Source organism: Cryptosporangium arvum DSM 44712, assembly GCF_000585375.1.
Lineage (GTDB): Bacteria > Actinomycetota > Actinomycetes > Mycobacteriales > Cryptosporangiaceae > Cryptosporangium > Cryptosporangium arvum.
The window spans coordinates 5,978,565-6,093,212 of sequence record NZ_KK073874.1; the positions used below are offsets into that span (position 1 = coordinate 5,978,565).

A 114,648-nucleotide genomic window follows, 5' to 3' on the forward strand; every position below is an offset into this window, starting at 1 on the left:
ATCCGCGCGCCCTTCTCGTTCAGCTCGAAGATCCGGTCGACGATGTCGTACTCCGCGAAGTTCGCGAAGTTTCCCCCGAACGTGTTGGTCTCGACCAGATCCGCGCCGGCCGCGAAGTACGCCTCGTGGATCTTCGCGACGACGTCGGGACGGGTGGCGTTGAGGACCTCGTTGCAGCCCTCGAGCCCCTCGAAGTCGTCGAGCGTCAGGTCCGCGGCCTGCAGCATCGTGCCCATCGCTCCATCGGAGACGAGGACCCGCTCGTTGAGCGCGGACGTGAGGGCAGTGGCCGGCGTGCTCCGCAGGATGGACACCATGTTGTCAAGCTTACCGTGAACGGTGACTGGCTCCGGCAGAGCCATCAGGGCATATCGGGTGCGGTCGGCCGCTCCGCCCCCTTCGACTTGCGTCCCGCGTAGGGTGGTTGCGTGACCGAGTTCGACGGACTACCTGTGCTGCGTTCCCCCATCGTCATCGCGGCGTTCGAGGGCTGGAACGACGCGGGAGACGCGGCGACCGCGGTGGTCGAGCACCTCGAACTGGAGTGGCAGGCCAAGCCCGTAGCCGAGATCGATCCGGACGACTACTACGACTTCCAGGTCAACCGTCCGCTGGTCTCGATGTCGGAAGACCCGAGTGGACGGCGCATCGAGTGGCCCACCACGCGGGTCTCCACCTGCACTCCCCCCGGCGCCGAGCGCGACGTGGTGCTGGTGCGCGGCATCGAACCGAACATGCGCTGGCGGGGCTTCTGCGAGGAGATCCTCGAACTGTTCCACGCCCTCGACGTCGAGCAGGTGATCCTGCTCGGGGCGCTGCTCGCCGACACCCCGCACTCCCGGCAGTTCCCGGTCACCGGCAGCGCGTCGGACCCGGAGATGGCCAACCGGTACGACGTCCAGCAGACCAAGTACGAGGGCCCCACCGGCATCGTCGGCGTCCTGCACGACGCGTGCGTGCGAGCCGAGATCCCGTCCCTGTCCTACTGGGCGCAGGTGCCGCACTACGTCGCCCAGGCGCCGAACCCGAAGGCCACCCTCGCGCTGCTCCACACACTGGAGAACGTGCTCGACATGCGCGTACCGATGGGTGAGCTCGCGGAGCGCGCCGCGGCGTGGGAGTCGCAGGTGAACGAGCTGGCGGCCTCGGACGCGGACATGGCCGAGTACATCCGCACGCTGGAACAGCGCGACGGCGACGAGCCGCTGCCGCAGGCCTCGGGCGAGGACCTCGCGCGCGAGTTCGAGAAGTACCTGCGCCGCCGGGGTGGTACCGCCGGCCCGGGCGGCCCCGCCGTCTGAGGCCACGCGCCGCAATTGAGCCGACAGCGCTTCGCGCCGGTGGCGCTACCAGGCCGCCCCTCGATCGCAGCCCGGCAGCGCCGGCTCGCGGACATGCCGCTCAACGGCCGCCGGTGAGGAAACCGATGCTGGTGAGTACGGACAGCAGCGTGGATCCGAACGCCACGAAGCCTGCCGACAGGGCTCCCTGTGTGCTCGCCCCACAGATGGCCATGACGATGCCGGCGCTCTCACCGGCCACCAGCCCCGCCAACACCGCAAGCAGGAGCAGTAGCCACCGCGGTGGTACCGCGCCGCCCCGCTGTCGCTCCACTCGCGGGGGGAAGTGTCTCACGGCCACAACAACTCCTTCGTTCGCGGGTCGGACGGACGTACCCCACTTCCCGGATTGGGGCGCGTGATCCTGGTGGGCCACCATGGAAAAGCGCCCCGCAATAAAGCCTAATGCCACCCCCGATACCCGTTTGATATCGGGCGAGATGAAGGGCATCGAACAGCCACCTCGCGAAACGAAACAACGCTTTTGGCATTCGCAAAAGGCACGTGCCACGGTTTTCATCGGCATCCGGCCACTCCGACCCCGACAGCAATGTAGGCTGATTGCCGGTTTTCAAAAAGCGAGGTGGCCGCTGGCCAACGGTCTCCGCCGGGGGAAATCATGCCGCGAACCATCGATCCGGTCATTCACCGCCGCCGGCTGAGCGCCGAGCTTCGACGGGCCCGAGAGCGCAGAAGCATGACTCAGCGGAGCGTCGCCCACGCGATGGACTGGTCCCTCTCCAAAGTCATTCGGATCGAGGCGGGCTCCGTCGGCGTCGCGGTCAACGACGTTCGCGGCCTACTCAATCTCTACGGAGTGCCCGAGGGAGACCGGTTGGCCGCCCTCTTGGAGACCGCCCGGGCCGCCCGTCAACCATCGCTGTGGAGTGCTTATCAGGACCGGATCTCGGCGGAGTTCTTCTACTACCTCGGCCACGAATCGTCGGCGTCCGTCATCCGCGGCTACCAGCCGCTGGTCGTACCCGGTCTGCTTCAGACCGCCGACTACGCCCGGGCAGTCCTCCAGGTCTTCGCGAGCAACCACGACGACGACCGACTCGAGGAAATGATTGAGTTACGCCTTCGGCGCCAGGAGATACTCGAGGGAGAGGATCGGCCGGATATCCACTTCCTGCTCGACGAATCCGTCATCCGCAGGGTCGCCGGGACTCCCGCGGTGATGCGTAGGCAACTCGAACATCTCTTGGAGCTGTCCACCGCCGATCGCATCAACATTCTCATCGTTCCATCGACGTCAGGTCTGTATCGCCTCATGACCCGGCCGTCCGCGTTACTCGAATTCGACGACCTGGTCGACGCTCGCATCCTTCATCTGGAACTTCCCGAGGGAGACAAATTGATCCGGGAGGATGACCCGGACATTCGCTCCCTCGGGCTGCCCCACGGCTATCTCGAGGAGTTCTGGGAGCTGGAGAATATCGCGCTGGACCAGTCGACCGGCGGCCTGATCGAGGACGCGCTCGACGGCCTCAGCCGCGCCTAGCCAACTCCGCGCGGGTAAACGCCACGAACTCCCGCCAGGCACCACGGGAAACCGAGAGACGATGCCCGTCCGGGTTTTTCGAGTCCCGAACGAGGACGTTCGCACCATTTTCCACGAAAAACTCCAGACAATTCAACGATTCACTGTAGCTACTTTTTACCCATTTATTTTTATTCTGTGCGACCACAGGAACGAATCCTCCTTGTTCGGATATGTCCGTTTGGTTCCGAAACCAACCGAACGGATGCTCTTAGGTCGCGAGGTCTCACCCGACCAGGGGGACCATGGATCTCAGATAATGGGAACACAGTGAGCCGACCGGTAACCTCGGCCGCATGCGGCACGTGCATCTGTGGCTCCGGGGACACCCGTTGGTGTTCGACGGGCTCGCGGCGGCGACCGTCGCGCTGCTTGCGCTCGTGTTGTTTCCCGGGGTGGCGAGCTCCGGCGACTGGTGGCAGGCGCTCTTCCCGATCGTCTTCGTCGTGCCGGTCGCGCTGCGTAGCCGCCACCAGGTCGGGGCCCTCTACGCCACCGCCGCGCTCGGGCTGGTCAGCCTGGCCACGTTCGGGTTCCCGCATCCGGCGATCCTGTACGCGGGCATCGTGATGGCCTACTCAGCGGCCGCGTACGCGCCTCGGCCGCACGCCCGGGCCGCCGGGGTGCTGAGCGTCGTGTTCGGCGTCATCGGTGGGGTGAAGTGGTCGTATCTGGTGCTCAGCCTGACCGGGAGCTCGTACACGCTGCAGGATCTCTCGGTGAGCAACCAGGTCGTCGCGCTGGCGGTCTGCGTCGGGGCGTGCAGTGCGCCGCTCGTCACCGCGTGGCTGTGGGGTGGGGTTGTGCACGCCCGGCACGCGTACCTGCAGGAGGCGCTCGACCGGGCCTCGCGGCTCGAGCGGGAACGTGACGCGCTGGCCCGTCTCGCGGTGGTCGAAGAGCGCGGACGCATCGCCCGTGACCTGCACGACGTCGTCGCCCACAGCCTGTCGGTCGTGGTGCTGCAGGCGGACGGGGCCCGGCACGTCCTCGAGTCCGACCCGGCGCGGGCCGCGGTCGCGCTCGAGACCATCGGGCGCACCGGGCGCGAGGCCACCGCGGAGATGCGCCGGCTGCTCGGCGTGCTGCGGAGCCCGGAGGCGGCGTCGCGGACACCCCAGCCCGACCTCGGGCAGCTCGAGACGCTCGTCGGCCAGGTCCGTGAGTCCGGCCTGCCGGTGACGCTGCGGGTGTCCGGCGACCTGAGCGGCGTGCCGGCCGGCGCCGGGCTGTCGGCCTACCGGATCGTGCAGGAGGCGCTCACCAACACCGTGAAACACGGCGGTCCGTCCGCGTCGGCCGCGGTCAGTCTCGAGGTGCGGCCCGACGGTCTGTCGGTCTCGGTCGTCGACGACGGGCGGGGCGCGGCCGCCGCCGACGACGGGGCGGGGCTCGGCCTGCTCGGCATGCGTGAACGGGCCGCCGCGGTCGGTGGCGAGGTCACCGCCGCTCCCCGGTCCGGCGGTGGCTTCGCGGTCACGGCGTGGCTGCCCGCGAGCGGCACCCCGTCCGTGCGGGACTCCAGGGAGGTGGCGCGGTGATCCGGGTACTGCTCGTCGACGACCAGGAACTGGTGCGCAGCGGGCTACGGATGGTGCTCGACGCCCAGGACGGCCTGGTGGTCGTCGACGAGGCCGGGGACGGCCAGGCCGCGGTCGAGCGCGTCCGGGCCGGCGGTGTGGACGTCGTCGTGATGGACGTGCGGATGCCACGGCTGGACGGCGTCGGCGCCACCGAGCGCATCGCCGCGCTCCCCCAGCCGCCGCGGGTGCTCCTGCTGACGACGTTCGACCTCGACGAGTACGCGTTCGCCGGCCTGCGTGCCGGGGCGGCCGGCTTCCTGCTCAAGGACGTGCCGACGAACGAGCTGGTCAGCGCGATCCGGGCCGTCCACGAGGGTGACGCGGTCGTGGCCCCGTCCACGACCCGGCGCCTCCTCGACCGGTTCCTCCCGCACCTGCCGGGGCCGCAGGCCGAATCGGCCGACGTGTTCGCCGAGCTCACCGCCCGCGAACGCGAGGTGCTCGTGCTGCTCGCGAAAGGCCTGTCGAACCTGGAGATCTCCGAGGCCCTGTTCCTCAGCGAAGGAACCGTGAAAACGCACGTCAGCCGGGTGCTGACCAAGCTCGGCGTCCGGGACCGGGTGCAGGCCGTGGTGCTCGCGTACCAGTCGGGGCTGGTAGGTCTCGAGCGGTAGTCGGGTACATCGCACGACCGATGCCGGACGCGACGAGAGCCAGACGATTCACGCGTTCACACTTCGTAGCGTCGAGGGCATGGACACCACCGCAGCGGTCACCGCGACCGAGCTCACGAAGACGTACGGCACCGGCAACACCAGAGTCAGCGCGCTGCGCGGTGTCTCGCTCGCGGTGCCCCACGGGCAGTTCGTCGCCATCATGGGGCCGTCCGGCTCCGGCAAGTCGACGCTCCTGCACTGCCTGGCCGGGCTGGACAAGGCGTCGTCGGGCCGGGTGCGCATCGGCAACGCGGAGCTCGACGGGCTCGCCGACGGGCGGTTGACCCGCCTGCGCCGGGAAGCGGTCGGCTTCGTGTTCCAGTCGTTCAACCTGCTGCCGACGCTCTCCGCGGCCGAGAACATCCTGCTGCCGCTGCGGCTGGCCGGGCGTCGTCCGGACGGTGAATGGCTCGACCGGGTGATCGACCTGCTGGGCCTCGCCGACCGGATGCACCACCGGCCCAACCAGCTCTCCGGCGGGCAGCAGCAGCGGGTGGCGGTCGCGCGGGCGCTGATCACCCGGCCGTCGGTGGTGTTCGCCGACGAGCCGACCGGCAACCTCGACTCGCGCTCCGGCGCCGAGGTACTGAGCCTGCTGCGGGCCAGCGTCCGCGAGCTCGGCCAGACCGTGGTCATGGTGACCCACGACCCGCGCGCGGCCAGCTACTCCGACCGCGTCGTGTTCCTCGCCGACGGCCGGATCGTCGACGAGGTCACCGACCCGACCCCCGAGGTCGTGCTCGACCGGGTCGGCCGGCTGGAAGAGCGGGCGGCCTGATGCTGCGCGTCGCGCTCACCCGGGTCCGCTACCAGTTCGGATCCCTCCTGCTCGTCTCGCTGGCGGTCGCGGCCGCGGTCGCGTTCATCGCGGCGTCGTTCACGTTGGGCGACGCCATCCGCGCCGCGGTCTACCGGGAAACCGCCGCCCAGGCCGCGCCGGTCGCCGCGCACGCCACCCCCGGGGACACGCCGTTCACCGGCACGCAGGTCCGGGCGGTGGCCGCGTTGCCGGGCGTCACCGCGGTCCAGCCGCGCGCGGACTTCGGCACGATCACGCTGCTGCAGTCCGACGGGACGGTCGTGCGCGTACCGGGGCAACCGATCCTGTCGGCGTTCGTTGCTCCCGTCGACCCGGCCCTGTCCGAGCACGAGCTGACCGCGGGCCGGTTCCCGGCGAAGCCCGGCGAGCTCGTCGTCCCGGCGTCGCTCGCCGACGACCGGGGCTGGAAGCCCGGGACGACCGTCCAGGTCCTGGACACCAAACGCGCCGCGCACCGCTTCACGATCACCGGCACCGTGGACGGCCGGGTGGAGGAGGGCGCCGCCGGTCTGCTCCCGGCTGACTACTCGTCGCTGCTGGGCGTGAGCGAGTGGTCCGCGCTCGACGTCACCGGCTCGGTCACTCCCGACGCCGTCCGGGCGGCGCTGGGTTCGGCCACCGTCGTCTCCGGCCCCGAATACGCCGACCAGCTGGCGTCCGCGCAACTCGGCGGCTCGATCACCGCGATCATCGACGGGCTGAAGCTCTTCGCGTGGGTCGCGGTCGCGGTGGCCGTCGCGGTGGCCTACAACGCGTTCGGCATCGTGCTGGCGCAGCGCCGGCGCGAGGTGGCGCTGGTGCGGTGCGTCGGCGCCGGCCGCGGACAGGTGTTCCGCGCGACGATCGTCGAAGCGGGGGTCGCGGGCCTGGTCGCCGCGGTGGCCGGCTACGTCGCCGGACAGGGGCTGACGGCGGTCGCCACCTACGGGCTGACGTCGGCCGGGCTCGCGCCGGACAGCCTGCGGGTGACGTTCTCGCCCGTCGCCGCCGTGGTCGCGCTGATCGTCGGCGTCACGGTCTCGGTGCTCGCCGCCGTACTGCCGGCCTGGTCGGCGACCCGGGTAGCGCCGGTGCGGGCGCTGTCCGACCAGGGCGAGCTGATCGAGGACGCCCGGGTGGGCCGGGTGCGGCTCGGCGCCGGGGTGCTGCTGCTCGCCACCGGGTCCGCGCTGGCCTGGTACGCGGCCGACCAGCGGGACAGCTGGACCGGGATCGGCGGTGGGTTCCTGGTCATGCTCGCGCTGCTGGCGCTCGGGCCGGTCGTCGTCGGGCCGCTGGTGCGCGTAGTCGGGTTCCCCGGGCGGATCGCCGGTGCGGCCGGACACCTGGCCGCCGCCAACGGCGCGCGCAACCCGCGGCGGACGGCGGCGGTGACGAACGCGCTGACGATCGGCATCGGCCTGGCCACGGTCATGCTCGTCGGGTTCGCCTCGCTGGAGAAGACCGCGAACGCGCAGCTGACCGGGAGCTACTCGGCCGACTTCACGCTCACCAGCGTGGCGCCCGCGCCGGCCTCGCTCCCCACCGGGCTGGCGGCCGCGCTGGAGAAGAAGTCGCAACTGCAGGCGCCGGTGCCGGTGCGCTCCCACGACGTCGACCGGATCACCGGCAAGAACGCGACGATCGGCACCAGCGTGCTCGCGCTCCCGCCGGACGCACTGCGCGCGCACCTCCCGGCGAAGTTCACCCGCTCCGGCGACCTGCGCGACTTCGGTCCGGGCCGGGTCGTCGTCACCGCGCAGGCCGCGAAGGACCTCGGCGGTGTCACCGCCGGTGACACCGTGCGGGTGGGGAACACCGCGGTACGGGTCGCGGCGGTCGTCGACGGCGGGTACAGCTCGCCGTTCGGTCCGCTCACGTTCGACCCGTCGGACTTCGACCGCTGGTACGGCTCCGCCGCCCCGACCGGCCTGCTGGTCTGGGGGAAGTCCGGTGTCGACGCCGCCGACGCCCGGGCCGCGATCGACGACTCGATCGCCGCGCTGCCCGACGTCGAGGTGCAGGACCTCGCCGGCCTGCTGGACGATCTGGAGTCGCAGATCAACGGCTACCTGATGGCCGGTGGTCTGCTGATCGGCATGGCGGTGTTCATCGCGGTGCTCGGCGTGATGGTGACGCTGACGCTGTCGGTGCTGGAACGCCGCCGGGAGATCGCGGTGCTGCGTGCCCTCGGTCTGACCCGGGGCCAGCTCTACACGACGCTGACGCTGGAAGGCGCGATCATGGCGCTGCTCGCGGCGGTGGTGGGCACGGCACTGGGCGTCGGCCTGGGGATCGCCGGCACGCTCGCGGCGTTCGGCGTCCAGGACGATCTGCTGATCGCGCTGCCGGTGCGGATGATCGCCGGTGTGCTGGTCGGGGCCGCGGTGATCGGTGTCCTGGCCGCGCTCCCGCCCGCCCGCCGGGCGTCACGGACCGCTCCGGTCGAGGCGCTGGCCACGGCCTGACCGTTCGACCGGAACCGCACGGGGAGCGAAGCGGCGGGTCGCCGCTTCGAACTCCTCGTCGCTCACCCCCATGCTCACCAGGTCGGCCAGCGGGATCCCTCCGTCCGGACCGGCGAAGGTGTACCAGGGCTCCGCCGACGGCTCGACGCCCTGGTGGGGGTGGACGACGACCGAGTGGTTCGCCGACGCCACGATCGCGATGCGGTCGAGCTGATCCCAGGGGATCGCGACGGAGTCCGGGCCGTTGACCCCGGAGACGCCGTCCGGGTCGTCGGCGCCGCGGCAGCTCAACGTCTGGTACCCGTCCGGCTCCCGCCGCACGACGCTGACGTCGAACGTTCCGGCGCCCCGGTCGTACACCACGACGCAGTTCCCGACCAGCGCCGGCGTCACCCACCCGACGGCCGCGGCGGCCGGCGGAACGCCGACGCCACCAGGTCGGCGACCGGGAACACCCGGTCGCCGAGCCGCACATCCAGGTCGTCGATGCAGCGTTTCGGGTTCGGCTCGTACCGCGCCGGCACCAGCCGGGCGCTGTGTTCGGCCTCGCGGCCGACCAGCGAGGTCCTCCACGCGGCGACGCTAGTGAGGCGCGCCGTCCATCCACGAACCGGCGGCACAACTCCAGCCGATCGGGGCAGGGTCAGAGCACGATTCCGAGGAGCGCGTCGACCGTGGAGCGAACCAGCGCCGGAGCGGTGGGGTCCGGGCCGCCGTCGCGCAGGGCGGTCGCGGCCCACTCGTCGACCGCGCGGATCGCGCCCGGGGAGTCGAGGTCGTCGGCGAGCCGCTCCCGTACCCGCGCCAGCAGGTCGATCGCCGACGGACCGGTGGCCAGTGCGGCCGCGTCCCGCCAGCGGGCCAGCCGGGCCTGGGCCTCGATCAGGGCGTCCGCGGTCCAGGAGCGGTCCGACCGGTAGTGCCCGGACAGCAGCGCGAGCCGGACCGCCATCGGGTCGACGCCGTCGCCGCGCAGCCGCGACACGAACACCAGGTTTCCGCGCGACTTCGACATTTTCTCGCCGTCGAGGCCGATCATCCCGGCATGGACGTAGTGCTTGGCGAACGGCCACTGGTCCGCGGCCGCCTCGGCGTGCAGCGCCGACATCTCGTGGTGCGGGAAGATGAGGTCGGAGCCGCCGCCCTGGACGTCGATGCCCAGCCCCAGGCGGTTGACCGCGATCGCCGCGCACTCCACGTGCCAGCCCGGGCGCCCCGGCCCGACCGGGGAGGGCCAGCGCGGCTCCCCGTCGCGGGCGCCCCGCCAGAGCAGCGGGTCGAGCGTGTTGCGCTTCCCGGGGCGGTCGGGGTCACCGCCGCGCTCGGCGAAGAACCGCGCCATCGTGTCGGCGGAGTACCCCGACTCGTACCCGAACCGCCGGGCGGCCGCGACGTCCTGGTAGACGTCGCCGGTGCCGTCCTCGAGCCGGTACGCCACCCCGATCGACACCAGCTTCTCGACGAGCTCGGCGATCTCCTCGACGGCCTCGACGACCCCGACGTAGTGCGCCGGCGGGAGCACCCGCAGCGCGGTCATGTCCTCGCGGAACAGCGCGGTCTCGCGCATGCCGAGCACCACCCAGTCCTCGCCGTCGCGGTCGGCCCGCTCGAACAGCGGGTCGTCGACGTCGGTGACGTTCTGGACGTAGACGACCTCGTGGCCGTTGTCGCGCCAGACCCGGTTGACGAGGTCGAACGCCAGATAGGTGGCGGCGTGGCCGAGGTGCGTGGCGTCGTACGGGGTGATCCCGCAGACGTACATCCGGGCGACCGGCCCCGGCGACGTGGGCCGCACCTCGCGCGTGGCCGAGTCGTGCAGCCGCAGCGGCACGCCGGTTCCGGGGAGAAGGGGCACGTCAGGGTGCGGCCAGCTCTGCATTCCCCGAGCGTAACCGGGATCGCGTCAATGCTGAACGACCGCTTTGCGGACGACCGTCCGCTGAATGGACATCAGGCGTGGCCAGACCCCAGGGGTTGACAGGTCACCTTTCCCGCACAAAGGTTCTCTCAGCAGCTCAGCGCTCACTGTGCGGACATACGTCCGCCCAAAGTCAGTACCGGGACGACGAAGGAGTCGAACACCCATGAGCGACCAGTTCCAGCCCGGCCGCCCGATCGTGCTGCGCGGCGGCACCGTCCTGCCGATGGACGCGTCCAAGTCCGTCCTGCGCGACACCGACGTGCTCGTCGTCGGCAACCGGATCGAGGCCATCGGGCCGAACCTGTCGGTGCCCGAGGGCACCGCGGAGATCGACGCCCGCGGCGGCCTGGTGATGCCCGGCATGATCGACACCCACCGGCACATGTGGCAGACCGCGATGCGCGGCTACGGCGCCGACTGGACCCTCACCCAGTACTTCGTCTTCTACTACCTCCAGCACGGCAAGTCGTTCCGGCCCGAGGACATCTACGCGGGCAACCTGCTGTCCGCGATCGAGGCGCTGGACGCCGGGGTCACCACCACCGTCGACTGGTCGCACAACAACCACACCACGCAGCACGCCGACGCCGCGGTCGACGCCCTCGAGGCGATCCCGGGCCGGTTCGTGTTCGCGTACGGCAACATCCAGGGCGGCGCCTGGGAGTGGGCCACCCAGCCTGCGTTCCGCGACTTCGTCGAGCGCCGGATGCACCGCGGCGACATGCTCGGCTTCCAGCTGGCGTTCGACGTCACCGGCGACCCGGCGTTCCCGGAGAAGGCCGCGTTCGAGGTCGCGCGGGAGCTCGGCGCCACCGTCACCACGCACGCCGGGGTGTGGGGCGCCACGAACGACGACGGCATCCGGCTGATGTACGAGAACGGCTTCATGACGCCGGGCAACGTCTACGTGCACGCCGCGACGCTCTCCGACGACTCGTACCAGCGCATCGCCGCGACCGGCGGCTCGGTGTCGGTCTCCACCGAGAGCGAGCAGAGCTGCGGGCAGGGCTACCCGCCCACCTGGGTGCTGCGCAAGCACAACGTCCCGGTGTCGCTGTCGATGGACACCAGCGTCTGGTGGAGCGGCGACCTGTTCTCGGCGATGCGGGCCACGCTCGGCGCCGACCGCTCCCGCGAGCACCTCGAGGCGCACAAGAACGGCGACACCGTCACGCACTCGCACCTGCGCGCGGACCAGGTCGTGGAGTACGCGACCCGCGGCGGGGCGGCGGCGCTGGGCCGCGACGACCTGGGTCGGCTCGCGGTCGGCACGAAGGCCGACGTCGTGCTGATCAAGAACGACAGCTCGCCGGTGATGTTCCCGCTGCTGAACCCGTACGGGCACGTCGCGTTCCAGGCCCAGCGCGGCGACGTCCACACGGTCCTGGTCGACGGCAAGGTCGTCAAGCACGACGGCAAGCTGGTCGGGATCGACCTGGAGGCCGCGCGCACCGCGATCGCGTCGACCGTCGAGTACCTGCAGAACACGCTGGGCGCGGAGGCCTGGGAAGCCGGCATGAACCCCGACATCCCGGAGACCAAGGTGCTCGACAACCCGTACACCTACACCGACTACCGCAGCAGCTCCACCCACGGCAACTAGTCGGACGTGAGATCGGTGGTCGCGGCGAGCTCCGCGACCACCGACACCACGTTGCGGACCAGCGGCGTCTCGTCCCGCCAGATCACCACGGTCTCGGCCACCTCGCCCACCAGCGGGACGAACACCACGCCGCTGCCGCGCAGGCTGCGCGAGGACGCCGCCAGCCGGGTCACGCCGACCCCGGCGGCGACGAGCGCCAGCAGGTTCTGCACGCTGCCGCCCTCGGCCACGACACGCGGCGCGAAGCCGGCCGCGGCGAACTCGGCGTCGTAACGCAGGTGCCACGGCAGCCAGGAATCGCGCGGGGTGAGCACCCAGGGTTCGTCGTTCAGCTCCCCGAGCGCGACCGAGTCCCGCGCGGCCAGCGGATGGCCCACCGGTAGCACCGCGCACGCCGGCTCGGTGGCGATCACCCGCGTGCGGAGGTCGTCCACGCACGGCGGGCGCCCGAACCCCACGTCGTACCGACCCGCGCGCAGGCCGGTCACCATCTCCGCGATCGACACCGCGTCGGTCGTGAGGTCCCACTCGCCGAACCGTGTCCGCAGCGCCCGCACGACCGGGGGCAGCAGCGTGTTGGCCGCCGAGGCGAGGAACGCCAGGTCGACCCGGCCGAGCTCACCCCGGGCGGCGCGCGCGGCCGTCGCGACGGCCCGTTCGGCGCGCGCGAGCACCGCGCGCGCCTCCGGGAGGAACACCGCGCCGACCGCGGTCAGCCGGGTGCCCCGGGTGTCCCGGTCGAAGAGGCGGGCCTTCAACCGGCGCTCGAGCACGGCGATCTGCTGCGACAGCGACTGCTGGGCGAGGTTGAGCCGGGCGGCCGCCGCGGTGAAGCTCGACTCCTCGGCGACGGCCACGAAGTAGCGCAGGTGACGCAGCTCGAGGTCGCTCACAGGCTCGGACTGTAACCGCACCCGGCAATCGGTGTTGGTCGGCGGCACCCCGGAGCCCGCACCGTGGAGCCATGCAGAAGACATGGTTGATCACCGGTTGCTCGTCCGGCTTCGGACGCGAGATCGCGCTCGCGGCGCTCGCCGCCGGCGATCAGGTCCTCGCCGGCGCACGGAAGCCCGGCGTGCTCGCGGAACTGCGCGGCGGGAATCTGGAAACCGCCGCGCTGGACGTCACCGAGCCCGGCGCCGCCGAGCGGGCGGTAGCCGCCGCGATCGACACGTTCGGGCGGCTGGACGTGGTGGTGAACAACGCCGGGTTCGCGATCGTCGGCGCGGTGGAGGAGACCACCGAGGACGAACTGCGGCACACGATGGAGGTGATGTTCTTCGGCGCAGCCGCGGTGACGAAAGCCGCGGTGCCGATCCTGCGCGAGCAGGGCCACGGCACGATCGTGCAGATCAGCTCGATGGGCGGCCAGCTGGCCTTCGCGGGCGTCGGAGCGTACTGCGCGGCGAAGTTCGCGCTGGAGGGCTACTCCGAGGCCCTCGCCGCCGAACTCGAGCCCCACGGCGTGCGCGTGCTGATCGTCGAGCCGGGCGCGTTCCGCACCGGGCTCAACGGCGGCCGGATGATCGTGTCGGCACCCCTGGACGCCTACCGCGACACGGCCGGTGCGACCCGCGCCAACCTGGTGAACGACGACGGCGTGCAGCCCGGCGACCCGGCCAGGGCGGCCCGCATCATCGTCGACCTGGTCCACAGCGACGACGCACCGCTCCGCCTCCCGCTGGGTCGCGACGCGGTCGACGCCCTCCGCGCCCACCAGAGCCGGCTGGCCGCCGACCTGGCCGAGTGGGAACACGTCAGCGTCGCGACGAGCTACTGACCGGTGGTCAGAACGGCGGCCAGGGCACCACGTGACGGCGGGAGTTGGGCCGGGGGAAGCGGCGGGAGCGCAGCAGACGGTCGACCCGCGCGACCGTCGTGTCGACCTCGGTGACGGTCAGGTGCTCCTCCAGCGCCTGACGCAGCGCCCCGTCGGAGCCCAGCTCGCCGCGCACCCGGTTCAGCGCCTCGACCTCGTCGTCGTCGAGCGGCTCGCCGCCCCACCCCCACAGCAGCGTCCGGAGCTTCGTCTCCTCGTGGAAACACAAGCCGTGGTCGACGCCGTACAGATGTCCCTCGGCGGTGAGCAGCAGGTGCCCACCCTTGCGGTCGGCGTTGTTGGTGACGGCGTCGAGCACGGCCAGCCGGCGCAGGCGCTGGTCGTCGGCGTGGGCCACGACCACGTCCCGGCCGCCGCCGTCGATGCCGCCGAACACCGGGAACCAGCCCTTCGGGACCTTGTTCTCGGGCAGCAGGTCGACGAGGTCGTCGACGGACTCGGACTCGATCCAGAGCTGGCACATGCCGGGGCCGAAGGGCCCGTCACGCAGCAGGGTCGGTGGCACCAGGTCCCAGCCGAAGGCCTGGTCGACCAGGTAGGCGGAGACCTCGCGCCCGGCCAGTGTGCCGTCGGGGAAATCCCAGAGCGGGCGCTCACCGCGCACCGGCTTGTAGACGCACGCCGCGCTGACGCCGTTGGCGCTCACGGTCGCGAGGAGGGTCGCGTTGCTGGCGTCGACGAGGCGGCCTTCGATCGTCAGCTCACCGGTGGCCAGCAGGACGAGTGCTTCCGCCGGGTCCAGAGCCGCCGGCTGTTCTGCTGTGCTCAGCGCCGGTACCCGTTCTGACGGGGGCAGACGTGCCCGCCGGCCTCCAGCGGCAGCCCGCACAGCGGGCAGGGCGGACGCCCGGCGGCGACCACCCGCACGGCCCTGGCGACGAACGCCCTGGTCTCGTTGGCGGTGAGGCGCACCCGGAGGCTGTCGAGCTCGTCCTCCGTCTCCTCCTCGTCGTCGGATTGCGCGGTGGCTTCGACGATGACCGTGGAGGACTCGGCGTCCCAGGCGAGCGAGAGTGTCCCGACCCGGAACTCCTCCTCCACCGGCGCCGTCAGCGGCGCGGTGTCGACGTCGTCGGGCTCGTCGCCGGTGTCGGCGCCGAGCCGGCGCTGGGCTTCCTCGAGCAACTCGACGAGCCGCTCCGCCAGCAGCGCCACCTGGGTCTTCTCGAGCACGACGCTGACGGTGCGGCTCTCATCGGTGGCCTGCAGGTAGAACGTGCGGTCGCCGGGCTCCCCGACCGTCCCGGCCACGAACCTCTCGGGGCGTTCGAACGCGTAGACCTGACCTGCCATGCCTCGACCCTACGCGGTCCGGACGCGGGCTGCCTCCACGAGGTCCCCGCGTCAGACGGTGCCGGCGCCGCCGCCGACCACCGCGTCGGAATCGTCGGACGGCTCGGCGTCGCCGGCCGCTTTCGGCGGCGGGAGCAACCCGGTCAGATCGCCCCCGATGTCGTTGACCCGCACCACGAACGGCCGGGTTTCGGAGTACCGGACGATGCTCACCGAGCACGGGTCGACCACGATGCGCTGGAACAGATCGAGGTGCATGCCGTAGGCGTCGGCCAGGATCGCCTTGATCACGTCGCCGTGGCTGCAGGCGAGCCAGACCGCGTCCTTGCCGTGGGTCTCCTCGACCTTCGCGTTCCACTCGCGGACCGCCGCGACCGCCCGGGCCTGGGTGGCCGCCAGCCCCTCCCCCTCCGGCCCGGGGAACACCGCGGCCGACGGGTGCTGCTGGACGACCTTCCAGAGCGGTTCCTTCACCAGATCGGTGAGCTTGCGCCCGGTCCAGTCGCCGTACTTGCACTCCCCCAGCCGGTCGTCGATCACGGGGGCGATCTCCCGGTTCGCCCAGACCGGTGCCACGGTCTGCTGGCACCGGTCGAGCGGGCTGGCCACGATCGCCGCGAGCGGCACCGGGCGCAGCCGCTCGGCCACCGCGTCGGCCTGCGTGCGGCCGTGGTCGTCGAGGTTGACGCCGGGCGTCCAGCCGGCGAGCACCCCGCTGGTGTTCGCGGTACTCCGGCCGTGCCGCAGCAGCACCAGCGTCGGCATACGTCCAACCTCATCCCGGGGAAAGCGAGTGGAAAAGCTCAACCCTACGTCGCCGAAATGACCCCGGTTCCGACCAGCAGCAGCACGATCGTGCCGAGCACCACCCGGTAGACGATGAACACCGTGTAGCTGTGCTTGGCGATGAACTTCAGCAGCCAGCTCACCGAGGCGTATCCCACGACGAAGCTGACGAGGGTCGCGACGATCGTGTTCGCCCAGCCGACGCCGCCGGAGATCCGGTCGTACTCGGTGACGCCCTGCAGGATGCTCGCTCCGGTCAGGGCCGGGATCGAGAGCAGGAACGAGAGCTTGGTGATCGTCACCCGGTCGATGTCACGCAGCAGACCGGCGGACATCGTCGCGCCGGACCGGGAGACGCCCGGCACCAGCGCCGCGCACTGCGCGAGGCCCATGATCAGTGTGTCCTTCCAGGTGATGTCGGCCTCGTGGCGGCGCTGGGTGGCCGCCCGGTCGGCGAACCACATCACGCCGCTGAAGAGGATCAGCGCGGAGCCGACGAACCAGAGGCTGCGCAGCGTCGTCTCGATCGCGTCCTGGAAGAGCAGCCCGACGATGATGATCGGGATCGACCCGATGATCACCGCGACGCCGAGCCGGAAGTCCGGATCGGTCTTGGGCCGCTTGCCGGCCAGCCCGGCGAAGAACCCGACGATCATCCGGATGATCGTCTCGCGCAGGAAGATGATCGTCGCCAGCACCGCGCCGGACTGGATGATCACCGTGAACGCGGTGATGTCCGGGTCGTCGATGCGGTAGCCGAGCAGCTTCTCGATGATCGTCAGGTGCCCGGTGCTGGAGATCGGGAGGAACTCGGTGAAGCCCTCGACGGCGCCGAGGAGGATCGCTTCGAAGATGTTCACTGAGTCGGGGAGTCCAATCCGGCGAGGCGGTAGGCCTCGTCCACTGCCTGCAGGGTCTCGATGCCCGAGCGCTCGCCGGGGAAGGCCGCCACCGCGACCGTCGTCACTCCCGCGTCGGCCAGCGCACGCAGCCCCTCGGCGATCCGCTCGACCGGGCCGAGCAACGAGGTGCGGTCGAGGAACTCGAACGGGAGCGCGGCGTAGGCCCCCTCGTAGTCGCGCCGCAGGTACTTCTCCTGCACCTCGGCGGCCTCGTCGGCGTAGCCCATCCGGACCGCGAGCCGGTTGTAGAAGTTCTGTTCCCGGCTGCCCATCCCGCCGACGTAGAGCCCGGCGTACCAGCGCACCGCGTTCGCGCACTCCTCCGGGTCGTCGCCGACGACGACCGGGACGGTCGCGACGACGTCGAAGTCCTCCATCGACTTCCCGGCCTTCTCGCGGCCGGCGCGCACCAGCTCGAGCTGCTCCGGCCCGAACTCGGTGGAGTAGAAGATCGCCAGCAGGCCGTCGGCGATCTCGCCGGCCAGCTCGAGGTTCTTCGGCCCGACCGCGGCCAGGTAGGTGGGGATGTGGTCGCGCACCGGGTGCACGGTCAGCATCAGCGCCTTGCCCGGCCCGTCCGGCAGCGGCAGCTGGTAGTGCGCGCCGTCGTACTTCACCCGGCGCTTGCGCTCCAGGGCCATCCGGACGACGTCGACGTACTCGCGGGTGCGCGCCAGCGGCTTGTCGAACCGGACGCCGTGCCAGCCCTCGGAGACCTGCGGGCCGGAGACGCCCAGGCCGAGCCGGAACCGGCCGCCGGAGAGCGTGTCGAGCGTCGCGGCGGTCATCGCGGTCATCGCCGGCGACCGGCCGGGGATCTGGAAGATGGCCGACCCGATGTCGATCTGTTCGGTCTGGGCCGCGACCCAGGCGAGCACGGTGGCCGCGTCCGATCCGTAGGCTTCCGCCACCCAGACCGACGACCAGCCGAGACGATCCGCTTCCCGGGCCAGTTCCAGGTTCGCGGCGTCGTTGCCCGCGCCCCAGTACCCGAGGTTCACCCCCAGTTTCACGTGCCACTCCCGTCTCGGTGTGAGGTCACGGCGCAGCGTAACGGCGGGTCGGTGCTCCGGTGTGGGGTGGGGCGACGGTAGCGTCCGCTGCCATGGAACTGCGTGCCCTCGGCCACAGCGGGCTGATGGTGTCCCGGCTCGCGCTGGGAACGATGTCCTGGGGGCGGGACACTGAAGCGGACGACGCCGCCGAGCAGCTCAAGGCGTTCACCGACGCCGGTGGGACGCTCGTCGACACGGCTGACGTCTACGCGGACGGTCGCGCCGAGGAGCTCCTGGGCGAACTGATCGGACCGGTCGTCCCGCGTTCCGCGGTGCAGATCGCCACCAAGGCGGTGGCGGTCCCGGCCCTGCGGCGGCGCGACGCGTCCCGGGGGCATCTGCTCTCGGCTCTGGACGCCTCGCTGGCGCGCCTGCGCACCGATCACGTCGATCTCTGGCAGCTGCACGCGTGGGACCCGCACACGCCGCTCGAGGAGACGCTCTCGGCCGTCGACATCGCGGTCAGCACCGGGCGGGCGCGCTACGTCGGCATGTCGAACTACACCGGCTGGCAGACCGCGAAGGCGGCCACCTGGCAGCTCGCGCACGGCCGCCCGCGGCTGATCTCCACCCAGGTCGAGTACTCGCTGCTCGAACGCGGCGTCGAGCGCGAGGTCGTGCCGGCCGCGCTGGATCTCGGGATCGGGCTGCTGCCCTGGTCGCCGCTCGGCCGCGGGGTGCTGACCGGCAAGTACCGGCACGGCACGCCGAACGATTCGCGGGGCGCATCGCCGCACTTCGAACGGTTCGTCGGCCGGTTCCTGGAGCACCGGTCGGCGCGGGTCGTCGAAGCGGTCGCGACCGCCGCCGACGGCCTCGGGGTCTCGCCGCTCGCGGTGTCGCTGGCCTGGATCCGCGACCGGCCGGCGGTGGCCGCGCCGGTCGTCGGCGCCCGCACGGTGGGGCAGCTGATGGGCTCGCTGCAGACCGAGTCGCTGACGCTGCCGGCGGAGATCCGGCGCGCGCTCGACGACGTGTCCGCGCCCGAGTTCGGGTACCCGGAACGGGACGGTGGGTGAGTTCGCCGCCACCGCGCGGAGATTGAGGCACTATGGCTGAGTGCCCCCAGATTACGAGTACGCACCGCTGCGGTTGCCACCCGGAACCGACCGGGTGTCCGCCCAGGTGGAGCTGACGATCCGGGCCGAGTACGGAGGCTGGGAGCTGGCGCGGGTCCGGCTCTACGCCGACGGCACTCGCAAGGTCGTCCTGCGCCGCCGCCGCACTGCTTCGTCCAGCCCCGCCCTGGCGACCTAGTTCTAGGCTGGCCTCCGAGAGCTTCGAGGGAGGCCCCCGATGACCATCGAGATCTCGACCGAACGCCGCCGGTTCCCCGGCGTCAGCCCCCGCGCCTACGAGCACCCCGCCGACCGCGGCGCGCTGGTCGCGCTACGCGCGGTACCCGGCCTGCCGTCCGTGCTGCGGGCACTGTCCGGGGCGGTCGGCGAACGCCGGGAGCGGCTCCTGCTGCTCGCCTCGGCGGTGAAGGTGACGACAAAACAGTTCCCCGAGGTGCACGCCCTGCGCCTGGAGTGCGCGGCGACGCTCGACATCAGCCCCGTGCCCGAGGTGTTCGTCCTGCGCAACCCGGAACCGATCGCGATGACGATCGGCATGGATGCGCCGTTCCTGGTGCTGAGCACCGGCCTGATCGAGCTGCTCGACACCGATGGGCTGCGGTTCACGATCGGCCACGAGATGGGCCACGTGCTCAGTGGGCACGCGGTCTACCGGACGCTGCTGCTGCACCTGACCAGCGCGTCGCTCAACCTGGCCTGGTTCCCGATCGGCTACTGGGGGCTGCGGGCGATCCGGCTCGCGCTCGAGGAGTGGTACCGCAAGTCCGAACTCTCCTGCGACCGGGCCGGGCTGCTCTGCGGCCAGGACCCGCAGGCGGCGCTGCGTACGCACGCGCTGATGGCCGGGGCGATGAGCACCGGCCCGGACGAGCTCGTCGACTTCCTCGCGCAGGCGGACGAGTACGACGACGCCGCGGACATCCGCGACAGCCTGCTCAAGCTCGGGCACCTGTCGGGACGTTCGCACCCGCTGCCGGCGCTGCGCGCGGCCGAACTGCAGCGGTGGGCGACCTCCGACGAGTACACGGCCGTGGTCGGGGGCGCGTACCCGCGCCGGGTCGACGACCCGGACACGTCGTTCACCGCCGAGGTGAAGGCCGCCGCGGGCGCCTACCGGGACGCGGTGGCGTCGTCGAACGACCCGCTCGCCAAGCTCGTCACGAAGGCCGGCGGAGCGGTGGCCGACGGCCTGCGGAGCTTCCGCAGGCCGTAGCCGGCCGCTACCAGAGGCGCGCCGCGGAGCCGTTCACCGGATCGCGGGGCGCCGGCACCGGTTCCTCGAGCGACTCCTCGTCGACGATCTCCTCGTCCATCCGGTAGAGCTGCACCTCGTCGGGGCTGAGCAGCAGCGGGTCGGCCCCGCCGGACGCCGGGGCGTCGGCGAAGGTCAGCGGCCGGTGCAGCGCGTTGACCAGCAGCACGCCGTTGCCGGGCACGAGGTCCTCGGGGTAGGCGTCGAGCGCGGCGACCGTGCCGTCACCGGCCTGCACCAGCTCGTTCACCGCTTCGCCGACGTCGGTGACCGGGCGGGCGGCGTGGGTGGAGTCCACCGCCGCCCACGACGTCCGGCGCGCCTCGGTGGCCAGCGAGAGCAGCCGGGACGGTTCCGGGATCACGTAGTCGCGCCGGTGGCGCACCGACACCATGACCGCGCTGTCGCCGGCCGGTGCGCCGCCGGTCGGCCGGCTCGGGGCCGGGGGTGCGCCCGGCGCCGCCTCGGGTTCGGCGTCGGACTCCAGGTACTCGCAGTCCCAGGGGGTGACCTCGTCGTAGATCTCGCTGATCAGGTCGTCGTAGCGGACCGTGGCGTTGTTCAGCGCCACGTAGGCACGCCAGATCCGTTCCTCGGGCGCACCGGCTCGCAGCACGGCGCGATGGTTCCGGGCGGCGCTGACGACCGCCTCCAGCGCCGCGTCGATCTGGGCTTCGGTAGACATTCCTGAGCTCCCAGCGGCCGTGGTCAACTACGAGAGAGAAAGCGGTCCAGCACACGTACCCCGAAGCGTAGGCCGTCGATCGGCACCCGCTCGTCGACACCGTGGAACAGCGACGCGAAATCGAGATCCGCGGGCAGCCGGAGCGGGGCGAACCCGAAGCACCGGATGCCCAGCCGCGACAGCGCCTTGCCGTCGGTGCCCCCGGAGAGCATGTACGGCACCGGGCGCGCCCCCGGGTCCTCGAAGCGCAGCGCGTCGGCCATCGCGTCGACGAGCGCACCGTCGAACGTGGTCTCCAGCGGGATCTGCTCCATCGTCGGCTCGACCGTGACGCCGGGGCCGGCGAGCTCGCGGATCGTCGCCAGGAACTCCCGCTCCTGCCCGGGCAGCACCCGCCCGTCGATCGCGGCGGTGGCCGAGCCGGGGATGACGTTCACCTTGTACCCGGCGTCGAGCATCGTCGGGTTGGCGGTGTTGCGCAGCGTCGCGCCGATGATGCGTGCGATCGGGCCGAGCTTCGCGATGGCCAGCTCCGGCTCGTCGGGGTCGAACTCGATCCCGAGCGCGTCGCTCGCCTCCTCGAGGAAACGCCGGACGGTGTCGGTGAGCACGAGCGGGAACCGGTGGCGCCCGATGCGCGACACCGCCTCGGACAGCGTGGTGATCGCGTTGTCCTCGTGGGTGAACGAACCGTGGCCGGCTTGACCGGTGGCGGTCAGCCGCAGCCACTCGATGCCCTTCTCCGCGGTCTCGATCAGGTAGAGCCGCAGGTCGTCGGTGACGCTGACGGAGAACCCGCCGACCTCGCTGATCGCTTCGGTGCACCCCTCGAACCACTCGGGGTGGTTCTCCACCAGCCAGTGCGCGCCGTGGACGCTGCCGGCCTCCTCGTCGGCGAAGAACGCGAGCGTGACGTCGCGCGGGGGCTTGCGGCCCTCGCGGGCCCACTGGCGCACCAGCGCCAGGATCATCGCGTCCATGTCCTTCATGTCGACCGCGCCGCGACCCCAGAGGTAGTCGTCGCGGATCTCGCCGGAGAACGGGTCGACCGACCAGTCGGCGGCGTTGGCGGGCACCACGTCGAGGTGGCCGTGCAGCACCAGCCCGCCGCGGCCGGGGTCACTGCCCTCGATGCGCGCCACGACGCTGGCCCGGCCGGGCTCGCTCTCGTAGATCTGTGCGGCGATGCCGACCTCGTCGAGCTTGGCCGCGACGTACTCGGCCGCCGCCCGCTCCCCCGCGCTGGTCGCGGTCTCACCGGTGTTCGTGGTGTCGATCCGGATGAGGTCGCGAGCGAGATCGACGACTTCTTCTTCGGCGCTGGGGCTCATGCGCCCTTGATACCAGCCCCCGCCGACAACCGGTCGGCGCGAGCGCGCCGAGTTTGGCGGGCGCCGGGTGTGCCGATCACCAGGGCACCGACCGGCCTCTGCGAAACTGACTGCTGATGGACTTCTACTCTGCTTACGACCAGGGCTTCTTCCGGGTGGCGTCGTGCACGCTGCACACCACCATCGCCGACCCCGCCGCCAACGCCGACGCCGTGCTCGCCACCGCGCGGGAGTGCCACGACGAGGGGGTGGGCCTCGCGGTGTTCCCGGAGCTCACGCTCTCGGGCTACTCGATCGAGGACCTGCTGCTGTCGGACTCGCTCCTGGACGCGGTGGAGGACGCGATCAGCACGATCGCGGCCGCGTCGGCGGAGCTGCGCCCGGTGCTCGTCGTCGGCGCGCCGCTGCGCTACCGCCACCGGCTCTACAACACCGCGGTGGTGATCCACCGCGGCCGGGTCCTCGGCGTCGCCCCGAAGTCGTACCTGCCGACCTACCGCGAGTTCTACGAGCGCCGCCATTTCGCCCCCGGTGACGACGTCCGCGGCGAGCTCCGGCTGGGCGGTGTCGACGTGCCCTTCGGGGCCGACCTGCTGTTCGACGCCGTCGACGTGCCCGGGTTCGTGCTGCACGTCGAGGTCTGCGAGGACATGTGGGTGCCGATCCCGCCCAGCGCCGAGGCGGCGCTGGCCGGGGCCACGGTGCTGGTCAACCTGTCCGGCAGCCCGATCACGATCGGGCGGGCCGAGGACCGGAAGCTGTACTCGCGTTCGGCCTCGTCGCGGTGCCTGGCCGCCTACGTCTACGCGGCGGCCGGTGAGGGCGAGTCCAGCACGGACCTGTCCTGGGACGGGCAGACGCTGATCTTCGAGAACGGCGTGCTGCTGGCCGAGAGCGACCGGTTCCCCGACGGTCCCCGCCGGGCGGTCGCCGACGTCGACCTCGACCTGATCCGCGCCGAGCGGCTCCGGATGGGGACCTTCGACGACAACCGCCGCCACCACGCCGCCCGCGTGGACGGCTTCCGCCGGGTGGACTTCGCGGTCGAGCCGCCCGAGGGCGACATCGGGCTGCGGCGGCCGCTGGCCCGCTACCCGTTCGTCCCGGCCGACGCCTCCCGGCTTGAGCAGGACTGCTACGAGGCCTACAACATCCAGGTGTCGGGTCTGGAGCAGCGTCTCCGCGCGATCGGCGGGCCGAAGGTCGTCATCGGCGTCTCCGGCGGGCTGGACTCCACCCACGCGCTGATCGTCGCGGCCAAGGCGATGGACCGGCTGCACCGCCCGCGCACCGACATCCTGGCGTTCACGATGCCCGGGTTCGCCACCAGCGACCACACCCGCAACAACGCGGTCGCGCTGGCCGAGGCGCTGGGCGTGACGTTCGAGACGCTCGACATCCGGCCGGCCGCGACGCAGATGCTCACCGACCTCGGTCACCCGTTCGGGCGGGGCGAGGAGGTCTACGACGTCACGTTCGAGAACGTCCAGGCCGGGTTGCGCACCGACTACCTGTTCCGGGCGGCCAACCAGCGCAACGGCATCGTGCTGGGCACCGGCGACCTGTCCGAGCTGGCGCTGGGCTGGTCGACCTACGGCGTCGGCGACCAGATGTCGCACTACAACGTCAACGCGGGCGTCCCGAAGACGCTGATGCAGCACCTGATCCGCTGGGTCACCGCCTCCGGCCAGTTCACCGCCGAGGTCGACAAGGTGCTCCAGGCGGTCCTGGACACCGAGATCACGCCCGAGCTGGTCCCCACTCGTCAGGGTGAGGTGCCGCAGAGCACCGAGGCCAAGATCGGGCCGTACGCGCTGCAGGACTTCTCGCTCTTCCACGTCCTGCGCTACGGCTTCGGCCCGGCCCGGATCGCGTTCCTGGCGCTGCACGCCTGGCGGGACGTCGAGGCCGGCGAGTGGCCGCCGAACTACCCGCAGCAGCACCGCAACGCCTACGACCTGGCGGCGATCCGGCGCTGGCTCGAGGTGTTCGTGCAGCGCTTCTACTCGTTCAGCCAGTTCAAGCGGTCGGCGCTGCCGAACGGCCCGAAGGTGTCCGCGGGCGGGTCGCTCTCGCCGCGCGGCGACTGGCGGGCCCCGTCGGACGCGTCCGCCCGGACCTGGTTGGACGCGCTGCACCGCGACGTTCCGGAGTCTTGAGTACCTGATCGTCCCTTCCTGGGGCATTCATCTCGGCCGAACGGTGGTCCTCTGTAGTCACTTCAGGTGATTACAGAGGACACTTCGGCTGCGCTCCGTCGCAGACGCCGGTGAACGGGCGGACCTCACGTGAATCGACGTGAATGCCGTGGACGAACCCAGGGGGCGACGAACTGGACGCCGCGATTGTTACTCAGCGTTGATGGTGACGGCCGCCCTGGACCACGGAACAATCGATCGGAACACGCTACCGATTGGTAGCTCGACCCTCGCCTCCGCTCACGTTTTTTTGAATTCCATTTAAAACGAGCTACGTTTTAAATAGGGTTCAACAATTGCGACCTGTGGCCCTCTATAAGGTTCAGTTAATACGGACGGCATTCGACCGTAACTGTCCAGGCTCGAATTCCCCGAGAAGCGCTCCCGATCGCGGCGCGGAACGCCCGGATCGGCTCGACGGGAATTCGATCCGCAGCCACCGCGCCGAGCGAACGACCGGCCGTCGGAAGCAACACGCTCAGCGCCACGCAGTGGGCTGCGGAATGCCTAGGCCCCAATACCGGACCGGAAAGCCGGGAGCCCGCCGCAGAATCGGCCTTAGCGGCTCGGGAAACAACTCCGGCCGGCGAACCCGCACTCGAGCCGAACACCGGGAACAAGAGCGCGTCGGATCCATCCGGCGACCATTCGCCGGCGCGCACGGCGCCCGGAAAACCCAAAACCCCGACCGGTGCGCACACGCCCTGCGGGGGAGGGCGGTGCGGCCGGCCGGGGCCTGTCGTCCGCGCTACCGCGAAGTCGTTCGCGGGGTGCTCGCCGTAGCGCGGCGCGTTCCGGGTGGTGCGATAGTCCGTGTCCGCCCCGTCCTCGCCGGGCCGGCCGCCATCTTTCCTGGTCAGGTCAGAGGGGCCGTAGCCCGGCGAGAGGGGACGTCTGCGAACGGCGCGGGGGCCGTTCGGCGCCGGCGTCCACCGGGGTTCCGGGGGCCGGGGAGCTGCCCGCACTCGTGTTCACCTGGGCCGCGAGGGGCCGGTCCGGTGCGGAGTGCGCGGTCAGCGGTACTGCGCTCGTGGGGATGGGGCGCTGAATGGACCGAAGTGGTCAGCCGTGCTGCATGGCACTACTCCTTTGGGAACGAAGGAATCGACGAAAAAGTGAGAAAGAAGATATTCAGATGTGGCTCAGCGCGGAGGCAACAGCCGTTCCGCCGCCAGCGACTAATGCGACTGCGGCAAGAGCGACCGCGGTGGAAACAGAGGCAACGAGCCGTCCGATACGCATGATCTCTCCTTGATGGGGGAACCGAAAAATGAATTCGGGTGCCCTAGGGGTTTCGCAACACTTCGACGCGTCGTGTTCTCGAGCATTTTCGAGGACGGGAGTAACCATTCCATGCCTCGCCGTAATGGCAAGCCTCTTAAGGTAAAAGAAAGGTTCGCGTTTGTAGCCGGCGACGCCAGTCCGCTGTGCGGCGCAACGCTTGCGAGTCGACCGGGAAGCAATTCGGGCAAGAAACTCCCACTGGCCCGTTTCGCCGAGCTGCGTACTAAATGAGGTAGAGTTGAGCCGAACGACATGAGTTGTTCACGCGCTCCGGAACGTGACTCACTTGTTCACTCTCCGTCCGCGCCCTATCCTGGGTCAGTGACGATCTCTCCGGTCCCCGGTTCGTTGATCGGGCGTGACCCGGAGATCGCGAAGTTCGACCGGTGGATCACCGGTTGCCTCCAGGGCGACGGCCGCGCGGTCCTCATCGACGGCGAGCCCGGGATCGGCAAGTCCACGCTGATGCGAACGGTGTCCATCCAGGCCGCCGAAGCCGGCTTCACCGTCTACCGTGGCGCGGGCGACGAACTCGGCCAGGCGCTGCCGCTGCTGCCGTTCCTCGACGCGCTCGAGGTCCGCGAGTCCACGACCGACCCGCGTCGCCGCTCGGTCCTCCGGCTGTTACGGGGCGACTTCTCGGCCGGCGGCTCGGTCGACGCGGTCACCGCGGCCTCCGAACAGCTGTTCGCTCTGGTCGAGCAGCTGTGTGAGCAGTCGCCCACGATGGTCGTCATCGACGACCTGCAGTGGGCCGACCCGACGACCGTCGCGCTCTGGGGCCGCCTGGCGAAGGCCGCCCGCCAGCTCCCCCTGCCGCTTCCGCTGTTCCTGCTCGGGCTCGCCCGGCCCACCCCGCAGGGCGACAGCCTCCGCGCGCTGCGGCGGGCGGTCGAACCGGGTGAGCTCGTCCGGCTGAGTCCACTGGCCAACGACGACGTGACGGCGCTGCTCACCAGCCTGACCGGCGCCCGGCCCGGTGCGCAGCTCTCCCGCCTCGCCGACGGTGCCGCCGGCAACCCGCTCTACCTCACCGAGCTCGTCGGCGCGCTCAGCCGCGGTTCCTACCTCACCGAGACCGAGCCGGGCACCGTCGACGTCACCTCCGGGTCGGCTCCGCGCACGCTCACCGCCGCGATCGCCGACCGGCTCGGGTTCCTGTCCGAGCAGGTCCGCAGCATCCTGCGCGCGGCGGCGCTGCTCGGGGTGCAGTTCGCGGTCGACGACCTGGCGCTGGTGCTCAAGCAGAGCGTCACCGAACTGCTCCCGTCGCTGGAGGAGTCCCTCTCCGCCGGCGTCCTCGCCGACACGCCCGAGGGCCTCGGATTCCGGCACCCGCTGATCCGCACCGCGCTCTACGAGGAGCTCCCGGCGTCGGTCCGGTCCGCGCTGCACCGCGACGCCGGCCGGGCGCTCGCCGCGGCGCACGCACCGGTCGAACGCGTCGCCCGGCAGCTGCTCTCGGCCGACAATCCCAACGGTCCCCGGCTCGGCCCGCTCGAGCCGTGGGTGCAGGACTGGCTGACCGAGGCCGGCCCGGCGCTCGTCGCGCAGGCGCCGCAGGCGGCCGCCGACTTGCTCCGCCGCGCCACTACCAGCTGGCCGGCCCGCCCTGCGGACGACTCGCTGTCCACAATGCTGGCCAACGCGCTGTTCCGGCTCGGCAATCCGCTGGACACGGTGGAGGTGGCCGTCTCGGCACTCGATCGAGTGACCGACCCCGACATCCTCGTCGAACTGCACTGGATCCACGCTCAGGCACAGCTGCAGGTCGGCGACACCCCCACCGCCCTCGAAGCGCTGCAGAAAGCGCTCGCCAATCCGAACCTCGGCGCGCTGCACCGCGCCCGCCTGCTGATTTCACTCGGACGCGCCCACCGGGTGGCCGGTCAGGTGAAGCTCGCGGAGAAAGCCGCCGAGCAGGCTCGCGCGCTCGCCATCGAGTCCAACGACCGGTGGGCGCTGGCGTGGGCGCTCCACTTGCTCTCGATCGCGAGCGTCACCGGCGGCGGCAGCGCGGAGAGCCTCGCGCTGTACGACAACGCCATTGCGGCTACCGGCGACGATCTAGCGCTCGTCGATCTCCGGCTGCTGGTGAAGATCAACCGCGCGATCTGGCTCGGCGACCTCGACCGGTACCCCGAGGCGCTGGAGGCGCTCCGCGAGGTGCGCGACGAGGCCGAGCGGGTCGGCAGCGCGATCCGGCTGGCCCAGGCCTACACGGGGCTGTGCGAGCTGTACTTCGAGAACGGCCAGTGGGACGACGCGCTGGCCGACCTGGACGCGGCGCCCGACGACGCGCGGGACCAGGCCTCGGCCTGCCAGCACCGGGGCATGGTGGCCGCGATCTACCTCCACCGCGGCGACACCGAGGCCGGTCTGCACAACCTCGCACTCTCCGAGACGCACGAGGAGTTGCTCGGCCTACGCGTCATCGCGGCGCCCGCATTGGCGCGGGCGCTCCGCTCCGAGCAGGCCAACCAGCCCGAGGAAGCGCTCGCGGGTCTGCTCTCCAACCTCACCGGTGAGGTCGAGGAGCTCGACGAGATGGAGGAGCTCCTCCCGGACGCGATGCGGCTGGCGGTGGAGTGCCACGACACCGAGGCCGCAGCGCACGTCCTGCGCTACGCCGAGGAAGCAGCCGCCCGCTCCGCGAACCCGCACCGGATCGGCACGGCGCTGTACTGCCGCGGGCTGCGCGACGGCGATCCGCAACAACTGCTCCAGGCGGCCGAGCAGTACCTCGTCGCCGGACGTCCGCTCTTCCGTGCCAACGCGCTGGAAGCCGCCGCCGCGCGCTTCGCCGAACTCGGGGAACGGGCCGAGGCCCGCACCGCGTTCAGCCGCGCGCTCGACGGCTACCAGGTCCTCGACGCGAAGTGGGACGCCGCCCGGCTGCAGAACCGGTTCCGGGAGTACGGCATCCGGCGTGCGCCGCGGGTCAAGCACCGCCAGGCCCGGTCCGGCTGGGACAGCCTGACCCCGACCGAGTCGAAGATCGCCGAGCTCGTCGTGCAGGGGATGTCGAACCCGCAGATCGCCGCGCAGCTGTTCCTCTCGCCGCGGACGGTGAGCACGCATGTCTCGCACATTCTGAGCAAGCTGGATCTGCGGTCACGGATTGACCTGGCGCGCGAAGCGGCGCTGCGCAGCGAGAACTCGCCGGACGCCTGACGGCGCCCGGCGAGTGCGGCGTTCCCGGAGACGGTCCCCGGAGACGGTTCAGCCGGGGATCACCCCTCGTGATCCCCGGCTGTGCCGTCCCTCGGTCCCCGCGATGGGCTTCAGTGGTGTTTCGGGCCGGGCGTGTGGGGCGGTGTCACCCGGGCCCGGCCGACGACACCGTCGGTGTTCTCGTCGCCCAGCACCGGGATCGAACCGGTGTCGGTGAGACCGACCGGCGCGGGGCCTGCCACGGCGGGGCCGGCAATGGCAGGTCCGGCCGCGCCGGCCGGGGTCGATGCGGCCAGCGACTGGCCGGGCCGGTCCGAGCTGTAGGGCCCGGCCGGGGTCGGTGCGGCCTCCCCGCCCGGGGCGGGGAGGCCGGTGGGGGCCGGGCCGAGCGGGAGAGCGACGCCGAACTGCGTGACGCCCTCGTCGGCCCGGCCGTGCTGCATGCCGTCGCCGGACCGGCCGTGCTGCGTCCCGGGTTCCGGGCCCAGCAGCGGCACCTCGCCGGTGTGGTAGACCGACGGCAGGTCGGTCAGCGAGATCCCGTGGTGACGCCCGGCGCGGGCGGTCCACCCGGAGCCGTCGGGCTGCTGGGCGGCGGCACCGTCGAACGTGTTGCCGTACGGGCCGGTCTGTCCCAGCGCGATCGGACCCAGCGGGTCGATCGCCGCGTACGGGCCGGTCGGGACGTCAGCTCCGCCGATGGGGTCCCCGGGGCCGGAGCGGGCGCTGCCGACGCTGCCGACGGGGCCGCTGACTGGGCCGGGGGCGCCGCCCGGGGCCGGTGCGCTCTGGCCATAGGCGCCGCTCACCGGCATCGGACCCCACGCTCCGCTCACCGGCATCGCCGGACCGGCGCCGTAGGCACCGCTGACCGGGGCCGACGGTGATCCGTACGCGCCGCTCACCGGCGCGGCCGGGGTCGGGCCGGGAAAAGGGCCCCCGTGGTCGTTCCCACCGTTCGCACGGCGCGGGGGGTACGGGCCGTTGGGGCCCGTCGCCGCACCGGGCTGCGGCGACGGGCGGTCGTAGCCGAGGGCCGGCAGCCGGCCACCGGGGTACCCCAGCTGGTCCGAACCCGCCCGGGGCGGCTGCGGCGTCGGCATCATCGGCAGCCGCGGCGCGGGCCAGGTGGGGCCGGGACGCAGCTGCGGGGGGTGCGGCCCGGGCAGGAGCCGCTCCTGACCGGCCACCATCCGTGGCTTCAGCGCCGGGGCGCCCACCGGAGCCGGAGCACCCAGCGCCCGGGCCAGATGATCTCCGTTCACCCGCTCGCTCCGCACCCGCTCGCTGCGGAGCTTCTCGCTAGCGACCTCCAGTGCCACGATCGTGGCCTCCTTCCGACGTCGTTTCTGTCCTCGCCGGGTCCATCCCGGAGCGAAGTACCACCAGGTCAGGAACCACAGCAGGGTGCCACCGGTGATGGGGAGCGCGAACGAGGTGCCCATGACGACGTCGAGGATCAGCAGCAGGACGCCGTTGACCGCGAGCATCATCAACGTGACACCCCAGAACGCGAACCGGCTCGACGCCTTCACCAGCTGCGCCTCGAGCCGGCGCCGGAAGACCAGCCGGTGGAACGGGGCCGGGGCGATCAGCAGGCAGGTGGCGCCCGCGACGAGCACCAGGCTCACCACGTAGACCATCCGCTGGAAGCGGGTCGTCTCGTCGAACCCGCTCGTGAACGCCAGCGTGAGCAGGAACACGAGCAGGAGCTGCGTGCCGATCTGGGCGGCGCGGGTCTCCTGCAGGATCTCCAGGTAGTTCCGGTGCCACCGCTGGGTCGGGGTTTCCTGCGTCCGGGGGTCCCGTCTTTCGTTCCGGTCCGACGAGCGGCCCGTGGTCAGTTCCGCAGACATAGCAACCCCGCCCTTCCTTCGCTGGGAGAAGACTCGTCTAGCGCGAGTCGGAAGACATCGGTCGACTGACGTAGCCGCGAAGGAGCGCCCGCGGACGGGGCACCGGCTGACGTACGTAGGGGTCCGGGGCGCAGCCACAGACCGGGCACAGTGGACTGTCTGACACCCGGACGTCGCCGGCGGACGGACGGTGGGACACCCAGTGGCGCATGGTCACACCGCCGCTTCGAGCCGGCGCTGCCCGTACCCGGTGGACACGGCGGTCGCGCCGGACGGGAACGGCGCGTCGATCGGCCGGTACATCGGCCGCGGGCCGGGTTTGCGCCGCGGGAAATACCGGTGGTAGATCTCCAGCCGGGCCGAGGCGGTCGGCGGCACCATGCCGGCCCGCCCGAACGAGTGCAGGATCGCCTGGTGGAGAACCCGAGCGGCTTCCTGGAGCGCGAAACCCTCGGCGCGGGCGCCCTCCGGCGCCAGACAGCGGGCGATCATCGGCAGCGCGTTGTAGCGGTTCTGGTCGGCGAGCTCCCGGGCCGCGATCTCGAACGCGACGTAGAAGCCGGAGAACGCGACCGGGTAGGCGAGCACGTCGGTGAAGTGCAGCCGGTGGCGTGCCAGCGCGGGCACCGCGTACCAGCGCAGGCCGAGCTGGGCGAACCAGGCGTAGCCGGGGTGCTCCAGGTTGACCTCGAGCACGCGCTCGGGCGACAGCTCGTAGGCGATCACCGGCCCGCCGTGCACGCGCAGCAGCAACGGCAACACGTCGAACGGACCGGGCAGGAGCCGGCCGCCGTCCACCGGGCGCCCGCCCGGCCAGCCGGCCCGCAGCGCGAGCGTGGTCAGCTCGAGGTGGCGTGGATCGCCCAGGATCGATCCGTCCGCCTGCTGGTAGCCGGCATAGCCGACGAGCTGCTCGTTGAGGATCTCCACCGCCGGGTCGAGCACGGTGGCCACCGAGCGGATCTTCCCGTCCCGGGTGGCGACCCGGAGGTGTTCGGCCAGCCCGGAGGCGACCGCGTCCGGGTCGGTGACGCCACGCAGATCACGGACCTGCAGGCCGCGCCAGCGCAGGCGGCCGATCCCCTTGTCGGCGTTCGCCCAGGCAACCCTGGCCGCCCAGGCGAGTTGCTCGGTAGTCGGAATGGTCGGACCGGTGAGCTGCCCCCGGTCGGCCGCGGCGAGGTCGATTCGCACTTGGCACCTCCGTCGGTGGTCGGACTCAGTCGCGCAGGACGCAGACCGTGGCGAGCGTGGGGTCGGCCGAGCCGTGGATGTGCATTCCGCTCGCGACCGCGCGGGTCAGCGCGGCGACGGCGTCGCCGTCGAGGCACTCACCGGGCATGACCGCGGGGACGCCCGGCGGGTACGGCGTGATGGGTTCGGCGCTGGTGCGCCCGACGGCCCGCTCCAGCGGGACGGTCTCGGTCGCGGCGAAGTGGGCCTCGCGCGGGGTGCAGACCTGGGTGCGCGGCGCCAGCAGCGCCTCGACCAGCCGGCCGTCCCAAGCCGGGCGCAGCAGCCGGCGCGGACGGCAAGACAGCGTCCGCAGCGCGGTGACCAGCGCGTCCACGACGTCCGGCGAGGTGCACGTGGTGATCGCGACGAACAGGTTGCTCTCGTCGGCGCCCTCCACGGCCACCGCCGGGTGCAGCAGCCCGCTGGTGCCAAGGCCGGGGCCGGGCGTCCGGAGCAGCCTCTCGATCTCGAGACCGGTGAGGCCCAGCCCGGCGACGCTGATGACCAGGCGCAGCGGGTCGAACCGCTCGGCCGGGACGCCGAGGTCCTCGGCTTCGGCCACCCGGACACCGGGGATCGCGGCCAGCCGCCGGCGGGCGTTCGCGACCAGTTCCAGGGTCCGGTCGAGCAGGGTGCGGCCGCGGCTGACCATCGTCCGGCGGGCGTCGTCGATGCTCGCGAGCACCGGCAGCAGCGGGCTGGTGGTCTGGGTCATCTGGACCACGCGGCTGATCCGGTCGGCCTCGAACCGGTCGCCCCTGGTGAAGATGATCGCGGCTCCGGACGGCGCGGCGAGCATCTTGTGCGCGGACGTGACCGACACGTCGGCGCCGACCGAGATCGCGTGCGCCGGCAGGTCGGGGTGGAACGGCAGGTGCGCGCCCCAGGCCTCGTCGACCATCAGCGGGGTGCCGTGGCGGTGGGCCACGTCGGCGAGCGCGCGGACGTCGGAGCACGCGCCGGCGTACCCCGGGCTGACCATGCTCACCAGCCCGGCCCGGTGGCCCTGGGCGGACAGCCCGGTCAGCGTCTCGTCGAGCGCGGCCGGATCGATGCCGAGGCTGATGCCGAAGCCGCCCTCGTCGAGGCGCGGGGTGACCCAGTGCGGCGTCGCGCCGGAGAGGACCAGGCCGGCCAGCGTGGACGTGTGGCTGTCGCGGGCGACGACGACGTGCTGGCTCGGCTGGGCCAGATGGACCGCCCGGTTGCCTCCGGACGAGCCGTCGAGCAGGAACAACGCGGTGTCGGCGCCCCAGGCGGCCGCGGCGAGCGCCTCGGCCTCGCGGCGGGCGTTCGTCGCGTCCGCGGGGGTCAGCCAGACGTCGGAGGCCAGGAACGTGTTCCCCAGCAGGGCGCGCAGGCCGGTGCCGACCGTGCGTCCGCCGGCGTGGCCGGGGACGTGCAGCGCGCCGGTCTCCAGGCCTCGGTAGTGGAGGATCGCGTCGACCAGCGGGGCCGCGCTGTGGGCCGCGTCGAAGAGGACGGGCCGATCTCCGGAGGGCAGGGCAACGGCGGTCATCGGTTCGCCGTCCTTTCACCGATGACCGCCGTGCCGCCGGGCGCGCCGGACGGGCCGGCGCTCGGGGTGGGGGCGATCGAGACGGATTTGGTGGGCTTTCCGTTGGGCGCGAAGATCATGTAGGCCATCAGGGCGAAGATCGCGGCCATCGCGAACCACTTCCCGGTGGGCACCACGACGCCGTTCGCGACTTTGTCCATGATCAGGACCCCGACCTGGACGCCGACGATCCAGCCGAGCGTCACGGTGCCGAGCTCGGCCCAGTGGAGGCTCGCGGCGTAGACGGCGAACACTCCCAGGAAGGCGATCGCGCCGGCCGACCACCAGAGCTGGTGCCCGTCGGCCATGTAGCGGATCGCGCAGTAGCTGCCGATCAGGTCCAGGCCGGTCAGCGCGACCATCGCGACGAGCCCCATCGGGGAGAACTCGATGAAGCTCTTGCCGGCCACGATCGGTTCGGCCAGCACGGACGCCACGGTCGGCTCGGTCAAAGCCGCGGGGAGACGGAAGACGTCAACGGCGGCTGGTGCCGACGCGGCGGTCAAAGTCGAATACATGGCCATCAGCGCTCCACTTCCTCACGGACTCGGCCCCGGCGGGTGTGTCCGTCGCTGTGAATACGCTCGCCCACTCTGCGTAATGAGACATCGGTCGACTGACGTAGACGCGAAGCGCGCAGCGCGGCCGTGCCGTACGTCTGCGGGAATTGCATTGCAGAGTCGGCGGTTCTACGGCGATCCGATGGGTCGAACGGTGGAGCGTGCGGTGGCCGCTCGGCGTGAGCGTGGAGGGAGCAGCAGGAGCACGCACGCGCCCGCCGGAAAGTTCAGACCGGTAGGGTCTGGCCGATGTCCACCACGCCCCCACCGACGGCCGTCCGGTCGGTCGCGATCGCGCTGATCGTCGTCGGCGCGCTCGACCTGGTGTTCGCCGTCCTCGCGTGTTGCGGCCGGGTCGCGCGGCTCGGTCAGAGCGGCGACACCAACTTCACGTCCGACGCCGAGGCCGCCGGGTTCCTCACCTACACGCTGCTGGCCGTGGCCTCGCTGCCGATCGGCGCCCTGGTCCTGACCGCGGGTGTGCTGCTGCTGCGGGGCCGGTCCCGGACGCTCGGCCAGGCCGGCGCGATCGCCGCGATGGTGCCGGTGTCCTGCTGCTTCCCGGTCGGCATCCCGGTCGGTATCTGGGCGCTGACGGTGCTCAAACGCGACGACGTCCGGGCGATGCTCGACCACCCCGGCGGCCCTCCCCCGGGCCCCGGCGGCTACCCGCCGCCCGGGGGTTACCCGCCGCCCGGGTACTGACCGCCGGGTCAGGAGGTCTCGAAGGCCTGGGCCATCCGGGCCTGGTCCTCCAGCACCTCGTTGATCCGCGCCTGCACCGTGTCGAGCTCGCCGATCGTCTGGCTGGTCGCGTGGATGCCGGCGGCGACCTGCTGGCTGCTCGCCTGGATCCCGGTGATCTGGTCGGACACCTTCTGGGTCGCCTCCGCGGTCTCCCGGGCCAGCTCCTTGACCTCGTTCGCGACGACCGCGAAGCCCCGCCCCACCTCCCCCGCGCGCGCCGCCTCGATCGTCGCGTTGAGCGCCAGCAGGTTCGTCTGCTCGGCGATGCCGCTGATGATGCGGATGACGTCGCCGATCGCCTGGGACGCGTTGCCGAGCGCCTCGACCTCGGTGGTCATCGCGCTGGCGCCGCGCATGGCCTGCTCGCCGACCGAGCTGGCGTCCATCGACGCCCGGCGCAGCTCGTTGATGCTGCCCAGCAACGCCTGGGCCTTCTCGTAGTCGTGCTCGGCCCGGCGCAGCATCTGCATCCGCTGCGACACCAGCAGCTGGACGTTGCGCAGCGCCGCGGCCCGCGACGGCGAGAGCTCGATCTCCCGCGTCGTGAAGAAGTCCATCGTGCCGAGGATCCGGTCGCCGTCGAGGATCGGGAAGCAGACGCCGGACTTCACCCCGGCGCGCTGGGCGGCCGGTGCGCGCACGCAGTCGGTCATCTCCGCGAGGTCGCGGACGAACACCAGGTCCCTGGCCTTCCAGGTGCGGCCGGAGAGGCCGACGCCCTCGGCGAACGTCGCGGCCAGCGTCACCTTGCGGAACTCGTCGCCGGCCGAGCCCGACTCGACCTTGAAACGCAGGACGTTCTCCTGCTCGTCGAGCTGCCAGAACGAGCCGTAGGCCCAGCCGAACGCGGACCGCACGGTGTCCAGGGCCACGCGCAGCGCGGAGTCCTGCTCGGTCGCCTCGCCGATCTTCGTGACGACGGTCGTCACCGCCTCGCGGTCCTCGAGCGTCTCCCGGAGCGCGGCGGCGGCGATCGCGTTGTTGCGCGCGATCAGCGCGATGCGGGTGATCGCGGCCCACTTGTCGCTGCTGAACGCGGGCAGCGGGTCACGGCCGAAGAACTCCAGCACGGCGACGACGGTCCCGCCCTGCAGCAGCGGCACCGACGCGGCGTGCATCATGCCGGCCCGGTGGGCCGCGCCCCAGCGCAGGCACCGGTCGCCGGCGTGCGGGTCCTCGCTCGTCATCACCGGCCGGCGGTTGTTCACCGCGACGCCGAGCAGGCCGGCGTCCGGGGGGATGCTCGCCGACCCGCCGATCGCGGCCTGCAGCGTGCTCGAGAGCTCGCCGTACTCGGCGCTGAGCGAGTACTGGCCGCTCGGCTCCTTCGACCACCAGGCCCCGTAGGCGAGGTTGAGGGCCTGGACCAGCTCCCGGACGATCTTCGCGCTGGCGTCCTCGAGGCTCTCGACGCCCTCCCCGAGCGCGGACAGGACCCGCTCGAGCGCCTCGACGTCGCGCGGCACGACGAACGCCGTGGTGGGGCCTGCGTCCGACCGGGAGAACCAGCCCATGCCGTGCCTTTCCCTGAGAGCGCCACTCAGGTGTCAGTTCGGCGGCGTACTCCGTCACTCAAGGCAAATCACAACCTTGTTCCCACCGCTTCGCACCCGTTCCGGTCCGGAGGCCGGTGGCGACGAGCACGCACGCCACCGCGAGCAGCGCGGGGGCGGTGGGCGAACCCTCGGTGCCGAGGGCGGCCCACTGGGCGACGGCCAGCAGAAGGGCCAGGGCCAGGGCGCCGAGTACGGCGCCGGCGAGCCACCGGGGGCGGACGTCGGGCGGGCCCACCCGGGCGAGCCAGAGCGTCACCGCGGCCAGCCCGAGCGCGACCGGCCAGGTCCAGCCGGCCAGCCACGGCAGCAGCCCGGCCACCACGAGCAGGCCGATCTCACGCACGTCCCAGGACGGGCGCCGCAGGTCACGCAGCCAGCCCGGCCGGGCCAGCCCCACCCCGGCGAGCGCGAGCGCGGTGGCCGCCGCCCCGACCGCATCCGCCCCCGGCACGAGCGGAGCCGCCGCCAGCACCGCGGCGGTCGCGTCGACGGCGGCTCCGCTCGTGCCCGGGGTGTCCCGGTCGGAGCCGGTCTCGCTCAGCCGGACCCGGTACCCGGGGCCGGCCTGGTCGCCGCTGAGCACCTGCGTGCCGGTGGCCCCGGAGGGCTCCTGCGGTAGCGACCCCAGCGCCGACAGCCCGAACCAGACCCCCGCCGCCAGCAGCAGCGGCACCGCCAGGGACACCCGGCCCCACCGGTGCCAGGCCACGCACGCGACCAGCCCGAGCAACGCGGGCGACACCAGCCGGCAGACCACCAGGTCGAGCACGAGCAGGACACCGAGCACCAGGGCGGCGGCGAACACCAGTCGGCCCGGCCGGACGGTACGGGGGGCGGTCACGGCACGGGACTGTAGTGGCTCCCGTCCAGTTCCGTGTCCAGGTAGCCGCGCACCGCGGCGGCGTCGTCGGCCAGCAGACCGATGTACCCGTCCGGCCGCACGACGACGTAGCCACCGGCCTCCGGGTCGATTCCGTAGGACTCGTACGCCGCGGTCGCTCCGGTGTCCAGCTCGACGGCGTGATCGAGAGCCGGAGCGGGACGGAAGGCGAGGACGCTCGCGTGCGGACCGCGGAAGCGGTCGAACAGCGTGCCGCCCGGGAGGGGCGCGTCCGGGGCACGGTCACCGGCGCGCAGCACGCCCGGCGCGCGGCGGGTGTCGACCGACAGCGTGCTGTCGCGGTAGTGGAGGTCGAGCTGGTCGGTGTCGCGGCCGCGGCGAGGCGCGTCCTGGGAGCCACGGAGGAGCAGCGTGGAGAGGCCGAGCACGTCGGCGGCGACCGGCTGACGCTCGGCCTGGTAGGTGTCGAGCAGGTCGGCGGACGCGCCGGCGAGGACGGCCGCCAGCTTCCACCCCAGGTTGTAGGCGTCCTGCACCCCGGTGTTGAGGCCCTGTCCGCCGGCCGGGGAGTGCGCGTGCGCGGCGTCGCCGGCCAGGAACACGCGGCCGTCGCGGTAGCGCGCGGCGAGCCGGATGTTCACCCGGTAGAGCGAGCGCCAGGTGACGGCTTCGAGCACCAGGTCGTCGCGGCCGCTGCGTTCGGTGACGAAGCGCTGCAGGTCGCCGGGCTCCTCGTCGGGGGCGAGCGGCGCGGTGAGCTGGAAGGTGTCGGTACCGGGCAGCGGGCAGAGGCCCAGCGTCAGCTCCTGGGTGGCCAGGTCGCCCCAGATGTGCCAGTGGTCGCGGTCGAGCCGGCCGTCCGGGAACCGCACGTCGGCGAGCGCCATGCGCTCGGTCTCGTACGTGTCGCCGAGGAAGGGGATGCCCAGCGCCCTGCGGACCGTGCTGCGGCCGCCGTCGGCGCCGACCGCGTACCGCGCGCGGATGCCCGCGGCGGTGACCCCGTCGTCGTCCTGGGTCAGGTCGGAGACGGCCGTCCCGTACTCGACCTCGACGCCGAGCGCGGCCAGGCGATGACGCAACGCCTGCTCGGTGAGCTGCTGGGGCAGCATGACGATGCTCGGGTACGGGACGTCGGCGCCGGCCGCGCGTGGTTCGCCGAGCGTCCCCTCCCAGACGACGGTGTCGCCGCGGTAGGCACGCATCGGGGGGTAGGGGGCTGCGGTCGCGAGGACCTCGTCGATGACGCCGAGGTCGTCGAAGACCTCCTGGGTGCGGGGCTGGATGCCCTTGCCGCGGGAGGCCTGGACGGGGCCGGGGGCGGCGTCGACGATGCGGACGGGCACACCGCGGCGGGCCAGGTCGATGGCGAGGGTGAGGCCGGTCGGGCCGGCTCCGATCACGAGTACGTCGGTCATGCGCACACCGTCGCGGCACCCGCTGGCGAAACGCTGGCAGAGCGCTGACGGTGACGGCGGTCACACCCCGTATTTCCCGGCGATCTCGCGGGTCTGTGTCCGTGAAAGCGCGCCACGGAGCGCGACGAACGTGGAGAGGGGAACTCCGTGACCAGCAAAGAGATCGTGATCGCACCCAGGCCGGTGCCGTACGGCTCCGCCGCCGCCGACCTGAGCGACGAGCCGTTCGCCATCCGGATGGCCGCCCGCCTCGGCGACGCCAAGCGCTCGGTGGACCGCTTCGTCCACGAGGTCCGCTACCGCCCCCCGCGCGCCCGGACCGCCCGGATGCTGGTGCTCATCCCGGCGCACAACGAGGAAGCGACGATCGCCAAGACGCTCGACGCGCTGCTCACCCAGTCCCGGGTGCCCGACCGGATCGTCGTCATCGCCGACAACTGCACCGACGACACCGAGAAGATCGCCCGCCGCTACCGCGGGGTGACGGTCATGCGGACCGTCGACAACCACGACCGCAAGGTCGGCGCGCTCAACCAGGCCTGGCGCCGCTGGCAGGCCGGCTACGACTTCATCGCCGGCATCGACGCCGACACGCAGCTGGCGCCCGACTGCCTCCAGCACCTGGAGGAGGAGCTCGCCAACACGCCCCGCGCCGGCGGCGTCATGGCGCGGTACACCTTCGACCAGCGCCTGGGCACGACGCCGATGGCCCGCCTGCTGATCCGCCTGCAGCGCATGGAGTTCGCCGGCTGGACGATGGACGCGCTGCAGAAGAACCGCACCACCTACGTCCTCGGCGGCCAGGCGTCGCTGTTCAACGCCGACGCCTTACGGCGAGTCACCGAGCGCAACAACACCCCGGGCCCGTGGGACGCGTCCGCGCAGGTCGAGGACATGCAGCTCACCGGCGACCTGCGCGGCATGCGGTACGAGACGCTGGTCTCCCCGAACGCCCGGGCGCACGCCGGCGCGATGCTCACGTTCCGCTCGCTCTGGGCGCAGCGCCGCAAGTGGGACGAGGGCATGGCGCGCCTGCTCGCCAAGCCGCAGCTGTCCAAGTGGACCGCGACCCTCTGGCGTCAGCAGCTCTCGCTGCTCTCCAACGGCGTCACCCGGCTGCTGTTCCTCTTCCTGCTGACGTTCTCGCTGATGGTGCACCAGTTCGTCTGGTCCTGGTGGTGGCTCACCCCGACCGTGGTCGCGTCGCTGCTCAACGCCCGGGTCGCGTGGACGATGCCCAACCGCACGATGGGTGACGTGGTCACCGCGATGCTGCTGCTCCCGGTCGAGGCGTACCTCTGGTTCCGGCTCGCCTGCACCACCGCGTCCTGGTCGAACGTGCTGGCCGGCATCAAGCGGGACGGCTGGGAGGACCAGGCCCGCGCCGAGCGCGGTGCCTCCAACGGCCCGGGCCGCATCATCACCGCGGTCGCGATCGTGGCGGTGCTCGCCGGTCTGACGGTCTTCGGCTGGCTGCACGCCCCGCTGTGGCTGCAGGAGCGGGTGCTGACCGTCGGGTGGTCGCTCCTCGCGGTGGTGACCGTGCTCCAGACCCTGATGATGATGATCCGCCTGGTCCGCCCCTCGCGCGGCTACCGCCCCTGAGATGAACTTCCCGCTCCGGCCCGGCCGTCCCCTCCGCCGGGCCGGAGCGGGAGACAGGCCGACCCCGGCCGGGCCGTCCCCTCCGCTCGGCCGGAGTCGGAAGTATCGAAAGCCCCCGCACCGTTCCGGTGCGGGGGCTTTCGCCGTTCAGCCGGCGTAGGAGGCGCCGTCGACCAGGCCGAGCTTGCGGCGGACGCGCTGGTAGAACGTGGCTTCGCCGAGGCGGACGACGCGGGCGGCGTCGGGATCGGTACGCAGGTCGAGCCGCGTACCGGGTTCGGCGGTGCCGGCGACGATCCCGTCGACCTCGACCGCGAGGGACCCGCTGCCCTCCTCGACGGTGAGCGCCAGGCTCTCCGCGCAGTCGAGCACCACCGACCGGTTGAACGCGGAGTGCGGCGCCGACGGCGTCACGACCAGGCCCTTCACCGTCGGGGAGATGATCGGGCCACCCGCGGAGAAGCTGTACGCGGTGGACCCGGTCGCGGTGGCCACCACGAGCGCGTCGGCGGCGTAGCGCAGGAACGGCTGGCCCCCGACGCTCAGCTCGACCGACGCGAGGCCGTGGCCCGGCGTGCGGACCAGCGCGATGTCGTTGAACGCGAGCAGGTGCTCGGACCACTCGGGCACCGACGCGGTCACCGCCGACCGCGGCTCGACGCGGTACTCCCCCGCGTCGATCTGCCCGAGCGCGGTCGCCAGGTCGGGCACGTCGACCTCGGCCAGGAACCCGAGCCGGCCCAGGTTGACCGGCAGGATCGCGCCGTGGTGACCGTGCATCATCCGCATCGCGCGCAGCATCGTGCCGTCGCCGCCGAGGCTGATGACGAGGTCGCTGGCGGCCGCCAGCTCGTCGGTGTCCACCGGCACCGCGGCGCAGTCGATCCGCTTGACCTCGTCCTTGAGACCGAGCACCTCGACGCTCTTGCTCTTGGCCCAGTCGACGATCGTTTCGATCGCCTGCTGGGATTCACGGGCCGGGTGCAGGACCAGGCCGACCTTGCGCAGAACGCCCACGCGCACAGCCTACGGCCGCGCCTTGGCCGCGACGACGAAAACCCGGCGGAACGGGTACCGGACGTGCCCGCCGGTGACCGGGTAGTCGGCGTGCAGCCGCTCGTCGAGGGCGGCGGCGAGACCGGCGTACTCGTCGGCCGGTAGCGCCGCGACGACCGGGCGGAGCGTGGTGCCCTCCAGCCAGGTGCGCACCGGGTGGGCGTCGCCGTCGGCGGGGAGGTGGTGCAGGTAGGTGGTCTCCCAGGCGTCGACGACGCAGCCCGGCAGACGCTCGGCGTAGCCGGCCGGGTCGAGGACGGGGCCGGGTTCGTCGGTGGTGAGGTTCCGCTCGGCCTTGAGCTCGCGGACGGTGGCGTGGGAGGGCGCGTGGTAGTTGCCGGGAACCTGGACGGCGAGCCAGGCTCCGGGGCGCAGGTCGGTGGCCCACCTCGTCAGCAGGTCGGGGTGGCGCGGGATCCACTGGAGCATCGCGTTGCTGATCACGACGTCGTCGGTCACGCTCGGGCGCCAGGTGGTGGCGTCGGTCACGCCGAACGTCAGCCGGTCACCCGCCGGAGCGCCGGCGATCATGGCCGCGGAGGAGTCCAGGCCGGTGATCCTCGCCGCCGGGTAGCGGTCGGCGAGCGACGCGGTGAGCGTGCCCGGCCCGCAGCCGAGGTCGACGACCGAGCGGACGTCGCCGGGCTCGGCACCGATCCGGGCGACGAGTTCGAAGAAAGGGCGCGCGCGTTCGGGCGCGCGCCGCAGGTAGATCGCTGGATCCCACTGGACGAATGCCATTGGAGAGGTCCTCCCGACGGTTCTACGCTGCCGGTATGGGGTGGCGGCCCGACGAAGCGCCCCGGGGCGACGGCCCCGGGGACGATGATCTCGCGCTGCCGCGACCGTGGGACGCGGGGCCTCCTCCGCCGGAACCGGACCTGCTCGAGTCCGGGGGTGGTGCGGAGCGGGATCCGGTGCGGGTCCGGCGCCTCCCGGTGCGGTTACCCCGTCTCCGGCTGCCGGTGCTGTCCCCGGCGGCGGACGACGCGCCCGGCGCGGTGCGGCGGTTCTCCCTTCGGCGCCGGCCGGTGGTCGCGGTGCTCGTGGGGGCGGTGCTGGGCGGGCTGCTCGTGCACGGGTACGACGACCGGCTGGCCGAGCAGGCCGAACGGGACACGATCGCGCTCTCCGCCCGGGTCGTCCCGATCGACACCCCGGGCGGACAGGGCCGCGACTCCTGGCTGCTGCGACTCGTCGTCGCCAATCGCGGCGCGACCACGTTGACGCTGCGCTCGGCCGCGCTCGCCGACACCCCGCTCCGCTCCGCCCTGCGCTCGGTCAGCGAGAACGTCACGCTCCCGGCCGGCAAGGAGGCCTGGGTCTCGATGGACGTCTCCGGCGCCTGCGCCGGCGGCGGGCTCACCCGCCCGCCCACCGCCATCGACGCGGTCGTCAGCGCCCGCGACCGGGGTGAGCGCACGGTGCGCATCGACCTCTCCGACGACACCTCGCTGCTGCTCAGCTCGGCCCGCCAGACCTGCCTGGACGCCAACTTCGCGCTGTGGGCCGCCGCGGAGGAGGCCGGGCCGGCGCGCCTGGACCGCAACGGCCTCTCGATCCCGGTGCGGTTCCGGTCGAACCGGAGCCCGGCCTGGGAGGTGAGCGCCGTCCGCAACGCCGGTTCCGGCCTGGCCGCCACCGTCGCCGCGAACCTGCCGATGCGCTTCACCGACGGCGTGACCCCGGCGACGACCGTGCGCTGGACGATCACCGACTGCGTGCAGGCCAAGGCGCTCGGCTACACCGACCTGCGGTTACGCACGACGCTGACGCTGTCGGGCGCCACCCGCTCGATCGAGGTCACGACGACGCTCAGCGCGGCGCTGTCCGAAGCGGTCTCGGTGTTCGTCCGGCACACCTGCACGTGATCAGCGGCGCTTGACGTACTCGATGACCGCCTGCCGGGTGGTGCGCACGTTCAGCGCCTCGCGGGCGGCGGCGATCCGGCGGTTGGCGGTGCGCAGGGACAGGAACTCGGCGGACGCGGCGGCGGCGATCGAGTCCCCGGCCGCGAGCCGGTCGAGCAGGGCCCGCTGCTCGGCGGTGAGCGGCAGCCCGTCGTCCGCGGCGGCCGGCTCGGCCGTCGTCGCGGCCCCGTCGCCGTCCCCGGTCTGCGGTGCCCGGCGCACCGGGCCGATGCGCGTGAGGTCGGCCAGCAGCGCCTGGCCGGTCGGGCTCTCGGCGTCGGCCACCGCCACCACCCCCGCGCCGCGGGCCGCGGCCAGCACCGCGCCGGCCACCGCGTCGTCGTCGGCGACCGGGCCGGTCACGACCGTGCGTGACGCGGTGAGGTCCCAGGGCTCGTCCGGGACGCCGAGCCCGGTGCGCACCGACCAGCCGTCCGCGGCCAGACGCCGCACCACGGCGGCCAGGTCGGTGGCCGACCGCAGCACGTAGAGCGGCCGCCCGCTCACTCGGCACCGGCCAGCACGAGGGTCGCGGCCTCGGTGCGCGTGCGAGCGCCGAGCTTGCGCATGCCCGCGCGGACGTGCGTCTCGACGGTCTCCCGGGAGATGCCCAGCTGCCCGGCGATCCGGCGGGTGGGTTCGCCCGCCGCGACCAGGGCCAGCACCTCGCGCTCACGGGCGGTGAGCGTGCGGGTACGGGTGCGGTCGATCGTCGCGCGGCGCACCGAGTAGCGGCGCAGCGCGCGGTGCACCCGGCCGAGCAGCACGGTCAGCCCGGCGTGCTCGGCGTACTTCTCCGCGGCCAGCAGTGGGGGGAGCGCGCGGTCGGCGTCCGGCGTGGAGAGGCCGGCCGCGAGCAGGCAGCGGATCTGTTCCCGCAGCGCGCTGCCCTGCCACAGGGCCGCCGCGGCCTCGAAGGCGGTGGCCGGCGGCGTGTGCTCGACCACCGTGCCGTCCTCCACGCCCGCCCAGGCCGACAGCGTCGCACGCACCGGCAGCAGCCGGTGCCCTCCGCCGGTCAGGTCGGCGTCTCCCCGTTCCTCGGCGGCGGAGCGGAGGTCATGGCGGGCCCACCGGGTCGTGACCGCGCCCAGGCCACCGGCGAGCGAGCCGCTGGCCGGTGCGTCGTCCGGCTCGAGCGCCCGGTCGGGCTGACCGTCGAGCCAGGACACCTCGCGGTCGACCCAGCGCACGACCTCGGGCCCGGGGCCGCGGCCGGTTCCGGCGGCGCGGCCGGCCGGGTCGCGGTCCAGGCGGGTGCGTGCCGGGGCCAGCGCGCCGGTGTCGGCCAGCGCGAGCGACGCCGCGGCCAGCGCGTAGCTGCGGGCCTGCGCGGGCAGGGTGCGGTCGAGCAGGTCGACGGCGCCCCGCACCACCGTGTCGAGGTCGGCCCCGAGCAGCGCGCCGCACCAGAGCTCGGTGGCCGCGAACCGGGTCTCCCAGCTGTAGGCGAGCTGGCCCGCGCACGCGGCGCGGTACTGACCGGCGACGCTGCCGGCCTCGGTGATCCGGCCGTCGGCCAGCAGGTGCTCGGTGAGCAGCCAGCCGCTCCACCAGGCGTCGACCGGCCGGCCGTCGGCCAGGGCCGCGCTCGCCGCCGCGGTGAGGCCCTCGATCCAGCCGTCCCGCCGGTCGCGGGCCGCCAGCGCGGCGAGCCCCACCCGGACCGCCGGGAACCCGGCGAGCTCCCCCGGCACGGCCACCGCGCGCGCCGCGGCCCCGGTGGCGTCGGCCGACAGCGCGGCCAGCAGCGTCACCCGCGTGTGCTCGGCCCGCAGCACGTCCGGCGCACCGGCCGCCGGCACCGCGCTCACCGCCGCGAGGGCCTCCCCGGCCGTCCCGGCCTGCAACGACGCTTCGGCACGCAGCACCGCCGTGCGCACCCGGTCGCCGACCGGCAGCGGCTCGGCCGACGGATCGGGAAGGACGCGGCGGCAGGCGGTGGTGTCGCCGGCGGCCAGCGCGGCCTCGGCCGCCTCCAGGCGCAGGGAGACCAGCGAGCGCGGGCGCCCGCCGTCGGAGTCGGTGGGCACCCCACCGGCCGCGACCGCCGACTCCACCGCCAGCAACAGCGCCGCCGCGCGGTCGCCCACCGTGGCCGCGGCACGCACCGCCCCCAGCGCCGTGCGGTAGGCGGACACCGCGTCGCCGCCGGCCGCGCGGTGCCGCGCGGACTCCAGACCGGGGAGCAGGTCGGCCAACCGGCGGTGCAGCCCGGTCCGCTCGGTCACCGGCAGCACGGCCGCGGCCACCTCGGCGAGGTACCGGGGCCGGGGCACCACCAGGTCGCCGTCCACTGTGACCCAGCCGGCCTCGGTCAGCTCGGGTACACCGGGCCCGAGCAACGCCGGCGACGCGGGGCGGCCGAGCAGGCCCAGCGCGGCCAGCGCGGTCCGGGCCGGCCGCGGCAGATCCGCGACCGCGGCCGCGACCGCCCGGTCGAGCGCCCCGGTCGCGCTGTCCTCGTCGCTGATCCCCGGCTCCGCCTCCCCGGCCGAGACCGACGCCAACCCGCCGGCCACGGCCCGCGCCGCCAGCACCCGGATCGCGAGCGGATTCCCGCCGGCCCGCGCGAGCACCGCCGCCAGCAGCCGCTCGTCGAGCGTCGGCGCCACCTGCCGGGCCAGCTCCCGCGCCGCGGCCGGATCCAGGCCGGGCAGCACGGTCCACCGGACGGCCGCCGCCCGCAGCGCGGCTTCGGTCTCCGGCGGTAACCCGCCGGGCGTCCGGATCGCGATCAGCACGCGGCTGACGTCGGCCAGGAGCGGGAGCACAGCCAGTGACAAAGGGTCGGCGTGATGCACGTCGTCGACCACCAGGAGACCTTCGCCGACGCGGGCCCGCACCGCCTCGGCGGCGAGCGGAACGTCACGCTCGGGCAGGCGGGCGCGCACCGCGCGGGACAGCGCCATGCCCGGGAGGTGACGCAGAGTGGCCAGACCACCACCGGTGAACACCGGGCCGCGGAACCGCGCGGCCAGCGAGCGCAGCGCGGTCGTCCGGCCGATCCCCGGTCCACCGGCCAGAACCACGAGCCCGGGCCGTCTCAGCGGGGCATCGGGGCCGTCCTGGATCGCCGGCGTTCCCCCGTCGGCGTCGAACACCGCATTTCCTCCCGCACTGAACCGATCTGATCCCCCTGTCCGAACCCTGGCTGGTGTGGCACGAAGTAGGGATGGTGCGGCCGAAGGATATGCCTAGGGTCAGTGCTGCGAATCCCGCACAGTCAAACCCCCGACACAGGTCCCGGCAGGTCTGCCTTTGCGGGCCACCCTGAACGGGTCCCTTCGACAGGAGGATGTTTCCCATGAGCGACGGAACCGACGCCAACTTCGACGCCGGCGCACCGGACGACGCGCAGGCGGTCGACTACAACCAGGACGGCCAGGAGGACGGCTACCTGGTGACCAACAGCGACGGTTCGCAGTACGAGGTTCTCGACACCGACGGCGACGGTGCGTACGACACCGTTCTGGTCGACACCGACGGCGACAACGCCGCGGACGCGGTGGGCGTCGACACCGACGGTGACGGTGTGATCGACGCGGTGGCGGTCGACACCAACCACGACGGTGTCGCGGACTACGCGGCGGCCGACACGGACGGTGACGGCGTCATCGACACCGCGGTGGCCGACACCGACGGCGACGGCACCGCTGACGTCGCGTACCAGGACACCAACGGCGACGGCACCGCCGACGTCGCGTACTCCGACACCGACGGTGACGGCGAGTTCGACACGCAGACCCAGGCCCCGGCCGGCACCCAGACCGGTGCCCCGGACCTGGCCAGCGCCTGATCAACCCGGCTGCCGGGCCCGTGGGTCACCGCGGGCCCGGCAGCGGCATGATCAAGGAAAAGCACCGAACACTTCAGGGAGCAGACAGTGGCGCCAGGTCCGCTGAGCCAGCGCGTGGCCGGACTCTGCGGGGAGGTCGGTCCCCGGCTCGGAGGCGGCACCGGCGTAGCGGTCGCGGACCTGTCCCGACGGCTCGGCGAGCCCCTGCGGGTCGCGATCGCCGGACGACTCAAGGCCGGTAAGTCGACGCTCGTCAACGCGCTGATCGGCCGCCGGGTGGCGCCCACCGAGGTCGGCGAGTGCACCCGGCTGGTGACGCAGTTCCGGTACGGGCCGGCCGACCGGGTCGACGTGGTCCGCCGCGACGGGCTGCGCGTCAGCCTGCCGCTGGACGAGTCGGGGATGATCCCGCAGCGGCTCGGCATCCCCCGCCAGGAGGTGTCCTACGTCGACGTCACGCTGGCCAGCGACCGGCTGCGTGACCTGACGGTCGTCGACACCCCCGGCCTGAGCTCGACCAACTCCCAGGTCAGCGCGGGCACGCGGCGGTTCCTGTTCAACGACAACCCGGTCGACGACGACCTCGACTCGGACTCGCAGAGCGCGCTCTCCGGGGCCGAGGCGATCATCTACGTGTTCACCCAGTCGGTCCGTGAGGACGACCTGGAGGCGCTGGAGGCGTTCCGCTCGATCTCCGCGCGGCTGTCGTCGAACCCGATCAACTCGCTCGGCCTGTTCAACAAAGTGGACAAACTGGGCGGCGGGGGTGACCCGTGGCCGGTCGCCGGCCCGCTGGCCGAGACGCAGGCCCAGGCGCTGCGCCGCCAGGTCGCGGACGTGGTGCCGGTCGTCGGCCTGCTCGCCGAGACCACCGAGGCCGGGCGGCTGACCGCGGCGGACTGCGAGAGCCTGCGCGCGCTGGCCGCGCTGCCCGCGGTGGACCGCGCGGTGCTGATGGCCTCGGTCGACCTGTTCACGACCCGCGAGTGCGAGGTGCCGGCCGAGCAGCGCGAACGCCTGCTGCGCCTGCTCGACCTCTACGGCATCCAGTTCGCGGTCGCGTCGCTGGCCGCCGACTCGACGCTCGCGACCGGCGAGCTGATCCGCCGGCTCTACCGCGCGTCCGGGTTCCCGCGCGTGCGCCAGACGCTCGACCAGGCGTTCCGCTGGCGCACCGACGCGATCAAGGCCGGCTGGGCGCTGACGACGCTGGAGCAGATCGCCGCGCGCGCCGAGCGTCCGGCCGACCGCGAGCTGCTCCGGGACGCGGTGGAGCGCCTCCTCCAGCAGCCCGAGTACCACCAGCTGCGGCTGCTCGAGGTGGCGCAGCAGGTCACCACCGGCGCCGTCGAGCTCCCGGCCGGGATGGAGTCCGAGCTCACCCGGCTCGCGCTCTCCGACGACCCCGGCTGGATCCTGAACCTGGCCGGTGCGCCGGTCCCCCAACTCGCGCAGGCCGCGCTCGAGGCCGCCACCCGCTGGCGGACGTTCGCGGTGGCGAGTGCGAGCCCCGCTCAGGCGCGGATCGCCCACGTGGCGCACCGCGGCTTCTACCTGCTGTCCCAGCGCGTCCGCGCGAACGCGTCCTGACCTCCCCGAACGGAGTACCCCACCATGCCGACCAGCTTCGTTCGGCTCATCGTGGCCGGGCTGACCCTAGTCCTGGCCGTGCTCACCGGACTGGTCACCGGTATGGCCGCGGGCGGCGACGGTAGCGACTGCGGCGAGGGTCAGACCCCGGCGTCCACCGTCTCGTCGGCCCCGGCGAACGGTCCGTCGACCGGTCCGACGACGGCGGGCGGCGGACCCGTCGGTGACGCCTCGCCGTCCGACGACGGCGGCAAACCCAACGTCGACGTGCCCGGCGGCACCCCTCCGGAGGACGGTGGGCTGCCCGGCGTCAACGAAGCGCTGACGCTCAACGACGACGGCTGCGGCAACCAGGCCATCGACCCGCTGACCGCGCTCTTCGGCTTCCTCGGGGCGTTGCTGGCCGGGGGGATCGTCGCCGGGATCGCGCTGTTCGTGCCGCGCACGGACACCCCCGCGGCCGCCGCCGCGCAGCCGGTCTCCAGCGGGGCGTACGGGGGCTACAGCCCGCCGGTGCCGCAGCCGGTCAGCTCCGGCCACTCCACCGGCTCGCACGCCGTGCTCACCGACGCCCCTCCGGAGACCGGCCGGCTCACCCGGGACCGCAAGACGCTCGTCGAGACCGCGATCTACGTTCGTGACCGGGCGACCAGCAAAGCCATCGCCGACCGCCTGGCCTGGGCGCTGAACGAGGTCGGCGTCGTCGAGGACCGGCCGGCCGGCGAAGCGTTCGACACCGCCAGGCACGAGGCCGGCGGCACCACCCCGACCACCGACCCGGCGCTCTCCGGCACGATCGCGGCGGTCGAGATCTCCGGGTACACCGACCGGGGGCAGATCGTCCGCGCGCCGGTCGTCACGGTCTACCAGTCGGAGGCCCGATGACCACCCCCGCCGCCAAGCCCGACCCCGCGGCCGCGCTGCGCGCGGTCGAGGAGCAGATCCGCGGTGCGATCGACACCGGCCTCGGGCACCTGCGCCGCCTCGACCCCGACCTGGCCGCCGACATCGACCAGATCCGCCGCGCCGAGGCCACCCAGCCGACCGTGGTCGTCGTGGGCGAGACCAAGCGGGGCAAGAGCTCGCTGATCAACGCGCTGCTGGCGACGCCGAACCTGTCCCCCGTCGACGCCGCGGTGGCGACCAGCGCGTACCTGGAGTTCTCGGCCGGTGACCCGCCGCGGGCGCTGGCCCACGTGCCGGGCGACACGATGCCGCACCCGCTCGGGCTCAACGCGCTGCGTGACTGGGGCACGGTGCTGGGCACGCTGCCCGACGGCCGGCGCCCGCCGCAGCGCATCCAGGTGTTCCACACCGCGCCGCTGCTGCAGAGCATCACGCTCATCGACACCCCCGGCGTCGGCGGGCTCGACTCGACCCACGCCGAGATCGCGCTGGACGCGGTCGCCCGGGCCACCGCGCTGCTGTTCGTCGTCGACGCGTCGTCGCCGTTCTCCAAGCCCGAGCTGGACTTCCTGCTGGAGGCCAGCAAGCGGGTCAACCTGGTGATGTTCGCGCTGACCAAGACCGACGCGTTCCCCGGCTGGCGCACGGTGCTCGACGACGACAAGGCGCTGCTGCACACCCACGCGCCCCGGTTCGCGCAGTCGGCGTTCTTCCCGGTGTCGGCCCGGCTGGCCGAGCTCGCCGACCAGATGCCGATCCCGGAGGCCGCCGAGGAGGTGCGCAAGGAGTCACGCATCGCCGACCTGCGCACCGCGCTGGCCCGCCAGGTCGCGGTGCGCAACGGGGTGCTGGTGCAGGCCAACCTGCTGCGCACGGTGCGCTCGGAGCTCGTCGGCCTGGACACCCAGATCGGCGAGAAGATGCGCGCGGTCGACCCGGACCCGGGTCAGGCCGAGAAGCTCAAGGCCGAGCGGGCGGAGTTCGTCCAGCGCAAACGCAAGGACGCCCGCACCTGGACGCTGACCCTCAACACCGAGGTGCAGCGGGCCAGGGTCGACTCGACCGCACTGCTGCGCAACGAGATCAGCAAGGCCCAGGACCACTACCTGACGATCGTCGAGAAGGCCAACGGGGAGCGGATCAAGCGCCTGCCGACCGACATCGACCAGGCCCTGCAGGCGATCGCGCTGCGGCTCTCGGCCGAGATGGAGCGCCGTTTCCGGGTGATCGGCGCGCAGATCCTGCGCGAGGTCTTCTCCGACGCCGAGCTGTCGCAGATCCTGGCCCGGCTGAACGCCCGGCTGCGCTCGGTCGCGTCGGCGCGGCCCCAGCGCGACGGCGCCGGTGGCGACAACGCGCTGGTGATCACCGGTGCGGTGGGTACCGCGTCGCTCCTGGGCAACCTGAGCGCGACCGGTGCCGGTGCGCTGCTGGCCGGTACCGCGGCCGGGTTCGCGGTGCCGGTGATCGGCCTCGGCGTCGGCCTGGCCGCGGGTGCGTTCATGCTCTACCGCCGCCGGGTCGGCAACGACCGGCAGGCCGCGAAGATCTGGCTGCGTGAGGTGCTGAACGAGGCCAGGGCGTCGATCGCCGAGGAGATCTCGCACCGCTTCACCGACCTGCAGTTCGCGCTGACCGTCGCGCTCGACGAGGCGGTGGAACGGCGGGTCGAGCAGCTCGACGCGCAGATCGCCGAGATCGACAAGGCGCTGGCCGACGACAAGGCCAACCGGGCGAAGAAGCGCACCGCGCTGCAGACCGACCGGGACGCGATCCGGACGCGGATCAAGTCGCTGGACGAGGTGCTCGGCAAGGCGAAGGCGGCGACGAAGATCACGGTGCCGACCGGTGCGCCGAAGGCGGCGGCGCCGAAGCCGGCCGCGGCTCCGGCGGGCGGCGGGGCCGCCGGCCAGGCGGCGCAGGCCGCGGCCGGGAAGGCGTGAGGGCACGATGGACGGTCACGTGGGCGACGACTTCCCGGACGACTTCGAGGCCGACGAGCCGGAGGACCTCCCGGACGACGGGGCGCTGCCGGGCGTAGGCGACACCGCCTGGGAGCACGAGACCGCCGATCTCGACGACCCCGACGACCAGGCCGACGACGCACCGTGGGCGCCCGGCCCGGCCGAGACCCTCGACCTCACCGACGAGGACTTCGCCGCCGCGGCCGAGCCGGATCTCCCGGCGGACACGCCGGACGACCCCGATCCGTCGGACCACCCGGACGTTCCCGGGGTCGGCGACGACTCCCCGGTCGGCCTCGGCGCCGACCCCGACGCCCCGGTGGCCGACTCCGGCGACCGGGATTGGCTCGACCTGCCCGACCTGGCCGACGTCGAGGTACCGGAGCCGGCGGGCGGGCCGCCGTGGGTCGACACCGGCCTGCTGGGCGACTCCGACGGCGTTCCCGGCGCCGGCGACCCGGTACCGGCGACGCCGGAGGGTGGCGCGGAGGACCTGCGGGCCGCGCTCGGTGAACCCCCGCCGGTGGGCGACCCGACCGGCGACGCGTACCGGGACCTCGTCGGCAGCGACGACCCCGCGGTGCGCAACCTGGCCCGCCTCTGGGGACCGCCGGCCTGAACCAGAAAAAGCCGCCGAGCGATGCTCGGCGGCTTTTTCGTGCGCAGCGGTCAGTTACTGCCGATCGCCAGGCACAGGATGATGAAGAACCCGAGCAGCAGCACCAGGGCGACGATCAGCGTCACCACGACCGCCGGCTCCTGGTACCAGCTCTTCTTCACCGTCGCCGGCTTCGGCGGCATGCCCGCGGCCGGACGGGGCGGCATCGGGTTGTTGACCCGCGGCGGCATCGGCGTGCGCATCGGCCCGGCCGGGCTGGCCGGTGGCCCCGACAGCGGACGGGCCTGCACGTGCGGCGGCGGCGCGCTCACCGGGCGGGCGGGCGCGCTGACCGGACGCCCGGCACCCGCACCGGACACCTGCGGGCCGGTGGTGCGCAGCGGCGGCCCCGAGCGCGGCGGCACCGGGGCCGACACCGGGCGGCCGGTGGGGGCGGCGCCCTCGCCGGGCAGCGACCCGACCCGGAGGCTGCCCTCGGCCACGACCGTCTCGGGCTGCTCGAGCGCCGTGGGGGCCACCTGGAGCTGGCTGTGGATCAGGTGCGCGGCCAGCGGGATGCGGCTGGACCCGCCGACCAGGAAGATGCCGACGAGATCACGCGGGTTCAGGTGCGCCTCGGTGATCGTGGTCGTGAGGCAGTTCACGGTCCGCTCGAGGTAGGGGCGGATCAGGTGCTCGAGCTCGTCGCGCGTCAGGTGCGCGTCGATCTCCATCGCCGGCAGGTGGATGTCGGCGCTGGTGGTGCGCGAGAGCATCTCCTTGGCGCCGCGCACGTCCTCCCAGAGCATCCGCCGGTTGCGGCGGTCGGTGGCGTCCAGCGGGTTCTGCAGGCGCTGCCAGAAGTCACCGTTGGTGCGGGAGTACACCTGCCCGAGGTGCTCGATCACCGCGTGGTCGAAGTCGACGCCGCCGACGTCGGGCAGGCCGCCCTCGGCCAGCACCTCGAAGCCGGCCGCGGTGCGCCGCACCACGGTGGCGTCGAACGTGCCGCCGCCCAGGTCGTAGATCGCCAGCGACCGGCCGATCGGCACCGACGTCTGCAGCTCGGCGGTGAAGTAGGAGGCCGCGGCGACCGGCTCGGCGATCAGCTTCGGACGCGGTAACCCGGCGCGGACGGCCCCCTCGATCAGCACGTTGCGCCGCCGCTCCGCCCACCGCGCCGGGTGCGTCATCCGCACCTCGTCGGGCAGCGAGCCCAGCTGGCGCCGGGCCTCGGTGGCCACGGTGCCGAGCACGGTCGCGAACACGTCGGGAACCGGCATCTCCCGGTCGCCCAGGAAGATCGTCCCGTCGTCGACCCGCCGTTTCGGGTTCGGCTCGAAGCGCCCGGGGTCGACCCGCGCGTTCCGCTCGGCGTCCCGGCCCACCACCATCCGGCCGTCGGTACCGAGGTACACCGCGGACGGCAGCAATGGTGAACCGTCGAACAACAACGGTCGAACCCGACCGTCAGGCGTGCGGAGCATCGCCACAGTGTTCGACGTGCCGAAGTCGATGCCCAGCACGCGCATGAGGCTCCCCCTTTCGCCGATTACCCTATCGGTGCCGTACGACAGGCCGGATGGGCATCGTCGGTTCCCCGACGCACGGCGATACTGACACGCGTGCCACTCCCGTTTCTCGACGCTCCCCGTCCCCTCGCGTTCGCTCACCGTGGTGGCGCGGCCCGGGGGCTCGAGAACACGATGACGGCGTTCGCCCACGCGGTCGAGGCCGGCTACCGCTACGTCGAGACCGACGTCCACGCGACCGCCGACGGCGCGCTGGTGGCGTTCCACGACCGGACCCTCGACCGGGTCACCGATCGCACCGGCCGGATCGGCGCGCTCCCGCTGAGCGAGGTGCGCGCCGCCCGGATCGGCGGTACCGAGCGGGTCCCGCTCTTCGACGAGCTCCTCGAGACCTGGCCGTCGCTCCGGATCAACATCGACGTCAAGGCCGACGCCGCGGTGGCTCCGCTGGCCGAGGCGCTCGCCCGCCACCGGGCCCACGACCGGGTGTGCATCGGCTCGTTCTCCGATCGACGATTGGCACGGTTCCGGGGGCGATGCCCGTCGGTCGCGACGTCGCTCGGCCCCCGGGACGTGGCCCGGCTGCGGGTGGCGTCGCTGACCGGCGGGCGTCCGCGGTTCGCGCCCGGCGTCTGCGCGGCGCAGGTACCGATCCGCCACCGCGGCGTCCGCGTCGTCGACGCCCGGTTCGTCGCCGCCGCCCACCGTCTCGGCCTGCAGGTGCACGTCTGGACCGTCGACGACGAGGCCACCATGCTGTGGCTGCTCGACCTCGGGGTGGATGGCATCATGACCGACCGGATCGACGTCCTGCGTGACGTCCTCACCGCCCGCGGCCACTGGGCCGCCTGAACGATCAGGACGCCCGTGACGGAATCTCGGTCCACCACGCAGGAACGCCGCGGCTGGTACTTCTACGACTGGGCGATCTCGGCGTACAACACCACCGTCATCACGGTCTTCCTCGGTCCGTACCTGACGTCGCTGGCCGAGCGCGCGGCCGGCTGCTCCGACGAGGGTTCGACCTGCGTCGACCTGCACCCGCTCGGCATCCCGGTCGCGCCCGGCTCGTTCTTCGCCTACGTGCTGTCGCTGTCGGTGATCGCGCAGGTGCTGGTGCTGCCGCTCGTCGGTGCCTACGCCGACCGGTCCTGGCACAAGAAGCGGCTGCTCGCCTGGATCACGGCGCTCGGGGCGACGGCGACGATCGCGATGGTGTTCGTCACCGGCGACCGCTACCTGCTCGGCGGTGCGCTCCTGGTGGTCTCCAACGTGCTGTTCGGCGCGGCCGAGACGGTCTACTACTCCTACCTGCCGCAGATCTCCGACCCGGACGAACGGGACGCGGTGAGCAGCCGCGGCTGGGCGATCGGTTACCTCGGCGGCGGGCTGCTGCTGCTGTTCAACGTCATCGCGGTGCTCGTCGGCGACGGCCTGGGCTGGTCGACCGGTGAGATCGCGCGCTGGAGCATCGTCTCGGCCGGGGTGTGGTGGGCGGTGTTCGCGATCTTCGCGATCCGCCCGCTGCGCGACCGTCCGCCGGTGGAGACGTCCCGGAGCCGCTCGGTCTTCGCCGGCTTCGGCCAGCTGGCGCGGACGCTGCGCGAGCTCGGCAGCCTGAAGCTGACGCTGCTCTTCCTCGTCGCCTACTTGATCTACAACGACGGCATCCAGACCGTGATCACGCTCTCGGCCACGTACGCCACCGAGGAGCTGGAGCTCGAGCAGACCGCGCTGGTGCCGACGATCCTGATGATCCAGTTCCTCGCGTTCGGCGGCGCGCTGCTGCTGGGCGCGCTGGCGAAGCGGATCGGCGCCTGGAAGGCCATCCTGCTCAGCCTCGTGCTGTGGACGTTCGTGCTGGCGGCCGCGTACTTCGTGCCGGCCCGCGCCCCGCTGCCGTTCGTGGCGCTGGGGGCGGCGATCGGGCTCGTGCTCGGCGGTAGCCAGGCGCTGTCGCGGTCGCTGTTCAGCCAGCTGATCCCGGCCGGCAAGGAAGCGGAGTACTACGGGCTGTACCAGATCAGCGACAAGGGCACGAGCTGGATGGGGCCGCTGCTGTTCGGCCTGGCCTACCAGCTCACCGACAGCTACCGGGTGTCGATCCTGTCGCTGATCGTGTTCTTCGTGGTCGGGTTCCTGGTGCTGGCGGCCGTGCCGATCCGCCGGGCCATCGTCGAGGCCGGGAACACCCCGCCTAAGCTGCTCTAGTGTCTGGAACTCTCCGCTTCTTCTACGGGCCGATGGACTGCGGGAAGTCGACGCTCGCGTTACAGATCAACCACAACCACGCCCGGCAGGGACGTCACGGGTTGCTGCTCACCAAGCTCGACCGGGCCGGGTCGGCCCGGATCTCCAGCCGGGTGGGGCTCACCGCGAACGCGACCGAGGTCGACGCGACGACCGATCTGCACGAAGTGGTGCGGGCCGAGTGGCGGGCGGGCCGGCGCGTGGACTACCTGATCTGCGACGAGGCCCAGTTCTACGAGCCCGAGCAGGTCGAGCAGGCCGCCGACCTGGCCGACCGGGCCGGCATCGACGTCTACGCGTTCGGGCTGGCCACGGACTTCCGCAGCGAGCTGTTCCCGGGCAGCCGAAGGTTGTTCGAGCTCGCCGACGAGCTGATCCGGCTGCAGGTCGAGGTGCCGTGCTGGTGCGGGCGCCCCGGTCAGCAGAACGCGCGGGTGGTGGACGGCACCGTGATCCGCACCGGTGACCAGATCCTGGTCGCCGACACCGACGAGGCCGAGGTGCGCTACCAGGTGCTCTGCCGCCGCCACTACCGGGACGGCGACCTCGGCCCGGCCGTGGCGTCCGCGGGCCAGCTGGCGGTGCCGCTCTAAGGAGCCAGCTCGGCGACCGCCTGGCACGTGTTGTGCAGCGGGTCGGCCGAGTTGGCGTGCCCGGCCAGCCGCTGCAGCAGGGCGCGGAACGTGCCCTGCTCGGCCTCGGGGAGCGCCTCGAGCAGGTGCGCCTCGACGTCGCAGAGCCGCCCGTCGAGCTCGCGGAGCAGTTCCCGGCCCTGATCGGTGGCGACGATGCGCCGCGCCCGCCGGTCCGCGGGGTCGGGCTGCCGCGTGACCAGGCCGGCCTTCTCCAGGTCGTCGAGCAGGTACGTCATCACCGTGCGGTCGACGCCGAGCTGGTGGGCCAGCGCGAGCTGCGTGCCGGGGGTGTCGCGCACCGACGTGGCGAGCACCTGGTAGCCGCGGGGGCCGCCGGGGACGCCCTCCAGGGCCGCGGCGCTGGCTTTCGCGTAGGCGCGGAACAGCACCCCGAGGGCCCATCCCAGGTCGTCTCCGATGGGGATGGTCGGGCTTTCGGGGGCGGGGACCGCGGCCATGGGACACATCGTACGGCTCCGGGGAAGTCTCATCGACTGGATCACAGACGGGTTGTCATTCAGATCGTCTGCTGTACATACTATCTCCGCAACAGCTCAGTGGTGAGACAACACATCTGTCCTTGTTCGAGGAGTTCTCGTGACCCTGTTCCGCCTTGACGCCAGCATCCGTGCCGAGGGTTCGGTCAGCCGGGCGGTCGCCGACACCGTGCAGTCCGCCTGGCGCGCCGAGCACCCCGACGCCCGCGTGATCCACCGCGACCTGGGCCTCGACCCGCTGCCGTCGACCACCTGGGCGACCGCCCTCGGCGCCGGCATGACCCCGGCCGAGAACCGCACCGCCGGCCAGAACGAGGCCCTCGCGACCGCGGCGACGCTCGCCGACGAACTCGTCGCCGCCGACGCGTTCCTGCTCGCGATCCCGCTCTACAACTACGCGATCCCGCACCACGTGAAGCTGTGGATCGACACGCTGATCACCACCCCGGCGTTCGCCCCTGGCGGGCCCTCGGCGATCGCCGGACGCCCCGCGGTGCTGGTGACCGTGCGCGGCGGTGGCTACGGCCCGGGAACACCGCGCGAAGGCTGGGACCACAACACGCCCTACCTGCGCCGCGTGTTCGCCGACATGTGGGGCCTGGACCTCTCGATCGTCGAGACCGAGCTGACGCTGGCCGAGGCCAACCCGGCCATGGCCGAACTGCGCCCGCTGGCCGCGCAGCTCCTCCAGGCGGCCCACACCACCGCCGAGGAGCAGGGCCAGAACCTGGCCAAGCGGGTCCTGAGCGCGGCCCGCTGAGAATCGGCGCGGCCGGAGAGGCGATCTCGCGCTCGTCCGGCCGCGCCGCCGTCGGCTCAGGACTTCGGCGGTTGCGCCGCCGCCTCCAGAAGACGGAGCCAGACCTCGGAGATGGTGGGGAAGCTGGGCACGGCGTGCCAGAGGCGGGCCAGGGGAACCTCGCCGACGATCGCGATCGTGGCCGCGTGCACGAGTTCGGCCGCGGTGGCCCCGACGAACGTGGCGCCGACGATCACCTCGCGCTCGACGTCGATCACGAGCTTCGCCCGGCCGAGATATCCGTCGGCGAAGAGCGACGCCCCGGCCACCTGCGCCAGGTCGTACTCGACCGCCCGCACCGGCCGCCCGGCGTCGCGCGCCTCGGCCTCGGTGAGCCCCACCGCCCCGACCTCGGGGTCGGTGAACACGGCCTGTGGCACCGCCGCGTGGTCCGCGGTGGCGGCGTACGGGCTCCACGGCGTGGGCTCGGCGGCGTCGCCACCGGCCCGCGCGACGATCGCCGCGCCGCACGCCCTGGCCTGGTACTTGCCCATGTGCGTCAGCAGCGCCCGCCCGTTGACGTCGCCCGCCGCGTAGAGCCAGTCGACGCCGACGACGCGGCAGCTGTCGTCGACCTGGAGGCCGGAAAAGCCGGCCACCTCGAGGCCGAGCCCGTCGACGGCGGGCACCCGGCCGGTCGCGACCAGGATCTCGTCCGCGCGGACCGCGCGGGTCGCGTCGGCGTCCGCCAGTTCGATCCGGACGCCGACCTCGTCGCGCTCGACCGCGGAGACCGTCGCGCCGAGCCGCACGTCGACACCCGCGGAGCGCAGGCCGGTGAGCACCAGCTCACCCACGAACGGCTCGAACCGGGGCAGGAGGCTCCCGCCCCGGGCGATCACCGTCACCCGGCTGCCCAGCGAGGCGAACGCGGTGGCCATCTCGCAACCGACGACGCCACCGCCGAGCACCGCGAGCTCGTCGGGGACCGCGGTCGCCGACGTCGCGTCCCGGCTCGTCCACGGGTCGGCCTCGGCCAGGCCGGGCAGGTCTGGCACCGCCGGCTTGCTGCCGGTGGCGATCACGACGGCCTGGCGGGCGGTGACCCGGCGGCTACCGCCGTCGCGGGTGCGGATCTCGACCTGCCGCTCCCCCACCAGCCGTGCGGTGCCGCGGACCAGCGCGATGCCGGCCGAATCGAGCCAGCCGACCTGCGAGTCGTCGGACCAGTTGGAGGTGAAACCGGTGCGGCGGGCGAGCACCTGCTCGGGGTTCGGACCGCCGCGGACCGCGGTGGCCGCGCCGTCGACGCGCCGGGCGTCGGCGAGGGCGGCGGCCGGACGCAACAGCGCCTTACTCGGGATGCAGGCCCAGTACGAGCATTCACCGCCGACGAGTTCCCGCTCGACGACGACGGCACTCAGACCGCCGCGGACGACCTGGTCGGCCACGTTCTCCCCGACCGGTCCGGCACCGACGACGATCACGTCGTACTCGTCCCCGCCCGACACCGCCATGCTCGCCGCCTGTCTCTCCGTAGTCGCCGGCCGGGGTTGTACGGCCGAGCGCACGGTAGCGGATCCCGGCGGCGGTCACTGCACGTGACGCCCGCCCCTGGCGCGCCGCGGCGGGGTCTGTGCTCGTCGGCGGGGTCTGTACTCGTCGGCGGGGTCTGTACTCGTCGGCGGGGTCTCGTGGGCCGGCGGCGCGCCGGTGGGTGGGTCAGGGGCGACGGGTGGCGGCCCAGAGGGAGGCGCCGACGGCGGCGACCGCACCGGCCGCGGCCGCGTAGGCCCCGAGCTTCGCGACCCGGCCCTGGCGGGCCGCGGTGATCAGCGTCACCGCGTCGGCCCCGTCGGACAGCGCCGACGCGAGGAGCCACGGCTGCGGACTCCGCCCGCGCACGACCGCGTAACTCGTGCCGAGTGCGATGGCAATCTCCCGACTTGCGAACATTTGGGTGATAAACGTCGCTCGTGCCGCCGTGGCGCTATCGATACCCAGTCCCCGGGGAAGCGCAGTAGGCTGGACGGTGGACACGGCGCCGACGGCCAAGCGGAGAAGCGCGACCGCGAGGACGATCTGCCGGGACCGATCGGCGGTGGGGAATCCAACCTCGCCGGTGTGCTCCACGCGTGTCCTCCTTGTAACGAGTTGCCGCATACGCGCATGCGGTGGTGTGCTGCTGGGCACATAAGTCAGCGACGGCGGAATCTTCTGTCCGTCATCGTCGTTGGTACCGGTGGCTGACCGCAGACGCCAGGGGGTTGATGCAGATGGGTGAGCGCACGCTGCGCGGTAGTCGGCTCGGAGCCGTAAGCTACGAGACCGACCGCAACACGGAGCTGGCGCCCCGCCAGCAGGGAGAGTACCTGTGCCCGCGTGGTCACCGGTTCACGGTCCCTTTCGCCGCCGACGCGGAAATCCCGATCACGTGGGAATGCCGGGCCGACGGTACCGTGGCGCGAATCATCGACGGTGACGAGCCCGAGGCCAAGAAGGCCAAGCCGCCGCGTACGCACTGGGACATGCTCCTGGAGCGTCGCACGGTCGCCGAGCTCGAGGAGGTCCTGGCCGAGCGCCTGGAAGTCCTTCGAGGTCGGCGGAGCCGCTCCGCCTGACCAATGATCACGAGAACCCGCCGTCCCATCGGGGCGGCGGGTTCTCGTGTGTCAGCGATCGAGCTCGCCGTCGATCACGGTGCCACGGCCGGGCGCGAACTCCCGCGGCGGCACCGGCTCGCCCTGCCCGGGAGCGGCGGCGTCCGCCTTCACCCGGCGCGACCGCACCTGCATCGGGCCGAGCAGCGCGCTGCTGACGTCCGGCGGCATCCGGCGCACGGCCGAGCGCAGGACCAACCGCCCGGCGAGCGCCCGGATCGGCGGCACCAGCAGCAGCAGGCCGACGACGTCGCTGATCAGGCCGGGCAGGATCATGAGCAGGCCGCCCGCCAGCACGACCGCCCCTTCGGCGGTCTCCTTCGCCGGGGTGCGCCCGGCCGCGGCGGCTTCACGCAGCGCCCGGAACGCCCGGGCGCCCTCCCGGCGCAGCAGCCAGCTGCCGAGTAGCGCGCTGCCGACGAGCAGCAGGAACGTCCATCCGAGCCCGACCTCCTGGCCGACGCGGACGAGCAGGGTGATCTCCACGGTGGCGGCCACGATCAGTACGACGAACGCGGCGAGAAGGGCTCGCATGTTTCCAGCGTACGGCCGGCCCGCCGCACCGGCCGAAACTCTCAGCAGCCTCTCAGCGCAGCTTGTCGATCGCCTTCCGGGCCGTGTCGAGGCGCGCCTGCACGCCCCACAGACCGACCCGCCACAGCGCTTCCCGGACGATGTCCGAGCTCATCTTGCTGTGCCCGCGCTCCCGCTCGGCGAACGTCACCGGCACCTCGACGACCCGGTAGCCGGCGCGCCAGGCCCGGTACACCATGTCGATCTGGAAGCAGTACCCCTGGGACGCGACCCCGGCCAGGTTCTCCGGTGCGATCACCTCGGCGCGGTAGGCGCGGAACCCGGCCGTGCTGTCCTTCACCGGGATGCTCAGCGCCAGCCGCGTGTACAGGTTCCCGACGTGCGAGATCATCACCCGCGACATCGGCCAGTTGACGATCTTGCCGCCCGGCACCTTGCGTGAGCCGATCACGACGTCGGCGTCGCGCAGCGCGTTGAGCAGCCGCGGCAGCTCGTCCGGGTCGTGCGATCCGTCGGCGTCCATCTCCACCATGACGTCGGCGCCGTGCTCGGCCGCCCAGGCGAACCCGGCGAGGTACGCCGCGCCGAGCCCCTCCTTGCTGGTGCGGTGCAGCACGTGCACGCGCGGATCGGCGGCGGCCATCTCGTCGACGATCTCGCCGGTGCCGTCCGGGGACCCGTCGTCGGCCACCAGCACCTCGACCTCGGGCACCGCGCGGCGGAGCCGGGTGACGATCGGCCGGATGTTCTCGGCCTCGTTGTAGGTCGGGATGACGACGACCACGTTCCCCAGGCCGGGATACTCCTCGCGGTTCGAGGCCGGGCCGGTGTCCTGCTCCATCTTCTCGGCCGTCATCGGTGTCAGCCTTCCTCCGTCGTTCGTCCCACGCCGGCCGCTCGACGTCGCCGCAGCGCAGCGGCCGCGAGCAATGCGGCTCCGCTGAGCGTGCAGAACGCCGCTTCCGGCCACTGGCCCACTGCGGTGGCCAGCGTACGGTCCTCTGACAACGCAAGTGACCGGATCAGCGTTCCGGCCGAGAAGAGACCCGCGTGGTCGTAGATGTGCCCGTTCGGGCCGATTGTGGCGGAGATCCCGCTGGTCGACGCGACGACCGCCCACTTCCCGTGCTCGACCGCACGCAGCCGCGCCATCGCGACCTGCTGCGGGCTCTCGCCGCTCAGGCCGAACGTGGCGTTGTTGGTCTGGACCGCGAGGATCTGCGCACCGGCGTTCACGGTGTCGGCCACCAGGTGGTCGTAGGCGACCTCGAAGCAGATCACGTCGCCCACCTGGACCGTGCCCGCGGTCGTCGTCGGCATGCCGACGGTGCCGATCTCGGTGCCGGCCTTGAAGTCGCGACGGACCAGGTCGACCTTCGTCGTGATCTTCCGGGCGAGCGACCGCATCGGGATGTACTCCCCGAACGGCACCGGGTGACGCTTCTCGTAGCGGTCGGTCGGGCCCTCACCGGGCACCCAGACCAGCCCGGCGTTGGTCAGGTACTCCCCCGGCCCGCGCAGCACCGCGCCGACGAGGATCGGCGCCTTGATCGCGGAGGCCGCCTCGTCGATCTCCGCACGGGCGTCCTCGTTGACCAGCGGGTCGATGTCCGAGGCGTTCTCCGGCCAGATGACCAGGTCGGGCTGGGCGGCCCGCCCGGCCGCGACGTCCTTCGCGAGCGTCAACGTGCGCGTGACGTGGTTGTCGAGCACCGCGCGACGCTGAGCGTTGAAGTCGAGCCCGAGGCGCGGAACGTTGCCCTGGATCACGGCGACGGTGATCTTCTGCCCGTCGGCGGTCGGCGTCGGCACGAACCAGGCCGCGAGCAGGACGACGCCGACCGCCCCGAGCCACGCCGCCGCCCGGATCCCGGCCCGCCGCCCAGAAGCCGACATCCCGGCGGTGGGGGTGTTCGGCGGGGCCGCGAGCAGGTGACGTGCGAGCCGGTGATCGGTCAGCGGCCAGCGGCGCCACAGAGCGGCGACGAGCAATCCCCCCAGCGCGGCGGTAGCGAACGTGACGAGGGGCGCACCGGCGATCGAGGCCAGGTGCAGCAGCGGGCCGTCGGTCTCGGCGAACGCGAGCCGCCCCCACGGGAAGCCCCCGAACGGCCAGCGCCCACGCACCGCCTCCTGGGTGACCCACCCGGCCCCGACGACCACCGGCCAACTCCAGCGGTACCGATCCACGAGCCGCGAACTCCCGGCGAGCACCGCCCCGAGCCCGGCGACGTACGCCGCCTCCACGGCCCCCAGCAGATAGACGAACGCGTCGCCGACGTAGATCCCGACCCAGTCGAGCAGGACGACGAAGAACACGAGACCGTGCAGCAGCCCGAGCCACGCCCCACGCCGCGCCCGCTGACGGTGCACCGCGACAGCCAGCATCGCGACCGCGACCGGCGCGAGCCACCACAGGTCGTGCGGCGGGAACGCCGGAACGAGCAACGCCCCGGACGCGACAGCCAGGAGCGCAGCGACCCAGCCCCGCAGCGGCGGCCGCTCCGGATCCACGGCCCCCTTGCTCCAGGGCCGCCACCGCCCACTGCGCCCGCCCGCCTCCACGACCGCGCCCGGCTCCTCATCAACCGGAGAGTCGGTGGCCGAAGCGGCCGGGACCGTGGCTGTGGCGGCCGGGGCATCAGCGGCTGGCGCTGCGGCGACCGGCGCTACGGCGGCCGGGATTGTGGCCGTGGCGGCCGGGGCATTAGCGGCTGGCGCTACGGCGGCCGGCGCTACGGCGGCTGGCGCTGCGGCGGCTGGCGCTGCGGCGGCCGGGACCGTGGCCGTGGCGTCAGCGGCCGGCGCTGCGGCGGCCGGCGCTACGGCGGCCGGGGCATCAGCGGCTGGCGCTTTGGCACCCGGCGCTGTGGAGGCTGGGGCTGATGGGGGCGAAGCCGCAGAGACCGAGGTTTCGTCGGCTGAAGTGTCGACGGCCGGAGCTACCTCCCCCGGAGCCTCACCGGCCGAAGCTCCACCGGCCGGATTGCCGCTGCCGGGGGCAGCCGTGGCCAGAGCCGCGTCAGCCAGCGCGCCAGTGGCCGGTGCTGCGCCGTTCGAAGCAGCGCCGTTCGAAGCAGCGCCGTTCGAAGCTGCGCCGTTCGAAGCAGCGCCGTTCGAAGCAGCATCCGCCGGGGCGTCGACGGCCGGGGTCTTATCGGCCGGGGCCGTAGCGGTCGGGGTGCCGGTTGGCGGGAGCGCGGTGGCTGGGACCGCCTCGGTGAGGGGCTCGGGGGTTTGCGAGGTCCCGACGGCGCTCGGGTCGGCTCCGGCGGGAGCAAGGGGATCGGGGGGCGGGGCGGGAACCACGGCGGCGGGCGAACCGCTCTCCGCGTCACTTCGTGGCAGCACCGAACCTCCCTCCCGACCCGGGAGGGGTCGTGTCCTGGCAACGATTGTGCCCACTCCCCCGGCAATCCGGGGCCGGGTGGGGCGACCAATGCGACCCACCCCACTGTGGTATCGCCGCCAGAACAGCCACAGGGGCGCGGCGTGCACGCCGCGCCCCTGCTTCGGAGTTCCCCGACCGGTACGGGAGGAGTTCGGGAGGACCTTCGGACCGACTGCGGAGCGGCTGGCTGCCTGCTACGCCAGACGTTGTCTACTGACCCTCCGTCACCACCATCACCGCGACCTGGCACCGGCCGCGACCGTCGTCGTCCCGCCACCCTTCGCCGGCTGGACCTGGCCCCTGCGGTGGCGCCACCGCGTTTGCCCAGCTAGCGAAGGCACGTTCCGTCGCCGTCCGATGCCCGAGGAAGTTACTTGGACACCGTAATTGCCGTCCGTCTCCTGTCAATACCGGCTTTCGCCGACAGTACGGACATCATGCCTGGTCAACCGCAGCGAAGGGAAATTTGCCCCGCTGAATCAGACAAAACAGACAATGGGCGTGTCATCGTCCTCCGTGGCCTCACTCGCCGGTGAACACCGGGGCACCGCGGACGACCGTGCGCAGACAGCGTGGGGGGATCGCTCCTTCGCTCAGCGCGGGCAGGCCCTGGATACCGGCGCGGGGGTCGGTGCTCCACCGGGCGACCCGGTCGTCGGGCGCTTGGATGACGAGCTCCTCCACGGCCCAGACCGCGAACGACGCCACCGCCCCGGGGACCAGCATGCCTCCGTCGTCGCGGCCGAGCGCGCGCCAGCCGCCCCGGGTGTGCGCGGCGAACGCCGCCCGGACGCTTATCGCGTGGCGCGGATGGTGCGGGAACGCGGCCGCGCGGACGGTGCCCCACGGGTCGAGCGGCGACACCGGAGCGTCCGAGCCGAAGGCCAGCGGGACCCCGACGCCGGCCAGGGCCGCGTACGGGTTCAGCGTTTCGGCCCGCTCCGCACCGAGCCGCTGGACGTACATGCCGCCGGGACCGCCCCACGCGGCCTCGAACGCCGGCTGCATGCTCGCCACGGCCCCGTAGTTGACCAGGGCCTTGATCAGCGCGGCGTCGAGCATCGAGGCGTGCTCGACGCGGTGCCGGCCGACACGCAGCTTGTCGAGACCGACGGTGCCCGCGGCCAGCGAGAATCCCTCGGCGACGGCGGCGAGCGCCCGGTCCCCGATGGCGTGAAAGCCGGCCTGGGTGCCGTGGCGCACCGAGTCCACCAGGTGCTCGGCGATCTGATCGGCGTCGGCGTAGAGGTGGCCGTTGGTGTTCGGGTCGTCGGCGAAGGGCGCGGAGAGCGCGGCCGTGCGGGAGCCGAGCGCCCCGTCGACGTAGAGGTCGCCCCCGGCGCCGACCGCGCCGAGTTCGCGGGCCTTCGCCGCCGCGCGCCACTCGCCCCAGTAGCCGAAGACGTCGGGGCCGGGCTCGTCGGCGGCCAGCGCCAGGAGGCCGGTGAAGTCGTCCTCGCCGCCGATGTCGGGCCCGCCGCACTCGTGCAGCGCGACGATTCCCCGCGAGGCGGCGTGCGCGCGGGTGGCGCGCTGGGCGTCGGCCCGCTGGGCGGGGGTGACCGACGCCAGCGCGATGCCGCGGACGGCGTGGTGGGCGTCGCGGGTGACCGGCTGATCGGCGTCGTAACCGGTCAGGCCGGTGAGGCCGGGCACGGTGGACCGCAGCGCGCTCGACGCGGCGGCCGAGTGCACGTCGACCCGAGCGAGGTAGACCGGGCGGTCGCCCGCCGCCCGGTCGAGCTCGGCCGTGGTGGGCGCGCGTCGCTCCGGCCACGCGCTCTCGTCCCAGCCGTGCCCCAGGACGACGCCGGGATGCTCCGCGACGTGGCGGGCGACCGCGTCCAGCGCCGCGGTGAGCGACGGGGCGCCGGTGAGGTCGAGGCCGAGCAGGCCGATGCCGGTCTGCGTCGTGTGCACGTGGGCGTCGACGAAGCCCGGCACGACGAGCGCACCCTCCAGGTCGACGACCTCGTCGGCCCCGAACGCGGCGGCGTCGGCCGCATCGTCGGAGCCGACGAACAACACGCGGTCACCCTCGACCAGCAGCGCGGTCGCGAAAGGATCCGCGGGACTGTAGACCTCGCCGTTGCGGTAGAGCGTCGCCATGGGGGTCATTGTGCTCCCCGCCACCGACAGTTCCCGCCCGGCGTCGGACCGCGTGGGCCGGGTCACGCCGCGGCGACCACCGAGGGCGCCGGGGCGGGCGACGGCGCGCGCCAGAGCGTCCACGAAAGCCCGAGAATCCCGGCCGAGCCGAGCAGGAAGCCGACCGAGACCACGAGGTCGGGGACCGCGCCGCGCAGCGCAGCGAGCACGAACCCGACCGCGTACAGCGCCACCGCCCAGCGGGGGAAGGACCGCCAGGACACGATCGCGAACAGCACCACACCCAGCGCGAACACCGCGGCGATCACCAGGAAGCCCGCCCGGGGCCGGCCCTCCAGGAGCGCCTCGACCTCGGTCGTCGAGAGGTCGCTGAACAGGAAGTGGCTCGCGAACTCGCCGACCAGCAGGCCCGCCACACCGGCCAGGTTGAGCGCGTAGGCGACCAGGCCGAGCGTGCCCGCGGTGTGCCGCTGCCAGAGGTAGAGGCCGGTGAGGGCGAAGAGCGCGAGCACCGCAGGCACCGGCGCGATGCTCTCGGTGACGGCGTTCTCCGGTACGAGGTCCTCCCGGCGGAGGTCGTTGAACAGCAGCAGGACGCCGGTGAGCAGGCCGGCGGCACCGGCAAGGCGGTAGCGGGCGGAGTCGGTCATCGGGAGGCTCCTTGTTCTCGAGGGGCCTCGACGGTAAAGACGCGGCGACGTCCGGCGGCAGTGTCACCGGACGCATCCCGGCGCCGTCCGGCACGGGCACCCGTGACTAACGACCTATGCCGTTCGACGGATTCTCCGCAGGTCCCGGGCCGTTTAACGTGAAGGCATGCGGCTGGCTCGGGTGGCATCCACGTTGTACGGCACCGTGCTGGCCGGCGGGCTGTACTTCGGGGTCGCCGGGTTGGCGCCGGTCGTCGCGTGGCGGGCCGCGGTGTTCGTCGCCGGGCTACTGGCGTTGGTCGCGCTCGAACGCGCCGGCCGGGCCACGCTGCTCGGCCGGGCGGCGTTGATCGTCGTCGTGGTCGCGGCCGACACGTCCGGGCTCGCGCGGGTCCTGTTCCTGCTGGTGCCGTTCGCCGTCTACCTGACCCGGGGCCGGCGGGCCGGTCACCTGGCCGCCGCGGGCTGCGGGGTGGCGCTCGTCGGGTGGTGGACGGTGGCCGACCCGGGCTGGCCGTCCGACCGGGAAGCGCTCGGTGACCTGGTGATGTTCACGGTCGGGCTGGTGCTGGCGGTGGCCATGGCCGCGGCCACGGTGGCGGCGGACGCCGACCGCGCCCGCGCCGAGCGGCTGGTGGACGAGCTGGCCGCGTCCCAGCAACGGGTGGCCGCGCTCGCCGCGGCCGACGAACGCAACCGGGTCGCGCGTGACCTGCACGACAGCCTGGGTCACCACCTCACCGCGGTGACGATCCAGCTGGAAAAGGCCACCGCTTACCGGGCCCGGGATCCCGACGTCGCCGACCAGGCGGTCGTCGACGCGCGCGCCTCGGCACGAGAGGCTTTGGCCGACGTCCGGCGCTCGGTCTCCGCCCTGCGCGCACCGCCGCCCGGGCCCGTGCGGACCGAGCGACAGGGCTTGGAGCCGCTGATCGACCCGGTCGGGGCCGGCGCGGCGGGATCGCTGGTGCTGCGTCTGGACGAGCTGGTGGCGCGGCTGGGGTCGACGGGGGTAGCGGTCACCTGCGGTGTTGTCGGCGACGAGCGATGTTCGGCCCCGGTCGAGGACGTGCTGTTCCGCGTCGCGCAGGAGGGCCTCACGAACGCGCTGCGGCACTCGGGTGCGGGTTCGGTCTCGGTGGCCGTCCATTTCGCTGCTGACGCCACGACGCTGACCGTTCGCGACGACGGCTCCGGTCTCCGCTCTCCGATTCCGGCGGCTGTCGCTCACTCGAGCGGCGCTGATCGGACGGCGGTCGGCGCTGATCGGGCGGCGGTCGGCGCCGATCGGGCGGTGGGCGACGCTGATCGGGCGGTGGGCGGCGCGGAGGCATCGCTCAGCACGCGGTTCACGCGCCCGGGGGCGGAGGCGAGCGCGGCGGCGGCGAGCGGGTCGGGGCACGGCTCGGGGTTCGGGCTCGTCGGGTTGCGTGAGCGCGTGAGCGCGGTCGGTGGGGTGCTGGAGCTTGTCGGCGAGCCCGGAGCGGGAACCACGCTCGTCGCGCGCATTCCGGCGCAGACCGCGTTGCGAGCGGAGCCGGGGTGACCGAGACGAGGAGTGCCATCGATTCGTTCGGCGCGACGAGCGCTTCCGGCGCGGCGGATGACGCCACGAGCGCGGCCGGTGCCGTGACCGTCGCTGGGGCCTCGAACGCCGTCGGTGCCGCGGGAACGGGCGGCGGGACCAGCGTGCTCGTGGTTGATGATCAACGGCTGGTTCGGGAGGGGGTGGCGTCACTGCTGGCGCTGGAGGACGGCATCACGGTCGTGGGCACGGCCGCGGATGGGCGGGAGGCCGTGGCGCTGGCCGTGCGGCTCCGGCCGGACGTGGTTCTCATGGACGTACGCATGCCGGCCTCCGACGGGGTCGAGGCCACCGCCGCGGTGCGGCGCCAGGCGCCCGGCTGTCGGGTCGTCATGCTCACGACCTTCGACGACGAGGAGTACGTGGTGCGGGCGCTGCGTGCCGGTGCCAACGGGTACCTGCTCAAGGATCTTCCGGCCGCGGAGCTGGCTCGCGCGGTGAGGATGGCGCACGCCGGCGTCGACCAGTTCGATCCGGCGGTCACCGCACGATTGCTGGCCGCCGCCGACCGGAGCGGCCCGCTGCCGTCCCCCGCGCCGGGTGGGCTCACCGCCCGGGAGGTGGACGTCCTGCGCTGCCTCGCCCGCGGTGCGACGAACCGCGAGATCGCGGCCGCTCTGGTCGTGAGCGAAGGGACCGTGAAGAACCACGTCTCCAACATCCTGAGCCGCCTCGGCCTCCGCGACCGCACCCAGGCCGCCCTCTACGCCCGCGACCGTGGGCTCGCCTGACCTCCTGTCCGCAGTCGGTCGGCTCCGCGCTGCGGTAAGGGGGTGGGCTGGGCGCAGGGAAGAGGGCGCGCCCGGTGCAGCGGTGGGTGCGAGCGACTCGGCCGGCGGCCAGCGGGGCCACGGGCGGCGGTGACCAGCGGGGCCACGGACGGCAGAGACCAACAAGGGCCACAGACGGCAGAGACCAACAAGGGCCACAGACAGCGGAGACCAGCGGCGGCGACCGACACGAGGGCAATCAGCGGCGACACCCAGTGGCGGCACCCACTGGGCGCAACCCGCGGCGCCGACCCGTGCTCGATGATCAGACAGGTGGGATCGTGGCGAGGGCCACGGCCCTCTGCGTGCACCGCGGCCCGAATTCTGCGAGTCGAGACAAGACCCCGCTGCGGTCAGGTAGCCCGGCCTTCTTCGCGCCGGCCCATACCAGGCGGCACGGCCACGAATACCCCTCTCAGCACGCTTCCCATATCCCGGCCTACAGCAAAGTCAGCGTCCGCGGGGTCACGTTCAGGCGGTCGGGGCCCTCTGCGGTGCACACGACGATGTCCTCGATCCTCGCCCCGTACCGCCCGGCCAGATAGAACCCGGGCTCGACGCTGAAGGCCATCCCCTCCTCCAGCACCGTTTCGTTCCCGCCGATGATCCACGGCTCCTCGTGTTCCTCCAGGCCGATCCCGTGGCCGGTGCGGTGGATGAACGCGTCGCCGTAGCCGGCGGCGGTCAGCACGTCGCGGCAGGCGGCGTCGACCTCGGCGGCCGTGACGCCCGGGCGGACCGCGGCGACGCCGGCCTCCTGGGCCTCCTGCAGGACCGCGTAGGCGGTCGCGAAACCCTCGGGCGGGGCGCCCAGGACGTACGTGCGGGTGGAGTCGGAGCAGTAGCCGTCGACGGTGATGCCGCCGATGTCGACGACGACCGGGTCGCCGTCCTCGATCACGCGGTCGGACACCGCGTGGTGGGGGCTGGCGCCGTTCGGCCCGGAGCCGACGATCACGAACGACACGGTGGCGTGGCCTTCGCTCAGGATCGCGTCGGCGATGTCGCGGCCCACCGCGGCCTCGGTGCGCCCGGCGAGGAGCCACTCGCCCATCCGCTCGTGCACGCGGTCGATGGCCTGGCCGGCGCGGCGCAGGGCCTCGATCTCGGCCGGTGACTTCCGCACCCGCAGGGGCCGCAGCACGCCGCCGGCCAGCAGCTGCTCGGCGCCGGGGAACGCGGCCCGGAAGGCGAGGACCTGTTCGGCCCACATCCGGTCGGCGAGGCCCAGCCGCCGCGGCCCCCCGAGCAGGTCCCGGATCACCGCGTACGCGTCGGCGCCCTCGGCGAACGCGCGGATCTCCAGGTCGATGCCGCCGGCCGGGGAGGCCTTCGCGGCCGCCTCCTCGAGTGCGGGTACGACGAGCACCGGGTCGCCGTCGGCCGGGAGCACGAGGCAGGTCAGCCGCTCCAGCGCGTGCGCGTCGTAGCCGGTCAGGTACCGCAGATCGGCGCCGGGCGTCAGCAGGAGCGCGTCCAGACCGGCCGCGGCCGTGGCCCGCTGGGCCACGCGGAGCCGGTCGGACGGATAGAGGGCGTCAGACATGCCGTTCACAGTACGACGGGGCCCCGACGAGAACGCGCCGTCAGGACGAAGCGGGCAACTTGTACCGCGCGCGTGCCCCTTCGGGCACCAGGTCGAGGTAGTCGGTGTGCCGCGCGATCCAGCCGGCGATGTACGGGCAGCGGGGTAAAACCTCGAGGCCGCGGGCGCGGGCGTCGTCGAGCACGAACCGGGCCAGCTGGGAGGCGATGCCACGGCCCTCGAACTCCGGTGGCACCCCGGTGTGGGTGAACATGATGGTGTCGCCGTCGAGCTGGTACTCGACGACGCCGGCCTGAGCGCCGTCCACGTCCGCTTCGTACCGGCTCGCGTCGGGGACGTTGGTGATCTTCACGTTGTCCATGAGTCCCATTGTCCCTGCGCGACCGGTGTGGCGAAGTCTGGCAGGCTGGACCCGTGACCACGACACCCGGCGCACTGATGCTCCTCGACGCGGCCAGTCTGTACTTCCGTGCGTTCTACGGCGTGCCGACGTCGATCACGGCGCCGGACGGTACCCCGATCAACGCCGTGCGCGGCTTCCTCGACATGACGTCGACGCTCGTCACCCGGTTCCGGCCGAACCGGCTGGTCGCCTGCCTGGACGAGGACTGGCGGCCGTCCTGGCGGGTCGCGCTGGTGCCCTCGTACAAGGCCCACCGGGTGGCCGGCGAGCCCGACGAGGAGGAGATCCCCGACGAGCTGAGCCCGCAGGTCCCGGTGCTGCTCGAGGTCCTCGCCGCGTTCGGCATCGCGACCGTGGGTGCGGCCGACTACGAGGCCGACGACGTGATCGGGACGCTGGCCACCCGCGGCCCCGGTCCGGTCGACGTCGTGACCGGTGACCGCGACCTCATTCAGCTGATCGACGACGCGAACGGCGTCCGGGTGCTCTACACCGGCCGGGGCGTGGCGAAGCTGGAGGAGATGGACGCGGCGGCGGTCCGGGCGAAGTACGGCGTCGAGCCCAGCCAGTACGCCGATTTCGCGACCCTGCGTGGCGACCCGAGCGACGGTCTGCCGGGCGTGGCCGGGATCGGCGAGAAGACCGCGGCCGGGCTGCTCGGACGGTTCGGCGATCTGACCGGGCTGCTCGCGGCGGTCGACGCGCGCAACACGGCGCTCCCGGCGTCGTCGTGGAAGCGGTTGGACGCGGCCCGGGAGTACCTGGCGGTCGCACCGGACGTCGTGCGGGTGGCGCGGGACATCGCGATCCCGCCGGTCACCGACGCGCTCCCGAGCACCCCGGTCGACCCGGAGCGGGTCGAGGCCCTGGCGGAGCGGTGGGGGCTCGAGAGCGCGGTCGGCCGTCTCACGAAGGCGCTGTCGGGAACGTGATGCGGAAGGTCGTCCCGCGGCCCGGCGCCGATCGGATGTCGATGTCTCCCTGGTGAGCGCGGGCGATCGCGCTGACCGTGCCCAGCCCCAGGTGGGCGTCGTCGGAGGGGGCGGCGCCCGCGGTGAGCACCAGCGGGCGCAGCAGGCCCGGCTGACGCTCGGGCGGGATGCCGACGCCGGTGTCCTGCACCTCGATCGCCGGGCGTGGCTCGGCCAGCGCCCGCAGGCTCAGCTGCCCGCCGCGGTCGGTGAAGCGCAGCGCGTTGCCCGCGAGGTGCCCGATCGCACGTTCCAGCAGCACCGGATCGCCGACCGTCCACACCGGATCTGTGGCCTCCACGGTCATCGAGATCCCGCTGCCGTCGGCGGCCGGCGCCATCGCCGAGCCGACCCGGTCGACGACCGCCGCCAGGTCGACCGGGACGTGGTCACGCGCCGCCTCGGCGTGCCGGGCCCGCGCGAGCAGCAGCAGCGTGTCGATCACGCGCAGCATCCGGTCGGAGTTCGCCTGCACCGCGCCGACGAGCCGCCGGGCGGTCGCCGGGTCGAGCCCGCCGCCGCTGTCGTCGGCGAGCAGCTCGAGCAGGGTGCGGATCGCGGTCAGCGGCGTCCGCAGGTGGTGGCCGACCAGGTCGACGAAGTCGTCGATGAAGTCGTGGTGGTCCCCCGGAGCGTCGAACGCGGCCGAGAACGCCGCGTGGTCCGCGGCGACGTCGACACCGTCGGCCGACTCCCGGGCACCGGGTACCCCACCCAGTTCGTCGGCAAGGAAAGCGCGGTCATGTCCGTTCTGCCCACTGCCGTCGTGCCGCACCGAACCCCCAGTCAGTAGGAACACCGATCGCCCGGAACGCCGGAATCAAAACACAAGAAACGGCATTAACCGGGCGATCGGCGCGCTACAGGGCGGTGTAGGCGACGACTCCTCGTCGGGTGGCGTCGATGGCCTGGCGGGCGGTGGAGCGCAGCGTGCTGCCCGCCGGGGCCGCGCCCGCGATCTGGTCGAGCAGGTCGAGCACCTGCCGGCACCAGCGCACGAAGTCACCGGCCGGCATCTCGCCCTCGACCCCGGAGGCGGCCGTGAGGACCCGCTCCAGCGGCTCCCCCCGGGCCCACCGGTAGGCCGGCCAGACGAAGCCGTAGTCGGGCTCGCGGGTGAGCGACAGGCCGCGCTCCCCCTCGTCGCGGGCCAGCTCCGACGCCAGCCGGCCGACGACGGCGAGCGAATCGCGCAGCGGGCCGCTCGGCACCGGGGTGGGGCTCTCGTCGGCCCGCCGGGCCTCGTACACCAGCGCGGACACCGCACCGGCCAGCTCCGGCGCGGACAGACCCTCCCAGACCTCGGCGCGCAGGCACTCGGCGACCAGCAGGTCGGACTCCGACCAGATCCGGGCGAGCCCGCGCCCGGCGTCGGTCACCCGCTCGCCGTCCAGATAGCCCCGGCTCTCCAGCAGGCCGCAGACCTGATCGAACGTACGCGCGAGCGAGTTCGTGCGGTTGTGCACGCGCTGCTCGAGCTGGTGGGTCTCGGTGGAGAGCCGGTCGAAGCGCTCGGCCCAGCGGGCGTGCTCCTCCCGGTCGTTGCACCCGTGGCAGGGGTGGCGGCGCAGCGCGGCGCGCAGTTCCCCGAGCAGCTCGTCGTCCGCGGCGGCGGCGCGCCCCTTCTTCTTGCGCACGCCGGCCAGGTCGGCACCCGCCGTACGCAGCGCCGAGGCCAGGTCGCGACGGGCCTGGGGCGCGCGGTGGTTGAAGTGCTTGGGCACTCGCATCCGGGTGAGGACGTCGATCTCGGCGGTGAAGTCGGCGAGTGAGAGCCGCCCGGCCCAGCGGTCCGCGGTGAGCACCAACGGACGGGACTCACCGAGCGGCTGCGTCCCGGGGTCGAGCACGACGGCGAGGCCCGCCCGGCGCCCCGTGGGCACCAGGATGACGTCGCCGATGCGTAGTCTCTCCAGCGAATCGGCTGCCGCCGCCCGGCGCTGCGACGCGCCCTGCTTGGCCAGCGCGTTCTCGCGGTCCTTGATCTGCCTGCGCAGCGCCGCGTACTCGGCGAAGTCACCGAGGTGGCAGGTCATCGACTCCTGATAGGCGTCGAGCGCGTCGTGCTGACGCTGGGCCTGCTTGGCCAGGCCGACGACGGCCCGGTCGGCCTGGAACTGGGCGAACGAGGTCTCCAGCAGCTCGCGGGCACGTTCGCGCCCGACCGACCCGACGAGGTTCACGGCCATGTTGTAGGACGGCCGGAAACTGCTGCGCAGCGGATACGTCCGGGTCGACGCCAGGCCGGCGACGTGGCGGGGGTCGATCTCCGGCGACCAGACGACGACCGCGTGGCCCTCGACGTCGATACCGCGACGACCGGCCCGGCCGGTGAGCTGCGTGTACTCCCCCGCGGTGAGGTCGACGTGGCTCTCGCCGTTGAACTTCACCAGCCGTTCGAGGACGACGGACCGGGCCGGCATGTTGATGCCGAGCGCGAGCGTCTCGGTGGCGAACACCGCCTTGACCAGGCCGCGGACGAACAGCTCCTCGACGACCTCCTTGTAGACCGGAAGCAGCCCGGCGTGGTGCGCGGCCAGACCGCGCTGCAGCCCGTCGAGCCACTCCCAGTAGCCGAGCACCTGCAGGTCCTCGGCGGCGAGGTCGCGGGTGCGCTCCTCGGCGATGGCGCGGATCTCGGCCCGCTCGTCCGGAGTGGTGAGACGCAGCCCGGCGGCCATGCACTGCTGCACGGCGGCGTCGCAGCCCGCCCGGCTGAACACGAACGTGATCGCCGGGAGCAGGCCTTCGCGGTCGAGGCGCTCGATGACGTCGGACCGGAACGGGACGAGGTTCTTCGCCCGGATCGGACGGCCCGAGCGGGTGTACTGGACCTTGCGCAGCTGCTCGCGGACGTACCGGCTGAGGTCCGGGTCGACATCTTTGTTCGTGAGGTTCTCGGTCTTCTTCTCGGTGAAGAGATCGAACATCCGCCGGCCGACGAGGACGTGCTGCCAGAGCGGCACCGGGCGGTGCTCGGAGACCACCACCGCCGTGTCGCCGCGGACGGTGACCAGCCACTCCGCGAACTCCTCGGCGTTGCTGACCGTCGCCGAGAGCGAGACCAGCGAGACCGACTCGGGCAGGTGGATGATCACCTCCTCCCAGACCGCGCCGCGGAAACGGTCGGCCAGGTAGTGGACCTCGTCCATCACCACGTAGGCCAGGTTCTCCAGCGTCGCGGAGTTCGCGTACAGCATGTTGCGCAGCACCTCGGTGGTCATGACCACCACGGGCGCGTCGCCGTTGATCGCGTTGTCGCCGGTCAGCAGGCCGACCTTGTCCGCGCCGTACCGGGCGACGAGGTCGTTGAACTTCTGGTTCGACAGCGCCTTGATCGGCGTCGTGTAGAAGCATTTGGTGCCTTGGCGGAGCGCCAGGTGGACGGCGAACTCGCCGACGACGGTCTTGCCGGCACCGGTCGGGGCGCACACCAGCACCCCGCGCCCGTCTTCGAGCGCCTCGCAGGCCTCCCGCTGGAAGTCATCAAGATCGAACGACAGCTGCGCGGTGAAGTCGGTGTAGGCCGGGTGGCCGGCGCGCCGACGTGCCGCCGCGTACTGCTCGGCGGGGGTGCTCATGCGGCCAAGGCTACGCGAGAACGCGAGAGATAAATTGAGGCGTGTCTCTTCGTCCGATCGACGCCGTCCTGTTCGATTTCTCCGGAACGTTGCTGGCGGTCGAGCCGCCCGCGGACTGGTTGCGCCGCGCCGCCGACCCGCTCGGTCTGGCCTTCACCGACACCGAATCGTCCGCGCTGGTCGAGCGCCTGCTCTGGGCCGGGCGGCCCGGCGGCCCCGCTCCGTCCGACCTGACCGGTGCGCTCGTCGAGGCGTACGCGTCGCGTGACCTGTCGTTCGAGCAACATCGGGACGCGTACACCGCGCTGATGGCGCGCGCGGACCTGCCCGACCCCCGGCTGGCCTCGGCGCTCTACGACGCGATGTTCCCGCCGGAGGCGTGGGTTCCGTACGCGGACACGGCGCCGGTGCTGGCCGCGCTGTCGTCCCACGACGTGCGCGTCGCGGTGGTCAGCAACATCGCGCACGATCTGCGGCCGACCTTCGACCACCACGGTCTGACGCAGTTCATCGACGCGTTCGTGTTCTCGTACGAGGTCGACGCGATGAAGCCGAGCCCGAAGATCTTCCGGGTGGCGTGCGAGGAGCTGGGCGTGGAGCCGGAGCGGGCGCTGATGGTGGGCGACACGACGGCGGACGCGGGGGCGGTCGAGGTCGAGATGCCCGCGCTCGTGCTGCCGGCCAGCCCGCCCGGTGCGGTGCACGGCCTGGCCGCGGTGCTGGCGCTCGCGGGGATCGCCTGATCATCGCCGCGACGCCGGGGCGGCCCGGTTTCGGGGCGGGGGCCGGGCGGCCCGGTTTCGGGGCGGGGGCGGGGTGGCTCGGGGCCTCGGGTGTGGGGGTGGGGCGGGGTGGGCTAGGGCTCGCTCCCGGCGCGCTCCCGGGGTGTGCACCCGGGGGCACCGCGGTGCGCCGACGTCTCCTCCGAATCGACAGTTGTCGTCCGGAGGAGATGTCCCGTGACCCTCGACACCCGCGCTCGCCGCGCCGCCGCCGTCGTCGCCCTGCTGGGCACCGGCGCCCTCGGCGTCGGCACGCTCGCGGCCGCGTCCCCGGCACTCGCCGCGTCGGCGAAACCGGCGGCGGGAGCCAAGGCGCCGAAGCCGGCCGACGCCGTGGCGACCCCGAAGGCGAGCCCGACCCCGAAAACGAGCCCCACCCAGAAGGCGAGCCCGGCGCCGAAGGCGAGCGCGAAACCGGGCGCCGCGGCACCGGCGGTGATCACGGTCGCCGGGCTCAGCAGTGCGTTCGGCAGCACGGCCGGCGGCACGAACGTCGTGATCAACGGCAAGGGCTTCAGCCGGGTGGATCCGGCGAACAAGTCCGCGGTGCTCTTCGGCAAGGCGCCGGCCACGACGTTCCTGGTGCTCTCGGACACGCAGATCGCCGCGACCGTGCCGGCCGGCAGTGGGACGAAGGTGCCGGTCTCGGTCACCGACGGCACCGATACCAGCCCGGACACCGCAGGCGACGACTTCACCTACCTGGACCCGATCAGCGTCCAGGTGCCCGACAAGACCGACCTCTCCGCCGCCGGCGGCACGAAGGTCCGGTTGACGCTCGCCGGGACGAACCTGAGCCTCGGCACCTCGCAGGGCACGTTCGCGCAGAAGAAGATCACCGCGACCGTCGACGGCACCCCCGGAGCCTTGACCTGGGTCGACGCCACCCACGTCGACCTCACCGCCCCGGCCGGTACCCCGACGAGGACCGGCGGGAAGGTCTCGGTCGTCGTGGTGAACAACGGCGTGGCCGGTCCCGCCGACACCACGCACGCCCGTTACGTCGCGGTCGTGACGAAGCTCAGCGTCGCCACGGGACGGACCACCGGGACGACCGGGGCCGCCGGCAAGCCCGCGCTGACGATCACCGGCGTGGGCCTGAACGGCGCGACCGGTTTCTCGTTCGGCTCGGTCAAGGGCACCTGCACCGCGGTCAGTGGCAAGGAAGCCACCACGTGGACCTGCGCGAACGTGCCCGCAGGCACGGTCGGCGCGGTTCCGGTGCTCCCCACGTTCACCGACGGCCGGTCAGCCGGCGTCACCGCGGGCTCGATCTTCGTCTACACGGATCTCTGAGGCCGGGGTCATCCGTTCGGCCGAACTCCTGGTTGAGCCCTCAACCCGGGACCGGTTCGGCCGAACTCCCGGATGTCTGCATCGAAGAGTCATTAGTTGGATGAAGGAGTCCACGTGTTACACCCCCGCAGCCGACGTACCCGTCTCGCCGCCGCCCTCGGCGCCACCGTCCTCGCGGGAGGTGGTGTGGTCGCCGTCGCCGGCGTCGCTCAGGCCGCGACAGCCCCGGCGATCTCGATCAAGTCCCTGAGCACGAGCAAAGGCAGCATCGCCGGCGGCACCGCGGTGCTGATCACCGGTAAGGGCTTCTCGGCCCTCTCGGAAGCCGACCTGAACAGCGTCAAGTTCGGCTCGGTCGCGGTCAGCTCGTTCACGGTCATCAACGACACCCAGATCGCGACGAAGGCCCCCGCCCCCAACTCGACGTCCACCGACGACACGGTGAAGGTCCGGGTCACGATCACCGACGGCACCGACACCTCGGCGAACACGACGGCCGACGACTTCACCTACATCGCGCCGATCACCGCGGTGGCCCCGGCGAACACCGTCCTCTCCGCGGCGGGCGGCACGACCGTGCGGCTCACGCTCACCGGAACCGGCCTCGACCTCGGCACCGCGTCCACGTTCGGGGCCAAGAAGATCACCGCGACCGTCAACGGCGTCGCCGGCAAGCTGAAGTACGTCGACGCCGACGAGGTCGACCTCACCGCACCGGCCGGGACACCGACGATCACCAGCGGCAAGGTGACGATCGCCGTGCTGAACGACGGCGTCGCCGGCACCGTGGACGACACCAACGCGAAGTACGTCGCCGTGGTGACGAAGCTGAGCGTGGCGTCCGGCAAGACCACCGGCACGACCGGCACCGACGCGAAGGCCGCCCTCACCATCACCGGTGCGGGCCTGACCGGGGCGACCTGGAAGATCGGCAGCACCGACCTCACCTGCGTGGCGGCGACCGGCAAGGCGGCGACCACCTGGACGTGCAAGGACGTTCCGGCCGGAAGCGCCGGGCCGGTGTCGATCACGCCCAGCTTCAGCTCGGGCGCGACGGCGGGCGTGACCGCCGGCGCGACGTACACCTACGCCGACCTGTAAGCGACCCGCGGACAGCCGGGGCCATTGAGGCCCCGGCTGTCTGTTTTACAGCGTTTGGTGTTGTTATGAGGCATTGATTGTGTTTGGCTATGCGACAAGCATTCGACGGCGTCACATTGCGTCGTCCAGGCCGGGGCCTGTCCCCGCTGTCGCATGGAGAACAAATGCTGGAAAGTCCTCGCGGCCGTACCCGTGCCGCAGCAGTCTTCTTCGCCGCGTCGGTGGCCCTCGGAGGGGCGGCCGGCGCGACGTCCTTTGCCGGGAGCGCGTTCGCTGCCGCCGGCGACCCGACGATCAAGTCGCTCAGCGTCTCGAAGGGCAGCGCGGGCGGCGGCACCAACGTCCTCATCACGGGTACCGGCTTCAGCACGGTGGACGAGCAGACCGCGACGAACGTCGTCTTCGGCAGCACCAACGCGACGAGCTTCATCGTGCTGTCGGACACCCAGATCGCGGCCAAGGCGCCGGCCGGTACCGGCGCGGTGTCGGTGAAGGTCACCAACGGCACCGGCTCGACCGCCGACACGAACGCCGACAACTTCACCTACATCGACCCGATCACGGTCACGGTGCCCTCGGGAACGCTACTGAGCGCGGCCGGCGGTACGACCTTCATCGGCACTCTCACCACCGGTACCCTTACCACCGCCGGTGACATCACCACGAAGAAAATCACCGCGACGGTGAACGGTGCGGCGGCCAAGGTGGCCTTCTCGGCCGCCGACAAGCTGGCGATCACCGCCCCGGCGGGTACGCCGACCCTCACCAGCGGAAAGGTCACGATCTCGGTCCTGAGCGACGGTGTCACCGGCACGGTGGACAACACCAACGCGAAGTACGCCGCGGTCGTGACGAAGCTGAGCGTCACCTCCGGCCCGACGGCGGGCACCAACGGCACCAGCGACAAGCCCGCGGTCACGATCACCGGGGTCGGCCTCAAGGGCGCGACCGACATCAAGTTCGGGGCCACGACCGCGACCTGCGTCGCCGGTTCCGGCACCAAGGAAGACACGACCCTGACCTGCACCAACATCCCCGGGGGCTCGGCCGGACCGGTCACCGTGGTCTTCACGCCCGCGGGTGGCGCCACCTTCGGCATCACCTCCGGCTCGACGTACACCTACACCGACGTCGGCTGATCTCGCGGCAGTGCCACGGCGGGCCCCTTCGGGGGCCCGCCGTTTTTCAGTGCACGGAGAAGCCGCCGTCGACGAAGATCGTCTGGCCGGTGACGTAGGCGGAGGCGTCGCCGGCCAGGAACACCGCCACGCCCTCGTAGTCGGAGGGTTCGCCGTTGCGGCCGATCATGGTGCGGGCCGCCATCGCCGCGGCCTTGGCCGGGTCGGCGAAGACCGGGGCGGTCAGCGGGGTGCGCACCACCCCTGGGGCCACCGAGTTCACGCACACCCCGCGCGACGACCACGCCTCGGCCTGCGAGCGGGTCAGCGCGGTGACGCCTCCCTTGGAGGCTCCGTACGCGCCGCTGTTCAAGTAGGCCCGCACGGCCTGCTGGGACGCGACGTGGATGATCCGCCCCCAGCCCCGCTCGGCCATCCGCGGGCCGAAGCGCTGACCGAGCAGGAACGGCGCGGTGAGGTTGAGCTCGATCGTGGCGTCCCAGTCGTCGAGCGTGAGTTCGTCCATCGGCGGGCGGTGGTTGATCGCGGCCGCGGTGACCAGGATGTCGGGCTCGCCGAAGATCGACGCGGCCTCGTCGGCGGCCCGCACCACCTCGGCCCGCACCCCGAGATCCGCGCTCACCGCGGCCGCGGACGCGCCCAGTTCCGCGACCGTCGTGTCCAAGGCTTCCTGGCCGCGCGCCGTCACGACCACGCGAGCGCCGGCACGTACCAGCGCCGACGCCATCGCCCGGCCGATGCCCGAACTACCGCCGGTCACCAGGGCCACCCGTCCGGCCAGCGAGAAGAGCTCCACCGTCACCTCCTGTAGGTACTGAGCGTCACCGAGAGCGTGACCTCCACCGGCTCCGGCAGCGCCGCCACCCGGGCCGTGAGCGTCTCCGGGTCCACGTGCCAGGCGGCCGGCCCCATCGCGACCGCGGTGACCGCTTCCGCGTGGCTCAGCCGCAGGGTCGTCTCCACCACCTCACTGCCGGACCGGGTGAAGTACGGCCCGAGCGCGGCGTCGAGACGGTCGGCTTTGCGCGGGTCGACCGAGACCGCGCCCACAGCGGCGGCCAGCTCGCGCAGGTGCCGGCCGGTCGGTGCGACCACCAGAACGACCCCGCCGGAGTTCAGCACGCGGTTCAGTTCCGCGCCGTTGCGCGGTGCGAAAACGTTGACGACGACGTCCACCGCGCCCGATCGGAGCGGGAGCGGCCGCCACGCGTCACACCGGACGGCTCCCGCGCGCGCGTGGGCCCGGGCCGCCCGGCGCAGTGCGTACCCGGAGATGTCCGCCGCCACCCCGACCCACCCCGGCACCGCATCCAGCACCGCCGCGAGGTAGTGCCCGGTTCCCGCCCCGAGATCGAGCACACACCGCCCGGCGGCGTCCCCGCCGGTTCCGGGAACGACCCCGCCACCGGCCGGGGGCAGTTCACCGCCCGAGCCGACCTCGCCACCGCGACCGCCCGGAAGCAGCCCACCGCCCGGGCCGACCCGGCCGCGCGGAGGCGGACCGCCGCCAGAGGGCAGCCCGCCACCCGGGGAAAGCGCGTCGCCCGGAGTGAGCCCGGCGGCGGCAGCAGCCGCGGCCGTGGTGAGGGCGGACGTGATCGGGCTGAAGTGGCCGCCGGAGAGGAAGGCTTCGCGGGCGGCGACCATCGCGGCGGTGTCACCGGGTACCGCGGCGGCGTGGCCGGTGAGCAGGCTGACGTAGCCCTGCTTGGCCAGGTCGAACGTGTGGCCGTTCGGGCAGCGCAGGGTGCGCTCGCTCAGCGTCAGGCCGATGGCGTCGTCGGCGCAGTGCGGGCACCGCAGGCAATCGACGACATCCGCCAGCACCGTTCCCGTCCCCCGCCCGCTCGCCGATCGGCCGGATGCATCCTCGCACCCACCGGCGACAGTTCTCAGGTCGGGATGCACACCTCGGTGGTGGCGACCTGCATGTTGATCGGTCCGCTGCGGAAGTAGCTCGGGTAGAACGCCTGCAGCCAGAACACGTACGCGGCGCCGCGCGTCAGCGAGCCGACCCGGACGTTCGCGGCCCGCCCGGCGAGCGGCGGCGTGACGCTGATCTGCCGGTAGGTCTGCGGCGCGTTGGGGCCGACCTCCTGGGGAACGACCCACACCTTGTAGGCGTTGACCGGGCCGTCCCAGTAGCTGCGGACCCACCGCAGCGTGCAGGACGACTTCCCGGGCGCGACGTAGACCCGGACCCGCCAGTACGGCTCGGCCTGCGCGGGCAGCGGCGCGACGGCCGCGCCGAGGAGCACGGCGAGTCCGATCAGCGCGGCACCCACCCGGGTACGCACGGCGCTCCAGCGGTGTTCGACAGGCACGGCGGGATCCCTCCTCCCGGGCAGCTCACTGCCTCATCGGCCGGCCCGGGCGGGAGCTGAGCGGTCTCACGCTCAGCTCGAGGGTTGTCCCGTGGCCCCGAGCAGGCGCACCGCACCGCGCACGGCGGTCAGCGCGAGCGGCAGCGCCCCGGCCGGCTCGCCGTCGGCGAACACCGCCGCGCCCGGAGCGTCGGCGTGGATGCGGGCGGCGCGGTAGGTACGGACCGCCGGGTGATCGACGTGGGTGCCCGAGTAGAGCCGTGGCTTGACGCGGATCAACTCGAGCCGGCTGACCGGTTCGACGACGGTGACGTCGAGCAGGCCGTCGGTCGGGTCGGCGGCCGGGCACATGCGCATGCCGCCGCCGTAGCTGCGGGTGTTGCCGATCGCGGCGAGCAGGGCCGGCGTCTCCACGGTGGTGGTGTCGTCGAGCCGCAGGGTCAGCCGGTAGGTGCGCAGGCGGGCCAGCTCGGCGAGGATCGCCAGGTCGTAGCGGCGGGGGCCACGGGGCCAGCGCATGCGGTTGGCGCGGGCGTTGACCGCCGAGTCGAAGCCCACCGAGAGGATCGCGGCGTACCAGCTCTCGGCCCCGGGCGACGGCTCGTCCCGCTCGATCCGGACGGCGTCAATCGTGGTGGTCCGGCCGGAGGCGAGGTCGGCGAGGATCGCGCGCGCGGACGCGGCCGGGTCCTTCGGCACGCCCACCGCGTCGGCCAGGTCGTTCCCGGTGCCGAGCGGAACCAGCCCGAGCGGGACCGGGGTGCCGGCCACGGCCTGCAGCGCCAGGTGCGCCGTGCCGTCGCCGCCCACCGCGATCACGCCCCGGGCGTCGGCCGCGACGGCCGCGGCGACCACGCGCAGGGCGTCGGCACGGGTGGTGGCCGGAAGGAGCAGTGGGTCAGCCGGGCCGAGCGCCTCCAGCACCGACGGCAGATGCCGCCCCACCTGCCCGCGGCCGGCCTGCGGGTGGGCGAGCACCACCAGCCGCTGCGTGTAGTCGGGAGGCACGGCGCACTGTAACGCCGAATCCGCCCCCACCGGCAGTTGGTGAGGGCGGATTCGGCGCTACTCGGTCAGAGGTCTTCGTCCCGGGTCGGGCGTGGCGCCTCGCTGGGCTCGACCGGGCCGCTCTTGCGCACCGGACCGCTCGTCTCGACCGGATCGAGCACCGTCTCGATCTCCGACGCCTGGTCGTCGTCGATGCCGGCGTACGAGTTGCGGGCCGCGACCTTCGCCCGCCGCCGCTCGTTCAGGAACGCGGCGCCGACCGCGGCGAAGTACAGCAGGCTCATGCAGGCACCGAGCGCGGTCATGCCGAACGGGTCCGGCGTCGGCGTCACGACCGCGGTGAACGCGAACGTCAGGAACACCGCCGCCCGCCACCAGCCGAGCAGACGCTTCGCGCTCGCCACCCCGGCCAGGTTCAGCATGAACACGATCAGCGGGAACTCGAACCCGACCCCGAAGATGAGCAGCATCCCGGTGACGAAGTCGATGTAGCCGGCGATGTTCGTGGTCAGCTGATAATCGCCGTCCACCGGCAGCAGGAACTGGATGCCCTTCGCGATGACGAAGTGCGCCAGCACCGCACCGGCCACGAACAGCGGCACCGCGATAGCGATGAACCCGTAGGCCCACTTGCGCTCACGCGAGTGCAGACCGGGCGCGATGAACGCCCACAGCTGGTACAGCCAGATCGGCGACGCGATGATGAGGCCCAGGTAGAGCGCGATCTTCAACCGGACGATCGTCGGCTCGAGCGGGGTGGCCGCGTTGAACGAGCACCCCGCGACGAAACGCTCGCAGTACGGATCGGTGAGGAACCGCTCCACGGGTTTCGAGAAGTACAAGCCGATGCACAGACCGACGAGAATCCCCAGGCACGCCTTGAACAGGCGGTCACGCAACTCACGGATGTGCTCCATGAGCGTCATCGAGCCGTCCGGCGAGATCTGCCTCTTCGGCGTCCGCCGGCGCAGCCGCAGCGCTGGGCTCACCGCTGGTCGCGAGTCTCGCTCCGCGAATCGACCACCCGGGAATCGACGACCGGCTTCTGCCGTTCGCCGAACTGGTCGGCCGGATCGACGCGGTCATCGGTCAGCGGCGCACGCTCGTGCTTCGCTTCGGCCTTGCCCTTGACGTCGTCTTTCATCAAGCCTTCGGTCTCGGCCTTGAAGATCCGCAACGAACGGCCGAGACCGCGCGCCGCGTCGGGCAGACGCTTCGCCCCGAACAGCAGAAGCAGCACGACGACGAGCACTGCGATATGCCAGGGCTTGAGAGCACCCATGACGACACCTCTCGAATCGGATACCGGTTCATCGTACGTCTCACCGGCCCACCGATCGGAAGGATAGGCCCTAGGACCGAGGGGAAACGACCAGGCCCGGGAGAATCTCAGCCTGGTCTCAGCGGGCGGGGCGGACGGCCTCGACCTTGGCCTGGACCTCGAGGACACGCGCCTGGAGCGTTTCCAGCTCGGTCTGGAGCGTCTGCGCTTCGTCGGCCTTGGCCTTGAGGACGTCGCCGGCGTGCTTCAAGCGACGCAGCTTCGGCAGCAGGGGCGCGGCCACCAGGCCCAGCAGGACGACGCCCAGCACCACCAACGCCACGACGATCCAGCTCGCAATGGTCACGGTGGCCACCCTAGACGCTGTACGCGGCGAGCGCCGCGCGCGCCTCGGAGCGGACGAGCTCCACCAGATCGGGCGGGCCGACGACCTCGGCGTCCTCGCCGAGCCCCATCACGATGCGCCGCGCCCACTCCAGGTCGCTGGCCTTGAGCGTGACCAGCCAGGTGCCGCCCGGCTCGGCCCGGACGTCCTCGCAGGGGTAGTACTCGGTGACCCAGCGGCTGCCCAGGCCGACACGGAGGGTGACCAGCGGGCTGTCGGCCGGCGGTTCGAACACGGCGCCGTCCGCGAGCCGGAAACCGCCGTCGGCTGCTCCTACTCCGCGGGCGGGCACCGACGGTTCCGCCAGCTCGGTGAGCTCGTCGATGCGGTCGAGGCGGAACATCCGGACCGCCTCGGCCCGGCGGCACCAGGCCTCCAGGTACGCACGACCGTCGACGACGAGCATCCGCATCGGATCGATGACGCGCTCGCTCGTCGCGTCCCGCCCGGCGGTGTAGTAGACGATCCGCAGCGCGCGGCCGCGTTCGAGCGCACCGCGCACCCGGGCGGCCAGACCGGTGTCCTCGTAACCGCCGGTGATCGCCACGCGCTGGGCCGAGCGGCCGGCCTCCCCGGCCGCGCTCTCGACCTTGGCCAGCGCGCGCCCCACCGCGGCCCCGTCGACGCCGGGTGTCTCCCCCAGCGCCCGCAGCGCGACGATCAGCGCGAGGGCCTCGTCGGCGGTGAGACGGAGCGGGCGGTCGAGCTCGGCGTGGTAGGTGAGCGTGACGGTGTCGTCGTCGAGGGACATGTCGATCAGGTCGCCGGGGCCGTAGCCGGGCAGCCCGCAGACGAAGAGCAGCTGCAGGTCGTCGCGCAGCTGGCGCTCGGAGACGCCGTGGTCGGCCGCCACCTCGGAGATCAGCGCACCCGGGCGGGCCTGGAGGTACGGCACCAGGGCCAGCAGCCGGGCGAGCCGATCGGTTCCGGTGCCGCTCATCGCGCGGACTCCTTCCGCGGGCCGGCGGGGGTGTGGGCGATCTCCGGGTGCCGGCGACGGTCTCCCGGGATTTCGGGTGGGCGGGGTGCCGGGATGTCGGCGGCCATCCGGCTCAGGTGGCGGATGACGGCCTGACGGACGTCGGGGGGTGAGAGCACGACGACCGCGGACCCGTAGCCGGCCAGCCGCACGGCGAGCGCCTCCGGGTCGGAGTAGCGCAGGGTGACGACGTCCCAGGCCGCTTTGGCGTCGGGAGCCGGTTCGCCGCACTCGTCGGCGTCGTCCTCGGCCGGCGGCGGGACCAGGGCCGGTGGCGCGGCCGGGTCGTCGACGGTCACCTCGCGATCGAGGCCCGCTCGACTGACGTCGGCATCGAGCAGTTCGGGGTGGGGGTGTTCCTCGGGCCGGACGTCCTCGGCCCAGCGCCGCAGGCCGGCCGCCGCGCCGACACGCACGCGGACGCGGGCGGCCCGCTGCTCGGTGGGCTCGGGGTCGAAGGCCTGGACCTGGGCCAGGAGGTTCAGGTCGTCGGGGGGTGCGAACGCGTCGGCCGCGCCGAACGGGCTCACCGCGCCGACGACGCGTGACAGCCGGAAGCAGCGGGTGGCGGCCCGGTCGAGGTCGTGGCCGACCACGTACCAGCGACCGCGCCAGGAGACCACACCCCAGGGCTGGAGGCGGCGCTGGCGCGGCTGGTCGTCACGCGGGGTGCGGTACTGGAACTTCACCGCGCGGCGGACGTCGATCGCGCCGAGCATGGGGGTGAGCGCGGGATCCGCGTTGACCACCGGTTCGATGCCGAGCGGCGGGCCCTCGACGAGCTCGACGCCACCGGCACGCAGCTTGGTGAGCCCGCTGGACGCCGCCGTGGAGAGCTCGGCGTGGTGCCACAGCCGGGCCGCGATGCCGACCGCGGCGGCCTCCTCGGGATCGAGGTGCACCTCGGGGAGCGCGTAGTCACCCCGGGTGACGCGATAGCCGGGTTCGGTGTCGAAGACACTGTTCGTGCCGGTTTCCAGCGGCACACCAAGGTCGCGAAGCTCGCCTTTGTCGCGCTCGAACATACGCTGGAACGCTTCGTGCGATTTCGGGTCTTCTTCCTCGTGCTCGTACCCCGGCACGATCGCGGCGATCTGCGCGGCGGTGAGGTACCGGCGGGTGGAGAGCAGGCAGAGGAGCAGGTTGACCAGGCGTTCGGTGCGTCGACGGGACACACCGAACGACGCTACTTCACATCAGCGACAAGCGTGGCGCGGCCCGGCCGCCTGTTGATGAGTTCTCCCGTTACCGTGTGCGGCGTGATTCGGTGGCGGCGCGGGGTTGTTTCGTCGGTCGGGCGGAGTTGGGACGGGGCGGTCGAGCTGACCGTGGTCGTCGATTCGGTGGAGATCCGGGCGCTGGCCTATCCGGCGCTGGTGGGGTCACCGGTCGAGGGCGACACGGTGCTCCTGAACACGACAGCGTTGTCGCTCGGGCTCGGAACCGGAGGATATGCGCTGGTCGTCGCCCTGCCGGACCGACTGCCACCGGACCCCGACGTGCTCGACGGGCCGGGCCACATGGTGAAGGGGCGGTACACACCGCAGCAGGTGACGGTGCTGGGCGTGGACGAGCAGGACTCGCCGCACCACGCGCTGCTGGCCTCGGACGTCTCGCTGGACGGGATGCCGGTCGTGGTGGCCGACCTGCACTCGGCGCTGCCGGCGATCGTCGCCGGCGTGGGTCCGGGTAGGCGCGTGGTGTACGTGATGACCGACGGGGGCGCGCTGCCGCTGTGGTTCTCCCGGACGGTGGCTTCGTTGCGCGAGGCCGGGTTGCTGGCCGGCACCGTGACGGTGGGTCAGGCGTTCGGGGGTGACCTGGAGGCGGTGACGCTGCACACCGGGTTGCTGGCGGCGCGGCACGTGCTTGCGGCGGACGTGGTCGTGGTGACGCAGGGGCCGGGGAATCTCGGAACGGGGACGCCGTGGGGGTTCTCGGGGGTGGCGGTGGGCGAGACGGTGAACGCCGTTTCGGTGCTCGGAGGGCGCGCGGTGGGGTCGCTGCGGATCTCGTCCGGGGATGCGCGGGAGCGGCATGTGGGGGTGTCGCATCATTCGTTGACGGCGTACGGGCGGGTGGCGCTCGCGCCGGCGGAACTGGTGGTGCCCGATCCGTTGCCGGCCGCGCTGGCGTCGCGGATCGAGGAACAGCTGGCCGGTCTGCCCGATCGGCACCGGGTGGTGCGGGTGCCGATCGAGGGGTTGGAGGAGGGGTTGCGGGCGCTTCCGGTGAAGCTGTCGTCGATGGGGCGGGGCTTGGACGAGGACCGCGTCTACTTCGAGGCGGCCGCGGCAGCCGGCCGTCACGCGGCGAGCCTCGGGTAGGACACGGCCCGGCCCGGGCCGCCGTAGCGACCCGGGCCGGGATGCTCACCTGGTCAGATCAGAACGGTGCGACGGTGAACGCCGAGCCGCTCGTGATGATCGTCTGCCGGGTCGGCGCAGTGTCGTCGTCGTCGACGATGACGACCTGGTACGACCCTTCGGGCAGGCGAGTCGTGGCCGGGGAGGTCGAGATCGCCGCCGGGTTGGTCGACGCGGAGGCGCCCGCGTTCAGGGTGCAGATCACCTCGGTCTCCGACAGCGCGACCACGTTGGTGCACTCAGCCGCCTTGGAGTTCGCCGCGCCCGCGTTCGCGCCCACGTCGAAGAGCTTGGTCGGTGTCGTGTTCGTGGGGTCGGCGGTGCCCTGGACCAGCATGATGTGGTCGTCGCCGGACACTGTGAAGACGAACTGGTCCAGCCCTCCGCCGTAGATGTCCAGGATCGTGCTGCCGGTCGAGGTGACCGAGTTCGGCGAGACCGAAATCGCGTCGTAGTACACGTACGGCTTGACCACGTTGCTCTCGGTGTAGGTGACCGAGCCGCCCTCGTTGGACAGGACGATGTTCGCGTTACCCGGCGCGTTGGAGGGAACGAGACCGGTGATCGTCTGGTTCGCCGTGCTCACGGTCGGGTTCACCAGCGCCACGCCGCCGATCTTGACCGTCGTGGCCGCGGTCAGGTTCGTTCCCCGGATCGTGATCGATCCGCCGCCGAGCGACGGGCCGGAGGTCGAGGTCACCGACGTGATGGTCGGCGCCGCGTAGACCTTGTACGGAGCCGTCGTCAGCGTGTTGGCCGCAGCGCCGTCGCCGTCATCCCAGACGCAGATGTTGTACTGCGTACCGGCCGGTACCGACTGCATCGAGGCCGGCGCCGTGATGACCAGCTTCGAACTGCTCACCACGGTGACCGAGCTGCCCGGCAGGCCGTACGGCGCCGACAGGGTGCCGATGGTCGCGGTCTGCGCCGTCCCGGTCCCGGACGCGTTGGCCGTCAGCACCGCGGTCGTCGGGCTGGTGACCGAAGCGATCGTCGTCGCGACGTTCGTCGAGTAGACCGTCGACCCGATGTCGGCGGGGCTGAACGCCGCGGAGGCCGACGAGATGTTCTTGCTGCCGTTGGTCGTGACCAGGTCGGTGACTCGACGGGCGCCGATCAGCACGGTCACGCTGCTGGCCGATGCCGTGGTCGCGGTCGAGAGGACGACGGTGGTCGCGTTCGTGACCGTCGAGATCGTGGTCCCCGGCGCAATACCGGTACCGGCGACCACGCGTCCGACGTCGGAGCTGACGAAGTTCGCCGTGGCCGACACCAGGGAGGTGCTGGTAGCGATGACACCGTCGGAGACCGACCGGCTCACGGCCGGGATGGCCTGCGCCGTGGTCGGGCAAGCCCCGGTCACGAACTGCACCGCGTTGGCGTCGATCGCGCCGTTCGTGTTGGCGACGTTCAGGGTCGTGCCCGACCGGAAGGTGTTCGCCGGCGCGTTGATGCTGATGATCGCCCCGGCAGCGCCGCTGGAGGGCGTCGCGGTGGCGGTGACGATGGCCTCGGCCGGGTTCCCGACGCTCACGAGCGCGGCGGTGGCGACGAGAGCAGTAGTGCCGACCACGGCGGGCCAAAGCGCTCTGCGGGTAGTTTGTCTGCCCATCTGAATGCGTTTCCTCCTAATACCAGGGGCGATCGCGGCCCCTTCGATTGCCTGCTCAACCGACCGCGGCGCACATCGCACAGCGCGGTAGGGACGCTCGAACCGAAACCCCGGCGTCGGACGCCGGCCCGCTCGACGAGCCGTGTGACTACGTCCTGCTTAAGTCGCGCAGCACGATGTCCGCCGCGGCCGGTTGTCGACGACACCCGCTGACCGAACGCGACATGCCCGCCGGTTCGAGCCGGCCCTGGTCTTCCGCGCAGACCGGATCGGCCGTCACGAACGCCTCGTGACAGCACGTCGTCCACCGTGAGACATGGGTTCTCCGTCGAGGCACGGCACCTGGACCGAATCGGACAGCCGATCCACGTGCGAGAAAAAGCTCATCGATACGCGTTTCGGACAATAACGTATGTAAGCCGCACATACGAGAGCCCGATGCGACCGATTCGCACGGATATTGCCCTCTATCGCCCCCGCGAGTCTTGCTCACGGCGCGCCTAGTACCCAGTAGACGATTTTGGTGCAATCTGGTCATCGATCGGTACCTGGAGGAACGAGTTCGAGCATCGGGAGGAGCCGGATGGTGAATCGCCGCGCGAGCGCGAGTCTGCGGCTGGCCGTCGCCGGGGTGCTGCTCACCGGCTGCGTCGGCGCGTGTGGGTCGGACGACGACTCACCGTCGACGGAATCGCCGAATCCGTCGTCCACCGCGGCGGCACTGTCCCCGGTGCCGACGTCAGTCCCGACCTCCGCCGGAAGCACGGCCGCACCCACCGAAGCCGCACCCGACGCACCGGAGGCTCCGGTGGCCGCTGGTACCGGACGGGCCGTGCCGTCGGATTCGGGACCGTGCACGTCGAACCAGTTGACCACCCGGGTGATCCGCCAGGCGAGCCGCGAGGGCGGCACCCAGGCATCCGCGCTCGTCACCCTGACGAACGTTTCCAACCGGGGATGCACGGTCGAGGGCTGGGCGGCGTTGCGTCTCGCCGACGGCGACAAGTCCGCGCCGCTGCGAGCGGAAAAGGTGCTTCAGCCGGCACCGCCGAACCTGGTCGGCGTGCCACCGGGGCGGAGCGCGTTCGCCGGCCTGCGATGGCGTGCTTGCTCTCCGCCGGCGCCGACCTGCCTGACCGGCACCCGGATCGAGGTGACGCCTCCGGGCACCAAGTCGGCCGACCGAGCCACGTTGATCGGCCTCTCCGCAGGCGGGAAGTCGATTGCCATGGAGGCCCCGCAGATCAGCCCTTTCCAGCCATCCACGCAGGACATCGTCAACTGGTAGGCCGCATCAGCCTCGGAACCATCCGATCCGGAACCGCGAACACTGTGAGCTGGTAGTCAGGAGATCGTCGTGCGCCGTTGTTTCGTCGTGGGAAGCGGGCTGATCCTGACGCTCTGTGCCGCGAGTGGCTGCGGCGGATCCGGGGATTCTGGCACGCCCAACGTGCGGCCGCCCGGTGGCGTCGCGCCCTTCACCACGCCCGCCGACGAGGAGGAGCAGGCGCGCTCGCAGCCGCTCGAGCCGGTCCTCACCACCGCGCCGCCCTCGCTCGGGCCTACCTCGCCGCCCACACCGGCCACTCAGGCGCCGCCGCCGGCGCCGGGCAACCTCGCGCCGTGCAAGACCGCGGGGCTCAACGTCCGCGTGATCCGTCAGCTCGGGACGAGCAAGAACGCGCCCGGCGTGGGGCTGATCGCGCTCCGGAACACCGGTACGAAGACTTGCGCGCTCAGTGGGTGGCCTGCGGTCGGGCTCACGAAGGCCGGGGCGCTGCTCGGTGTGCCGGCGACGAACGTCAACAAGCCGCGCAAACCGGTCGGGATGGCGCTTCAGCCGCAGCGGACCGCGTTCGCGGGGCTGCAGTGGCGTGGGTGCGCGCCGACGGCGACCGGGTGCAAGAGCGGCGACGGGTTCCGGGTCGGGGCGCCGGGGTCGGGCACCGTGGCGGCCGAGCTCAGCGGGTTCTCGACCGTCGAGCAGAAGGGGTTTCCGGTGAGCGCGATCCTGGTCGGCTCGCTCCAGCCCACCACCACGGACATCATCAGCTGGTGATCGGCCCGCGCCGGCTGCGGCGCGGGCCGATCAGGCTCACATGCTCGCGATCAGTCGGTCGACGCGCTCGTCGACCGAGCGGAACGGGTCCTTGCAGAGCACCGTGCGCTGGGCCTGGTCGTTCAGCTTCAGGTGCACCCAGTCCACGGTGAAGTCGCGCCGGCGCTCCTGCGCTTTACGGATGAACTCGCCGCGCAGGCGGGCCCGCGTGGTCTGCGGCGGCACCGACTTGGCCGCGAACACGTCCAGGTCGCGTGTGGTGCGTTCGACCGCGCCGCGCTTCTCCATCACCTGGAACACGCCCCGGCCGCGCCGGATGTCGTGGTAGGCCAGGTCGAGCTGGGCGACCCGCGGGCTCGACATCGACAGTCCGTGCCGCTCGGAGTAGCGCTCGATCAGCTTGAGCTTGGTGACCCAGTCGATCTCGCGTTCCACCGACGCCAGGTCGTCGCCCTCGACGGCCTTGAGCACGCGGCCCCACAGGTCGATGATGCGACGCGCGGCCGGCCCGCCGCCGTAGCGCTCGACGAACTCCGAGGCCTTGGAGTGGTACTCCATCTGGATGTCGAGCGCGCTGATTTCCTTGCCGTTGGCCAGGCGCACGGTGCGCCGGCCGGTGATGTCGTGCGACACCTCGCGGATCGCCCGGATCGGGTTCTCGAGCGTGAGGTCCTTCATCGTGACGCCGGCCTCGATCATGCGCAGCACGATGTCGGCCGCGCCCACCTTGAGCAGCGTCGTGACCTCGTTCATGTTCGAGTCACCGACGATGACGTGCAGCCGGCGGAAGCGCTCGGCGTCGGCGTGCGGCTCGTCGCGGGTGTTGATGATCGGGCGCGACCGGGTGGTCGCCGACGAGACGCCCTCCCAGATGTGCTCGGCGCGCTGCGAAAGGCAGTACACCGCGCCGCGCGGCGTCTGCAGCACCTTGCCGGCGCCGCAGATGAGCTGACGGGTGACGAGGAACGGGATCAGCACGTCGGCCAGGCGTGCGAACTCACCGTGCCGCGAGACCAGGTAGTTCTCGTGGCACCCGTACGAGTTGCCGGCCGAGTCGGTGTTGTTCTTGAACAGGTAGATGTCCCCGGCAATGCCCTCGTCACGCAGCCGGCGCTCGGCGTCGACGAGCAGACCTTCGAGGATGCGCTCGCCGGCCCGGTCGTGCGTGACCAGGTCGGCGACCGAGTCACACTCCGGGGTGGCGTACTCGGGGTGGGAGCCCACGTCGAGATACAACCGGGCACCGTTGCGGAGAAAGACATTGCTCGACCGGCCCCACGACACCACGCGCCGGAACAAATACCGCGCCACCTCGTCAGGCGAGAGACGCCGCTGGCCCCGGAACGTACACGTGACTCCGTACTCGGTCTCGAGACCGAAGATCCGCCGCTCCATGATTGAACATTAGCCGTCGTGGCACGCCCGCACCCGGCAACAGCGAGCGTGCCCGATTTGCCCCGTAGGACAGTCGCTCTCCGTTTCGGTTCAGCCCTGGTTCAGCAACGCGTAGTAGCGCTTGCACTCTTCGTAGTTGGGCAGCGATCCGTCCGCGAGCGCGGACGCCAGCGACGGAGCGGCCGCGTCCTTCGCCGACAACTGCGGCTCGGACGCCGGCCAGTCGATGCCCAGATCCGGGTCCAGCGGGTGGATCGCGTGTTCGCGCGCGGGTGCGAACGGCTCCGAGCACAGGTAGGTCAGCGTGGCGTCGTCGCTCAACGCGCAGAACCCGTGCCCGAGCCCCTCCGCGATGTACACCGCGCGCCGGTCGGTCTCGTCGAGGCGAACCATCTCGTGCTGACCGTAGGTCGGCGAACCCACCCGCAGGTCGACGATGACGTCGACCACGGCACCGCGCACGCACGTGACGTACTTGGCCTGGCTCGGCGGCACGTCGGCGAAGTGGATCCCCCGCACGACACCCCGCGCCGACACCGAGAGGTTGCCCTGCGCGAGCCGCAGCGGATGCCCCACCGCCTCGGCCAGATGGTCGAACCGGTACCACTCGGTGAACAGACCACGCGGGTCGCCGTGCTGGACCGGCGTGATCTCCCACGCGCCGTCGATGCTCAGGGGTCGAATCTTCACGCGGCCACCGTAGCGGCCCGGGCTCAGGGCTTGCGGCCCACGGTCACGAACTCGTTGTAGGCGAAGAACTTGCCCGCGAACCGCGGAAACGGGAACGAATACGTCTTCTCCACCGACAGGCCGACGTCCTTCGCCAGCGCCGAGACCTCGTCGAAACCGCTGAAGCGGACGTGGGTCGCGTCGGTGGTGTAGCCCTTTTCCTGCGGGGTGATGAAGACGATGCGCCCACCGGAGCGCAGGTACGGCAGGTAGGACTCGACGACGGCCTTGGCCTCGGGCTCCAGCAGGTGCTCGACCAGGTGGGACGCGAGGATCGCGTCGAACGAGTCGGGCTTGGCGTCCGCGGAGGCGTGGAACTCGTCCACCGTGTACGCGGTGAACCCGCGCTGCCGGGCGATCTCGATCGACGTGGCGTTGTGGTCGACCCCGACCGGCGCCGGGTTCTTGCCGTCGGCGAGGTGCGACAGGTTACGCCCGATGCCGCAGCCGACGTCGAGCGTGCGGCCGAGCCGGAGCCGGCGCAGGTTCCACCGGTACGGGGCCTGGACGTTGAGCACCTGCTTCCAGCGCGCGGTTTCCAGCCGCTGGAGCCGCTCGGCGTAGTCCGCTCCGGCGGTTCCCGGACCGTCGTTGGTGGCCACGGTCACCCTCTCTGGTCGAGCCATGTGACCCCGGCACCCTATCGCCCGGTGGACACGAGGGTCCCGCGCCCCCGGGACCCTCAACCTGGATGGGTAGCCGCCGATAGAGCAGCAAAACTCGCGGGACTGTGAAAAGGGGGGCACGATGGCCATTGCCTCGATCCACCGGATGAGCATTCGCAGCAACATGGTCGTCACCGCCGCCGTCGCACTTCTCGCGGCCGCAGCCATCGGTGGCGTGAGCCTCGTGCAGATGAACCGGATCGCGGACCGGGCCAAAGCGATCCACAGTCAATCGGTCGAGCCGCTGAGGGTCATCGGTGAGGTACAGCAGACCGTCTGGCACTTCCGGTGGGCCAGTCTCTCCGCCACGACCGCCACCGACGCGGCGAGCGAGGCGAAGTACAAGACGATCACCAGCGAGCAGCTGGACGCCCTCGACGGCTACATCGCGGACTTCCAGCGGTCGGCCGCATCGCCGGCCGAGAAGGCGGCCTTCGCGAAATTCACCGAGGCCTGGGGCGTGTACCTGGAGCTACGGAAGCAGTCGACGGCGCTGAAGGCCGCCGGGCGCCTGGCCGAGTGGCAGACGTTCCGGTCCGAGAAGCTGAACCCGCAGACCGCCGTGGCGATCGAGGCCCTCGACAAAGCCAAGTCGCTGCTGACCGAGGACGCCGCCGCCGCGGCTGCCGACGCGAAGAGCACGGCCGGGAACGCCCGGATCATGATCCTCGTGGTGTTGTGCCTCGGCATCGCGCTCACCGCGAGCCTGGCGCTGGCCGCAGCGGGATCCATGGTCCGCCGCGTCCACGCGCTCCGCGATCAGCTCCGCGCGATCTCCGAGGGTGACCTCGCGCAGCGTCCGGTGGACGAGGCACCGAACGAGATCGGTGAGATGTCCCGCGCGGTGCACCAGGCGGCGGAGCGGATGCGGACCACGATCCTCACGCTCGCCGAGACCAGCGTCGGGCTCTCCCGCAGCGCGGCGTCGCTGCAGGGCGCCAGCCAGGAGCTCACCGAGAACGCCGACCGGGCCAGCCAGCAGGTGTCGGCGCTGGACACCGCGGCCGGCGAGGTGACCGGTGGCGTGCAGGCGGTGGCCGGCGGTGCCCAGGAGATGGGCGCGGCGATCCGCGAGATCTCGGTCAACGCGTCGGACGCCGCCACGGTGGCCAATCAGGCGGTGGAGTCGGCCGCGGCGACCCAGCAGGTCATGGTGCGCCTCGGCAACTCCTCCAGCGAGATCGGCAGCGTACTCAAGGCCATCACCGCGATCGCCGAGCAGACGAACCTGCTCGCGCTCAACGCAACGATCGAGGCGGCCCGCGCGGGCGAGAGCGGCAAGGGGTTCGCGGTCGTCGCCGGCGAGGTGAAGGACCTCGCGCAGGAGACCGCGAAGGCGACCGACGAGATCGGCCGCCGGATCGACGCGATCCAGCAGGACACCCGCAGCGCCGCCGACGCGATCGCGAGCATCAGCGAGATCATCGGCAAGATCAACGACTACCAGACGACGATCGCCTCGGCCGTCGAGGAGCAGAGCGCGACGACGGCCGGCATGACCGGCGACCTCGACCGGGTCGCCGGGGGCACCGGGGAGATCAGCGGTCAGCTGAGCCAGGTCGCCCAGCTCACCCAGGCGACCGAGGGCGCGGCCCGGGCCACCCGGACGGCGGCCGGTGAGCTGGACGTCGCGTCGGAGCAGCTGCGTGCCGCGATCGGCACGTTCCGCTACTAGGCGCCTCGGCTAGGAACCGAGTAGCTCGATCAGGTAGTCGCCGTAGCCGGACTTGCGCAGCGGCTCGGCCAGGGCGCGCAGCTGCTCGTCGTCGATGTAGCCCTGTCGCCAGGCCACCTCCTCGACGCAGCCGATCTTGAAGCCCTGCCGTTCCTCGATGACCCGCACGTACTCGGCGGCCTGCACCAGCGAGGTGAACGTCCCGGTGTCCAGCCAGGCGGTGCCCCGATCGAGCACCGTGACCTTGAGCTGCTGCTCGTCGAGGTAGGCCTGGTTGACCGCGGTGATCTCCAGCTCGCCCCGGGCCGAGGGCTGCAGACCCTTGGTGATCTCCACGACCCGGTTGTCGTAGAAGTACAGCCCCGGTACGACATATTTGCTCTTCGGCTTCTCCGGCTTCTCCTCCAGGGAGAGCACGGTGCCGGTCTCGTCGAACTCCACGACGCCGTAGGCCTCGGGGTTGGCGACCGGATAGGCGAAGACCCGACCCCCGGTCAGACCGTTGTGGGTCGAGAGCTGCCGGCCCAGGCCGGCCCCGTGGAAGATGTTGTCACCCAGCACCAGCGCCACCGGCTGGTCACCGATGAACTGCTCACCGATGAGGAACGCCTGCGCGATGCCGTCGGGAGACGGCTGCACCGCGTACTGGATGTCCATGCCCCAGCGCGATCCGTCGCCGAGCAACCGCTCGAACTGCGCCGCGTCACCCGGTGTCGTGATCACGAGGACCTCACGAACACCCGCGTACATCAGCGTCGAGAGCGGGTAGTACACCATCGGTTTGTCGAAGACAGGCATGAGCTGCTTCGACACCGCGTGAGTAATCGGCCACAAGCGTGAACCTGTGCCGCCGGCCAGGAGGATTCCGCGCACGGCGGGAAGCCTACGCGATCGGGGTGACCGCGCGTGTTCCCCGCCGGACGCCTCCGCCGGCTGCCGTGAGCCGCGTTACTCCTTCTCGCCATTGAGCTCGGGGATCGCGTCGACGCCGAGATCCCCGGCGGCGACGGCGCCGGCGGCCCCGAGCGTGCCCGGCGCCACCTGCGTCTCGCGGTGGGCGTCCTCGGCGGTCCGGCCGGCCGACGGGTCACCGGGGCGGGGCAATCCGGATCCTTCACCGACCGGCTGGTTGTGAAAATCGGATGACGTTGTCATGGAACGGACATACCCGGCAGTGACCGCCGTATGCGTGGCTCGGCGATTCACGATCTGTCGCCCCTGGTGACTACACTCCGGTCCCCGTGAGGATTCTTGTCACCGGCGGCGCCGGATTCATCGGATCGCATTACGTTCGCACGCTCCTGAGCGGCGGATACGCGGGTGCGGACGACTGGTCGGTGACGGTGCTGGACTCCCTCACCTACTCCGGGAACCTGCCGAACCTCGACCCGGTCGCCGACCACCCCCGGTACACGTTCGTCAAGGGCGACATCACCGATGTCGATCTGGTGAACGATCTGATGCCCGGGCACGACGCGGTCGTGCACTTCGCCGCCGAGTCGCACGTCGACCGGTCGATCCTCGGTGCCGCGCAGTTCGTCACCACGAACGTGCTGGGCACCCAGACGCTGCTCGAGGCCGCGCACCGCCACGGCACCGGCCGGTTCCTGCACGTCTCCACCGACGAGGTGTACGGCTCGATCGAGCTCGGCTCCTGGCCCGAGACCGACCCGCTGGCGCCCAACTCGCCGTACTCGGCGTCCAAGGCCGCCAGCGACCTGCTGGCGCTCGCCTACTTCCGCACCCACCACGTCGACGTCGTGGTGACCCGGTGCAGCAACAACTACGGGCCGTACCAGTTCCCGGAGAAGGTCATCCCGCTGTTCGTCACCAACCTGCTGGACGGCAAGCCGGTGCCGCTCTACGGCGACGGCGGCAACGTGCGCGACTGGCTGCACGTCGACGACCACTGCCGGGGTATCCAGCTGGCGCTGCGGGGCGGGCGGGCCGGCCAGGTCTACAACATCGGCGGCGGCACCGAGCTGACCAACCGCGAGCTCACCCAGCTCCTGCTCGACGCCACCGGGCGGGACTGGGAGTCGTTCGTCACCCCGGTGGAGGACCGCAAGGGCCACGACCGGCGGTACTCGGTCGACATCACGAAGATCCACACCGAACTGGGCTACTCCCCCGCCGTGCCGTTCGAGAAAGGCCTGGCCGAGACCGTGGCCTGGTACCGCGACCAGCGCGACTGGTGGGAGCCCCTCAAGCAGCGCGCAGCCCTGGAGAAGTAAGTCGTGCGCTGGCTGATCACCGGCGCCGGAGGCGCCCTCGGACACGACCTCCGCTCGCTGCTGCCCGACGCGACGGCGGCGACGCGCGCGGAGCTGGACATCACCGATCCCGACGCCGTCCGCGCCGCCGTGGACGGGCACGACGTCGTGGTCAACACCGCCGCGTACACCGCGGTGGACGCGGCCGAGTCGGACGAGGCCGCCGCGACCCGGGTGAACGGGTTCGGCGTCGCGTTCCTCGCCGAGGCCTGCGCCGCCACCGGGGCCACGCTGCTGCAGGTCTCGACGGACTACGTGCTGCCGGGGGATGCGTCCTCCCCCTGCCCCGAGGACTCCCCCACCGACCCGGTGAACGCGTACGGGCGCAGCAAGCTGGCCGGCGAGCAGGCCGTGCTCTCGGCGCTGCCCGAACGCGGCTACGTCGTGCGCACCGCGTGGCTCTACGGCGAGAACGGCACCAACTTCGTGGCGACGATGCTCAAGCTGGCCGCCGCGCGCCCCACCGTGAGCGTGGTCGACGACCAGCACGGGCAGCCGACCTGGACGGCCGCGCTGGCCGCACAGCTGGTCGCGCTCGGGCAGGCCGCCCGGGACGGCCGGGCGGCCCCGGGCGTCTACCACGGCACCGCGAGCGGGCAGACCACCTGGCACGGGCTGACGCAGGCGATCTACTCGCTGGCCGGGCTGGATCCGGCCCGGGTCGAGACCACCACCAGCGACGCGTTCCCGCGCCCGGCGAAGCGGCCGGCCTACAGCGTGCTCGGGCACGACCGCTGGGCCGCCTCGGGGGTGGCCGTGCAGCCGCACTGGCACGACCAGCTCGAAGAAGCGCTCAAGCGGCCGGCGTTCGCCCAACTCGTCGACGCGGCGCACACCTCGTGACGTGGGCCCGGCTACGCGCGCTCCTCGGGAGCGCCGCGTCCGTGGGCGCCGGGTACCTGGTGCTCGGCGGCGCCGGGTACCTGTTCCTCGCGGTCGCCAGCCGGGTCTTCGACGAGGCCGCGTACTCGGCGCTCGCGTCGGTGTACCTGCTCGTCAACATCATCGGCCCCGGGTTGTTCGCGGCCGTCGAGCAGGAGACCAGCCGGAACGTCTCGACGCGGCTGGCCCGCGGCGAGGACCCCGGGCCGGTCGTACGCCGGCTCGCGCTGCTCTCGGCCGGTCTCTTCGCCGGCATCGCGGTCGTGACGCTGGCGCTCTCCCCCGTGCTGCTGCCCGACGTGCTGCACGGCAACACGGTGCTGCTGGCCGGCTTGCTGGTCGCGAGCGCGTCCTACGCCGTGGTGTCGGTGACCCGCGGCAACTTCGGCGGGCGCCACGCGTTCGGCCGGTACGGCACCTCGGTGGGCACCGAGGGCACCGTGCGGCTCGTGGCCGCGGTCGGGCTGGCCGTGCTCGCGCTCGCCGGCGCGGCGGTCGCCGGGGCGTCGAGCCTGTACGGCCTGGTGTTCTGCGTGGCACCCGCGGTGGCGGTCGTGCTGACCGCGGGTTGGTTCACCCGCGACCTGCGCGGCGGCCCGAGCGCCACGGACGCCGCACCGGAACCGATCGGGCCGCTCGTCCGCAGCACCGGGCTGCTCACCGTGGCCTGGGGGCTGTCGCTGGCGATCGCGAACGCGGCGCCGGTCGTGGTCAGCGCGCTGTCGGAGAACGACGCCGCGAACGCGGCGTTCGCGTCCGCGGTGGTGCTGGCCCGGATCCCGCTGTTCGTGTTCCAGGGCGCGCAGTCGCTGGTCCTCCCGTCGTTCTCCCGGGCCGCGGCCTCGGCTGATCCGGGCGCGCTGCGCCGGGCGGTCCGGCCGGCGTTGCTGCTCGTCGCCGTCGTCGGTGCGTTGGCGGTGCTGGTCAGCGCGGTCCTCGGCGGTTGGCTCGGGCGCCTCGCGTTCGGCCCGTCGTTCACCAGTTCCGACGCGCTGGTCACCGCGCTGATGGTCGGTACCGTCGCCGGCATGGCCGTGCAGATCGTCCAGCCGGCGCTGCTCGCACTGGGCCGGCACCGCTGGGTCGCCGGCGGCTGGGTGGTCGGCCTGATCGTGTTCGCGGCCTCGTTCGCGTTGCCGTTCGAGCCGGTCACCGACGCCGTGATCGCCCAGCTGGCCAGCGCCGCCGCGACGATCGGCGTGCTCGGCGCGGTCCTGTACCGGGCGCTCCGGCCCGCCCCCGCCCCCGCGCGTGAGGAGTTCAGCGATGTCCAACCCGCCTGAGCGGGTCAGCGCGGTGGTTCTGGCCTACAAGGCCGAACCCTGGCTGCAGCGTGCGGTCGAGGCGCTGCTGGCGTCGGAGAAGGTCGCGGTCGACGTCGTGCTCGTCGACAACGGCTGCACGACCGACGACGTCGAGATCCTGGAGAAGCTGGACGGGGTCACCGTGGTGCGCCCGGGCATCAACACCGGGTTCGCCGGCGGCTGCAACCTGGGGGCGAGGTCCGCGACCGGTGAGTACCTGGCCCTGGTCAACGGCGACGCCGTGGTCGAGCCGACGACGATGGCCCGCCTGGTCGAGGAGGCGTCGAAGCCCGACGTCGGCATCGCGGTGGCCAGCGTGCGCCTCGCCGAGGACCCGACGCTGCTCAACGCGGGCGCGAACCCGATCCACGTGCTCGGGTTGTCGTGGTCGGGCCGGATGGGTGAGCCGGAGACGCTCACCGAGCCGGTCGAGACCGCCGGGGCGTCCGGCGCGTGCGTCGTGGTGCCGAAGGCGCACTGGGACGCGCTCGGCGGGTTCGACGAGGAGTACTTCGCCTACCACGAGGACGCGGATCTCTCGATCCGCACCTGGCGCACCGGGCTCCGGGTGCTCTACGTGCCGGACGCCATCGCGGTGCACCGGTACGAGTTCTCACGCAACGACTTCAAGATGTACCTGGTCGAGCGCAACCGGTTGCTGTTCGTCTCGACGCTGTGGAGCGGTAAGGCGCTGGTGCTGCTGGCGCTGCCGCTGGCCGGGCTGGAGGCCGCGATGACGCTGATGGCGGTGTCGCAGGGCTGGTTCCCGGCGAAGGTGAAGGGCTGGCGGTGGCTGCTGAGCCATCGCGGGCACATCCGGGCCCGTCGCCGGGAGCTGCGTGCCGAAGCGACGGTTCCCGACCGCGTCTGGATGCGGCGTCTGACGACGAAAGTCGACGCTTCGGTCATTCCGGTACCAGCTTTGGCCGGCACGGTCAACAGTCTGGTCACGATCTGGTGGAAGGTCGCTCACCGGTGGGTATGAGTAGCGACGCGCGATTAGAGTCCGTGGGAATCGAGAGCGAAGGCGAGAGCATCGTGACGGACGAGGATCCGGCTCTGCTGAGTAGCGCGGAGGTGGCCGAGAGCACCGGCGTCGAAACGCCCGCGGTCGCCGAAGGTGACCTGCACGAGGCGCCGCCGGTCGACGTCCCCGACAACAAGGACGTCTGGCTGGTGATCCCGGTCTACAACGAGGCCCAGGTCATCGCCGACGTCGTCGAGCACGCCCGCCGGACGTTCCCGAACATCGTCTGCGTCGACGACGGGAGCCGGGACGGTTCGGCGGCGGCGATCGCGCCGACCGGGGCCCACCTCGTCCAGCACCCGATCAACATGGGTCAGGGCGCCTCGCTGGAGACCGGCCTGCGGTACGCGCTGTCCCGCCCGGGCGCCGAGTACTTCGTGACGTTCGACGCCGACGGCCAGCACCGCGTCGAGGACGCGCTGCGGATGCTGGAGGTGGCGCGCTCCGGCCAGGCCGACGTGGTGCTCGGTTCACGGTTCCTGGAGTCGAAGGAAACCGTGCCGTGGCTGAAGCGGTTCGTGCTCAAGACCGTCGTGGCGCTCAGCCCCACGGCACGCAAACTGAAGCTCACCGACGCGCACAACGGGCTGCGGGTGCTCAACCGGCCGGCCGCCGAGGGGCTGCGCATCCGGATGAACGGCATGGCGCACGCTTCCGAGATCGTCGGCAAGCTGGCCCGCTCGGACCTGCGTGTCACCGAGATCCCGGTGACGATCCTCTACACCGACTACTCGCGGGCCAAGGGCCAGTCCCTGGTCAATGGCGTCAACATCCTGTTCGAGCTCTCCATGCGGCACCGAGGCGTCTGAGTCATGGTCAACGTCATCCAGTTCCTGCTGCTGCTGTCCGTGGTGGCGGTGCTCTTCTACTTCGTCCGTAGCCAGCACGGCGTGCGGCTGCAGGCCAGCAAGCGGCTCGCGTTCATCGCGTTCCTGATCTTCACCGCGTACGCCGTGCTCCGCCCGGACGACGTCACCTGGGTCGCGCACAAGGTGGGCGTCGGCCGCGGTGCCGACCTGGTGCTGTACGCCACCGTCGTCGCGTTCGTGTTCGTCGTCATCAACTTCTACCTGCGCACGCGGGAGATGGAACGGCGGATCACCGAGCTGGCGCGGGCGGTGGCGCTGCGCGACGCCGAGATCCTCAACCAGCACCGTCTGCCGCTGACCCCGTCGGCCCAGCCCGACGCGGACGAGGCGATGCTGGCCGCCGTGGTGGCCGAAGGCGGCCAGCGCTAAGGCGGCCAGTTCTCGGGGCGGCCAGTTCTCGGGGCGGCCAGTTCTCGGGGCGGCCAGTTCTCGGGGCGGCCAGTTCTCGGGGCGGCCCGGCTCGGAAGGCGGCCCAGCTTCGGGGCGGCCCGGCTTCGGGGCCGGTCAGCTGTGGGGGCGCATGCCGGCCAGGGCGTAGCCGAGCATGCGGACGGCGCTGCGCTCGGCGTCGGACGCATCGGCATTCGCCAGCGCCAAGCCGTTGATGAGCCGCAGCAGATCGCTGACCGGCACCTCGGCGCGCAGCGCGCCGGCGGCCTGGGCGCGGGCCAGCAGGCGCCCGGCCGAGTCCTGCATGGTGGCGTAACACCAGGTGCTGTCGGTGCGTTCGGTGCGCAGCGCGGCGGCCATCCCCCGGTTGCGGATCGAGTGACGCAGCACGGCCTCGAGCCACGTGCCGAGCGCCGCGGCCGGGTCGGGGTCGTCCAGCCGGGCGGCGGCCTGCGCGCACAGTTCGTCGATCTGCTCGTGGAACACCGCTTCGAGCAGCGCGGCCCGGGTCGGGAAGTGCCGGTAGAGCGTTCCCGACCCGACGCCGGCGCGGCGGGCGATGTCGTCGAGCGAAGCCTCGGCGCCGTGCTGGGCGACGGCTTCGCGGGCGGCGTCGAGCAACCGGTCGTAGTTCCGGCGGGCGTCCGCGCGCTGCGGGCGACGGGCGGTTACCGGAGACATGCCCCGGATAGTACTAGCGCAGCTGCCCCTCGATCGCGTCCACGATCTCCGGGGCTTCCGGCCCGGTCTGCGGGCGGAACCGGCGCACGACCGCGCCGTCCGCGTCGACCAGGAACTTCTCGAAGTTCCACTGGACGTCGCCGGCCTCGCCCTCGGCGTCGGCGTGCGTCGTGAGCTCGGCGTAGACCGGGTGCCGGTTCTCGCCGTTGACCTCGATCTTCTCGAACAGTGGGAACGTCACGCCGTAGGTGGCCGAGCAGAACTCCTGGATCTCCTCGGCGGTGCCGGGTTCCTGGCCCATGAACTGGTTGCACGGGAAGCCGAGGACGGTGAAGTTCTTGCCGGCGTACTTCTGTTGCAGCCGCTCGAGGCCCTCGTACTGGGGGGTGAGGCCGCACTTGGAGGCCACGTTCACCAGGAGCAGCGTCTGCCCCGCGTAGTCCCGGAGGCTGGCCGCTTCGCCGGAGAGCGTGCGCAGCGGGATGTCGTAGATCGCCATGGGTGGAGATTAGCTCTGGACGGCAGGTATCGAGCGCATGCGTCGATGCATGAAGCGTGGGTGTGGTTCCGGGCAATCATCTCCTCACCGCTCAGGTTCGAGGGAGGCCCATGAGCCAGCCGATATCGTTCCCCCGCCCGCGGATGCGGCCCGAGGACTCGTACATCCGCTCCGCCCCCGAACGACTTCCCAAGCGTGTGCCCGGCGCCGCGTTGCGCGGTGTACCCGGCGCGCGCCGGGCCGAGCAACCCCGGCTCGACTGGCAGCCCTATCCGCCCCGGCGGCGCGGGTTCTTCGCCCGGCTGCTCACACGGGCAATCGGAGCACTTCGTCGATAGCCGCGAGCAGGTCACGCCGGTTGAACGGCTTCTCGATGAGCGTGACTTCGGGGTCGATCGTGCCTTTCGAGGTGAGCAGCCGCTGGGCGAAGCCGGACATGTACAGCACCGCGACCGCCGGATAGAGCGCCCGCACCTGGTCGGCGACCTCCCGGCCGGAGAGCCCGGGCATCGTGATGTCGGTGAGCAGCAGGTCCAGCCGGCCGGAGTAGGTGGCGGCGAGGTCGACCGCCTCGGCTCCGGACGCCGCCGAGATCACCGTGTACCCCGCCCGGGTCAGGATGGTCTCGATCGACGCGCGCAGGTCGCGCTCGTCGTCGACGAGAAGGATCGTGCCGAAGCCGGCCCTGGGCTCCGTGCCGGGCGCCTCGCCGGGCGCCGGTATCGCCGCGTCCGCCGCCGGGAGCAGGATCGTCATCGTGGTGCCGACGCCGGGCGCCGAGTCCAGCCCGATCGTCCCACCGGCCTGCGACACGATTCCGTAGACCGACGCGAGCCCCAGGCCGGTGCCCTGTCCGTCGGCGGCTTTCGTGCTGAAGAACGGCTCGAACGCGCGCTCGGCCACCTCGGGTGTCATGCCCGTGCCGGTGTCGGCCACCCGGAGCCGCACGTAGGGGCCCCGGTCGAGGCCGTGCAGGGCCGCGTCCATCGCCCCGAGCACGGTGTGGTCGGTGTGCACGCTCAACGAGCCGCCGGCCGGCATCGCGTCGCGCGCGTTGACGGCGAGGTTGACCAGTACCTGCTCGATGCGTCCCGGGTCGGCGCTCACCGCGGCGGGGCGCATCGCCAGGTCCGCGGTCAGCACGATGTTGGCGCCGAGCGTGCCGGTGAGCATGCGCTGCACGTCGCGCACGACGTCGTTCAGATCGAAGACCTGCGGCCGGACGATCTCCCGGCGGCCGAACGCGAGCAGTTGCCGGGTCAGCCGGGCACCGCGCTCGGCGGCCGCGAGAACCTGGGCGACGGCCTCGCGGGCGCCGTCGAGGGCGGGGCCGGCGGTTTCCTCGAGATCCTCTTCGAGGATCGAGGCGTGGGTGCTGATGATCGCGAGCACGTTGTTGAAATCGTGGGCGACGCCCCCCGCGAGCTGTCCGAGGCTGTCCAGACGCTGGGAGCGCTGCAGTTCGTTCTCCAGGCGCTGGTGCTCGGCCTCCTGGCCCAGGCGCGCGGAGATGTCGTGGACGGTCGCGGCCACCAGGAGGCCCTGATCGGTCTCGATCGAGGCGAGTGAGATCTCGGCCGGGAACTCGGTGCCGTTCTTGCGCCGGGCCGCGAGCTGGAGCCCCTCCCCCATCCGGCGCATCCGCGGGTCCGTGACGTAGATCCCCCGGTGCCGGGCGTGGCGTTCCCGAACGTTGACCGGGAGGAGGACCTCCACCGGCTGACCCTCCAGCTCGTCGGCCGCGTACCCGAAGATGCGCTCGGCCTCGGAGTTGGCCAGCTGGATGACGCCGTCCACGTCGACGCCGATGATCGGGAGCGCGGTGGCGTCGAGCAACCAGCGGAACTTGGCCTCACCGCGGTGGCGGGCGGTGACGTCGCGGGAGACGCGGGCGGCCCCGACGATCCGGCCGTCGGCGTCGGTCACCGGGGACACCGACAGCTCCACCGTCATCCGGTGGCCGTCGCGGTGGATGCGCTGGGCTTCGTAGACCTGGACGCTCTCGCCCGCGCTGATGCGCCGGAGGATGTCGGCCTCCTCACCGGCGGTCTCCGGGGGGTAGAGCTCGGCCATCGCGCGGCCACGCATCTCGTCGGCGGTGTAGCCGTAGAGCTGCTCGGCGGCCGCGTTCCACGAGGTCACCTGGCCTTCCAGCGATTCGCCGATGATCGCGTCGCGGGCCGAGCGCACGATCGCGGCCGACCAGCTCTGCGCGGCGCCGACGCTCGCACCGGTACGCAGGGCGAGCGTGGTGCAGGGCCCGGCGGTGGTCGTCGCCGTGCCGCGGGTGACGGTCGCGGTGAAGACGGTGCCGTCCGGGCGGCGGAAGGTCGTCGTGGGCGTTTCGCCGGTGTGGTCCGGTGGGGAGAGGAGATCGGCGAGTGGCCGGTCCACGAGCTCGTGGGCCGGACACGCGAACAGCTCGGCCGCGGCCTCGTCGGCCAGCGCGACCCGGCCGTCCGGGCCGACAGCGATGAACGACAATGTTCCCATTTACCCCATAATGCCAGGCTGCGCTCAGACGAGCGGATCGGGGAACGGCTGCGTCGAGTCGGGGTAGCTGGCCAGCTCGGCGTCGACGTTGCTCTTGTTCACCAGCCAGCTCTGCGTCGTCAGCCGCGGCTTGACGGCTTTGCCGGCGGCGACCTGCCGGCAGGCGCGGACCAGGATCGCTCCCACCGACGCCGGATAGGTGGCCACGGTGGCGTCGAGCTCGCCCGCTTTGACCGCCCGGAGCCCCTCCCGGGTGCCGCCGACCGAGATGACCTTGACCGTGCCGGTCGCGTCAGCTTCGGCGATGGCCGCGGCGGCCGCGCGCCCCGTCGTGTCGCTGCTGACGAAGAGGCCGCGCAGGCCCGGGTGGGCGCCGATCGTCTCGCTGACGATGCGCTTGACGTTGGTGAAGTCGTCGTTCGTGGCGTCGGTGACCACGACGTCGAGCTTGCCGCCGGCCCCGTCCTCGAAGCCTTGGCGCTGCTGCGCCGCGTTGGCGTCGGTCGCGCTGCCGACGACCATCGCGACCGTGCTGCCGGCGGGGACGACGTCGAGCATCTCGCGGACGGCCTGATGGCCGATCTCCAGGTCGCTGGGGCCGATGAACGAGGCGATCGTGAGCCCGGCCTGCTGCGCCACCTGCTCGTCGAGCCGCTGGCCGACGTTGAAGACCTTCACGCCCTTCTTCGCGAACGCGGCGAGCGGGTCGACGAGCGCCTTCGGATCGACCGGGGCGATCGCGAAGCAGGTCATCTTCTCCGGCATGAACGCCTCGACCTTGCTGACCTGGGCGCTGGCCTCGAGGTCGTCGGCGGAGTCCGGTGAGAGGTCGACGTCGGCATCGCGGCCTTCCGCGGTGGCGGCGTCGAGCAGGGCGCCCCAGGTTTCCGACGTGGAGTCGGGGACGACCAGCCCCAGCGTGGTCCTGGTCTCGCGATCGTTCGACCGGGCGGACGCCCCGGCGTCCCCGCAGCCGGCGACCACCAGCACCAGGCTCACCCCGGCCGCGGCCACGGCGCCGCGTCGTAGTCTTCGACCCGGGCGCTCGCGCTCTGTGATCACTCTCACGGTGCTCGAAGCTAGCACTTGCGAACGTTGTTCGCCTCGATGTTCCCTACTGCATCAGCAGGTCAGACGGCTCCCTACCCCCGCAATTCTTGCGAACTGACTCTATTTCGCTCATCACTGTTAGTGAGCGCCCAGTGACAAATGCGCAATCGTCGGTGGGGTCGGGTACTTTCGCGGCGACCTGGTTCTCGGGAGGGGGCACGATGGGCGTGCGGATGGGCACTGCGGCGGGGCGCTGGGTGCTGCTCGCGACCGTGCTCGGCTCGAGCCTCGTGATGCTCGACGGCACCGTCGTCAACGTCGCGCTCGAGCGCATCGGCCAGGATCTGGACGCCGATTTCGCCGCTCTGCAGTGGATCGTGAACGCCTACACGCTCGCGCTCGCGGCGCTGATCCTGCTCGGCGGCGCGCTCGGCGATCGCTTCGGCCGGCGGCGGGTGTTCCTGTTCGGGGTCGCCTGGTTCGCGCTGGCGTCGCTGCTCTGCGCGGTGGCACCCACCGCCGAGATGCTGGCCGGCGCGCGGGCGCTGCAGGGCATCGGCGGAGCGCTGCTGACGCCGGGAAGCCTGGCGATGATCGCGGCGACGTTCGACCCCGCCGACCGCTCGCGGGCCGTCGGGGCGTGGTCGGCGTTCGGCGGTATCGCGGGCGCGATCGGCCCGTTCGTCGGCGGGTGGCTGGTCGAGTGGGACTGGCGAGCGGTGTTCCTGCTGAACCTGCCGCTGGCGGTCGTGGTCATGATCGTGGCCCGCGTGCACGTGCCGGAGTCACGCGACCCCGACACGGTGCGCGGCTTCGACGTGAGCGGCACGGTCGTCGGGGCCGGTGGGCTCGGCGTGCTCACGTACGGGCTGATCGCCGCCGGGGGGCGTGGGTTCGACGGGTTGGTCGGCGCGCTCGTGGCCACCGGCCTGGTGCTGCTCGGCGTGTTCCTGGTCATCGAGCGGCGGTCGCCGCACCCGCTGGTGCCGCTGGACCTGTTCACGAACCGCACGTTCAGCGCGGTCAACGGCGTCACGTTCGCGGTCTACGCCGCGCTCGGCGTCTTCTTCTTCCTGCTGGTGCTGCAACTGCAGGTGGTGGCCGGGTTCTCGCCGCTGGCCGCGGGCACCGCACTGCTGCCGGTGACCGCGGTGATGCTGCTGCTGTCGTCGCGCACCGGCGCGCTCGCCGACCGCATCGGCGCCCGGATCCCCCTGACCGCCGGCCCACTGGTGGCCGCAGCCGGTTTACTGCTCGTCACCCGGGTCGGAGAGGACGCGTCCTACGTCACCACGGTGCTGCCCGCCGTGCTGGTGTTCGGCCTGGGCCTGTCGCTGACGGTGGCGCCGCTCACCGCCACCGTGCTGGGCTCGGCGGAGTCACGCCACGCGGGGATCGCGTCGGGCGTGAACAACGCGGTCGCCCGGGCGGCGGGGCTGCTGTCGGTGGCCGTGATCCCGGTGGTGGCGGGGTTGTCGGGCCAGGCGTACGCGAATCCCGAGGTGATGGCCGACGGATTCCGCATGGCGATGACGATCTCGGCGGGGCTGCTCGGGGTGGGTGCGGTGCTGGCGTTCGCACTGATCCGGACGCCGGCGCGGGTCTCGACGGCGGCGGCGCCGACGGGGGTGGCGCCGACGGGGGTGGCCGCTGCTCCGGAGGTGGTACCCGGGTCTGTTGCCGGCGCGGAGGTTGGCGCTGGTTCTGCTGTGGCGCCTGATGGTGGGGTGGCGCGAGGAGACAGCGAGACGGATGGGGTGGGAGCCGGCTTCGATCTCGCGAAGTGCCTGCACTGCGGCATCACCGGACCTCAACTGCATCCGGGGCCAGCGGTGTCCGCCGAGGCGCAGCCTGGTTCGCGCTAGCGGCGCTGTGTGCGCGGAGTGAGTCGTTTTGCCCTCGGCGATGAGTGTGCGCCGGGGGTCGTCGGGTTCCGGCGGTTCAGTGCTTGCGCGCTCTGGTGTTCGGGGCTTGCGCGCTCTGGGCTCAGGCGCTTGCGGGTTCTGCGCGCACCGCCGTCGGGCGGTGGGGTGTGCCGCCAGGCCGGAGACGCCGCCCGGCGAAGGGGTTAGGTGCCGCCCAGCGATCGGGTAGTTAGGGCGGACCAACTGCGTGGACACCACCGCGGGAACGCCACTGCGGGAACGCCACCGCACGGAGGCCCGGCGCACGGAGGCCCACCGCACGGAGGCCCGGCGCACGGGCACCGCCGCGCGGATGCTCGCCGCGGGGACACCGCCCGCTGCGTGGGGCCCGCTGTGTTGAGGCCCGCTGTGTGGAGGCCCGCTGTGTAGAGGCCGCTGCGTGGAGCACCGCTGTGTAGAGGCCCGCTGTGTAGAGGCCGCTGCGTGGAGCCCCGCTGCATAGCGGCCCACCACGCGGACGCCACCACCGAGAGGCACGCCGCATAGTGGCCGCCTTGTGGACGCCACCCACTTGGACACGACTGTGTGGAAGCCCAGCGTGCGGAAGCCCAGCCGGATGGAGGCCCACCCTGGGACCACCGCTGGGAGGTGGCGCCGGGGAGGTCTGCCGCGGAGGACTTCTGGATGAGCGCCGCCAGGGAGGCAACGCCGGACAGGAACTTCTCCGAGGTCCGGCGCTGAAGTGAAGAAAGTTCAGCTGGGTGCCGCTAGAGACCACGCCGAGGAGGTTCACCGGGGGGCAACGCCACTCAGCACCACCAAGGACCGCCGTTTGCCGCCGCCGCCTGCCATCGCCGCCGCAGGCTGCCAGCGTCGCCGGTACGAGGCACCTGCGAACGCGACCGGCAATGGGGCACCTGCGAGCGCCACCGACACGGGCACCGGCCGTTGATACCGGGCAACACCGACAGCCGGTGCCAAGCACTACCGAGGGCTAAGGGCCCGGCACGCCGAACACCAGGGCCGTCATGCCGAACGCCAGGCCGGGCACGCCGACAGCCAAGGCGGGCACGTCGAACGCCACGGCCGAGGCCACCTCGAGCCCGGCGCCACCCGAACACCGGGACCGCCCGAACACCAGGCCCGCCTTCTCGGAGGCGAGACGGATGGGCGCCGCCGGGAGGGGCGCCCATCCGGTGGGGTCAGCGCTTGCGGTTGCGCTTGTCGTCGGGGGATTCGGTGCCGCCGCCTACCAGGCCCGCGCGGCGCAGGGCGTCGGCGAGGGCACCCTCGGGCTCGGGGCGGCCTCGGCGCTGGCCGTCGCGGGAGCCCTGGCCGCCGCGTGGGCCGCCGCCCTGGCCGCCACCGCCGCCGTAGCCACCGCGGGAGCCGCCACCGCCACCGTGGCCGCCACCGCCACCGTGGCCGCTACCGCTGCCGTGGCCACCTCCGCCACCGTGGCCGCCACCGCTGCCGCGCTGGCCGTCGCGGCCTCCGCTACCTTGGCCGCCGCCCGGGCCACGACCATCACGGCCCTGACCACCCGAACCACGACCATCCCGACCCTGACCGCCGGAACCCTGCCCGCCGGAACCCTGACCGCCGGAACCCTGCCCGCCGGAACCCTGACCGCCGCCGCGGGGGCCTCGGTCGCCGGGGTTGGCGCCTCGGTCGGGGCGCGGGCCGCGGGGGCCGCCCTGGCCGCGAGCGTTGCGGGGCGAGCCGCCGGCACCGGCCTCGTCGTCCAGGCGCAGGGTCAGCGAGATGCGCTTGCGCGGGGCGTCCACGTCGAGAACCTTCACGCGGACGATGTCGCCGGGCTTCACGACGTCGCGGGGGTCGTTGACGAAGGACTTGGACATCGCCGACACGTGCACCAGACCGTCCTGGTGGACGCCCACGTCGACGAACGCGCCGAACGCGGCGACGTTGGTGACGACGCCCTCGAGCACCAGGCCCGGGGACAGGTCGGAGAGGGTTTCGATGCCCTCGGTGAACGTGGCGGTCTTGAACTCCGGCCGGGGGTCGCGGCCGGGTTTCTCCAGTTCGGTGAGGATGTCGGTGACGGTGGGCAGGCCGAAGCGGTCGTCGACGAAGTCCGTGGGCTTCAGGGCCCGCAGGGTCGTCGTGTTGCCGAGCAGACCGCTGACGTCGCTGCCGGTGGTCTCGACGATCCGCCGCACCACCGGGTAGGCCTCGGGGTGGACGCTCGTGGAGTCGAGCGGGTCGACACCGCCCGGGATGCGCAGGAAGCCCGCGCACTGCTCGAACGCCTTCGGGCCCAGCCTCGGCACCGCGGAGAGGCCGGCGCGCGAGCGGAACGGGCCGTGGGCGTCGCGGTGGACGACGATGTTCTCGGCCAGGCCGGTGGTGATGCCCGAGACCCTCGCCAGCAGCGGCACGGACGCGGTGTTCAGGTCGACGCCGACCGCGTTCACGCAGTCCTCGACGACCGCGTCGAGCGACTTCGACAGCTTCAGCTCGGACAGGTCGTGCTGGTACTGGCCGACGCCGATCGACTTCGGGTCGATCTTCACCAGCTCGGCCAGCGGGTCCTGCAGGCGGCGGGCGATCGAGACCGCGCCGCGCAGCGACACGTCGAGACCGGGCAGTTCCGCGGACGCGTACGCGGACGCCGAGTACACCGACGCGCCGGCCTCGGAGACGACGACCTTGGTGAGCTTCAGCTCGGGGTGCTTGGCGATGAGCTCGGCGGCCAGCTTGTCGGTCTCGCGCGACGCGGTGCCGTTGCCGATCGCGATCAGGTCGACGCCGTGCGCGGCGGCCAGCCTGGCCAGCGTCGCGAGCGACTCGTCCCATCGGCGGCGCGGCTCGTGCGGGTAGATCGTGTCGGTGGCGGTGACCTTGCCGGTGCCGTCGACGACCGCGACCTTGACGCCGGTGCGCAGGCCCGGGTCGAGCCCCATCGTGGACCGGGTGCCGGCGGGCGCGGCCAGCAGCAGATCACGCAGGTTGCCGGCGAACACCGCGACCGCGTCGTCCTCGGCGGACTGGCGCAGCCGCAGGCGCAGGTCGATGCCGAGGCGCACGAGGATGCGGGTGCGCCAGGCCCAGCGGACGGTGTCGATCAGCCACCGGTCGGCCGGGCGCCCGGCGTCGCGGATGCCGAATTTGGCCGCGATGCGCACCTCGTAGTCGCTCGCGCCGGTGGGCGGCGGGGCGCCCTCGGGGAGCGGTTCGTCGGACGCGAAGTCGAGGTCGAGCACCTCCTCCTTCTCGCCGCGGAAGAGCGCCAGGATGCGGTGCGACGGCAGGCGCGTGTACGGCTCGGAGAACGCGAACCAGTCGGCGAACTTGGCGCCGACCTCCTCCTTGCCCTCGCGGACCCGTGACGCGACGTGCCCGCGCTCCCACATGCGCTCGCGCAGCTCGCCGATCAGGTCGGCGTCCTCACCGAAGCGCTCGACGAGGATCGAACGGGCGCCGTCGAGCGCGGCCGCGACGTCGGCGACGTTCTTCTCCGCGTCGACGTAGCGGGCGGCGAGCTCCTGCGGGTCGTTCGCGGGCTCGGACAGCAGCGTCTCGGCCAGCGGCTCGAGCCCGGCCTCGCGCGCGATCTGCGCCTTGGTGCGCCGCTTCGGCTTGTAGGGCGCGTAGATGTCTTCCAGCCGGGCCTTCGAGTCGGCCGCCTGGATGCGTTCGAGCAATGCGTCGTCGAGCTTGCCCTGGCCGCGGATGGACTCGACGATCGCGCCGCGCCGCTCCTCGAGCTCACGCAGGTACCCCAGGCGCTCCTCGAGCGTGCGCAGCTGGGCGTCGTCGAGAGCTCCGGTTTGTTCCTTGCGGTACCGGGCGATGAACGGCACCGTCGAGCCACCGTCGAGAAGGCCGACCGCGGCATCGACCTGCCGTTCCGCGACGCCGAGCTCGTCGGCGATGCGCCGGCCGATCGACGCCGCTCCGGTCAGCCCGACACCGGCCGGGCCCGCCTCGCGTGCCCTCACCGATTCTGTTCCCACGCAGCTCCGCCTATCGCTCTGCGCCGGCGGGTACGCCGGCGCGGTTCCGTTCTCCGTGCGAAACCGTAGCGTCCGGGGCCCCGGTGCGCGCGCGTCGTCCACAGGTTCGAATTTTCAATGTTTCGTTGACAACGAAGTATGTATAGTGGCGGTCATGGCTGACGCATTCACCCCACCGAGCGCGAGCCGGGCCCGCGCCGAACGCACCTACACCGCCCTGTTCCGCCTGGCCGAGCGGCATGCGGCCACCGAAGCCGACCGCGCCCGCCAGATCAACGGAGCCGTGCTCGGGCCGCACGAAGCGGTGCGGCTGGTCGCCTTCCTCGCCGGTGGTTCGGCGGCGTACCGGGAGGGCGAGCCGCCGGTCGACACCGACGACCTCACCGCCGCGCTCACCCTCGTCCCCCTGGTGCGCACGGAGCTCGACGAACTGGAACTCGGCCTGCTCACGATGGCGCGCGGACGGGGGATGACCTGGGCCGACATCGCGTTCGGGCTCGGGCTCGGCAGCGCCCAGGCCGCCTCCCAGCGCCACGACCGGCTCGCCGCCCGCGCCACCGACCCGGACCAAAGCGAAGCACGTTAAGACCCTCGAACACGGGCACCCCTTTCCCGTCATAACCGGAGGAAGGGGTTGAAATGAGACGACGCATCATCGCCGCGCTCACGTTCACCGGGCTGATCGGCGTCGGG

The 114,648-nt window shown here is 72.3% G+C and carries 104 protein-coding genes and 1 pseudogene (2 of these 105 running past the window's edge); 46 read left to right on the forward strand and 59 right to left on the reverse strand.

Going from position 1 to position 114,648, the window contains the following annotated elements; genetic code table 11:
* Positions 1-317 carry the 5' end (the start) of a methionine synthase gene (metH, locus tag CRYAR_RS27365; RefSeq protein ID WP_035856255.1) on the reverse strand. Its footprint begins 3,247 nt before the window's first position, so 317 of the gene's 3,564 nt are visible here — the first part of the coding sequence; its start codon is at positions 315-317; its stop codon lies beyond the left edge, outside the window.
* 111 nt (positions 318-428) lie between these two features.
* Here metH and CRYAR_RS27370 point away from each other — a divergent pair, with 111 nt between their 5' ends.
* Entirely contained in the window at positions 429-1,301 is an 873-nt protein-coding gene (locus CRYAR_RS27370) for a PAC2 family protein (protein WP_035856257.1), read from the forward strand.
* Positions 1,302-1,401: 100 nt separating this feature from the next.
* Here CRYAR_RS27370 and CRYAR_RS47570 read toward each other — a convergent pair whose 3' ends face one another.
* A complete protein-coding gene (locus CRYAR_RS47570) occupies positions 1,402-1,635 on the reverse strand; it encodes a hypothetical protein (protein ID WP_157018101.1) in 234 nt (77 codons plus the stop codon).
* Positions 1,636-1,959: 324 nt separating this feature from the next.
* On the opposite strand from CRYAR_RS47570, the gene CRYAR_RS27375 reads away from it, so the two are divergent.
* Positions 1,960-2,844, forward strand: coding sequence for a DUF5753 domain-containing protein (locus tag CRYAR_RS27375; RefSeq protein WP_035856259.1), 885 nt, complete (start codon positions 1,960-1,962; stop codon positions 2,842-2,844).
* Here CRYAR_RS27375 and CRYAR_RS50935 read toward each other — a convergent pair.
* On the reverse strand, positions 2,831-3,031 hold the full coding sequence (locus CRYAR_RS50935; protein ID WP_157018103.1) for a DUF397 domain-containing protein: 201 nt from the start codon (positions 3,029-3,031) through the stop codon (positions 2,831-2,833). The genes CRYAR_RS27375 and CRYAR_RS50935 overlap by 14 nt on opposite strands.
* 148 nt (positions 3,032-3,179) lie before the next feature.
* Between CRYAR_RS50935 and CRYAR_RS27380 the strand changes: the two genes are divergently transcribed.
* From CRYAR_RS27380 to CRYAR_RS27395, 4 genes are all read left to right on the forward strand, one after another.
* Positions 3,180-4,424 carry a sensor histidine kinase gene (locus CRYAR_RS27380; RefSeq protein WP_051571017.1) on the forward strand — a complete coding sequence of 415 codons (1,245 nt, stop codon included), beginning with the start codon at positions 3,180-3,182 and terminating at the stop codon, positions 4,422-4,424.
* Positions 4,421-5,080: a response regulator gene (locus CRYAR_RS27385; protein ID WP_035866768.1), complete on the forward strand. Its 660-nt coding sequence runs from the start codon at positions 4,421-4,423 to the stop codon at positions 5,078-5,080. The genes CRYAR_RS27380 and CRYAR_RS27385 overlap by 4 nt, the downstream gene beginning before the upstream one ends.
* A gap of 79 nt (positions 5,081-5,159) precedes the next feature.
* The gene (locus tag CRYAR_RS27390) at positions 5,160-5,900 is read left to right on the forward strand and encodes an ABC transporter ATP-binding protein (RefSeq protein WP_035856261.1); all 741 of its coding nucleotides are present in this window, start codon (positions 5,160-5,162) and stop codon (positions 5,898-5,900) included.
* A complete protein-coding gene (locus CRYAR_RS27395) occupies positions 5,900-8,389 on the forward strand; it encodes an FtsX-like permease family protein (RefSeq protein WP_035856262.1) in 2,490 nt (829 codons plus the stop codon). The genes CRYAR_RS27390 and CRYAR_RS27395 overlap by 1 nt, the downstream gene beginning before the upstream one ends.
* Here the strand turns inward: CRYAR_RS27395 and CRYAR_RS27400 are convergent.
* Genes CRYAR_RS27400 through mshC form a run of 3 tightly spaced genes read right to left on the reverse strand, consistent with a single transcriptional unit; the run spans position 8,351 to position 10,268 of the window.
* Positions 8,351-8,782 carry a hypothetical protein gene (locus CRYAR_RS27400; protein ID WP_035856264.1) on the reverse strand — a complete coding sequence of 144 codons (432 nt, stop codon included), beginning with the start codon at positions 8,780-8,782 and terminating at the stop codon, positions 8,351-8,353. The genes CRYAR_RS27395 and CRYAR_RS27400 overlap by 39 nt on opposite strands.
* Positions 8,779-9,009 (reverse strand): hypothetical protein, encoded by a 231-nt coding sequence (locus CRYAR_RS27405; RefSeq protein WP_035856266.1) that lies wholly within the window; start codon positions 9,007-9,009, stop codon positions 8,779-8,781. The genes CRYAR_RS27400 and CRYAR_RS27405 overlap by 4 nt, the downstream gene beginning before the upstream one ends.
* A gap of 23 nt (positions 9,010-9,032) precedes the next feature.
* Positions 9,033-10,268 carry a cysteine--1-D-myo-inosityl 2-amino-2-deoxy-alpha-D-glucopyranoside ligase gene (mshC, locus tag CRYAR_RS27410; RefSeq protein ID WP_035856267.1) on the reverse strand — a complete coding sequence of 412 codons (1,236 nt, stop codon included), beginning with the start codon at positions 10,266-10,268 and terminating at the stop codon, positions 9,033-9,035.
* Between the two features lie 205 nt (positions 10,269-10,473).
* On the opposite strand from mshC, the gene CRYAR_RS27415 reads away from it, so the two are divergent.
* On the forward strand, positions 10,474-11,913 hold the full coding sequence (locus CRYAR_RS27415) for an amidohydrolase family protein (RefSeq protein WP_035856268.1): 1,440 nt from the start codon (positions 10,474-10,476) through the stop codon (positions 11,911-11,913).
* Here the strand turns inward: CRYAR_RS27415 and CRYAR_RS27420 are convergent.
* A complete protein-coding gene (locus CRYAR_RS27420) occupies positions 11,910-12,806 on the reverse strand; it encodes a LysR family transcriptional regulator (RefSeq protein WP_035856269.1) in 897 nt (298 codons plus the stop codon). The two genes, CRYAR_RS27415 and CRYAR_RS27420, sit on opposite strands and share 4 nt — an antisense overlap.
* A 71-nt stretch (positions 12,807-12,877) precedes the next feature.
* Between CRYAR_RS27420 and CRYAR_RS27425 the strand changes: the two genes are divergently transcribed.
* Positions 12,878-13,693 carry an SDR family NAD(P)-dependent oxidoreductase gene (locus CRYAR_RS27425; protein ID WP_035856270.1) on the forward strand — a complete coding sequence of 272 codons (816 nt, stop codon included), beginning with the start codon at positions 12,878-12,880 and terminating at the stop codon, positions 13,691-13,693.
* A gap of 7 nt (positions 13,694-13,700) precedes the next feature.
* Here CRYAR_RS27425 and CRYAR_RS27430 read toward each other — a convergent pair whose 3' ends face one another.
* From CRYAR_RS27430 to CRYAR_RS27450, 5 genes are read right to left on the reverse strand one after another with little or no spacing between them, the layout of a single operon-like run.
* Positions 13,701-14,522 carry an SCO1664 family protein gene (locus tag CRYAR_RS27430; protein ID WP_035866780.1) on the reverse strand — a complete coding sequence of 274 codons (822 nt, stop codon included), beginning with the start codon at positions 14,520-14,522 and terminating at the stop codon, positions 13,701-13,703.
* Entirely contained in the window at positions 14,519-15,046 is a 528-nt protein-coding gene (locus CRYAR_RS27435) for a DUF3090 family protein (RefSeq protein WP_035856271.1), read from the reverse strand. Before CRYAR_RS27435 ends, CRYAR_RS27430 begins: the two co-directional genes overlap by 4 nt.
* A gap of 51 nt (positions 15,047-15,097) precedes the next feature.
* Positions 15,098-15,811: a histidine phosphatase family protein gene (locus CRYAR_RS27440; protein ID WP_035856272.1), complete on the reverse strand. Its 714-nt coding sequence runs from the start codon at positions 15,809-15,811 to the stop codon at positions 15,098-15,100.
* 44 nt (positions 15,812-15,855) lie between these two features.
* Positions 15,856-16,692 carry an undecaprenyl-diphosphate phosphatase gene (locus CRYAR_RS27445; protein WP_035856273.1) on the reverse strand — a complete coding sequence of 279 codons (837 nt, stop codon included), beginning with the start codon at positions 16,690-16,692 and terminating at the stop codon, positions 15,856-15,858.
* Positions 16,689-17,747, reverse strand: coding sequence for an LLM class F420-dependent oxidoreductase (locus CRYAR_RS27450; protein ID WP_035856275.1), 1,059 nt, complete (start codon positions 17,745-17,747; stop codon positions 16,689-16,691). The genes CRYAR_RS27445 and CRYAR_RS27450 overlap by 4 nt, the downstream gene beginning before the upstream one ends.
* Before the next feature lie 92 nt (positions 17,748-17,839).
* On the opposite strand from CRYAR_RS27450, the gene CRYAR_RS27455 reads away from it, so the two are divergent.
* Genes CRYAR_RS27455 through CRYAR_RS27465 form a run of 3 tightly spaced genes read left to right on the forward strand, consistent with a single transcriptional unit; the run spans position 17,840 to position 20,081 of the window.
* Positions 17,840-18,808 (forward strand): aldo/keto reductase, encoded by a 969-nt coding sequence (locus CRYAR_RS27455; protein ID WP_035856276.1) that lies wholly within the window; start codon positions 17,840-17,842, stop codon positions 18,806-18,808.
* A 40-nt stretch (positions 18,809-18,848) separates the two neighbouring features.
* Positions 18,849-19,046, forward strand: coding sequence for a DUF5703 family protein (locus CRYAR_RS27460; protein WP_035856278.1), 198 nt, complete (start codon positions 18,849-18,851; stop codon positions 19,044-19,046).
* A gap of 39 nt (positions 19,047-19,085) precedes the next feature.
* Positions 19,086-20,081: a M48 family metallopeptidase gene (locus CRYAR_RS27465; protein ID WP_035856280.1), complete on the forward strand. Its 996-nt coding sequence runs from the start codon at positions 19,086-19,088 to the stop codon at positions 20,079-20,081.
* A 7-nt stretch (positions 20,082-20,088) separates the two neighbouring features.
* Here CRYAR_RS27465 and CRYAR_RS27470 read toward each other — a convergent pair whose 3' ends face one another.
* Together CRYAR_RS27470 and CRYAR_RS27475 are read right to left on the reverse strand one after the other, a co-directional pair.
* Entirely contained in the window at positions 20,089-20,805 is a 717-nt protein-coding gene (locus tag CRYAR_RS27470) for a hypothetical protein (protein WP_051571018.1), read from the reverse strand.
* A 23-nt stretch (positions 20,806-20,828) separates the two neighbouring features.
* Entirely contained in the window at positions 20,829-22,136 is a 1,308-nt protein-coding gene (locus tag CRYAR_RS27475) for a M20/M25/M40 family metallo-hydrolase (RefSeq protein WP_035856281.1), read from the reverse strand.
* A gap of 116 nt (positions 22,137-22,252) precedes the next feature.
* On the opposite strand from CRYAR_RS27475, the gene CRYAR_RS27480 reads away from it, so the two are divergent.
* Positions 22,253-24,295, forward strand: coding sequence for an NAD(+) synthase (locus tag CRYAR_RS27480; RefSeq protein WP_035856282.1), 2,043 nt, complete (start codon positions 22,253-22,255; stop codon positions 24,293-24,295).
* Between the two features lie 1,644 nt (positions 24,296-25,939).
* On the forward strand, positions 25,940-28,792 hold the full coding sequence (locus CRYAR_RS27485) for a helix-turn-helix transcriptional regulator (protein ID WP_035856283.1): 2,853 nt from the start codon (positions 25,940-25,942) through the stop codon (positions 28,790-28,792).
* Between the two features lie 110 nt (positions 28,793-28,902).
* On the opposite strand, the gene CRYAR_RS49145 is transcribed toward CRYAR_RS27485, so the two are convergent.
* The 4 genes from CRYAR_RS49145 to CRYAR_RS27505 all read right to left on the reverse strand — a co-directional run bounded on the left by CRYAR_RS49145 (position 28,903) and on the right by CRYAR_RS27505 (position 33,960).
* Positions 28,903-30,648 (reverse strand): DUF6328 family protein, encoded by a 1,746-nt coding sequence (locus CRYAR_RS49145; protein ID WP_063725770.1) that lies wholly within the window; start codon positions 30,646-30,648, stop codon positions 28,903-28,905.
* A gap of 213 nt (positions 30,649-30,861) precedes the next feature.
* A complete protein-coding gene (locus CRYAR_RS27495; RefSeq protein WP_051571019.1) occupies positions 30,862-31,842 on the reverse strand; it encodes a nitric oxide synthase oxygenase in 981 nt (326 codons plus the stop codon).
* Positions 31,843-31,867: 25 nt separating this feature from the next.
* Positions 31,868-33,403 (reverse strand): aminotransferase class I/II-fold pyridoxal phosphate-dependent enzyme, encoded by a 1,536-nt coding sequence (locus tag CRYAR_RS27500; protein ID WP_051571020.1) that lies wholly within the window; start codon positions 33,401-33,403, stop codon positions 31,868-31,870.
* Entirely contained in the window at positions 33,400-33,960 is a 561-nt protein-coding gene (locus CRYAR_RS27505) for a hypothetical protein (RefSeq protein ID WP_157018105.1), read from the reverse strand. The genes CRYAR_RS27500 and CRYAR_RS27505 overlap by 4 nt, the downstream gene beginning before the upstream one ends.
* Positions 33,961-34,251: 291 nt before the next feature.
* Between CRYAR_RS27505 and CRYAR_RS49150 the strand changes: the two genes are divergently transcribed.
* On the forward strand, positions 34,252-34,707 hold the full coding sequence (locus CRYAR_RS49150; protein ID WP_035856285.1) for a hypothetical protein: 456 nt from the start codon (positions 34,252-34,254) through the stop codon (positions 34,705-34,707).
* 8 nt (positions 34,708-34,715) lie between these two features.
* On the opposite strand, the gene CRYAR_RS27515 is transcribed toward CRYAR_RS49150, so the two are convergent.
* From CRYAR_RS27515 to CRYAR_RS27525, 3 genes are read right to left on the reverse strand one after another with little or no spacing between them, the layout of a single operon-like run.
* Positions 34,716-36,263 carry a GAF domain-containing protein gene (locus CRYAR_RS27515; protein WP_035856286.1) on the reverse strand — a complete coding sequence of 516 codons (1,548 nt, stop codon included), beginning with the start codon at positions 36,261-36,263 and terminating at the stop codon, positions 34,716-34,718.
* Positions 36,264-36,321: 58 nt separating this feature from the next.
* The gene (locus CRYAR_RS27520) at positions 36,322-37,146 is read right to left on the reverse strand and encodes a hypothetical protein (protein ID WP_157018107.1); all 825 of its coding nucleotides are present in this window, start codon (positions 37,144-37,146) and stop codon (positions 36,322-36,324) included.
* Positions 37,143-38,564 (reverse strand): FAD-dependent oxidoreductase, encoded by a 1,422-nt coding sequence (locus tag CRYAR_RS27525; protein WP_051571021.1) that lies wholly within the window; start codon positions 38,562-38,564, stop codon positions 37,143-37,145. Before CRYAR_RS27525 ends, CRYAR_RS27520 begins: the two co-directional genes overlap by 4 nt.
* 147 nt (positions 38,565-38,711) lie before the next feature.
* Here CRYAR_RS27525 and CRYAR_RS27530 point away from each other — a divergent pair, with 147 nt between their 5' ends.
* Complete coding sequence (locus tag CRYAR_RS27530) at positions 38,712-40,169, forward strand: glycosyltransferase family 2 protein (protein ID WP_035856288.1); 1,458 nt, start codon at positions 38,712-38,714, stop codon at positions 40,167-40,169.
* Positions 40,170-40,316: 147 nt separating this feature from the next.
* Here CRYAR_RS27530 and CRYAR_RS27535 read toward each other — a convergent pair whose 3' ends face one another.
* Both CRYAR_RS27535 and CRYAR_RS27540 read right to left on the reverse strand, forming a co-directional pair.
* Positions 40,317-41,177 (reverse strand): NAD(+)/NADH kinase, encoded by an 861-nt coding sequence (locus CRYAR_RS27535; protein ID WP_035866833.1) that lies wholly within the window; start codon positions 41,175-41,177, stop codon positions 40,317-40,319.
* An 18-nt stretch (positions 41,178-41,195) separates the two neighbouring features.
* Positions 41,196-41,966 (reverse strand): methyltransferase domain-containing protein, encoded by a 771-nt coding sequence (locus CRYAR_RS27540; RefSeq protein ID WP_035856289.1) that lies wholly within the window; start codon positions 41,964-41,966, stop codon positions 41,196-41,198.
* A gap of 35 nt (positions 41,967-42,001) precedes the next feature.
* On the opposite strand from CRYAR_RS27540, the gene CRYAR_RS27545 reads away from it, so the two are divergent.
* Positions 42,002-43,096: a hypothetical protein gene (locus CRYAR_RS27545; protein ID WP_035856290.1), complete on the forward strand. Its 1,095-nt coding sequence runs from the start codon at positions 42,002-42,004 to the stop codon at positions 43,094-43,096.
* Here the strand turns inward: CRYAR_RS27545 and CRYAR_RS27550 are convergent, their stop codons facing one another.
* Positions 43,097-43,642: a hypothetical protein gene (locus tag CRYAR_RS27550; RefSeq protein ID WP_051571022.1), complete on the reverse strand. Its 546-nt coding sequence runs from the start codon at positions 43,640-43,642 to the stop codon at positions 43,097-43,099.
* Positions 43,639-46,239, reverse strand: a complete 2,601-nt coding sequence (locus CRYAR_RS50350; RefSeq protein ID WP_211247663.1) for a helix-turn-helix transcriptional regulator — start codon at positions 46,237-46,239, stop codon at positions 43,639-43,641. Before CRYAR_RS50350 ends, CRYAR_RS27550 begins: the two co-directional genes overlap by 4 nt.
* Before the next feature lie 203 nt (positions 46,240-46,442).
* Here CRYAR_RS50350 and CRYAR_RS27560 point away from each other — a divergent pair, with 203 nt between their 5' ends.
* From CRYAR_RS27560 to CRYAR_RS27580, 5 genes are all read left to right on the forward strand, one after another.
* Positions 46,443-46,934 (forward strand): hypothetical protein, encoded by a 492-nt coding sequence (locus tag CRYAR_RS27560; protein ID WP_211247664.1) that lies wholly within the window; start codon positions 46,443-46,445, stop codon positions 46,932-46,934.
* 87 nt (positions 46,935-47,021) lie between these two features.
* The gene (locus CRYAR_RS27565; RefSeq protein WP_035856291.1) at positions 47,022-48,524 is read left to right on the forward strand and encodes a dynamin family protein; all 1,503 of its coding nucleotides are present in this window, start codon (positions 47,022-47,024) and stop codon (positions 48,522-48,524) included.
* 24 nt (positions 48,525-48,548) lie between these two features.
* Complete coding sequence (gene grpE / locus CRYAR_RS47580) at positions 48,549-49,409, forward strand: nucleotide exchange factor GrpE (protein ID WP_211247665.1); 861 nt, start codon at positions 48,549-48,551, stop codon at positions 49,407-49,409.
* The gene (locus tag CRYAR_RS27575; protein WP_063725771.1) at positions 49,406-51,373 is read left to right on the forward strand and encodes a dynamin family protein; all 1,968 of its coding nucleotides are present in this window, start codon (positions 49,406-49,408) and stop codon (positions 51,371-51,373) included. The genes grpE and CRYAR_RS27575 overlap by 4 nt, the downstream gene beginning before the upstream one ends.
* Positions 51,374-51,380: 7 nt before the next feature.
* Positions 51,381-52,013 carry a hypothetical protein gene (locus CRYAR_RS27580; RefSeq protein WP_157018109.1) on the forward strand — a complete coding sequence of 211 codons (633 nt, stop codon included), beginning with the start codon at positions 51,381-51,383 and terminating at the stop codon, positions 52,011-52,013.
* A 50-nt stretch (positions 52,014-52,063) separates the two neighbouring features.
* Here the strand turns inward: CRYAR_RS27580 and CRYAR_RS27585 are convergent, their stop codons facing one another.
* On the reverse strand, positions 52,064-53,524 hold the full coding sequence (locus CRYAR_RS27585; RefSeq protein WP_051571023.1) for an Hsp70 family protein: 1,461 nt from the start codon (positions 53,522-53,524) through the stop codon (positions 52,064-52,066).
* Between the two features lie 84 nt (positions 53,525-53,608).
* On the opposite strand from CRYAR_RS27585, the gene CRYAR_RS27590 reads away from it, so the two are divergent.
* The 3 genes from CRYAR_RS27590 to CRYAR_RS27600 are packed head-to-tail and all read left to right on the forward strand — an operon-like array spanning position 53,609 to position 56,367.
* Positions 53,609-54,376, forward strand: a complete 768-nt coding sequence (locus CRYAR_RS27590; protein ID WP_035856293.1) for a glycerophosphodiester phosphodiesterase family protein — start codon at positions 53,609-53,611, stop codon at positions 54,374-54,376.
* A gap of 15 nt (positions 54,377-54,391) precedes the next feature.
* Entirely contained in the window at positions 54,392-55,735 is a 1,344-nt protein-coding gene (locus CRYAR_RS27595) for an MFS transporter (RefSeq protein ID WP_211247667.1), read from the forward strand.
* A 32-nt stretch (positions 55,736-55,767) separates the two neighbouring features.
* Entirely contained in the window at positions 55,768-56,367 is a 600-nt protein-coding gene (locus CRYAR_RS27600; RefSeq protein WP_035856295.1) for a thymidine kinase, read from the forward strand.
* Here the strand turns inward: CRYAR_RS27600 and CRYAR_RS27605 are convergent.
* The gene (locus tag CRYAR_RS27605; protein WP_035856297.1) at positions 56,364-56,867 is read right to left on the reverse strand and encodes a MarR family winged helix-turn-helix transcriptional regulator; all 504 of its coding nucleotides are present in this window, start codon (positions 56,865-56,867) and stop codon (positions 56,364-56,366) included. The two genes, CRYAR_RS27600 and CRYAR_RS27605, sit on opposite strands and share 4 nt — an antisense overlap.
* 139 nt (positions 56,868-57,006) lie before the next feature.
* On the opposite strand from CRYAR_RS27605, the gene CRYAR_RS27610 reads away from it, so the two are divergent.
* A complete protein-coding gene (locus CRYAR_RS27610; RefSeq protein ID WP_035856298.1) occupies positions 57,007-57,666 on the forward strand; it encodes an FMN-dependent NADH-azoreductase in 660 nt (219 codons plus the stop codon).
* A 56-nt stretch (positions 57,667-57,722) separates the two neighbouring features.
* On the opposite strand, the gene CRYAR_RS27615 is transcribed toward CRYAR_RS27610, so the two are convergent.
* Together CRYAR_RS27615 and CRYAR_RS47585 are read right to left on the reverse strand one after the other, a co-directional pair.
* Positions 57,723-59,162 (reverse strand): dihydrolipoyl dehydrogenase family protein, encoded by a 1,440-nt coding sequence (locus CRYAR_RS27615; protein ID WP_035856300.1) that lies wholly within the window; start codon positions 59,160-59,162, stop codon positions 57,723-57,725.
* A 205-nt stretch (positions 59,163-59,367) separates the two neighbouring features.
* On the reverse strand, positions 59,368-59,601 hold the full coding sequence (locus CRYAR_RS47585) for a hypothetical protein (protein ID WP_157018113.1): 234 nt from the start codon (positions 59,599-59,601) through the stop codon (positions 59,368-59,370).
* A 320-nt stretch (positions 59,602-59,921) separates the two neighbouring features.
* Here CRYAR_RS47585 and CRYAR_RS27625 point away from each other — a divergent pair, with 320 nt between their 5' ends.
* Entirely contained in the window at positions 59,922-60,266 is a 345-nt protein-coding gene (locus tag CRYAR_RS27625) for an RNA polymerase-binding protein RbpA (RefSeq protein ID WP_035856302.1), read from the forward strand.
* A 51-nt stretch (positions 60,267-60,317) separates the two neighbouring features.
* On the opposite strand, the gene CRYAR_RS27630 is transcribed toward CRYAR_RS27625, so the two are convergent.
* The 5 genes from CRYAR_RS27630 to CRYAR_RS27655 form a co-directional block, all read right to left on the reverse strand.
* A complete protein-coding gene (locus CRYAR_RS27630; RefSeq protein ID WP_035856303.1) occupies positions 60,318-60,839 on the reverse strand; it encodes an FxsA family protein in 522 nt (173 codons plus the stop codon).
* Positions 60,840-60,891: 52 nt separating this feature from the next.
* Complete coding sequence (locus CRYAR_RS27635) at positions 60,892-61,680, reverse strand: glycosyltransferase (RefSeq protein ID WP_035866895.1); 789 nt, start codon at positions 61,678-61,680, stop codon at positions 60,892-60,894.
* Between the two features lie 20 nt (positions 61,681-61,700).
* Entirely contained in the window at positions 61,701-63,353 is a 1,653-nt protein-coding gene (gene lnt, locus CRYAR_RS27640) for an apolipoprotein N-acyltransferase (RefSeq protein ID WP_035866903.1), read from the reverse strand.
* A 1,399-nt stretch (positions 63,354-64,752) separates the two neighbouring features.
* The gene (locus CRYAR_RS27650) at positions 64,753-66,339 is read right to left on the reverse strand and encodes an amidohydrolase (protein ID WP_211247668.1); all 1,587 of its coding nucleotides are present in this window, start codon (positions 66,337-66,339) and stop codon (positions 64,753-64,755) included.
* Between the two features lie 62 nt (positions 66,340-66,401).
* Complete coding sequence (locus CRYAR_RS27655) at positions 66,402-66,989, reverse strand: hypothetical protein (RefSeq protein ID WP_035856305.1); 588 nt, start codon at positions 66,987-66,989, stop codon at positions 66,402-66,404.
* A 166-nt stretch (positions 66,990-67,155) separates the two neighbouring features.
* Between CRYAR_RS27655 and CRYAR_RS43735 the strand changes: the two genes are divergently transcribed.
* Positions 67,156-68,535: a sensor histidine kinase gene (locus CRYAR_RS43735; RefSeq protein ID WP_051571025.1), complete on the forward strand. Its 1,380-nt coding sequence runs from the start codon at positions 67,156-67,158 to the stop codon at positions 68,533-68,535.
* Positions 68,536-68,678: 143 nt separating this feature from the next.
* Positions 68,679-69,305 (forward strand): response regulator, encoded by a 627-nt coding sequence (locus CRYAR_RS27665; RefSeq protein ID WP_035866939.1) that lies wholly within the window; start codon positions 68,679-68,681, stop codon positions 69,303-69,305.
* A 478-nt stretch (positions 69,306-69,783) separates the two neighbouring features.
* Here the strand turns inward: CRYAR_RS27665 and CRYAR_RS27670 are convergent, their stop codons facing one another.
* Both CRYAR_RS27670 and CRYAR_RS27675 read right to left on the reverse strand, forming a co-directional pair.
* Positions 69,784-70,890: a M24 family metallopeptidase gene (locus CRYAR_RS27670; protein WP_035866946.1), complete on the reverse strand. Its 1,107-nt coding sequence runs from the start codon at positions 70,888-70,890 to the stop codon at positions 69,784-69,786.
* Between the two features lie 40 nt (positions 70,891-70,930).
* On the reverse strand, positions 70,931-71,251 hold the full coding sequence (locus CRYAR_RS27675) for a GNAT family N-acetyltransferase (protein ID WP_035856307.1): 321 nt from the start codon (positions 71,249-71,251) through the stop codon (positions 70,931-70,933).
* Between the two features lie 77 nt (positions 71,252-71,328).
* Here CRYAR_RS27675 and CRYAR_RS27680 point away from each other — a divergent pair, with 77 nt between their 5' ends.
* Positions 71,329-72,225, forward strand: a complete 897-nt coding sequence (locus CRYAR_RS27680) for a 5'-3' exonuclease H3TH domain-containing protein (RefSeq protein WP_035866959.1) — start codon at positions 71,329-71,331, stop codon at positions 72,223-72,225.
* On the opposite strand, the gene CRYAR_RS27685 is transcribed toward CRYAR_RS27680, so the two are convergent.
* Together CRYAR_RS27685 and CRYAR_RS27690 are read right to left on the reverse strand one after the other, a co-directional pair.
* Positions 72,200-73,063 (reverse strand): sensor histidine kinase, encoded by an 864-nt coding sequence (locus CRYAR_RS27685; protein ID WP_157018117.1) that lies wholly within the window; start codon positions 73,061-73,063, stop codon positions 72,200-72,202. The genes CRYAR_RS27680 and CRYAR_RS27685 overlap by 26 nt on opposite strands.
* A 61-nt stretch (positions 73,064-73,124) precedes the next feature.
* On the reverse strand, positions 73,125-75,845 hold the full coding sequence (locus tag CRYAR_RS27690) for a DEAD/DEAH box helicase (RefSeq protein ID WP_035856311.1): 2,721 nt from the start codon (positions 75,843-75,845) through the stop codon (positions 73,125-73,127).
* Positions 75,846-75,886: 41 nt separating this feature from the next.
* Between CRYAR_RS27690 and CRYAR_RS27695 the strand changes: the two genes are divergently transcribed.
* The 4 genes from CRYAR_RS27695 to CRYAR_RS27710 all read left to right on the forward strand — a co-directional run bounded on the left by CRYAR_RS27695 (position 75,887) and on the right by CRYAR_RS27710 (position 80,163).
* Entirely contained in the window at positions 75,887-76,588 is a 702-nt protein-coding gene (locus tag CRYAR_RS27695) for an HAD family hydrolase (RefSeq protein ID WP_051571026.1), read from the forward strand.
* A gap of 216 nt (positions 76,589-76,804) precedes the next feature.
* Positions 76,805-77,923 carry an IPT/TIG domain-containing protein gene (locus CRYAR_RS27700; protein WP_035856313.1) on the forward strand — a complete coding sequence of 373 codons (1,119 nt, stop codon included), beginning with the start codon at positions 76,805-76,807 and terminating at the stop codon, positions 77,921-77,923.
* Between the two features lie 114 nt (positions 77,924-78,037).
* Positions 78,038-79,024 (forward strand): IPT/TIG domain-containing protein, encoded by a 987-nt coding sequence (locus tag CRYAR_RS27705; RefSeq protein ID WP_169745090.1) that lies wholly within the window; start codon positions 78,038-78,040, stop codon positions 79,022-79,024.
* 164 nt (positions 79,025-79,188) lie between these two features.
* A complete protein-coding gene (locus CRYAR_RS27710; protein ID WP_169745091.1) occupies positions 79,189-80,163 on the forward strand; it encodes an IPT/TIG domain-containing protein in 975 nt (324 codons plus the stop codon).
* Positions 80,164-80,209: 46 nt separating this feature from the next.
* On the opposite strand, the gene CRYAR_RS27715 is transcribed toward CRYAR_RS27710, so the two are convergent.
* The 9 genes and pseudogenes from CRYAR_RS27715 to CRYAR_RS27755 form a co-directional block, all read right to left on the reverse strand.
* Positions 80,210-80,959: an SDR family NAD(P)-dependent oxidoreductase gene (locus CRYAR_RS27715; RefSeq protein ID WP_211247669.1), complete on the reverse strand. Its 750-nt coding sequence runs from the start codon at positions 80,957-80,959 to the stop codon at positions 80,210-80,212.
* 2 nt (positions 80,960-80,961) lie between these two features.
* On the reverse strand, positions 80,962-81,990 hold the full coding sequence (locus tag CRYAR_RS27720; RefSeq protein WP_035856316.1) for a putative RNA methyltransferase: 1,029 nt from the start codon (positions 81,988-81,990) through the stop codon (positions 80,962-80,964).
* Between the two features lie 65 nt (positions 81,991-82,055).
* Complete coding sequence (locus CRYAR_RS27725; protein WP_157018119.1) at positions 82,056-82,487, reverse strand: hypothetical protein; 432 nt, start codon at positions 82,485-82,487, stop codon at positions 82,056-82,058.
* Positions 82,488-82,559: 72 nt separating this feature from the next.
* Positions 82,560-83,495: a diacylglycerol kinase family protein gene (locus CRYAR_RS27730; RefSeq protein WP_035856318.1), complete on the reverse strand. Its 936-nt coding sequence runs from the start codon at positions 83,493-83,495 to the stop codon at positions 82,560-82,562.
* A gap of 65 nt (positions 83,496-83,560) precedes the next feature.
* Positions 83,561-84,421 (reverse strand): twin-arginine translocase subunit TatC, encoded by an 861-nt coding sequence (tatC, locus tag CRYAR_RS27735; RefSeq protein ID WP_051572215.1) that lies wholly within the window; start codon positions 84,419-84,421, stop codon positions 83,561-83,563.
* A gap of 59 nt (positions 84,422-84,480) precedes the next feature.
* The gene (gene tatA / locus CRYAR_RS46070) at positions 84,481-84,777 is read right to left on the reverse strand and encodes a Sec-independent protein translocase subunit TatA (protein WP_084701018.1); all 297 of its coding nucleotides are present in this window, start codon (positions 84,775-84,777) and stop codon (positions 84,481-84,483) included.
* 118 nt (positions 84,778-84,895) lie between these two features.
* Positions 84,896-85,123: a hypothetical protein gene (locus CRYAR_RS27745; protein WP_211247671.1), complete on the reverse strand. Its 228-nt coding sequence runs from the start codon at positions 85,121-85,123 to the stop codon at positions 84,896-84,898.
* Positions 85,124-85,133: 10 nt separating this feature from the next.
* A complete protein-coding gene (locus CRYAR_RS27750; RefSeq protein WP_035856319.1) occupies positions 85,134-86,102 on the reverse strand; it encodes a helix-turn-helix transcriptional regulator in 969 nt (322 codons plus the stop codon).
* 98 nt (positions 86,103-86,200) lie between these two features.
* Positions 86,201-87,316 (reverse strand): annotated as a pseudogene (locus CRYAR_RS27755) (helix-turn-helix transcriptional regulator); the annotation flags it as partial.
* An 84-nt stretch (positions 87,317-87,400) separates the two neighbouring features.
* Here CRYAR_RS27755 and CRYAR_RS27760 point away from each other — a divergent pair.
* Entirely contained in the window at positions 87,401-88,468 is a 1,068-nt protein-coding gene (locus CRYAR_RS27760; protein WP_035856322.1) for a DUF3866 family protein, read from the forward strand.
* 58 nt (positions 88,469-88,526) lie between these two features.
* On the opposite strand, the gene CRYAR_RS27765 is transcribed toward CRYAR_RS27760, so the two are convergent.
* Positions 88,527-90,200: an IPT/TIG domain-containing protein gene (locus tag CRYAR_RS27765; RefSeq protein WP_157018123.1), complete on the reverse strand. Its 1,674-nt coding sequence runs from the start codon at positions 90,198-90,200 to the stop codon at positions 88,527-88,529.
* Between the two features lie 502 nt (positions 90,201-90,702).
* Between CRYAR_RS27765 and CRYAR_RS46075 the strand changes: the two genes are divergently transcribed.
* Together CRYAR_RS46075 and CRYAR_RS43745 are read left to right on the forward strand one after the other, a co-directional pair.
* Positions 90,703-91,407: a DUF4232 domain-containing protein gene (locus CRYAR_RS46075; RefSeq protein ID WP_084701022.1), complete on the forward strand. Its 705-nt coding sequence runs from the start codon at positions 90,703-90,705 to the stop codon at positions 91,405-91,407.
* Between the two features lie 162 nt (positions 91,408-91,569).
* Positions 91,570-92,178, forward strand: a complete 609-nt coding sequence (locus CRYAR_RS43745) for a DUF4232 domain-containing protein (RefSeq protein WP_051571029.1) — start codon at positions 91,570-91,572, stop codon at positions 92,176-92,178.
* Positions 92,179-92,214: 36 nt separating this feature from the next.
* Here CRYAR_RS43745 and pafA read toward each other — a convergent pair whose 3' ends face one another.
* From pafA to CRYAR_RS27795, 3 genes are all read right to left on the reverse strand, one after another.
* Positions 92,215-93,573 carry a Pup--protein ligase gene (pafA, locus tag CRYAR_RS27785; RefSeq protein WP_035856327.1) on the reverse strand — a complete coding sequence of 453 codons (1,359 nt, stop codon included), beginning with the start codon at positions 93,571-93,573 and terminating at the stop codon, positions 92,215-92,217.
* Positions 93,574-93,663: 90 nt separating this feature from the next.
* A complete protein-coding gene (locus tag CRYAR_RS27790; RefSeq protein ID WP_035856329.1) occupies positions 93,664-94,263 on the reverse strand; it encodes a dTDP-4-dehydrorhamnose 3,5-epimerase family protein in 600 nt (199 codons plus the stop codon).
* Between the two features lie 23 nt (positions 94,264-94,286).
* Positions 94,287-94,928 (reverse strand): class I SAM-dependent methyltransferase, encoded by a 642-nt coding sequence (locus tag CRYAR_RS27795; RefSeq protein WP_035856330.1) that lies wholly within the window; start codon positions 94,926-94,928, stop codon positions 94,287-94,289.
* 121 nt (positions 94,929-95,049) lie between these two features.
* Here CRYAR_RS27795 and CRYAR_RS27800 point away from each other — a divergent pair, with 121 nt between their 5' ends.
* The gene (locus CRYAR_RS27800) at positions 95,050-96,642 is read left to right on the forward strand and encodes a methyl-accepting chemotaxis protein (RefSeq protein ID WP_035856331.1); all 1,593 of its coding nucleotides are present in this window, start codon (positions 95,050-95,052) and stop codon (positions 96,640-96,642) included.
* Between the two features lie 9 nt (positions 96,643-96,651).
* On the opposite strand, the gene rfbA is transcribed toward CRYAR_RS27800, so the two are convergent.
* Entirely contained in the window at positions 96,652-97,515 is an 864-nt protein-coding gene (gene rfbA / locus CRYAR_RS27805) for a glucose-1-phosphate thymidylyltransferase RfbA (protein WP_035856332.1), read from the reverse strand.
* A gap of 75 nt (positions 97,516-97,590) precedes the next feature.
* Complete coding sequence (locus CRYAR_RS47590) at positions 97,591-97,746, reverse strand: hypothetical protein (protein WP_157018125.1); 156 nt, start codon at positions 97,744-97,746, stop codon at positions 97,591-97,593.
* Positions 97,747-97,883: 137 nt separating this feature from the next.
* Here CRYAR_RS47590 and rfbB point away from each other — a divergent pair, with 137 nt between their 5' ends.
* The 6 genes from rfbB to CRYAR_RS27835 all read left to right on the forward strand — a co-directional run bounded on the left by rfbB (position 97,884) and on the right by CRYAR_RS27835 (position 103,366).
* Complete coding sequence (gene rfbB / locus CRYAR_RS27810) at positions 97,884-98,876, forward strand: dTDP-glucose 4,6-dehydratase (RefSeq protein WP_035856333.1); 993 nt, start codon at positions 97,884-97,886, stop codon at positions 98,874-98,876.
* Between the two features lie 3 nt (positions 98,877-98,879).
* Positions 98,880-99,758 (forward strand): dTDP-4-dehydrorhamnose reductase, encoded by an 879-nt coding sequence (rfbD, locus tag CRYAR_RS27815; protein WP_035856335.1) that lies wholly within the window; start codon positions 98,880-98,882, stop codon positions 99,756-99,758.
* On the forward strand, positions 99,755-101,080 hold the full coding sequence (locus CRYAR_RS27820; protein ID WP_035856337.1) for a polysaccharide biosynthesis protein: 1,326 nt from the start codon (positions 99,755-99,757) through the stop codon (positions 101,078-101,080). The genes rfbD and CRYAR_RS27820 overlap by 4 nt, the downstream gene beginning before the upstream one ends.
* Positions 101,064-102,086, forward strand: coding sequence for a glycosyltransferase family 2 protein (locus CRYAR_RS27825; protein WP_035856339.1), 1,023 nt, complete (start codon positions 101,064-101,066; stop codon positions 102,084-102,086). The genes CRYAR_RS27820 and CRYAR_RS27825 overlap by 17 nt, the downstream gene beginning before the upstream one ends.
* Positions 102,087-102,226: 140 nt before the next feature.
* Complete coding sequence (locus tag CRYAR_RS27830) at positions 102,227-102,937, forward strand: glycosyltransferase (protein ID WP_051572217.1); 711 nt, start codon at positions 102,227-102,229, stop codon at positions 102,935-102,937.
* A gap of 3 nt (positions 102,938-102,940) precedes the next feature.
* Positions 102,941-103,366 (forward strand): DUF2304 domain-containing protein, encoded by a 426-nt coding sequence (locus CRYAR_RS27835; RefSeq protein WP_051571030.1) that lies wholly within the window; start codon positions 102,941-102,943, stop codon positions 103,364-103,366.
* A gap of 135 nt (positions 103,367-103,501) precedes the next feature.
* Here CRYAR_RS27835 and CRYAR_RS27840 read toward each other — a convergent pair whose 3' ends face one another.
* From CRYAR_RS27840 to CRYAR_RS27855, 4 genes are all read right to left on the reverse strand, one after another.
* Entirely contained in the window at positions 103,502-104,068 is a 567-nt protein-coding gene (locus CRYAR_RS27840) for a TetR/AcrR family transcriptional regulator (protein ID WP_035856340.1), read from the reverse strand.
* Positions 104,069-104,081: 13 nt separating this feature from the next.
* A complete protein-coding gene (locus CRYAR_RS27845) occupies positions 104,082-104,567 on the reverse strand; it encodes a glutathione peroxidase (RefSeq protein WP_035856341.1) in 486 nt (161 codons plus the stop codon).
* 306 nt (positions 104,568-104,873) lie between these two features.
* Positions 104,874-107,060, reverse strand: coding sequence for a hybrid sensor histidine kinase/response regulator (locus CRYAR_RS27850; RefSeq protein WP_084701028.1), 2,187 nt, complete (start codon positions 107,058-107,060; stop codon positions 104,874-104,876).
* Between the two features lie 24 nt (positions 107,061-107,084).
* Positions 107,085-108,128: a substrate-binding domain-containing protein gene (locus tag CRYAR_RS27855; RefSeq protein ID WP_169745092.1), complete on the reverse strand. Its 1,044-nt coding sequence runs from the start codon at positions 108,126-108,128 to the stop codon at positions 107,085-107,087.
* Between the two features lie 203 nt (positions 108,129-108,331).
* Here CRYAR_RS27855 and CRYAR_RS27860 point away from each other — a divergent pair, with 203 nt between their 5' ends.
* On the forward strand, positions 108,332-109,975 hold the full coding sequence (locus CRYAR_RS27860; RefSeq protein ID WP_084701989.1) for a DHA2 family efflux MFS transporter permease subunit: 1,644 nt from the start codon (positions 108,332-108,334) through the stop codon (positions 109,973-109,975).
* Positions 109,976-110,969: 994 nt separating this feature from the next.
* On the opposite strand, the gene CRYAR_RS49155 is transcribed toward CRYAR_RS27860, so the two are convergent.
* On the reverse strand, positions 110,970-111,113 hold the full coding sequence (locus CRYAR_RS49155) for a hypothetical protein (protein ID WP_211247673.1): 144 nt from the start codon (positions 111,111-111,113) through the stop codon (positions 110,970-110,972).
* 64 nt (positions 111,114-111,177) lie between these two features.
* Positions 111,178-113,940, reverse strand: a complete 2,763-nt coding sequence (locus CRYAR_RS27865) for a Tex family protein (RefSeq protein ID WP_211247674.1) — start codon at positions 113,938-113,940, stop codon at positions 111,178-111,180.
* 169 nt (positions 113,941-114,109) lie between these two features.
* Between CRYAR_RS27865 and CRYAR_RS27870 the strand changes: the two genes are divergently transcribed.
* Entirely contained in the window at positions 114,110-114,541 is a 432-nt protein-coding gene (locus tag CRYAR_RS27870; RefSeq protein ID WP_035856344.1) for a hypothetical protein, read from the forward strand.
* 53 nt (positions 114,542-114,594) lie between these two features.
* Positions 114,595-114,648, forward strand: the beginning of a protein-coding gene (locus tag CRYAR_RS43750; protein ID WP_051571032.1) for a DUF4142 domain-containing protein. Its footprint extends 681 nt past the window's final position; the window shows 54 of its 735 coding nt (coding positions 1-54); the start codon lies at positions 114,595-114,597; its stop codon lies off the right edge, out of view.

Bases quoted from the DNA above. Each gene is read 5' to 3' on its own strand.
- CRYAR_RS27440 (WP_035856272.1), bottom strand. From the start codon at position 15,811: ATGCCGACGCTGGTGCTGCTGCGGCACGGCCGGAGTACCGCGAACACC.
- CRYAR_RS27475 (WP_035856281.1), bottom strand. From the start codon at position 22,136: ATGAGCCCCAGCGCCGAAGAAGAAGTCGTCGATCTCGCTCGCGACCTC.
- CRYAR_RS27545 (WP_035856290.1), top strand. From the start codon at position 42,002: ATGGGGTGGCGGCCCGACGAAGCGCCCCGGGGCGACGGCCCCGGGGAC.
- CRYAR_RS27575 (WP_063725771.1), top strand. From the start codon at position 49,406: ATGACCACCCCCGCCGCCAAGCCCGACCCCGCGGCCGCGCTGCGCGCG.
- CRYAR_RS27670 (WP_035866946.1), bottom strand. From the start codon at position 70,890: ATGTCTGACGCCCTCTATCCGTCCGACCGGCTCCGCGTGGCCCAGCGG.
- CRYAR_RS27470 (WP_051571018.1), bottom strand. From the start codon at position 20,805: ATGTCTACCGAAGCCCAGATCGACGCGGCGCTGGAGGCGGTCGTCAGC.
- CRYAR_RS49145 (WP_063725770.1), bottom strand. From the start codon at position 30,648: ATGTCTGCGGAACTGACCACGGGCCGCTCGTCGGACCGGAACGAAAGA.
- CRYAR_RS27465 (WP_035856280.1), top strand. From the start codon at position 19,086: ATGACCATCGAGATCTCGACCGAACGCCGCCGGTTCCCCGGCGTCAGC.
- CRYAR_RS27630 (WP_035856303.1), bottom strand. From the start codon at position 60,839: ATGCGAGCCCTTCTCGCCGCGTTCGTCGTACTGATCGTGGCCGCCACC.
- CRYAR_RS27390 (WP_035856261.1), top strand. From the start codon at position 5,160: ATGGACACCACCGCAGCGGTCACCGCGACCGAGCTCACGAAGACGTAC.
- CRYAR_RS27675 (WP_035856307.1), bottom strand. From the start codon at position 71,251: ATGGACAACGTGAAGATCACCAACGTCCCCGACGCGAGCCGGTACGAA.
- CRYAR_RS27655 (WP_035856305.1), bottom strand. From the start codon at position 66,989: ATGACCGACTCCGCCCGCTACCGCCTTGCCGGTGCCGCCGGCCTGCTC.
- CRYAR_RS27690 (WP_035856311.1), bottom strand. From the start codon at position 75,845: ATGAGCACCCCCGCCGAGCAGTACGCGGCGGCACGTCGGCGCGCCGGC.
- CRYAR_RS27625 (WP_035856302.1), top strand. From the start codon at position 59,922: ATGGGTGAGCGCACGCTGCGCGGTAGTCGGCTCGGAGCCGTAAGCTAC.
- CRYAR_RS27825 (WP_035856339.1), top strand. From the start codon at position 101,064: ATGTCCAACCCGCCTGAGCGGGTCAGCGCGGTGGTTCTGGCCTACAAG.
- CRYAR_RS27415 (WP_035856268.1), top strand. From the start codon at position 10,474: ATGAGCGACCAGTTCCAGCCCGGCCGCCCGATCGTGCTGCGCGGCGGC.
- CRYAR_RS27750 (WP_035856319.1), bottom strand. From the start codon at position 86,102: ATGAGCGGCACCGGAACCGATCGGCTCGCCCGGCTGCTGGCCCTGGTG.
- tatC (WP_051572215.1), bottom strand. From the start codon at position 84,421: ATGACGCTCATGGAGCACATCCGTGAGTTGCGTGACCGCCTGTTCAAG.
- CRYAR_RS27375 (WP_035856259.1), top strand. From the start codon at position 1,960: ATGCCGCGAACCATCGATCCGGTCATTCACCGCCGCCGGCTGAGCGCC.
- CRYAR_RS27850 (WP_084701028.1), bottom strand. From the start codon at position 107,060: ATGGGAACATTGTCGTTCATCGCTGTCGGCCCGGACGGCCGGGTCGCG.
- CRYAR_RS27435 (WP_035856271.1), bottom strand. From the start codon at position 15,046: ATGGCAGGTCAGGTCTACGCGTTCGAACGCCCCGAGAGGTTCGTGGCC.
- CRYAR_RS49150 (WP_035856285.1), top strand. From the start codon at position 34,252: ATGTCCACCACGCCCCCACCGACGGCCGTCCGGTCGGTCGCGATCGCG.
- CRYAR_RS27795 (WP_035856330.1), bottom strand. From the start codon at position 94,928: ATGGCTCGACCAGAGAGGGTGACCGTGGCCACCAACGACGGTCCGGGA.
- CRYAR_RS27615 (WP_035856300.1), bottom strand. From the start codon at position 59,162: ATGGCGGTGTCGGGCGGGGACGAGTACGACGTGATCGTCGTCGGTGCC.
- CRYAR_RS27560 (WP_211247664.1), top strand. From the start codon at position 46,443: ATGAGCGACGGAACCGACGCCAACTTCGACGCCGGCGCACCGGACGAC.
- mshC (WP_035856267.1), bottom strand. From the start codon at position 10,268: ATGCAGAGCTGGCCGCACCCTGACGTGCCCCTTCTCCCCGGAACCGGC.
- grpE (WP_211247665.1), top strand. From the start codon at position 48,549: ATGCCGACCAGCTTCGTTCGGCTCATCGTGGCCGGGCTGACCCTAGTC.
- CRYAR_RS27425 (WP_035856270.1), top strand. From the start codon at position 12,878: ATGCAGAAGACATGGTTGATCACCGGTTGCTCGTCCGGCTTCGGACGC.
- CRYAR_RS27455 (WP_035856276.1), top strand. From the start codon at position 17,840: ATGGAACTGCGTGCCCTCGGCCACAGCGGGCTGATGGTGTCCCGGCTC.
- CRYAR_RS27395 (WP_035856262.1), top strand. From the start codon at position 5,900: ATGCTGCGCGTCGCGCTCACCCGGGTCCGCTACCAGTTCGGATCCCTC.
- CRYAR_RS27860 (WP_084701989.1), top strand. From the start codon at position 108,332: ATGGGCGTGCGGATGGGCACTGCGGCGGGGCGCTGGGTGCTGCTCGCG.
- CRYAR_RS27650 (WP_211247668.1), bottom strand. From the start codon at position 66,339: ATGGCGACGCTCTACCGCAACGGCGAGGTCTACAGTCCCGCGGATCCT.
- CRYAR_RS47585 (WP_157018113.1), bottom strand. From the start codon at position 59,601: ATGTTCGCAAGTCGGGAGATTGCCATCGCACTCGGCACGAGTTACGCG.
- CRYAR_RS27870 (WP_035856344.1), top strand. From the start codon at position 114,110: ATGGCTGACGCATTCACCCCACCGAGCGCGAGCCGGGCCCGCGCCGAA.
- CRYAR_RS27380 (WP_051571017.1), top strand. From the start codon at position 3,180: ATGCGGCACGTGCATCTGTGGCTCCGGGGACACCCGTTGGTGTTCGAC.
- CRYAR_RS27680 (WP_035866959.1), top strand. From the start codon at position 71,329: ATGCTCCTCGACGCGGCCAGTCTGTACTTCCGTGCGTTCTACGGCGTG.
- CRYAR_RS27585 (WP_051571023.1), bottom strand. From the start codon at position 53,524: ATGCGCGTGCTGGGCATCGACTTCGGCACGTCGAACACTGTGGCGATG.
- CRYAR_RS27635 (WP_035866895.1), bottom strand. From the start codon at position 61,680: ATGGAGCAGGACACCGGCCCGGCCTCGAACCGCGAGGAGTATCCCGGC.
- CRYAR_RS46075 (WP_084701022.1), top strand. From the start codon at position 90,703: ATGGTGAATCGCCGCGCGAGCGCGAGTCTGCGGCTGGCCGTCGCCGGG.
- CRYAR_RS43735 (WP_051571025.1), top strand. From the start codon at position 67,156: ATGCGGCTGGCTCGGGTGGCATCCACGTTGTACGGCACCGTGCTGGCC.
- CRYAR_RS27500 (WP_051571020.1), bottom strand. From the start codon at position 33,403: ATGACCGCCGTTGCCCTGCCCTCCGGAGATCGGCCCGTCCTCTTCGAC.
- CRYAR_RS27525 (WP_051571021.1), bottom strand. From the start codon at position 38,564: ATGACCGACGTACTCGTGATCGGAGCCGGCCCGACCGGCCTCACCCTC.
- CRYAR_RS27540 (WP_035856289.1), bottom strand. From the start codon at position 41,966: ATGGCATTCGTCCAGTGGGATCCAGCGATCTACCTGCGGCGCGCGCCC.
- CRYAR_RS27515 (WP_035856286.1), bottom strand. From the start codon at position 36,263: ATGGGCTGGTTCTCCCGGTCGGACGCAGGCCCCACCACGGCGTTCGTC.
- CRYAR_RS27605 (WP_035856297.1), bottom strand. From the start codon at position 56,867: ATGGCCGCGGTCCCCGCCCCCGAAAGCCCGACCATCCCCATCGGAGAC.
- CRYAR_RS27800 (WP_035856331.1), top strand. From the start codon at position 95,050: ATGGCCATTGCCTCGATCCACCGGATGAGCATTCGCAGCAACATGGTC.
- CRYAR_RS27835 (WP_051571030.1), top strand. From the start codon at position 102,941: ATGGTCAACGTCATCCAGTTCCTGCTGCTGCTGTCCGTGGTGGCGGTG.
- CRYAR_RS27480 (WP_035856282.1), top strand. From the start codon at position 22,253: ATGGACTTCTACTCTGCTTACGACCAGGGCTTCTTCCGGGTGGCGTCG.
- pafA (WP_035856327.1), bottom strand. From the start codon at position 93,573: ATGGAGCGGCGGATCTTCGGTCTCGAGACCGAGTACGGAGTCACGTGT.
- CRYAR_RS27845 (WP_035856341.1), bottom strand. From the start codon at position 104,567: ATGGCGATCTACGACATCCCGCTGCGCACGCTCTCCGGCGAAGCGGCC.
- CRYAR_RS27505 (WP_157018105.1), bottom strand. From the start codon at position 33,960: ATGTATTCGACTTTGACCGCCGCGTCGGCACCAGCCGCCGTTGACGTC.
- tatA (WP_084701018.1), bottom strand. From the start codon at position 84,777: ATGGGTGCTCTCAAGCCCTGGCATATCGCAGTGCTCGTCGTCGTGCTG.
- CRYAR_RS27840 (WP_035856340.1), bottom strand. From the start codon at position 104,068: ATGTCTCCGGTAACCGCCCGTCGCCCGCAGCGCGCGGACGCCCGCCGG.
- CRYAR_RS27710 (WP_169745091.1), top strand. From the start codon at position 79,189: ATGCTGGAAAGTCCTCGCGGCCGTACCCGTGCCGCAGCAGTCTTCTTC.
- CRYAR_RS27580 (WP_157018109.1), top strand. From the start codon at position 51,381: ATGGACGGTCACGTGGGCGACGACTTCCCGGACGACTTCGAGGCCGAC.
- CRYAR_RS27600 (WP_035856295.1), top strand. From the start codon at position 55,768: ATGGACTGCGGGAAGTCGACGCTCGCGTTACAGATCAACCACAACCAC.